Below are 110,563 nucleotides of genomic sequence, written 5' to 3'. Positions count from 1 at the left end.
GAGAAGACCTTGTACCCGGATGTCTTCGAGACCGTGAAGGCCGCCGAGACCCTGGTCGCCGAGGGCTTCGATGTGATGGTCTACACCACCGACGATCCGCTGCTGGCGAAGCGCCTGGAAGAGATCGGCTGTCTGGCGATCATGCCGCTGGCCGCCCCGATCGGCTCCGGGCTGGGTATCCAGAACCGCTACAACATCCGCGAGATCGTCGAAAACGCCAACGTTCCGGTGCTGGTCGATGCCGGCGTCGGCACGGCCTCGGATGCCGCAATCGCGATGGAGCTGGGCTGCGACGGGGTGCTGATGAATACCGCCATCGCGGCTGCCGAGGACCCGGTTATGATGGCCTCGGCCATGCGTCACGCGATCATCGCCGGGCGTCAGGCCTACCGTGCCGGGCGCATGGCGCCGCGCCGCTACGCATCGGCCTCCTCGCCGCAGACCGGCCTGTTCTTCAGCTGAGCATGAGTGAGTCTGCTGATTCTGCCTCCGAGGACAAGCCCTTTTACCGGCGTATCCGCAGTTTCGTGCGCCGCGAGGGGCGGCTGACGCCGGGCCAGCAGCGTGCGCTGGACGAGCTGTTGCCGCGCTTCGGGCTCGCGCTGCCGGAGCCCGCGGCACCGCTGGACCTGGCGGCCGTCTTCGGCCGCGAGGCGCCGGTCACGCTGGAGATCGGCTTTGGCGACGGCGAGAGCCTGGCCGAGCAGGCCGCGCAGAACCCGGGGCGCGATTACATCGGCACCGAGGTTCATCGCCCGGGCGTGGGTCACCTGCTGCGCGAGGTGGAGCAGCGCGGTCTGACCAACGTGCGCGTCTCCGACCACGACGCCGTGGAACTGCTGGAGCACTACATCGCGCCGGCGGCCCTGGACGGGGTTCAGGTGTATTTCCCCGATCCCTGGCACAAGAAGCGCCACCACAAGCGCCGCTTGATCCAGCCACCGTTCGTGCGCCTGCTGGCCTCGCGTATGCGCCCGGGCGGGCGGCTGCACCTGGCGACCGACTGGGCCGAATACGCCGAGCACATGATGGCGGTACTGGAAGAGTGCGCGCCGTGGTTTGAACCGGATGGCCCGGTGCCGGCCCCGGGGCGTCCGCCGGAACGCCCGGTGACCAAGTTCGAGCGGCGCGGCGAGCGGCGCGGCCACGCGGTGGCCGATCTCCTCTACAGGCGCACCGACGCCGAGGCCTGACGGGCCTCAGGCCTCGCCCATCCACCAGGCGCTGACCGCGCCGGCCAGGCTCATCAGGGCGAGCACGAAAATCGCGACCTCGGTGCCCGCGAGCTGGGCCAGCAGTCCGAACAGCCCGCCCACGAGCAGCAGCGCGCCGATCACGGTATTGCTGACGGCGGTGAACGCGGCGCGGGTCTTCTCGGTGGCCATGTCCACCAGATAGGTCTTGCGCCCCAGCCGCACGCCGGCATGGCTGACCCCCAGCAGGAAGAACAGCAGCGCGTAGACGACCCCGCCCGGCACCAGCGCCGAGTCGGTATCCACCGGCGCGAACCAGACACCCAGGGCGACCAGGATGCCGAGCCCTGCGGCCAGCAGGCCCGAGAGAATCAGTACCCAGCGGGAGGAACGATCGGACAGGCGTCCCCAGACCGGGGCGCTGACCGCCGAGGCCAGCCCGCTGGCCAGGATCAGCAGCCCCAGCGTGCCCAGATCCCCCGAGGTCGCATCTTCGGCCAGCAGCACATAGAACGGCAGCGCCAGGGCCGTGCTCATCAGCAGCGCGCGGGTGAACACGAAGTGCCCGAACGCGCGGTCGGTCCACAGCAGGCGTACCGAGGACAGCGCCTGGGTGATCGCGTTGCCGCCGCCCTCGGTGGAGCCCGGGGCCTCGTGCAGGCGCGTAAAGGTCGCGGCCGCCACCCACCAGGCGCCGGCGGAGGCGGCCAACAGGGCGACGAATATGCCAATACCGGCATCCTCGAGGTTCGCCAGGGTCAGATAGACCCCCAGCCCCAGCGTGAAGAAGCCGGCCAGCGAGGCGGCATAGCCCATCACGGTGCCGCGGCGCTGCTTGGCAATCGTCTTGCCGAGCACGTCCTTCGAGGCCACCGAATTGATCCCGCGCGCCAGCGCGAACACGGTCAGCAGCCCGAGGATCGCCCAGCCCGCCGCCGCGCCCTCCAGGGTCAGGGCGACGATCGCCATCCCGGCGACCGCCAGCCCGGAGAGGACCGAGCCCAGGATCCAGAACCCCTTGCGGATGGCGCGGCGGCGAATGGAGGCGGCGACGAACAGCTGCGGGAGCAGCGACCCCGATTCGCGGATCGGGACGAGGAAGCCGGCAAACGCGGCCGGGGCGCCTAGTGCCCCCAGCAGCCAGGCCAGCACCAGCCGCGCCGAGGCCAGCTCGTCGCCAATCTTGCTCAGCGTGTTGGAGACCAGGTGGACGAAGAAATTGACCGGCTGCGCGCGGCAGGCATCCTCCGGGATGTCCTTGCAGACGCGCGCGTCCTCTTCCCCGGCGATGGTCTCGTACAGGTGCAGGATCGGACGCGGCAGCTTTTCCGAATCAGTCTCGGCCATCGGTATCCCTGGTTACGAGGAGATCCCCCCGCGCTGTCATTGCGAGGAGCGAAGCGACGAATCCATCGATTCTCGAAACAACCGGCCCCGCGGCCCTGCCATCGTCAGGAGGCTGCCTCGTCACCTCCTCGCCATGAGGGGCAGAGCCGGATTAGCGCCGCCCGGCGAGCGGGTCGTTCGGGTCGACGCTGTCGCGAAACGGCTTGCGCCGGTCGAGGTTCGTCAGCTGGTAGACGTTGCCCAGCCAGTTGTTCATCACCGCCAGTGCGGTGTCGTGCCAGGTGTTGTCCAGGCGGTCGAGCAGCAGTGCCTCCGGCAGTGCCGGGATCTCGGTGCAGTGCTCGACCGCGACCTGCACATGCTCGCGGTGCTCGTCGAGGATCGCCGCCGCCTGCGGCAGCAGGTAGTTCTCCGGCAGGGGCGGATAGCTCTCGCGCTCGCCCTGGATGTAGCGCACGACCTCGCGCTTGTACTCCTTGAGCAGGCTGATCGAGTCGTACTCCGGATGCCCCTGGAAGAAGACCATGCGGAAACCATCCGGTGATGCACCCAGATGGATGCCGGACTGCTCGCTCTCCACCAGTACACGCAGGCCGTGGCGCTCGAACTGCTCGCGCGAGACGTCGTTGTAGCGCGAGTGTGGCACGTCGAAACGCGTGTTCACGCCGGTGACCAGCGGGTGGCCGCGGTCCACCACGCGATGCGGGAACACGCCCCACAGCTTCTCGCCCATGTGCACGCGATGCTCGCCGTAGCGGGCCTGCAGTACGGCGTGGGTGGCAAGGCAGGAGCACAGCGTGGAGGTCACGTTGTCCCAGGCCCAGTCGACGACCTCCGCCAGGGGCTCCCAGAACGGCTCCAGCGCCAGATCGGGCTGGGTCACGTTGGCCCCGGTGATGATCAGCGCGTCGAGGCCATCCTTCTTCAGATCCTCGAAGTCCTCGTAGTAGTGCTTGATGTGATCGCGCCCCTTCGGCCCGCGCTTGAGTTGCGGCAGGGTAAAGGGATGGATGTAGAACTGCGCGATCTGGTTGCTCTCGCCAATCAGGCGGAAGAACTGGCGCTCGGTGGCCGCCAGGGCGGCGTCCGGCATCATGTTGAGCAGCCCGATGTGCAGCGCGCGGATCTCCTGCTGCTGGGCGAAGTCGCTGGGCAGTACGGTCTCGCCTTCGCTCTTCAGGCGGGCGAAGGTGGGCAGGTCCGAGTGGGCAACGAGTGGCATTACAGTCGCGCCTCCCGCTCCAGGGCCATGCACACCAGGTCGTCAAAGTCCGCGGCGTTGCGGACCTGCGCGAGCTCGGTGGTGCTGATGGTGTAGCCGTGTGCCTCCGCGATTGCCTCGTAGCGTGGCAGGCGCGCGCGGAACAGGCGCGAGAACACCCAGCGCACAAAGGCGTCCGGGTCGATCTGGGCGACATAGTCCAGCCCCTCGTCGCGCATGTACTCGGCAAGCTGCTGGTCGAGGAAGGCCTCGCGGTAGTACAGCGGCTTCGGGTCGCGTTCCGCGCGCTCGATCAGCTGGCGCTCGTCTTCGTCAGTCGCCTTGATGTAGAGGATCAGCGTGTGCTCGGCGAGGGTCTCCAGGACGCCGGGGCTGTCCAGTTCGCAGACCGAGCCGCCGGCGTCGTTGACGAAATGCGGATAGCCGAACAGCGTCTGCGACTTGTGGATGAAGTCCGGCACGTCGAGCATCGCCTGCACCTCGGACTCGTGGTGCAGGTTCTGGCGGCGCTTGAACTCGGTCAGCGGCAGGCCGCCCTGTTCCGGGTTGCCGAGCTTGCCGAGGAAGCTCGCGACCGGGTGCAGGTTGTCCACCGTGATGTTGTTGATGACCTGGATCGAGTCCGAGCGCAGCAGGTCGCGCAGAAACGGCACGGCCATCGCCTGGGCCTTGATGTTGTCCAGGATCGGTTCGCTCAGGTAGCGCGTGCCGATGCGGTAGTCACCCGAGTAGTGGAACCACTCCTCGCGTCGGAGCATGTTGGACAGGCGCGTCTTGCCGACACCGGACATCCCCAGCAGGGTGATCCGGCGATGGTCCAGTTGGCGGTATTCTTCGGGCGAAAGGCGCATGTCCGGGTTTCGTTTAACGTCGCAGGATGAACAGGATACCCGCGATCACGGCCAGACCGCTGATCACATAGTGGTCGTACTGAAACTGCAGCCCCAGCAGGCCGCGCAGGCCGAACAGGATCAGCCACGCGCCCAGCAGAATGTTTCCTAGCATGCGCATCCCTGCGTTTCTCCCCGTCTATCGTTAGCGGATCAGTTGACTGAGCTCGCGGAACTGCGGGTCGGCCGCGTCGCGCAGCCACTCGAACAGTACCGATTCGTGGTTCGTGATGATCGCGCCCGCCGCGCGCAGTCGCTCCAGTCCGTTGCGCTTGCGCGTGGCGTCGCGCGAGCAGACCGCATCCTCGACCACGAACACGGTAACACCTGCGTCCAGCAGTTCCAGGGCCGTCTGTGTGACGCAGATATGTGTCTCGGCGCCGGTCAGGACGATCTGGTCGCCACCGGTCAGGCGCGCGTGCAGGTCATCTTCCGCACAGCAGGAGAAGGCCGTCTTGTCGGTCAGCGTGCCGTGCCCGTCCAGCGCCTGCTGCAGGCTCGCCGCCACCTCGCCCAGCCCCTTTGGGTACTGGCGCGAGACCTCGATCGGGACGCCCAGCTTGCGTGCGGCCTCGACGAGCCGTGCGGTGTGGCGCTCCACCGCCTCGCGTTCGCTGTCCGGCATGGCGGCCAGCAGCCGCTCCTGCAGGTCGATCAGGACCAGGCGGGAGCGGACACGGTCGCAACGGGCGCGTGGATCGACGGTCATCGCTCCAGCAGCTGGTTGATCGACTCCAGGTCCGCGACGCTCAGGCGGCCGGCGGCGCGCTGCAGGCGCAGCGAGTCGGTCAGGAAGCCGTAGCGGGCCTCGGCGTAGTCACGCTCGGCGCGGAACACCTCGCGCAGGGCCAGCAGCACGTCGACCTGGGTACGCGTGCCGACCTCGAACCCGGCTTCGGCCGACTCGAAGGCGGCCTGGGTGGAGATCAGTGCCTGCTCCAGGGCGCGCACGCGCGAGCTGTTCGCGATCACCGACAGATAGGCATTGCGCGTGTCCTGGGTGGTGCGGCGTTCAACGAGCGACTGGCCTTCCTGTGCGGCCTGGAAGTCCTCGCGGGCCTGGCGGGTCAGCGCGCTCACGCGCCCGCCGGTATAGAACGGCACCTCCAGGCGCACGCCCACCTGGGCCTCGGTGCCTTCGTTGAACAGGGGCCCCGCGCCCTGCGCGCCAGCGCCGCCGTCATCGATACCGTGGAAACGGTTTTCGCTGACCGAGGCGTTCAGGTTCAGCCTTGGCTGGCCCTCGGCGCGCTGACGCTGGATCTGCTCGCGGGCGGTCTCGGTGGTCAGACGCTGGGCAGCCAGCTCCAGGTTATTTTCCAGCGCGATATCGACCCATGCCTGGGCATCGGCCGGTTCTGGCGGGGTTAGTTCGGCATCCTCGCGCAGCACGTCGAGTTCGTCCCAGTACGTATTGGTGATTACCGCGAGTTGTTCGCGCGCCACGTCCAGCTGGTTCTCCGCGGCGATGCGTTCGGCCTCGGCGATGTCGCGCTGGGCCTGGGCCTCTTTCACGTCGGTGCTGGCGATCAGGCCCACCTCGAAGCGGCGCTCGGTCTGTTCCAGCTGGCGGCCGATGGCCTCGAGCTCCGCCTCGCGAAAGGCCAGCGTCTCCTGTGCAACCAGCACATCGAAGTAGGCCTCGGAGACGCGCAGGATCAGGTCCTGGCGGGCGGCGTCCAGCTCGGCCTCCGCGCGCGCGATCTCGAGATCGGCCTGGGTCAGTTCAATGAAATTGCGGCGGTCGTAGAGGCTCTGCATCAGCGATACGCCAAAGCTGGTCTGGCGTCCGTCGAAGCTGTCCTGGTTGCGATAGTTGTTGTAGAAGGCGCCGGCCTCGGCCTCGCCGGTGATCTGCGGCAGGAAGGCGGAGCGCGCGATCGGACGGTTCTCGAGCACGCTGCGGTACTCGGCCTTGGCCGCGCGCAGCTCGGCGTCTTCCGTGGCGGCGCGCTCGTAGACCTCAAGCAGGCTGGCGGCCGGGGCGGGACTGGCCACCAGCAGGGCGATGCCGGCAGTCGCCAGCGTGGAAAAAATACGTTTGACGGACCGGTTCATGGGCGCGGCTTCCTGAATAGACAGGGAAAGCTCCATCGTAGGGAAACACCGGGCAATGTGCACGCGGACCCGTGTTTCTGCGATGGAGACCCCGGCGGGCGGACGGCCGGGGGTGGGAAGTCAGAATTCGAACGCGGGTTTCGGTTCGAAACCGACCAGCGGCTCCACACGCGTCTCGAACAGCACGTCGTGGCGGACGCTGTCCTCGGTGGTGCGGGTAATCAGGTTGGCCTGCATGATCGGGCCGTCACCGGTGATCACGAACAGCCGGCCACCCAGGGTCAGGTAGCGTTCGAGGAAGTCGTTGTATTCGGTCATCGCGCCGGTCAGTACGATCACGTCATAGCGCTCGCGCGGCGGAGCCCACTCGGGGGTCACGGTGGCGGTGCGCAGGCTGGCGTTCTCCAGCCCCAGGTCGACCAGCGTATTGCGCGCATTCAGACGCAGTTCGTCGATGCGCTCGATGGAGTCGACGTGCGCGGCCAGGCGTGCCAGGCAGGCGGTGACATAGCCGGAGCCGGTACCGATCTCCAGCACCGTCTCGGTCGGCTGCGCGGCGGCGGCCTGCAGCAGGCGGCCGATCACCACCGGTGGCAGGGTGTGCGCGCCATGGCCGAGCGGGATCTCGGAGTCGGCGTACGCCAGGGCCTTGTAGGCGTCCGGCATGAAGCGTTCGCGTGGAAGCGTTTCCATCACGTCCAGTACACGCATGTCCAGCACGTCCCAGGGACGGACCTGCTGTTCAACCATGTTCATCCGGGCCAGGGCGAAATCCATCGCGGAGTCCTCGAGTACGTCAATAGCGGCGAAAGAGTACGTTCGCACGCTCGTCCAGGCAAGTTGCTGTAGGAGGCCAGCCCTCTGGCCGATGGGCCCGGACCGACAGCCGATCGGCCAGAGGGCTGGCCTCCTACGGGTTCGGGGCGGTGTGGAGGGCATCCTCGATCGCCCGGATACGCGCACGTTCCAGGGCCTCGCCGAGGGCCTTGCCCTTGTGCCCCTCGGCCATCAGGGTCTGGACGTCGACCCCCTGCGCGGCCGCCACGGCGCGGCGCACCGCATCGGCCTGGGGATAGGGTTTGTCCTGCCAGCCGGTGCGCCCGCGAAAATCTGCCTCCACCGCGAGCAGGAAGGGCTCGACGTTGTCCGGCCGGCGCAGGGCATCGAGCCCGTCTACGAGTTTCATCACCGTCTTCGGGCGCAGCTCGAAGACCCGGTGCACCAGTCCGTGATAGCGCGCGACCCGCACGGCCAGTTCGCGGTAGCGGTTGGGGATGCGCAGGCGCTCGGCCAGTGCGCGGATCAGTACGACCCCGCGCTCCTCGTGGCCGTGGTGGCTGGGCAGGATCTCGGGGTCGGTGTTGCCCTTGCCGAGGTCGTGGACCAGCGCAGCGAAGCGGACCTCCGGGGACTCGGACAGGCGGGTGGCCTGGTCCAGCACCATCAGGGTATGCACGCCGGTATCGATCTCCGGGTGGTAGCGCGCCGGCTGCGGGACGCCGAACAGGCATTCGATCTCGGGGAACAGGCGGGCCAGCGCCCCGGCCTCGCGCAGCACCTCGATGAAGCGGCGCGGGGCCGGGCTCTTCAGGGCCTTTTCGCACTCGGCCCAGACGCGTTCCGGTACCAGCGCATCGACCTCGCCGGAGGTGACCAGCTCGCGCATCAGTTCCCGCGTGTCATCGGCGACCCGAAAGCCCCATGGCTTCAGTTGTGCGGCAAAGCGGGCCACGCGCAGCAGTCGCACCGGGTCCTCGGCGAAGGCGGGCGAGACGTGACGCAGCACGCGCGCCTCGAGGTCGGTCTGGCCGTTGTAGCAGTCGATCAGATGGCCGTCGGCGTCCTCCGCCATCGCGTTGATGGTCAGGTCACGCCGTTCGAGGTCGGCCTCCAGCGTGACCTCGGGCGAGGCATTGAACTGGAAGCCGTGGTAGCCGCGCGCGGTCTTGCGCTCGGTGCGCGCCAGCGCATATTCCTCGTGCGTCTCGGGGTGCAGAAAGACCGGGAAATCCCGCCCCACCGGGCGGAAGCCGGCAGCCTCCATGGCCTCGGGCGTGGAGCCCACCACCACGTAGTCGCGTTCATGCACCGGGCGCCCCAGCAGCCGGTCGCGCACCGCGCCCCCGACGAGATAGGTCTGCATGACGCCCGCGCGGCCGCTAGCCGCGGTCGACCTCGCGGGTATGGGTGCGCAGGGCCTGCTTGCGTGCCTCGATGCCGCCACCGAGGTACTCCGGGGCGATCGCCTCGAGGCGCGTCGGGCAGGGCAGACGCGACTCACCCTCGCAGACGCTGTCGATGGTCAGCGAGGCGAAGTTGTCGCGCGACAGCGGCTTGCCGGGCACGAACTCGAACACGCTGGCCTGCAGCTTTCCGGCCCAGTCGGGGAGCGCGATGACCGGGCGGCGGTGGCCGATCAGGCGGCCGACATAGCGCACCAGCTCTTCCAGGCTGTAGGTCTGCGGACCGCACAGCTCAAAGCCCTCGCCGAAGGTCTCCGGATCCTCCAGGGCATCCACGAAATGCTCGGCGACATCGCCCACGTAGACGGGCGCGAACTTCGCGTCCGCCCTTGCCAGCGGCATGAACGGCGAGATCTTCAGCAGGGTGGCGAAGCGGTTCAGGAAGGAGTCGTCGCGCCCGAAGATCACCGACGGACGAAACACCGTGACCGGGAACGCATCGCAGGCGAATACCAGCTGTTCAGCCTCGCCCTTGGTGCGCAGGTAGTGGCTGGGCGGGTTCTCCATGTCGGCCTTCAGCGCGCTCATCTGCAGGAAGCGGCGCACCCCGCAGCTTTCGGCGGCCGCCAGGGCCTTCTGCGTCAGTTCCACATGCGCGGCGCGAAAGCCCGAGCCGTTGCGGCCGCGCTCGTTCAGGATGCCGACCAGGTTGATCACCGCGTCCTGCCCCGCAAAGACGCGCTCCAGCGTGGCCGGGTCGTGGGCGCTGCCCTCGACCAGATCGACCTCGGGGTTCACCAGCAGGTCACGGTGGCGGTGCGGGCGCCGCGACAGCACGCGCACGCGGATACCGCGATCGATCAGGCGGCGGATGATCTGGTGGCCGACAAAGCCGGTGCCGCCGAGGAGGCAGACAGAGCGAATCGAATCAATCGACATGGTCCCAAGGTCCTTCCGAAAGCCAGTGGGGCTGGTCTTATACTCGGGTGACTGTCAATCTTCAAACCGGGTTCCGCAAGCGCCCTTTAAACTTCAGAGGCCTCGACATGACCGACCTGACCGCGATCAATCCCGCCACTGGCGAAACACTGGCCCGGTACCCGCGGATGGGTCCCGAGGCCCTGGAGGCCGCGCTGGCGCGGGCGGCCAGCGCCCAGCAGGACTGGGCGGCGCATCCGGCTTCGGTACGGGCCCAGTGCCTGCGCGATCTGGCTGCCGTGCTGCGGGATCAGCGCGAGGCGCTGGCGCGCACTGCCACTCAGGAGATGGGCAAGCGCCTGGTCGAGGCACGTGCCGAGGTCGACAAGTGTGCGAATGGCTGCGAGTACTATGCCGATCGCGGTCCGGACTTTCTCCGGGACACGATGATCGCCTCGGACGCGAGCCGATCGTTCATCGCCTGGCAGCCACTGGGCACCGTCCTGTTGGTCATGCCCTGGAACTTCCCCTACTGGCAGGCCTTTCGTCAGGCGCTCCCGGCGACCCTTGCCGGCAACACCGTGCTACTCAAGCATGCCTCCAATGTCCCAGGCTGCGCCGAGCACCTGGAGCGTGTGTTCACTGAAGCCGGTCTGCCCGAAGGCGTGTTCCAGAACCTGCCGGTCGGGTCGGACGCGGTAGAGGGCATCATTGCCGATACCCGCGTGCAGGGCGTGAGCCTGACGGGATCGGAAAGGGCCGGGCGCGCGGTGGGCGCGGCTGCCGGCAAGGCGCTCAAGACCTCGGTGCTGGAGCTGGGCGGCTCGGATGCCTTCGTCGTGCTGGCGGACGCCGACCTCGACCATACCGTCGAGCAGGCGGTGCGCGGGCGTTTCCAGAACAACGGTGAAACCTGCATCGCCGCCAAGCGCTTCATCGTCGAGGAATCGATCGCGGACGCCTTTGTGGAGCGATTCCGGGCGGCCATCGAGGCGCTGGTAATCGGCGACCCGATGAGCGACGACACGAATATCGGGCCGCTGGCGCGCGACGACCTGCGTGACGAGCTGCACGACCAGGTCCGGCGCAGTGTCGCCGCCGGCGCGCGGCTCGTTACCGGCGGCGAGCCGCTCGAGCGGGCGGGCTACTTCTACCCGCCCACGCTGCTGGACGCGGTCGAACCGGGTATGCCCGCCTTCGACGAGGAGACCTTTGGCCCGGTCGCCGCGGTGACCCGCGCACGCAACGCGGATCACGCGATCACGCTCGCCAATCGTTCGCGTTTCGGTCTGGGCGGCAGTGTCTGGACCGCCGACCCGGTACGTGGCGAGGTCCTGGCCCGGCGCCTGGAATGCGGCTGCGCCTTCGTCAACGGCATCGTCAAGAGCGACCCGCGCCTGCCCTTCGGTGGGGTCAAGGACTCGGGCTACGGCCGCGAACTCTCCGAACTTGGCATCCGGGAGTTCCAGAACGCCAAGACGATCTGGGTGGGATAGCACCACCCTGGCCAGGAGCGTCCTCTAGTGCGCGGGAGCACTCCGGGGGCGGGCGCGGTACAGGCCGAGTTCCAGGCGGCTGTGGCGGTCGGCGTGATCACGCTTTTCCAGGATGCGGGCCACCAGGGGCTCGTCGCGGTCCAGCAGCTCGGCGGCCAGGCCGTTGCGGTCCCGTGGCAGGTAGCCGAGTTGGTGGTCGACCCAGTCGATGGCGACGGCCTTGTCGTCGTGGGGGTTCAGCCGCTCCCGGCGCAGGGTCAGGGCCTGGCCGCGCTTCAGGGCGTTCCACAGCTTCGGCGCATCGTGGTGGCGAAAGCCGGCCAGCGGGATGGTCTGCAGCAGTTCCTCGGTGGTGGCGGTGGCGCTGTAGCGCCCGCGCTTGGCGTAGTAGCCGCGCAGGGTGGGGATCGGGCGGGCCTGCTGGGTCTTGTTCGGCATTTCGGACTCCCTGTGGTCTGGATCTTGGGGTCCGTTGTAGCACTGGGGGTGGCTCACAGAATGAGCCACCCCCGTTAATCACCTCTTGAATGCCCCTGGGCGGCTTCCCAGTGCACGGTGTCGCCACGCCGAATGGTGCCCGGCCCCAGGGGCCGCAGGCAGATACCGCTGTCCTGGCGCAGGGCCCCCGCGAGGTTGTAGCCGACCACCTGGTTGAGCCAGCCGCAGGGCGGGCGCGGCCGGGTGATGGCGAAACGCACGGCACCGATGCGCAGGATCCCCGCGCGCGGGCTGCGTCGGAGGCCGCTGACCACGAGGTTGCGGCGGTGGTCGCCGGGCACCGGGGTTGCGGGCTGGCGCAGGCGGCGCGCCCGTCGCGTGGCGCGCTCCATCTCGGCGCTGCAGATGAGGGTGACGGGGCAGGCTTCCACCGTGTGCCAGTGGCCATGTCCGGTGGCGTAGCGATCTCCGGTCAGGCCCGCTTCGGTGACATCCACGGCGGCGCGCTCGCACATGGGTGCGCCGGCCTGGTCGGCGATCCAGATCGCCTCCAGTCGGCCGGAGGCGGTGGTGGATTTGCGGTGGGCCAGCCAACGGCGCAGCATCAGGACGAAGCCGGGTATTGCGCAGCGGCCTCGTGCAGCGTGGCGGCGACGCGGGCGCGCAGGGTTTCGGGGGCCAGGACCTCGACCCCGGCGCCGTGGCGCAGGATCTCCTGGATCAGCTCGGTGGGATCCCCGAAGGGGACTCGCAGATGGTAGTGCTCGCCTTCGAAGTGGCCGGTCTGGTCCGGGTGCCAGGTCTCGTCCGCGACCCAGCGCGCGTGTTCCGGGGTGAAGCGCAGCACCGCCCATCCCTGCGCGGGACCGGTGAAGATGCCGAAGGCCGCGCCGGTGTGGGCATCCAGCGTGGACTCGTCAATATCGCGGTAGGTGCCCTCGGCCGGGGCTGACGAACGGATGCGTTCCAGGGCAAAGGTGCGCAGGTCCTGTGCCTGCTCGCACCAGGCGATCAGATACCAGTTGTCGCGGTAGTAGAGCAGGCGTTGCGGGTGCACGACGCGCCGGGTCGCGGTGTCGCGGGCGCGACCGTGGTACTCGATTGCGATTGGCTGTTCGTCCAGCGTGGCGGCGGCCACGGCCTGAAAACCCTCGCTTCGCCCGACCCGTTGCGCCAGCGGCCGGATGCGGATGCGACGACGCACGGCGTCCGGCTGGTGTCCGCCGCTGGCGAGCAGCTCGCGGATGCGACCCTTCAGTGGACCCAGCGTGGGTGCCAGCAGACCCGGCTGCACGTCTTCCAGCAGCTGCTCCATGGTCAGAAGCGCCAGCAATTCGGATTCGTTGAACCACAGCCCCGGCAGTTCGAAGGCCGGGGCGTCCTGCCCATATCGGTAGCCGTTGGCCTGCGGGTCGTACTCAATCGGCGCCTGCATGAAGTCGCGCATGTACTCGAGGTCGCGCTTGATGGTGGCGCGCGAGACCTCGAGCCGTTCCATCAGGTCCGCCAGTGACGGCGGGCGCCGCGCCTGCAGCAGGCGGTGCAGATGAAAGATGCGTTCGGCGCGGTTCACCGGGTCAGCAGGGAGACGGTCATGTTCGGAACGCTAAGCGTAAATGCGGTCTTTTCGCAATGCTGTGGGCTTGATGGTGGGTCGGAGCGCTCCCGGTCGAGCCGATGACCTGGAGGTTTCGTGCACGGCGTTCGGAGCGATGTGTGTTTTCGCAGGCCGTTAGTTGTGCAAGGGGGCACGGCGACGTCGATGAAGCTTCGCGTTGCGAATTGCGCCGACAGACGGTCAGCCCTTCCAGGCATGCTTCCAGCATGAGCTCCCGAATCGTTTCATGTTCGGACTCCCGAGAGCGTGGCCCGCAGCAGTCATCTGGTGCGACTGTGCCGGACTCGAACAGGTGGTGCAGCTCCTCTCCCTGCCACTCGGCGATGACGCGGCGTGAGGCGCTGTCGATGATCCGCAGCGAAGGGTGGGTGCGTTCCAGCCAGGCATCCAGTGTGAACATCCGAGACCTCCTAAAGGAAATGAGAAGCGTTCGCAATTGAAGGTTGAAGAAAGACAGCGCACGGGTCAAGTGGCTTTCCGGGTTTTTGTGAAAAATTCAGACCCATCCGACTCTCGGGTTGCCAAGGGAGAGATGCTGCGGCTCCTGCCGCTCGCGCCCAGGAGGTTGTTTCAGTGGGGCAGGCCCCGCGCGATACCGGAGACAATCGTCATGGATAGTCCAGACGGAGCGCGAGGCGGCGTTGGCCGGGGGGAATAGGGGGCGATCGATGCACCGCACCGCGCCCATTTTCCGACGAGTAGCGTTTGCCCTTCATCAGGATGGCCTGTCCAGCTTCGGTGATTAACGGAGACCGCCCGCCTAGCACGCCCTCGTTGTCGTTCTGTTGCAGTCGTTCGCGGTTCAGGTGTCGCTCGTCCGCGTACTCGGTGCCGGGCCCGACGTAGGTGCACAACATCCGAAGGACATTGTTGTCCACATGGAACAAAGGGCAGGGCTGGTGATCGAGGACTTCGAGCTGAATCCTGACGCTGACCGCGCTCGCAACGATGGCGAATGCATGGGCGAGATGTTCAATGTCCCGGCCCAGCAGATGGACCTGGAATGGGGGCTGTCCGGTGGCTTCCAGGAGCCGGAGCCGTACCTGGTCGGGACGGCAGCGGGTATCCAGCAGCATACGCGGCTCGGTACTGGCCAGGGCTTCCGACTGAGTTGACAGGGCTGGGCCCAGAGATCGCCTCCAGATCAGGGCATTGACCTCTTCACGGTGGATGCCCAGGAGCTCCCGGGCCTGGTCGACGAAGCGGTGACGGCTGGAAGGCCCTGGGCGATTCGCGGGTTGATTCTCCGGACTCATGCGGATGAAACCTCTCGGGTCCGGGATTCTTCCGGCGATCCCTCGGGCTCGTCCGAAAGGCGCCAGACCGGAAACGGGTCCTCGAAGTACTGCCATTGCTGCGGGCCCGCCGCCATTTCGTCGTCGGTGAGCAGGCAGGCATCGAGACGCTGGCGCATGGCGTCTGCGTCCATTTTTATACCGATCAGTACGATCTCCTGGCGGCGATCGCCGAAACGTTCGTCCCATACTGGCGCTATGGCCGTGTCCCACCAGTCCTCGTTAGTGGGACGTTTCTCCGGCGGTACGGCGGCCCACCAGAAGCCGGCGGCGTGATGCGTCAACGCGCCGCCGGCCTGCGACAGTGTGCCGGCCCAGTCCGGGCGCGAGGCCAGCCAGAACCAGCCCTTGCTGCGGATCACGCCGGGCCACTCCTGGTGCAGCAGGTCAAAGAAGCGGGCCGGGTGGAACGGGCGATTCACCCGATACACGATGCTCGAGATCCCGTATTCCTCGGTTTCCGGCGTGTGTCCGCCCATCATCTCCTGCGCCCAGCCAGCGGCCTGCGATGCGCGGTCGAAGTCGAAGTGGCCGGTGCCCAGAAGCAGTTCGAGGGGAACGTTGCCATGGGTGGCCTCGATCACATGCGCTTCGCGGTTCAGGCCGCGGACCACGCCGCGAACGGTCGCGAGTTCATCGGGCGTCGCGCGGTCCACCTTGTTGATGATGATGACATCTGCAAACTCCATTTGATCCACCAGAAGGTCGACGACGGTGCGCTCGTCCTCCTCGCCCAGTGATTCACCCCGATCCCCTAGATAATCGGTGGAGGCATAGTCCTTCAGCAGGGCGCCGGCGTCGACGACGGTCACCATGGTGTCGAGGCGGGCGACATCATCCAGGGACTGACCGTTCTCGTCGCGGAAGGCGAAGGTGGCGGCCACGGGCATGGGCTCGGAAATGCCGGTGGATTCGATGACCAGGTAGTCGTATTGCCCGGATTCGGCGAGGCGGCGCACCTCCACCAGCAGGTCGTCCCGCAGCGTGCAGCAGATGCAGCCGTTGGTCATCTCGACCATGCGGGCATCGGTACGGGTGACGGCATCCTGGCCGCCGCGCACCAGGGCGCTGTCGATGTTGACCTCGCTCATGTCGTTGACGATGACCGCGACGCGCAGCCCCGACTGGTTGTGCAGGATGTTGTTCAGCAGCGTGGTCTTGCCGGCGCCGAGAAAGCCGGAGAGGACGGTGACGGGAAGACGTTTCATTGCTACCTCCAGGGGAAATGCTCGGGCCGCTGGAGCGCGCCCGAGTCGAATGGGGATGCGGCCTCAGCGAACGATTACGTGCTCGGTCTTTTCCTGGCGTTCCTTGACTTCGATGCAGAGGGTCGCCGTGGGACGCGCCAGCAGGCGTGGCAGGCCGATGGGTTCACCGCTCACTTCGCAGTAGCCGTATTCGCCGGTCTGAATACGATCCAGGGCCTGGTCGATCTTTCGCAGCAGGCGTCCCTCGCGTTCCTGTACACGCATGGAGAGGAGCCGGGACTCCTCCATTGCCGCGCGGTCCAGTTCGTCCGGGGTGCGCTCGTTGTCGAGCAGCCCATCTCGGGCACCCTCGATGTCGGCCAGGATCTCGTCGCGCATTTCGAGCAGGCGCTCGCGGAAGTACGCGAGCTGGGGCTCGCTCATGTAGGCCTCGGCAGGCATGGCCAGCAGTTCGTCGCGGGTCATGGGGTTCCGTCGGTTGCGCTAAGAATGTTATACCATAACGTTTCGATTGAGCCCCGACAACACGGATCGGCCACCGTCCTGTGATGGGGTCGACCCGCCTGCAACAAGGTGTCTTATGTCCTCTACCTGTGTGTCTCCGGTCTCACCGGATACGGAAACCTCCGCGACCGATCCGCTACCGGATATTGCCGCGTCGGCTGCTACGCACGCCTCCGCACTCGACTGGGTGGGTATGGAAGACATCACCCTTCCGCTGTATCTGACCGGCCATCCAGTGGTCGCCCGGGCCAGCGCGGGGGTGAGCCTCGATGACGCGGGCGCGCGCGGTATCCATATGTCACGGCTCTACAGGGCCCTGCGGCCGCTGGAGTCCCGCGAGCTGGACGTTGCGCGGCTGTGTGATGTGCTCGAGGCGTTTCTGGCTTCGCACGGTGGCCTGTCCAGCGTGGCGGAGGTCCGTCTTGCCGGGGAGCTGCCGCTGGAACGGCCGGCCCTGGTCAGTGCGGCCGCGGGCTGGAAGCGCTACCCGTTCCGGATCGCTGCACGCAGCGAGTCCGGGGCTGTGTCCCTGGAACTGGAGGTTCAGGTGGGCTATTCCTCCACCTGTCCCTGCTCCGCCGCCCTGGCGCGGCAGGCGATCCAGGAGCAGTTCGACCGCGACTTCACGCGAGCGGCCGTGGATGCGGCAACCGTGCGCGAATGGCTGGGCCGGGCCGAGGGGATTGTCGCGACGCCCCATAGCCAGCGCAGCGAGGCAACCGTTACGGTCGGTCTGGATCCGCTGATATCGACGCTGCCCCTGCCCGATCTGATCGATGGTGTGGAACAGACGCTGGGCACAGCCCTGCAAACGGCGGTGAAGCGTGTCGACGAGAAGGCCTTCGCGCTCGCCAACGGCCGTAACCTGATGTTCTGCGAAGGCGCCGTACGGCGCCTGGACAGCACCCTGCGCCCGGAGTACTCCGCCCGCGGCTATCGCATCCACGTTCGCCATCGCGAGAGTCTGCATGCGCATGACGCGGTCGCCCGTGTTGAACGAAGGGTGACCGACCGTCGCTGAAGCCGTCGGCCCGCTGCGGACCGGCATGCCTGGCGGTGACGACGATGCATAAAAAAGCCGCCGGATTGCATATCCGGCGGCAACGCTTACGGAGGTTGGAGAGACCAAAGGCAGAAAGCCGCCTTTCGTCCTGGCGACACACAGCTGTCCGGGCTGCGCATCTAAATGAGAATCATACGCAACTGTGTATTAGTGTCAACATGCTCGGTTAGTAAGGCTGTGTGCCGTTTGGTGAGCCGGTATCGGCTTGAGGCTACTCCGGGTTCGGGAGGGTCTGATGAGGCTGCAGCGGGTCGTGCAGGCCGCGATGCCGGTCGGCCATCGGTTCGGCCACGATCAGGTAGTCTGCGCCGTGTTTCAGCCCCTCCTGGCTGCGGGCCAAAGGCAGGGCGCGTTCACGCAGGACCTCGATCTGGTGGTGCATGGCCTTGGCCAGACCCTCGTCGCTGAAATGCGGCAGCTGCCGCAGGCACAGGTCGAGCTGGCCGTTGACGAACCGTTCGCGATAGTGGATGGGAAAATAGCGGACATCCAGAACCCGGAATCCCGCGATTCCAAGCTGGCGCATGACCCAGGATGATGGGTATTCGCGATAGGGCCGGTTGCCCGCAATCAGCAGGCAGGCGTCACGCAGGCGTCCGATCTCCCTCACGAGCGCGCCGGCTTCATCTTTCGGTTCCACCAGCACGTAAGGTTCGACGCCCACCAGATACAGCCGGTCGCCCACGTGCGGCCGCAACCGGTGCAGGGCGCGGTCCTGCCAGTAGGGCGCGAAACCTTCGATGGCCCCGATAAAGTAGTCCAGCAGCACCGTGTCAAAGCGTTCACCGAACAGAAGCTGATCCGACATCCAGTTGCCGACCAGGATGCGGTCCTGCCGGCGCCGCGCCGTGCCCGCTGCCTTGCGGGTCGTGCGCGCCATCTCCTGGGAGGCCGTCACCGCCGTCCAGCGCTCGGTGTCCAGGCGACTGATCCACTCGATGGACTTGCGACCCGTCCCGGCATCAAGAAAGCTGCCCCAGGGCTGGTCGCCCTGCGCCTTCTCGATGGCCTGGAAAATCGGCGAAGTGCCATTCGCACTGATGGATGACGAGTGGGCGGTGTTGGATGTCATGGCGTCAGTCGTTGCTTGCGGTGGGGTGGAACGCGTCGGGTCAGCGCAGCATGGCGGCGAGGCGGGCGCCGAGCGCGAGCATGACGTTGACCAGGACCAGCACCGGTGCGAAGGGCTGATCCAGCGGCAGGCTGATGGTCCAGGCGACAAGGAACCCGAACAGGGCGATGCCCTGCGTCCAGAGCACCAGCCCGGTGAGGTTGCGTGCGAGCCAGGCTGCACCCCAGGCCGGCAGTAGCAGGGTGGCCAGTGCAGCCGGAAGTCCCAGGACCATGCTCCCCAGAACGATAGCGGCGACCAGCCAGACGATTTCGCCGAGATGCTGCCAGACAGCCGGCCTGCTTGCCGCCGACACATCCGGTGCGATCTGCGCATGCAGCCATACGCGGAGGAGCACCGGGACCATCAGGAGGGTCAGCAGGCTCAGACCGATCGCCGCCCAGAGCTCATTGGGGCCGGCAAAGTAGAGCTGGCCTTCGGCCCAGGCAGCGGCCGCCAGGCTGGCCTGAGCAAAGTTGGCGGCCAGTAGCGTGACCGCTGCCAGGCCGGCGAGGAAAACGGCCAGGGGCAGGCGCTCCCGATCCCGGCTGCGCTGCAGCAGCACCATGATCCCGCCACCCAGCAGCAGCGCCACGGGCAGCACCGGCCAGTGCAGGACCGAGGCGAGAACCCCGCCCACGGCTGCCCATTGCCCCAGGGCCAGCGCCTGCCAGACCGAGCCGCGCAGGAGCAGACCGGCCCCGGCGAGCGCCAGCACCATGGTGACGAGCACGCCGGCAATGAAGGGTGTCAGCAGCAGGTCACCCGGCATCCAGGTACTCCGCAAGTGGATGGTTCTCCAGGCCGAGCGCCTGCAGGAAGTCATCGTCGTGGCTGGTGATCAGCAAGCTCGTCTCGGCCGGGACCGCCTTGATCAGTTCCACCGCGTCGGCACGGACCTCGGCATCCAGATGGTTGGCGGGTTCATCCAGCAGGATCAACCGCTGCGCCGACGAGTCTTCACCTCGGCTGGTCAGCACGGCGGCCAGACGCAGAAGTTGCCACTGACCGCCGCTCAAGCGGTCCAGCCGCCGATTCAGCAGGGCCCGAACTCCTTCATGTTCGGGCACGCTGGCCCCCATCGCGCGAAGCCAGTCGTCTCCAGACAGGGGCCAGGGCTGCGGGCGGGCGTGGTCCTGAGCCAGCAGGCTGGGTCGCGTACGGGGGGCGAGTTCAAAACGCCCGCCGTGAACGCGGGCCTGTCCGGTAATGGCTTTCAGCAGTAGCGATTTGCCCACCCCATTGGGTCCGGTCAGGGCCCAGCGGGCACCTGCCGGGATCTCCAGGGACAAAGGCCCGATCACCGGACGGTCGAACCCGAGGAGGGCCGACTGGGAGTGCAGGATGGGCGGGACAGGCTCGGGTGGCATGCAGGTTCGTAAGAATGGGGCGGTGGCCAATGATAACGGACCCGGAAAGTGGCTTTCCGGGCCCGTCGTGACAGCGGCTTCTGCTTTCTTCAGCGCTGGGGCAGGGCCTGCGCCCAGGTGCTCATCAGTTCGAGGTAGCCATCGAGGCCGGAGTCCGCCGGCGGATCCAGTGGTACGGCATGCGTCGGCCAGCCCAGGTTCCGTTCCAGGAATTCCGCGCCGCGAGGCGGCTGGAACTCGGCGTACAGGACAGTGCCCTCGGTGCCTTCGAGATCGTCCACGAGGCTGCGCAGATGGCGCGCGGTGGGCGGGATCCCCGGCGCCGGTTCCAGATAGCCGACGATCTCGACTGGCAGCCACTCTTCCAGATAGTCGAGGTCCTCGTGGTAGACCACGATGCGCTGGTCAGGCTCCACGCGCTCGGCCAGCTTCTCGGCGTGTTCGCGCAGGCTTTCGGCGGCTGCCTCTGCACGCTGCACGAAGGCCTCGGCGTGATCCGGCCGCAGTTCTCCCATGCGCTGTCCCAGTGCCAGGGCGAGTTCGGCCATACGCAACGGGTCGGCATTGAAATGCGGATTGCCCTCCTCGTGCACGTGGCCCATGTTCGGCCCGTCCATGGTGATGGAACGGCGCAGTTCGACCTTGTCGGCCGCGCGGAAGTGGCCCGGCTGCCCCGAGTTGATTGCACGGTTATTGGCGCCGCGCTGGGCGGCGGGCAGCCAGCCTTCTTCCAGACCGGCGCCCAATTCCAGCAGCATGTCGGCCCGGCGCAGGGCGGCCATGAAGCTGGGGCGGGCATCCAGGTAATGTGCGTCGCGGTCCGGCGGCGCGAGCACGCGGACCTCGGCCTCGTCGCCTCCGATCTCGCGGGCCAGGGCACCGAGGCTGGATGTAGTGGCCACGATGTTCAGTCCGGCGGCTGCCTGCGCGGGTAGCAGGATGAAGGTGAGTGCCGCCACCGAGGCCACGGCGGCGAGGGTCCGGGTGATACGGGTGCGAGTCTTGCTAAAGGACATGCGGGACTCCTGGTCATTTCGGGATACGGATGGGGCCGACAGGGCATCAACGGTCCTGCCGACCCTGAACGACGCGATACTGATCAGAAGCGGTGGGCGCCGTGCGCGCCGAGGGCCACGTTCAGCTGCAGCATGAATTCCAGCCCGCGGTCGCGATCACCGTCCTCGTCGACGAAGTCGTTCTGCGACAGCTGCGCGCGCAGGAATACCGGCTCCACGGGGCGGAAGGTGACCTGGGCGGAGTGGCGGTAGCTCGTGCCAAAAGAGGGCTCCGCAAAGTTGCGCTCGCTGCCTTCGTTGGTGGGCAGCCCGCGATTGGTCAGGCCCAGGGCCTCGGAACGCAGGCCGGCCTCCCAGCGTGGGGCGAAGCCGTACACCCCCTGGATATAGAGACCATCCTGGCGCGCCTTGCCGCTACCCTGGGCGTTGCCGGCGATGGTGGTCTGGTCTTCGCGACGCTGGTAGTCGACGTCGATCTCGCGATAGAAGTACTCGCCCTGCAGCCGCCAGTCGCCGTGCCCGTAGGCGCGGCCCGAGCTGTACTTGTAGACGGCGTCCAGCCCGGCGAACCAGGCATCGCCATCCCATTCCTCCAGGCCGGAGCCATGCTCGGTCTCTTCCTGCCAGGTGTTTGCGTAGCCGCCGGAGACGCCAAACTGCATGGCGTGATCCGGTCCCAGATCCGGGCCGAACTTGGCGAATGCGGTAACGAGCCGGGGTCCCGAGACATCCGAGAACGAGGATCGAATGTCGTCCCCGGCGTTGGTGGTATGCGTGCCGCCGCCGCCCTGATAGGGGATAAAGCTGTTGTCGCCCTGAAGCAGTTCCACCCCGAGCTGGATGTAGGTCTCGGTCGGAGCGAGCCAGGTGGCCTGAACGCCAGTTTCCTGCAGTCCGTGGTCGCCGAACAGATATTCGTTGATCAGCGGGCGGTCGACGAAGTCCCAGTCATGGACGTGGCGGCTGTTGATGTAGCCGATGTCCGACAGGAATTTACCTGCCTTGACCTGGAAGCCGCCGGGCAGGGCTCGGGTGGTCAGGTAGGCCTCTTCGACTTCAACATGGTCCTCGTCGAAACCGATCATCAGCACGCCATCGAACAGATCGCCGAGGTTGGCCTCGAACACCAGCTCGCTGTGCCCGAGGTTGAAGCCGTCGTCGAACCCGTGGTCATGCCCGTTTCCGTGGTCGTGCCCATGGTCATGGCCGTCATCGAAGCCGGCTGGGTCGCTGATACCGCGGGACATCTCGTTGTAGTAGACCCCTTCCAGGATCAATGAGATATCCAGCCCCCAGTTGCGGTCTCCCGCGCGCGTCTCCCACTGCTGGGCGGTGGCGGCGGTCGGCACGGCGAGTGCCAGGGCGGTCAGTCCGCCCAGGGCGGGACGGAGCAGGTGTGTGTTGTGCGGCATGACGGACTCCCAAACATGTATAGACACGCCGAAGGCCTCGGCGTGAATAAATTGTTATATCGTTACACGACGATGTCACGTTATAAGATAACGTTCTGGGGCGCAACCCCGACGGCGGCCGGAGGGACTACAGGTGCCTGGGAATCCCGACGCTTGTCAGGGCTTTGGCCCAGACCTCGAGCTTGGCCTCGAAGCTCCAGCGGGCGTTGGCCGGACTGGTCGATGGCAGGCGCAGGGCCTCGACGCCGAGTGCCCGGGTTTCGTGCAGACGGCGTGCGCTTTCCGCGCCGTTGTGCAGGGCGAGGCGCAGTTCCGGCGCTTCCCGTGTCAGCCGCGTGAGGTCGTTGGGTACGGCGGCACGGATGGCGCTGTCCAGGCTGCCCTCGCGCCGACAGGTGCCGTAGACATCCCAGAGGCCGATGCGGTGCGTGAGCAGGCGCTGGATACGTTCGGGGTATTCAAGATCGGGGAAGGGCTCGCCGAGGATGGCGGCCATGATCGGCCAGAACTGGTTGCGCGGATTCGCGTAGTACGCCTGTGCCTGGAGGGAAGCTACGCCGGGGAAGCTGCCCAGCACGACGGCGCGGGTGCGGGTGTCCAGGACCGGGGGAAATGCCTGGAGGGTGGCGGGCACGGCAGTCAGGCGTTACGGCAGTCCGCGCAGTGCCCGTGCAGCTCGACCATGCGCGAGTCGATCGCAAAGCCCTGGGCGGTGGCCTGGGCTTCGAGTGCCTGGGTGGCTGGCTCCGGGGTATGGAACTCGGTGATCTGGCCGCAGCCGTCACAGATCATCAGCGCGGATTCATGGCGCTCACCCGGGTGGGAACAGGCGACGAAGCCGTTCAGGCTCTCGATGCGGTGGATCAGGCCCTGCTCCAGCAGGAAGGCCAGGGTCCGGTAGACCGTTGGTGGCTTGATGCTGTGGTCATCCGAGGACAGCGCATGGATCAGGTCGTAGGCCTTGATCACGCCGTCGGTGCGCAGGATCTGTTCGAGGATGCGGCGGCGCTGCTCGGTCAGCCGCGCACCGCGTCGGGTGCAGACACGCTCGGCGTCCGCCAGTGCCTGGTCGATATCTGCCGGACTGTGGGAATGCGCTGTCGAGGTCATGGGGCCTAGGATAGCGGAAAGTGGCTCGGGCCTCTCGGCGTTGGTCGAGGGCCCCTGCCTCGCTAGCGCCGCTCGATCTCTGTTGAATCTGCGTCTTGCGCCGCGGGGGTGGCCGAGGTGGCATCCGCAGGCGCCGCTTGCGTCGCTTCGTGACGCGCAAAGACCCCGGCTGCCCAGCGCGCGCGCTGCTCGGGCGGTTCGGTGCCGTCGCGCCCGACCAGGTGCGCGTCCACCGCGAGCAGCCGGCTCTCCAGTCCCTCGCCATTGGCGATCTGGATCGCAAGCCCGGGGCGGGCATTGAGTTCGAGAATCAGGGGGCCGCGGTCCTGATCGATCACGACGTCCACGCCCAGATAGCCCAGTTTGCTCAGTTCGTAACAGCCTGACGCCAGCTGCATCAGTTCATTCCAGCCGGGGATTTCCAGCCCGACAATCGAGTGTTCGGTGTCGGGGTGTTCCCAGATGGGCCGGTTGTGCTGCACGCCGCCGATGGTCCTGCCGGAAGCTAGGTCGATCCCGGTGCCGACCGCACCCTGGTGCAGGTTGGCCTTGCCGTCGGAGTCCTGGGTGGGCAGGCGCATCATGGCCATGACCGGGTACCCCCGGTAGACAACGGTCCGGATGTCGGGCACGCCACGATAGGTGATCTGGTCGAAGGCCGAGGAGAACCGGACCCGCTGCTCGACCATCGCGACGTCGGGACGTCCGCCCAGGCTGTACATCCCGGAGAGGATGTTGGAACAGTGGTCGTGCAGCTCGTTCATCTCCATCGTGCGACCGCTGGCGCGCCGCAGCCGATCCCCGCGCCAGCCGGTAATGACCAGGATGCCGTCGCCGGCGGCCCCGTGCGCCGGCTTGATCACGAAGCCGTCGGGATAGGCGCGCAGCAGCCGCTCGAGTTTGCGAATCTCGTGATGCGAACGGACGACCCCGTAGAGTTCGGGCACCGAAAGGCCGGCATCCAGGGCGAGGCGCTTGGTCTCCAGCTTGTCGTCCACCCGCGGGTAGAACCGTCGGTGGTTGTACTGGGCGATGAAGCGGGCGTTGCGCGCGTTCATCCCCACAATGCCCTGCTCGCGCAGGGTCCGTGGGAGCACGAAGCGTGGCAGCCAGCCCATGCTAGCGATCCTCCGAGCGTCTGGAGGGCTGCATGGCCTCCTGCATGCGGCCGAAACGGAACAGCTCGCTCAGGCGATAGCCCGTGTAGCGCCCGAGCAGCAGGGTCATCGCCAGCAGTACCAGCAGCAGTTCGGGGAATACGAACAACAGGTGTTCCAGGTGGCGATTGGCCATCAGCCCATAGGCGGCGGCGGCCACGGCCAGGCTGCCGATGCCCTGGGTGATCGCGTCCGATGGACCGTGTTCTTCCCAGACCACGGACATGCGCTCGATCGTCATGGCCAGGATGACCATCGGGAACAGCGACAGCGCGAGCGCCCGCTCGAACCCCAACTGGTGCGAAAGGATGCTGATCCCGAGCATCAGCATGATGACCACGCTGACCACTGCCGCCAGTCGTGGCACGAGCAGTAATCGCAGGTGTTCGAGATAGAAGCGCACGGCCAGGCCGAGCGACACGATCAGGGTGAACAGGATGATCCCGGCCAGCAGCTGCGTCTCGCGAAAGGACAGCGCGATCAGCACCGGCATGAACGTGCCGAATGTCTGGACGCCGATCACGTTGCGCAGGAACACGATGATCATGGCCCCCAGGGGGACCATGAGCAGCACGCGGTAGGTGTTCTGGGTCCCCAGCGGGAGATTCAGGGTGGAGAACTCCATCAACTGGGCGTTGACGGTCTCGCCGAATCGCTGGGCAGTGGTCAGGGCGTCCTGTACGCCCCGCGAGACGGCAAAGCGGACCTCGGCGTCGCGTCCGTTGGAGACCTCCAGCAGGGGCGCGGACCCATGGGCCCAGACGACCACATCGTCCGGGTATTCGATCTCGCCCGACAGCGGGTGAATGGGCACCCAGCGCCGCGTGTTGTGGACCTCGATCCAGGTTTCCGGGCGTATGTCGCGGCGCCCGTCGCGCAGGTGCAACGTGGTGACCATGCGCGCGGGAATCCGGGCCGTGGCCAGGAGTTCGATCAGGGTCTGGCTGCGTTGCACGCGGTCGCTGCCGTCATCGGCGAATACCGCGGCATTCGATGCGGGCGCGGCGTGGGCAAGGTCATTGACCAGCACCGAGGCGAAGGTCTGAATATCCGAAGATCGGCTGCGGACGTCCTCGATCAGCGCATCCGCTGCGGAGCGGTAGGGCTCGGTCCATTCAGGGGCCCCGACGGGGCCTGGGTAGTCAGCGTCCGAGCGGTCATCGCTGTCGCGGTAGAGGGTCGCCCGGTAGTACAGCACCTGTTCTCCGCGCGGCTGCCGTGTGGTCCATTGGGCAATGCGGTCGTCCTGGCCGCGCAGCGTATTCAGGCCATAGCCGCGCGAGACGAAGCCTTCATCCAGGATGGCGAAATTGGGCAGGCGATCCGGGATGCGCAGCTGCACGTTGGCCGCACCGCCGGTGGGCTGATAGCGAACGCGTGCTTCAACCTGCCAGGTCTCGGCCGATGCCCCGGGCATGACGGGCATGTCCAGGGCGATGACCTTGTACGCAAAGATCCCGAGCCCGATCGTGCTCAACAGCACGATCAGGATCGGGAGATGAAAACGTCTCACGAATCGTCGTCTCCGCAGTCGGGCGCGTAGGTATGTTCGGCCCCGGAGTCGACCAGAATATGCCCGGCCAGGTGCGTGCGGCCAATGAGGGCCTGATAGGTGAGGTTAGTGCGGTCGATGAGGGTCGTGTCGCCCTTGATGCGCTGGTCGCCGATGCAGAACTCCATCGCGATTACCGGGCGCTCCTGGCTCTCGCCGCTGTGGCGGCGGATACGGACGATGCGCTCGACCGGGCGTTCCAGGGTGATATAGGCGTCGTCGTCATCCGGGTCGATGACATCGAAGCGGATCCAGTCCTCGCCGTCGCGCTCGAACTTTTCCTTGTTGAGTGCGTTCAGGGACGATGATGTCGCCCCCGTGTCCAGGCGCGCCTCCAGCACAATCCCCTCGCCCACGATCTCGACATCTTCGACGGTGCCCAGAATGGCCAGGGATGACGGATCTTCCTTCGCGTGTACTGGGGCCAGGGCAAGGGCCAGGCCCAGCAGCATTCCCCCGAAAGCGGTTTTCGTTAAGCTGGACGGAAGGGTTGGGCGTATGGACACGGGGCCTCCTCGGGTATGGGGGACAAAATGGATCCTAGTGTATCCCAGAGGCGTCACGGCCCATGTTAGACAGTTCACAAACCTTCTTGGGAGGCGCGATGCGCTGGGTAGTCGATCTCGACGAGCTGAATATGGACGATGTGGCCAGGGTGGGCGGCAAGAACGCCTCCCTGGGCGAGCTTCTGCGCGAGCTGGGGCGGGCTGGCGTGCGCGTGCCCGGCGGGTTCGCGACCACGGCCGACGCCTTCCGTGCGCATCTGGAGCACGAGAACCTCGCTGCCCGGATCAAGGCGCGCCTGGCCGATCTCGACATCAACGACATCGAGGCCCTGCGCGAGGCGGGGCGCGAGGTGCGCGGCTGGATCGAGGCGGCGCCACTGCCGGACGAACTGGAACAGGCGGTGCGCGAGCACTACGGCAAACTGGGCGATGACGTGCCCGTCGCCGTGCGCTCATCGGCCACCGCCGAGGATCTCCCCGAGGCCTCGTTTGCCGGACAGCAGGAGACGTTTCTGAATGTGCGCGGTATCGATGCGCTGCTTGCGCGCTTGCGCGAGTGCTTCGCCAGCCTCTACAACGACCGCGCGATTGCCTACCGGGTGCACAACAACTTTGCCCACGACGAGGTGGCCCTCAGCGCCGGCGTGCAGCGCATGGTGCGTTCCGATGTCGGGGCGAGCGGGGTGATCTTTACCCTCGACACCGAGAGCGGGTTTCGCGACGCGGTGTTCATCACTGGCGCCTGGGGTCTTGGCGAGACCGTCGTGCAGGGCGCGGTGAACCCGGACGAGTATCAGGTCTACAAGCCGGCACTGGCGGCGGGCAAGCGCGCGATCATCGGTCGCACCCTAGGCACCAAGGCTGTCCGCATGGTCCTGGACGAGGGTGGCACGCGCACCGAAGACACGCCGCGGGACCTGCGCGAGCGCTTCTGCCTCAGCGACGCCGATGCCGAGCAGCTGGGTCGCTTTGCGGTCGCGATCGAGCAGCACTATGGCCGGCCCATGGATATCGAATGGGCCCAGGACGGCGAGACTGGCGAGCTGTTTATCGTGCAGGCGCGCCCGGAGACGGTGGAGAGCCGCGTCGAGCTCGGTGCGGGCGAGCGCTACGAGCTGGCCCCGCACAGCGAGACGCCGCTGGTCACCGGCAGGGCGATCGGCTCGAAGGTCGGTGCCGGGGTCGTCCGTGTGCTGGACTCCCCGGATTCCATGCACACCATGGAGGAGGGCGACATCCTGGTGGCGGACATGACCGACCCGGACTGGGAACCGGTGATGAAGCGCGCCGCCGCGATCGTGACCAATCGCGGCGGGCGCACCTGCCACGCGGCGATCATTGCCCGCGAGATGGGCATCCCGGCGGTGGTCGGCTGCGCCGATGCGACCGAGGCCCTGTCCGATGGCATGGAGGCCACCGTCTCCTGTGCCGAGGGTGACGATGGTCATGTCTACGCCGGGCGGCTCGACTATTCGGTCAAGAAGGCCGATGTCGGCGAGCTGCCGGAGCTGCCCGTCAAGCTGATGCTGAACGTGGCCAACCCGGGGCGTGCCTACGCCTTCTCCCAGCTGCCGCATGCCGGGATCGGGCTCGCACGGCTGGAGTTCATCATCAACGGCACCATCGGCGTGCACCCCCTGGCGTTGCTGGACTATGCCGAGGACCCGGGGCGGCTGGATGCCGATGTGCAGGAGCGCATCGCCGAGCGCCTGCGCGGGTTTGACGACGGCCCGCGCGAGTACTTCGTGCGCAAGCTGTCCGAGGGCATTGCCACGCTGGCTGCGGCCTTCGCACCGGAGCCGGTGATCGTGCGCCTGTCGGACTTCAAGTCCAACGAATATGCCCATTTGATCGGGGGTTCGGGCTACGAGCCGGAGGAGGAGAACCCGATGCTCGGGTTCCGCGGCGCCTCGCGCTATCGCTCCGACACCTTCCGCCCGGCCTTTGCGATGGAGTGCGAGGCCCTGCGTCGTGTACGCGAGGAGATGGGGCTCGAGAACGTGCAGATCATGGTCCCTTTCGTGCGCACGCTGACCGAGGCCGAGGACGTGATCCGCGTGCTCGGCGAGGAGGGGTTGCGCCGCGGCGAGAACGGCCTGAAGGTCGTGATGATGTGCGAGATCCCCTCGAACGCCCTGCTGGCGGCACGCTTCCTGGAGCACTTCGATGGCTTCTCGATCGGCTCCAACGACCTGACCCAGCTCACGCTCGGGGTCGATCGTGACTCCGGCCTGGTGGCGGATTCCTTCGACGAGCGCGACGATGCGGTGAAGGCGTTGCTGACCATGGCGATCCGGGCCGCGAAGGATGCCGACAAGTACGTCGGGATCTGCGGGCAGGCCCCGTCCGACTACCCCGAGATGGCCGCGTGGCTGATGGACGAGGGCATTGATTCCTTGTCGTTGAACCCGGATGCACTACTCTCCACCTGGGAGCAACTGGCAAAGGTAAGGGGATAGGACATGGCCGATCCGCGGTGCCCGCAGGTGTATCTGGTGTCTGACGGGACCGGGATTACCGCGGAGACGCTGGCGCGTTCGCTGTTCACCCAGTTCCCGGACCTGGATCCGGCCTGGCATCGGTTGCCTTTCGTGCAGACCCCGGGTCGGCTGTCCAGCGTGTTCGCTCGGATCGAGGCCGGGCCGCAGCCGGCGCTCGTCGTGGCCACCCTGGCCAATGCCGACCTGCGCCAGGAACTGCGCCACAGCCCCGTCCCGGTGATCGACGTGTTCGGGGAGCAGGTCGGGCGACTGGAGGAGGTGCTCGGGGTCACGGCCCAGTCGGTATCCGGGCGGGCCCACGGCATGGGCGATGTGACGCGCTACGACCGTCGCATCGAGGCCCTGAACTACACGCTGTCGCACGACGACGGTCTGGCCACCCAGGATCTTTCCGTCGCCGATGTGGTGCTGCTGGGCGCCTCGCGTTCGGGCAAGACACCCACGAGTCTCTACCTGGCGATGAATTACGGGCTGTTCGCGGCCAACTACCCGCTGGTGCCGGAGGACCTGGGCCGGGATGATACCCCGCACATGCCGCGCAGCCTGCGCGGTCTCGGCGGGCGTATGGTCGGGCTGACCATCACCCCCCAGCGTCTGTCACAGATCCGCGAGGGCCGCCGCCCCGGCAGTCAGTACGCAAGCCTTGCCCAGTGCCGCGCGGAATGTGCCGCGATCCAGGAGTTCCTCGAGACCTGGGCCATCCCCCACCTGGATGTCACCGAGCTGTCTATCGAGGAGATCGCGACCCAGGTGCGCGACACCCTGGACCGGACCTGAGGCGGCTGGGCGCCCTCGGTCCGTTCAGCGTCTTCTTGGCATCCCGCCGGGCATGCCGGACAATGCTGCGCACTTTCCGTTGAATTGCCGCAAGGAGCCCGCATGAACGCCGCCGGACCCGGACAAGAGATTGCCATCTTCCTGATCAGCGTCGTCTTCGGGATCTACATCATCCTGCTGATCCTGCGCACGATCTTCGGGCTGGTGCGGGCGGAGTACCACAACCCGATCTCGCAGACGATCGTCATGCTGACCGACCCGCCGCTGCGCATCCTGCGGCGGGTGATCCCCTCGGTCGGGCGGGTCGACCTGGCCGCGATCGTGCTGATTATCGTGCTGAAGTGCGTTGAACTCTGGCTGCGCGCCGCGATCCTCGGCGCGGACGTAGGGTTTGGCGTGATCTTCTACGTTGCCATCCGCGAGGTCCTGACCACCGTGATCTGGGTGTTCATCATCGCCCTGATTGTCGAGGTCGTGATGAGCTGGATCCAGGCCGGAGGCGGTGGCGGGGGGCACAACCCCATCCTGCGCCTGGTCGGCGACGTCAATCGGCCTATCCTCGGTCCGCTGCGCCGGACGCTGCCGCGGGCCGGGGCGATCGATTTTTCGCCGATGGTCGCACTGGTCGGTCTGTACATCTTGCTGATTCTGGTGCGCTCTTTTTGATCGAGACCATCCGCGCCCCGAAACCCTCCTTTTTTGGCGGTTTCATCCGCGCGAAAAGGCGCTAGACTCGAAGGCAGGGGATGGTGTCAGCCATGCCGGCGGCACCGCCTCTGCATTCCCGCAACGGCAGAGGAGTCAGCCATGGTAAGAGTGCATCGGGTCATCACCGGCTTCATCGTCGCCCTGGCGGCGGTTGTCCTCGGCAGCTCGATCGCGTCCGCCAACGAGGCGGAATTCGATAACTACGTGGTGTACTACAACGTCATCAATACCACCTTCCTCTCCCCCGAGGTCGCCCAGGCCTACGACGTGCGCCGCAGTTCCAACCGCGCAATGCTCAACGTCACCGTGATGGAACGGACTGACGATGGGCTCAAGGCCGTCTCCGCGGATCTCAGCGGCACCGCGACCAACATGAACGATCAGATGCGCAACCTGCGCTTTCGGGAGATCCAGGATGGCGACGCCATCTATCAGCTTTCCGAGGTGACTGTTCGCCGCGGCGAGACCCTCGAGTTCGCACTCGAGGTAACGCCGGAAGGCAGCGAGCGGGCCCTGCCCATCAGCTTCAGCCGCGAGTTCTTCGCTGACTGAACCATTGGTACCCCCGCCGGGAGGCGGGGGTTACATTGCCAGCCGCAGTAGCATCCAGCCGCCGTAGAGCAGGATCGCGGCTCCCGCCAGGGCGCGAACCCAGCGTTGTTGCACAAACGCAGCCATACGCGCCGCGAAGACCCCCATCAGTAGCAGATTCGGCAGCGTGCCCAGGGCAAAGGCCGCCATCAGCAGCGCGCCCTCGGTGGCCCCGCCGGCGCTGAGCGACCAGGCCAGCACGCTGTAGACCAGCCCGCAGGGCAGCCAGCCCCAAAGCCCGCCCACCAGCAGGGCCTGGCCGGCATTGCGCACTGGCAGAAACCGCCGACCCAGAGGCTCGATACGACGCCACACCACGCCACCGGCCTGCTCCAGACGCGCGAGTACCGGCCACCAGCCGCCGATGTACAGCCCCAGCAGGACCAGGAATACCGCGGCAATCCCCTGCAGGATCACCTGCCCGGCCGGCAGCCCGCCCAGCAGGGTGGCGCCCAGCCAGCCCGCAAGGGCCCCGGCGATCACATAGCTGCCCATGCGTCCGAGGTTGTAGGCCAGGAGCAGGTCGAACCCGGGACCCCTGCGGCCATGTCCGAGCGAGATCGCGCCCACGATGCCGCCGCACATCCCGAGGCAGTGAACGCCCCCGAGGATGCCCACTGCAAGGGCGGCAAGCAGCGTGCCCGGGTCGCCCATCAGCGCCACTCCCTGTCAGTTCGGATCGGCGGCATCGCCCAGGACCTCGTGCTTGGTGCGGATGAATGTCGAGTGCGGGACATACAACAGATCGGCCAGGTGCCGGATCACGGCTTCCTGGCGCTTGTGCAGGTCCTGGTTGGCCCAGGCGGCGCGCCACAGTGCGCGCATGATGTCGGCCTTCTGGTCGGCATCGAAGGCCGCGTTGACCTCGCGCACCAACGGGTGGACGGATACGAGTTCGTCGCTCTTTTCCCGGGCGATTTCGAGCAGGCCGTCGGCGGTGTCCGCATCCAGTTCGAACAACTCGATCAGGCTGGCGCGCACGGAGTCGAGTTCGGCCTCGTGCAGTTCGAAATCGGCGCGGCAGACCTCCATGATCAGCGCGGCGGCCACACGCTGCAGTCGGTGTTCGTCGTCGCCGGATTCGGTATCGCTCAGATCCGTGCGCATCAGGCGCTGCCAGTGGCGGCGCAGCTCGTCGATCATCAGGGTTCCTTTCTGCGGGCGTGTGCTTTGCGTATGGTGCCCGAATGCACGCCACGGACAAGTACACGGGTGAATCGCCCCCCGATCTGCTCCTGCTGTCCGGGGGTATCGAGAGCAGTGCCCTGCTGGCGCAGCGGCATGCGCAGGGCCGCCCGCTGCGCGCCCTGTGGGTGGACTATGGCCAGCGCAATGCCGAGCGTGAGCGGGCTGCGATCCGTGCCCTGGGCGCCGACTATGGGGTCGACCCCGTCGAGATGGACCTGCGCGCGCTGCGCCAGGCGTTTGCCAAACGTTCGGAGTGGGTCGCGCATGTGCCGTTGCCACAGCGCAACTTGCTGGTGCTGGCGCTGGCGATCAATCTCGCCGAGCACCAGGGGGCGGGGCGTATCCTGCTGGCGCTCAATCGCGAGGACCAAGGGCATGGCCCGGGTTCGCGCCCGTCCTTTATCGGGCGCCTCGCGGCGCTGGCGGACGAGCTGGTACCGGGGCTGGCGATCGAGGCCCCGCTGATCGCGCAGTCCAAGGCCGATATCATCTACACCACCGATCCGCTGGGGATCGACTGGTCCCGCACCTGGAGCTGCCTTCTGGCACAATCGCTCCACTGCGGGCGCTGCCCGCAGTGCCAGGCGCGCCGCGCGGCTTTCGCCTCGGCGGGCGTGCCGGATCCCACCGACTACCGCGAACCACCCCGATGACCGAATCCGTCCTTCCCAAACATGTGATCGAACGCCTGGAGATCGCCATTCTCACAGGTGAGACCCTGCAGCTGAACTGGGCCGAGCCCGACTCCAGCCAGGCCTGGTGGGGCAAGGTGACCCCGCGCGAGGTCCGCGAGGCGGACGGATATCACTGGCTGGACGGCGAGTGCGAGGGGCGTGACGTTCAGATCCGGCTGGACCTGATCCGCAACCTGCCGACTCCGGTCAAGTAACGGGCCGTTCCCGGCCCGGCAGTCCGAGCAGCAGGTCGGCCAGCGATTCCAGCAGCAGAAACTCCCGCGAGTCCATCGGCTCCCCGCGCTCGTCCGGGTAGCGCATGCCGCGCAGCTCGGTCAGGCCCTGCCGGGCCGCGCTGGCCAGGGCCAGCAGGTTGTCGTCGACCAGCAGCGTACGTGCCGGATCGTAGGGGGTGATGCGTTGCAGCCGTTCCCAGAAGTCGGTGTCTTCCTTGGCGCACTCCAGGTCGTGGGCGGAGACGATCGTGTCCAGGTGATCCCCGATCCGCGTGATCTGGTGCTTGAAGTTGTAGACCTTCGGATGGGCGTTGGTTACCAGCACGCGTCGGCGGCCGGAGCGATGCAGGGCGCCCAGCAGGGCCTCGGCGTGCGGCTTGATTGCGACGTGGTGGGCCAGTTCGCGCTTCAGCCCGAGCACGTCGAGACCGGTGAACCGGGTCCAGTGATCCACGCAGTACCATTCGAGCTTGCCGCGCACGCGTTGCATCTCGTCTTCCAGGCGCCGGCGGGCGCATTCCGGGTCGTCCGGCTGGCAGCGGATGTACTCGGCGGGGATCAGCTCGCGCCAGAAGCGGTTGTCAAAGTGCAGATCCAGCAGTGTACCGTCCATGTCGAACAGCACGGTGTCGATGCTCGACCAGTCGACATGCACCGATGATTCCTGCGGATTCGGATTTTTTTCGGGGTTTTTGGGGTCCACAGCGAACGGAACCTCAAAGAGGGTGATTGCGATGGCTCCCATGGTACCTGAATCCCGTCTGGCCCCTGGCCCGCTCTTTCTGGCGCTGGTTTCCCTGGCGCTGCTGCCGTTTTCCGCGCAGGCGATGGACCCGAGCGACCCCGATTACGACCCGCTCGAGGACGACAGCCTGTGGGGCGAGACTGTATCGCCGGACCAGACCCAGACCACCAGCCCGGAGATCAAGTTTCTGACCGAGGAGCCGGAGCAGGTCCCTCATCACCACCAGAACCAGATCACGCTGAGCTCGTCTTCGCTGGAGGACGGCTGGGTGGATCTGCGCCAGTGCCACAGCGATATTGCGCCGATCCGGCGCATGGTCATTGCCTACAACGAAGAGCGAATCGAGGACCTTCAGGTCGAATCCACTACCAACATCGACCTGGCCGAGGCACGGGGCGACCGGGTCGACCTGCGCGGTGTCCACAAGGATTCCGAGGTCTGTGTCACCGCACGCATGCGTGTGATCGAACACGAAGGTGATGGCGTCTACACGATGGAGAACGGGCCCTTCGTGCGGCGTTTCCTGGATGGCTACTTCCCCATGCGGGTCACCATGGCCGTAAACTGGGGGGATCTGGACCTGCGTCTGGAGGAGACCTACCCCGAGGCACAGGAAGGCTTCGACGTCGTCGAGTCCGACCATGGCATCATCCTCGACACCCTGTTCGAGGGCGAACTGAGAACCCAGGTACGGCTGCGCAACGCCGAATAAAACGTCTATGAGTCGAGACAAACCGGATGTCCAGGGCCGCCGGACCGTAGCCCGAAGTCGGCTGTTCGAGGTCGAGGAGCTGGATCTCGAGTTCAGCAATGGGGCGCGCACCTGTTACGAGCGCCTGATCAGCCGGGGCAACGGCGCAGTCATCGTCGCCCCGGTGCAGCCGGATCGCACCGTGCTGCTGATCCGCGAATACGCGGCCGGCACCCACCGCTACGAGCTTGGCCTGCCCAAGGGCCGCATCGAGGCGCGCGAGGACATCCTGGTGGCGGCAAACCGCGAGATCATGGAGGAGGTCGGGTATGGCGGTCACCGCCTGACCCACCTGGGCGCGCTGACGGTCGCGCCCGGCTACATGTCGCACGAGACCCATCTGATCGTGGCGGAGGATCTCTACCCCCAGCGCGAGGAGGGTGACGAGCCGGAGGCCATCGAGGTCGTACCCTGGTCGCTGGACCGGCTGGGCGAACTGGTCACCCGCGAGGATTGCACCGAGGCCCGTTCCATCGCGGCACTTTATATGGTGCGCGATTTTCTCGACGCCTGACCCGGGTTCTGCCAAGGTACGCGCATTCCGTACCGTTCGAATCAGAAAGGATGCCCCGATGAACGAACCGCCCAAGGACGCGGCCCTGACCGCCCTGATGCAGGAAGTGGGTGGTCTGGCCGAGGATGCCGGCCATGCCATTCTCGAGGTCTACGAGACCCGCTTCGCGGTTACCGAAAAGGACGATCGCTCCCCACTGACCGAGGCCGACCTGGCCGCGCATCGCGTGATCGCACAGGGGCTGCGCGAGATCGCGCCGGAGTGGCCCGTCCTCTCCGAGGAGGGGCAGGACGTACCATTCGAGCGCCGCAAGCAGTGGCGGACCTACTGGCTGATCGATCCCCTGGACGGGACCCGCGAGTTCGTCAAGCGTACGGGTGAATTCACGGTCAACATTGCCCTGATCCATGACCACGAGCCGCTGATGGGCGTGGTCTGGAGTCCGGTGCTTCAGCGTCTGTATGCGGGCCACGCTGGAGGCGGCGCCATCCGCCGCGATGGTTCCGAGGCCCCGCGCGCCATCGAGGTGGCACGCGACCGTATTGATACCGAGCACCCGCTGGTGGCGGGCAGTCGTTCGCACGGGGCCGAGCGGCTCAAAGCGGTTCTGGAACGCCTTGGGACGCACGAGTTGGTGAGCCTGGGCAGCTCGATGAAGCTCTGCATGGTGGCCGAGGGAGCCGCGGATATTTATCCGCGCCTGGGGCCGACCAGCGAGTGGGATACCGCGGCGGCGCATGCGGTCGTGCGGGCCGCGGGGGGGCATGTGACGGACCTCCACGGGCAGGAGCTTCGCTACAACACCAAGGAGAGCATGCTCAATCCCGAGTTTCTGGTCTGCGCCGGCGATCCGGCGCGCTGGCTGCGCCGCCTCGGCCTCCCCGACGCCTAGCCTTCTCCCGCCCACCAGCTAGCGGGCCTTGGCGTGCCCTGGTTGGCCCTCAGCGTCGTTGAGGCTGGGCCGGGTTCGGCATCTGGTGTTTACTTGCTTTCGGTCCGCTGCCTGCCATGCGCTGTTTCGGCAGCGCACCCCGCCAGTTGTTGATCAAAAACGGACTTCTTTGCTCGTGCAAAGAAGTAACCAAGAAACACGCCCGGGATTCGCCCGGGGACCTTGCTTCAGGGCCCTCGGGCCGGCGGCGCTGAAACTCGCTGCGCCTTTGGCTTCGCTCAGACAGTCAGCGCCCCGTGTCTATTGTGAATCGTCCGGCCTGTCACGCCCTCCACAAGGGACTCATATCGGGAGGGAAGGTCAAAACAGGCGGTAGCCCCGAGCTGTAGGGTGCGGTTGAGCGCAGCGAAACGCACCGGTCCGGCGTCGGGGCAACCCTGATGCGATTCGCTGCGCTCATCCGCATCCTACGAGGGGGGCTGGCGCCCGCTGGCGGGCGCGGCACGCCAAGGCCGAAGGCCGAGCGTGCCAAGATGTCCGAATGCCTAGCCTCTATCCACTGGCAGGAACGTCAGGCCAGCCGTTGTCTTGACCTTATCCCCCCGTATGAAGCCCCTTGCGGAAGGGTCCTCGGGACGGACGATTCAAAATAGAAACGGGGGCGCTGACTGTCTGAGCGAAGCCGAAGGCGCAGCGAGTTTCAGCGCCGCCGGCCCGAGGGCCCTGGAGCAAGGTCCCCGGGCGGAATCCGGGTGCCCTTCTTTGGGTGCTTTCTTGGGCAAGCAAGAAAGTACCTCGCGGCGCGCTGGCGAGACAGCGCATGGCAGGCGGCTAGCCGAAGCCACCGTAAACTCTAGAGGACGAACCAGGCCCAGCCAAACGCGGCGGACGAAGCCCCTACTGTCCGAGTTCGCGCGAGCGCTCGGCCGCTGCCGCCATCGCGCGGCGCATGAGTCCGCGCAGGTCGCCATCCTCCAGCACCTGCAAGGCCCGCTCGGTGGTGCCGCCCGGCGACGTCACGCGGTGGCGCAGTTCGGCGGGCGGCTCGTCGCTCTCGGCGGCCAGTCGGGTCGCACCCGCTAGTGTGCCGAGCGTCAGCTCCAGCGCGGTGTCGGGCGGCAGCCCGAGCGACTGCGCGGCCTCCTGCATCGCCTCGATCATCAGAAAGACGTAGGCCGGGCCGCTGCCCGAGGTCGCCGTGACCGCGTGCATCAGCTCCTCGTCCGCCACCGGGATCGCCCGCCCTACCGACTCCAGCAGGCGGGTGGCGGTGTCGCGATCCTCGGTGGTGGCCGTGGGGGCGGCGAACAGGCCGGTCACGCCGGCGCCGACCAGGGCCGGCGTGTTGGGCATTGCGCGGACGAGGCGGGTGCCGTCACCCAGCCAACTGGCCAGCTGGGCCGTGGTGATGCCCGCGGCCACCGAAATGACCAGGGGCTGCCCGCGGGTGACGCCCTCGCGCAGCGTGGGGGCCAGGTCCGGCAGGGTCTGCGGCTTGACCGCGAGCACCAGCGCGGCGCTGTCCTCGGCGAGCGCCTCGGCACTTGCGGCCTGCAGTCCGGGGTAGCGGGCCTGGAGATCGCGCACGCGTTCGGCGCTCTTGTCGGCGATCGCGATGCGCTCGGCGTCATGGCCGGACTGGATCAGGCCCTGCAACAGGGCTTCGCCCATGTTGCCGGCGCCGATAAAGCCGACTTCGAAGCGGTGTTCCGTCATGCGGACTCCTCTTTTACTGGTTTCTCTCGGGTGTGATGCGGGGCCCGAACAGCGCGGTGCCGATGCGTACCAGGCTGGCACCCTCGAGGATCGCGGCCTCGAGATCGGCGGACATGCCCATGGACAGGGTATCCAGGCCATGTCCCCGCGCATTGAGTTCGTCCTTCAACTGCCGCAGCCGGGCAAATGGCCGGCGCTGGCGCTCGCGATTGCTCTCGGCGGCCGGCAGGGTCATCAGGCCCCGTAACGTCAGCCCGGGCAGGTTCGCGACGGTGTCGGCCAGCGCGGCGGCAGCCTCCGGCGGGACGCCTGCCTTCTGGCTCTCGCCCGAGACATTGATCTGCAGGCAGACCTGCAAGGGCGGCAGGTGTTCCGGGCGCTGTTCCGAAAGGCGGCGGGCAATGCGCTCGCGGTCGATGGTGTGTACCCAGTGAGCGCGTTCGGCCACGGGGCGCGTCTTGTTGCTCTGCAGTGCGCCGATATAGTGCCACTCGAGGCCCAGGGGTTTCGGGCCGGTCTCGAGGGCGTCGAACTTGTTGATGAATTCCTGCACGTAGTTCTCGCCGAACGCCGTCTGCCCGAGCGCATGCAACGCGCGGATGTCGTCGGCCGTACGCGTCTTGGATACGGCCAGAAGGTGCACGCTGCCGGGGTCGCGCCCGGCCTGTTCGCAGGCGTGAACGATACGTTCGCGAACGGCCCTGAATGCGTGGTCTGGTGCGCTCATGGCCCTATGATATAGTCCGGTGAAACGTAAGGGCACCGCCGCCAGGCGGGCGGTGTCCGTCACACGCTGCGGGGCCCGGCAGGGCGTCGCCCGGGGCGGGGCGCTGGGGCTGGCGGCTCGTTTCCGGTTGTACAGGGGGATGCATGGATATCACGCAGCTGCTGGCCTTTGCGGTCAAGAACGGGGCCTCGGATCTGCACATCTCGGCGGGCATGCCGCCGATGGTGCGCATCGACGGCGATATGCGCCGCGTGAATGTGCCGGTCATGGACCACAAGGAGGTCCAGGGCCTGATCTACGACATCATGAACGACCGCCAGCGCAAGGACTACGAGGAGTTCCTGGAGACGGACTTCTCGTTCGAGGTCACCGGGCTGGCGCGTTTTCGTGTCAATGCGTTCAATCAGGACCGGGGCGCGGCGGCGGTCTTTCGTACCATCCCCTCCAAGGTGCTCACGCTGGAAGAGCTGGCGGCACCGCGCATCTTCGAGGATATCTCCAACTATCCGCGCGGGATCGTGCTGGTCACGGGCCCGACCGGCTCGGGCAAGTCGACCACGCTGGCGGGCATGGTCAACCACCGCAACGAGAACGACTACGGCCACATCCTGACGATCGAAGACCCGATCGAGTTCGTGCACGAGTCGAAGAAGTCGCTGGTCAACCAGCGCGAGGTACACCGCGACACCCACGGCTTTTCCGAGGCGCTGCGTTCCGCGCTGCGCGAGGATCCGGACACCATTCTGGTCGGCGAGCTGCGCGATCTCGAGACGATCCGCCTGGCGCTGACCGCGGCGGAGACGGGGCACCTCGTCTTCGGCACCCTGCATACCAGTTCCGCGGCCAAGACGATCGACCGTATCGTCGATGTGTTTCCGGCGGCCGAGAAGGACATGGTGCGGGCGATGTTGTCCGAGTCGCTGCGGGCGGTTATCGCGCAGACCCTGATGAAGAAGATCGGCGGCGGGCGTATCGCCGCGCACGAGATCATGCTGGGCACGCCGGCCATCCGCAACCTGATCCGCGAAAACAAGATCGCGCAGATGTACTCGACCATCCAGACCAGTGCCGGCACCGGCATGCAGACGCTGGACCAGTGCCTGAAAGACATGCTGGCGCAGGGCGTGATCAGCCGCGAGGACGCCAAGCGCAAGGCCGCCAACCCGGATTCGTTCTGAGCCCGCGCCCCCGCCCGGGGGATTCGGCAAGGGGAGAAGCACCATGGATCGTGACAAGGCGATCAAGTACATGCACGACCTGCTCCGCGCCCTGGTGGACCGGGGTGGCTCGGACCTGTTCATCACGGTCGGCATGCCGCCAGCGGCCAAGATTGACGGCCGCGTGGTGCCGATGACCGAGCAGAAGCTCACGCCTTCGCATACCCAGGCGCTGGTACGCGCACTGATGAACGACAAGCAGTCCGCGGAGTACGAGCGCCATCAGGAGTGCAATTTCGCGATCGGCCTGCAGGGCGTGTCGCGCTTTCGCGTGAACGTGTTTACTCAGCGCGGCAGCCCCGGAATGGTGCTGCGCACGATCAACTCGGTGATCCCGAAGTTCGAGGACATCCAGATGCCGCCGCAGCTGGAGAAGATCACCATGGAGCGCCGCGGGCTGGTGATCTTCGTCGGGGGGACCGGCTCGGGCAAGTCGACCTCGCTCGCCGCGATGATCGGCCATCGCAACCGCAATGCCCCCGATCACATCGTCACCATCGAGGACCCGATCGAGTTCGTCCACGAACACGAAAAGAGCATCATCACCCAGCGCGAGGTGGGCGTGGACACCGAGGGCTACGAGATCGCGCTGAAGAACACCCTGCGTCAGGCGCCGGACGTGATCCTGATCGGCGAGATCCGGGATCGGGAGACGATGGACTACGCGATCGCCTTTGCCGAGACCGGTCACCTGTGCCTGTCCACCCTGCACGCCAACAGCACCAACCAGGCGCTGGACCGCATCATCAACTTCTTCCCCGAGGATCGGCGCGAGCAGCTCCTGATGGACCTGTCGCTGAACCTGAAAGCGGTGATCTCGCAACGCCTGGTGCGGCACGAGAACGGCGAGGGCCGCGTGCCGGCGGTAGAGATCCTGATCAACACCCCGTTGATGGCCGACCTGATGCTGAAGGGTGCGGTGCACGAGATGAAGGAGCTGATTTCGCGTTCCCGCGAGCAGGGCATGCAGACCTTCGACCAGGCCCTGTTCGACCTCTACGAGACCCGCAAGATCAGTTACGAGGAGGCCCTGCGCAATGCCGATTCGGTGAACGACCTGCGGCTGCGCATCAAGCTCGACTCGCAGCGGGCACAGGATGACGGTGCCCCGGCCGTGGCGGACACGGGCGAGGGCCTGTCCGTGGACGACCGTCCCGAGGACTACAGTGTCCGCTAACGGTCCGCACCCTTCGGGAGATCAGCGATGAGCCAGATGCAGATCGAACCGTACCTGAGCCTGATGGCGCAGAAGGCCGCCTCGGACCTGTTCTTCCTGACCGGCGCGCCCGCGAGCATCAAGGTCGACGGGGTCCTGCAGCCGATCTCGCGCAAGGCACTCGCACCCGGTCAGGCGGAGGCCATCGCGCGCGAGATGATGAACGAGCATCAGGCCGAGATCTTCGAGCGCGAGACCGCGGTCAACTTTGGCGTCTCGCGCGAGGGTCTGGGACGCTTCCGCGTGAATGTCTATCGCCAGCGCGGCGAGGTCGCGATGGTCATTCGCTTCATCCGCATGTCCATCCCGACCATCGAGCAGCTTGGGCTGCCCCCGGTGCTGGAGGAATTCGTCTCGCACCATGACGGGCTGGTGCTGATCGTCGGCGCGACCGGGACCGGGAAGTCCACCACGCTCGCCTCGATGATTGATCACCGTAATACGCATTCCAGCGGTCATATTCTTACGGTCGAGGACCCGATCGAGTTTCTCTTTACGCACAAGCGCTCGATCGTCGGCCAGCGCGAGGTCGGGATCGACACCCCGAGCTATGATCACGCCCTGCAGGAGGGGATGCGCGAGGCCCCGGACGTGATCATGATCGGGGAGGTGCGTTCCCGCGAGACCATGCGTGCGGCCTTGACCTACGCCGATACCGGCCACCTGGTGCTGACCACCCTGCACGCGACCAATGCCACCCAGGCGCTCGATCGCGTGATCAATCTATTCCCCGAGGACAACCGCTCGCAGATCCTCTCGGATCTGTCGCTGAACCTGCGCGCGATCATCGCCCAGCGCCTGTTGCAGACCAAGGACGGACAGCGTGTGGCTGCGCTGGAGATCATGGTGAACACGCCGTATATCTCCGAACTGATCCGCGACGAGAAGATCAGCGAGATCAAGGAGATTATGGCCAAGGGCAGCTCGGTGGGCATGCAGACCTTCGATCAGGCCATCGTCAAGCTGTTCAAGGGTGGCCGAGTGATGCTGGACGAGGCCCTGAACAAGGCAGACTCGCGTGCCGACCTCGAATGGCGCCTCAACTTCGGCGGCGGCGTCTCCGCGGCCGACGAGGCCGAGGAAGACCTTCAACTCCCCGACCGGTAGGATGCGCTGAGCGAAGCGAACCGCATCACCCTCGGCTCCTCAATGTGGATCTCGGAGGGGCGCTCCCCAGTGTCCGGCGCTTACCAAGAACCCCTCCGTGCGTCCTGTCCCTCAGGCCCGCGCAGGCTCCGGGAACACATCGGCGGCCGCAAACACCGGCCCATCCACGCAGACACGCTTCATCGCCACGCCGTCGGGGGTGCGCACCGGTACCGTGCAGCCCGCGCAGCCACCCACTGCACAGGCCATGAATTCCTCCAGCGAGACCTGACAGGGCAGGCCGAACTCCGCCGCCAGTTCCGCGCAGGCCTCGAGCATCGGGTGCGGGCCGCAGGCATAGAGCTCGACCTGATCACGTTCCACAGGCGAGAGCGTCTTGAGCCAGGCGCGGGCGAGATCGGTCACGAAGCCGTCATGGGCACCGGGGATGCCTGCCTTCGAGGTCAGGCGGCAGGCCACGCCCCAGTCCTCCAACAGCGGCAGGGTCGCGATCGCCCCGTCCGGCAGCCCTGGCCAGAGGATTTCCGAGGGCTTGGCCCGAAACGGGAACGGCACCTCGGAGCCGAGGATCGCGCGGGTCTGGCCCGCCTCGCCCTGGCGGCGCAGGTGATCGGCCAGAAAGACCATCGGCGGGATCCCGACGCCACCCCCGAGCAGCAGCCGCAGCGGACGATCCGGGTTCAGCCGGAACGGGACCCCGATCGGCCCCAGTACGCTCAGGGAATCGCCCACCGGCTGCTGCGACAGTGCCTGCGTGCCGTCGCCCACGACCTTGTAGAGGAACTCGACCCACCCGGCCTCGCGGTCGACCCGCTGGATCGACAGGGGGCGCCGCATCGGCAGGTTCGGCGAACACTGGATGTGGGCGAACTGCCCGGGCGCGGCGCGCTGCGCGCATTCCGGTGCCTGGACGCGCAGGATCCACTGACCGGCCCCGGCATCCTGGTGATCGAGGATGCGAGCGGTCTCCTGAAAGATCGTGCCGCGGTGGGGGCGTTCGGCGCCGGTGGGGGTCATGCGTTGTCCTTAGGGAAACACTGGATAATGTACACGCTCGCGCTCGAGTCGCTTTTGCGTGCGAACAAGGCGCGGTGACTGCCGTGCAGTGACTCTGCACAAGGGAGCCGCAACGCCGTGCGCGCGCAAAAGCGGCCGAGCCCCTGCTTTAATGGCTTGTGGGGTTGGCATCCCAGGTTCCCCGATCCGGCGTTGCGCCGCTTGCGGGTAGAACCACTACCCGCTGCACGACGCGCCTTGTCTCGGAAAACCTGGGGTGCCAACGCGAGCGTGTACATTATTCAGTGTTTCCCTTAGTGGGCTGGGTCCAGGCCGGACGGCCCGCTACCCAGGTCTCGCGAACCTGGCCGGAGAAGGTCCAGCCGAAAAACGGCGAATTGCGCCCGGCGCTCAGCCAGTCCTGCTGTCGGACCTCCTGAAGCGCGGTGGGGTCATACAAAACGAAATCGGCGCGCGCGCCGGCGCCCAGCCGGCCCTGTTTGAAACCAAGAATTTCCGCGGGCCCGGACGTCACGCGCGCCAGTGCTTCGCCCAGGCTGAGAAGGCCATCCTCGACCAGGCGCAGGGTCAGAGGCAGCAAAGTCTCCAGGGCCGAGATGCCCGGCTCGGTACCGGCGAACGGGCCGAGCTTGGCGTCCGCCTCGTGCGGCTGGTGGTCCGAGCAAATGGCGCTGATATCGCCGCGCGCGACGGCTGCTCGCAGACCGTCACGGTCGCGTTGGGCCCGCAGCGGCGGGATGACATGGCCGTTCGGGTCGTATTCGGCCACGTCGACTTCGGTCAGAAATAGCTGGTGGGCGGCGACGTCGGCGGTGATCGGCAGGCCTTCGGCGCGCGCCTTGGCGATCATCTCGGCCCCGCGGCGCGTCGACAGCCTTGCGACGTGTACGCGCGCCCCGGTCTGTTCGACCAGGGCCAGGATGGCGCCCAGCGCGGCGGTCTCGGCTGCCTCGGGGATGCCCGACAGGCCCAGGCGCGTGGAGACCGCGCCTTCGTGCATGCAGCCCGAGCCGGTCAGCGACAGGTCCTGGGCGGGCAGCACGATGGTCAGGCCGAAGGTGGTCGCATATTCCAGGGCTCGGCGCAGCACCAGCAGGCTGGCCAGCGGCTTGTGGGCGTTGCTCACACCGCGGGCCCCCGCCTGCTGCAGCGCCGCCATCTCGGCCAGCTGCTGCCCCTCCAGGCGTTGTGTCAGGGCGCCCAGGGTGTAGACCCGCACGCCGCAGGCCTGCCGGGCGCGGCGCGCAATCAGCTCGATTTCGGCCGGGGAGTCGATGGGCGGATCGGTATCCGGGGGAATCACGGTGCTGGTGATGCCCCCGCGCGCGGCGGCCAGCGTCTCGCTGGCGATGGTGGCCTTGTGCTCCTCGCCGGGCTCGCGCATGCGCGCGGAAAGGTCGATCAGGCCGGGGAACAGCCACAGCCCGCTGCCATCAATGCGCCGGCGCGGCTCGAAGCCGTCCGGTATCTGGCCTCGCGCAAGGATCTCGGCGCCCTGCACGCAGAGCGCCCCGACCTCGTCGTAGTCGTCCACCGGGTCGATGATTCGTACGTTCTCGATCAGCACACTCATGACTGATGCGCCCCCATCACCATGGACATCACGGCCTGGCGGACCGAGATGCCGTAGGTCACCTGCTGCAGGATCACCGAGTGCGGCCCGTCCGCCACAGCGGACTCGATCTCCACCCCGCGGTTGGCCGGGCCCGGGTGCATCACCAGGCAGGTGGGGTGCGCCAGTTGCAGGCGGCGCGAGGTCAGTCCGAACAACTGGTAGTACTCATGCTCGGAGGGCAGGTGGGCGTGCTCCATGCGCTCGCGCTGCAGGCGCAGCATGATGATCACGTCGACGTCCTTCAGTCCCGCGTCGAGGTTGTTGTAGACGTGCACGCCGAGTTGGTCGACATCCGCCGGCAGCAGCGAACAGGGCGCGACCACGCGCACTTCGCCGGTCTGCAGGATGTTGAGCGCGTGGATCTGCGAGCGCGCCACGCGCGAGTGCAGGATGTCGCCGACGATCGCGACCTTCAGCTTGGTGAAGTCGCCCTTGTGCCGGCGGATGGTGAACATGTCCAGCAGGGCCTGGGTGGGGTGCGCGTGGCGGCCGTCTCCGGCGTTCAGCACGCTGATGCCGGGGGCGACATGGCGGGCGATGAAATGCGCGGTCCCGCTCTCTTCGTGGCGTACCACGAACATGTCCACGTTCATCGCCTCGAGGTTGCGCAGAGTATCCAGCAGGCTCTCGCCCTTGACCGCCGAGGAGGTGCTGATGTTGATGTTGAGCACGTCCGCGGACAGGCGCTTGGCGGCCAGTTCGAAGGTGGTGCGGGTACGGGTGCTGGCCTCGAAGAACAGATTGACGATGGTCTTGCCGCGCAGCAGTGGGACCTTTTTGACCGCCTTCTCGTTCATGTTCGCGAACGACTCGGCGGTATCCAGGATCTCGTTCAGGAGATCGCGGTTGAGGCCCTCGATGGTCAGCAGGTGGCGCAGCTGGCCGTCATCGGTCAGCTGCAGGCGATTGGGCAACGGGCCCGGCTCCGGCAGGCGGGCAGCCCCGGCCAGGACCGGGGTAACCACGGTATCGCTCATGCGTCGGCGTCCCCGTCGGTCTCCAGGGTGACGCGCTCCAGGCGCAGGGGTTCGGGGCCGCGCAGCTTGATCTGCTCCCGGGTGCCGAGTTCCATGTGTTCCCCGACGATCGCGGCGGCGATCGGCAGCTCGCGCCCGTCGCGCTCGACCAGCACGGCGAGCGTGACCGAGGCGGGGCGCCCGTAGTCGAACAGCTCGTTCAGGGCGGCGCGGATCGTGCGCCCGGTGTAGAGCACGTCATCCACCAGCAGGACATGCACGCCGTCCAGGTCCTCCGGCAGCTCGGACGGGCGGACCTGCGGATGCATGCCGATGCGGGAGAAGTCGTCGCGGTAGAAGCTGATATCCAGCTTGCCCAGTGGCCTTTCCACCCCGAGGCGTTCGCGCAGGTGCTCCGCGATCCAGACACCGCCGGAGTGGATACCGACCACCATCGGGTTGTCGATCCCGCGCTTGTCCAGATACTGGCGTGCCTTCTCGGCCATGCTGTCGAGCAGGGTTGGGACGTCCGGCGTCTTCATGCGTTCTCCTGAAACCAGCCTTCGAGGATGACCGCGGCAGCGTGGGCGTCCAGCCCCGGGTCGTGGCGTCCCCGCCCGCTGCGCTCGCGGGCCAGGTGCGATGTCAGATGCTCGTCGTACCAGTATACCGGTTGCCCGTAGCGCGCTTCGAGGGCGGCCCCGAACGCGCGGATGCGTTTCGCCAGCGGCGTGGGCTTCCCGTCCGCCTGGGTGGGCCAGCCGACGACAAAGCCCTCGGGTGCCCACTCGCTCACCAGAGTGTCGATCACGGACCAGACTTCCGGTGAATCGGTGTTGAGCGTGCGCAGTCCGCGCGCGGCGCCGGTCAGTTCCTCGCCCACCGCGATCCCGATCCGCCGGCGGCCGTAGTCGAAGGCCAGAAGCCCCATGACGTTGCCGGGCCCGCCTCAGGCGTGGCCGGGCGCGGAACTGATCAGGTTGACGTCGATGCCGATCAGCTTGGCCGCCGCGGCCCAGCGCTCGGCGCTGGGGTGGTCGAACAGGATGTCGGCATCGGCGCGGGTGGTTAGCCAGGCGTTTTCGGCCAGTTCGCTCTCGAGCTGCCCCGGTCCCCAGCCGGCGTGTCCCAGGGCAATGAGGACGCGGCTCGGGCCGCGGCCCTCGTTGATAGCCTCCAGGATGTCGCGCGAGGTGGTCAGCACGATGGAGTCGGTGATGGGCTGGCTGCCCCGCCACTCGGGCTTTCCAGTGTGCAGCACGAAGCCGTGCTCGGGCTGGACCGGGCCGCCCCGGTAGACCGGGATCTCCGGCAGCTCGTCGCGAGGCTCGAGATCGACGTGTTGTAGCAGGTCGCGTAGCGAAAGCTCGGTGGGCTGGTTGATTACCAGCCCCAGGGCCCCTTCGGCGTCGTGATCGCAGATATAGGTGACCGCATGGCTGAAGTAGCCATCGTTCAGGCTCGGCATCGCGATCAGGAAGTGATCGCGCAGGCTGGCCGCGCTCGAGCTGGAAGGGGCTTGCGTCATGTGTTCAGTATCGACGCTGCTCCGTGATGCCGCAAGGAACTCGAGCCCGGATGTTCCTCGTGTCTTGCTAGCGAATCTGCTCCATCTGGTCGCGGCGGAAGGCCCAGGTCCGGGTGATCACGAGTTCGTCGTATTCCTCGCGCATCTGTTCGGTAAACGGGGCATAGGGCGCGGCCAGCTCCACGATGCGCATCGCGGCCTGGTCGAGCACCGGTTCGCCGGAGCTGCGGGCGATCTCGATGTTCATCAGCTCGCCATCCGGGTTCAGGCGGACCGACAGTACCAGCGTGCCGGACAGGCCCCGGCGGCGGGCCTCGTCGGGGTAGTTCAGGTTGCCGACGCGCTCGACCTTGTTGATCCAGGACTGCAGATAGGCGGCCTCCGGCGCGCTGCGTGCAGCAAGGCTGTCGAGGTAGCGGGTGCGGGTGGCGCGGGTGGAGAATTCGCGGCGCTCCTCGGCCGGGGCCGCGCGCGCGGTGTCCAGGCCCCGGTTCATCAGCGCGGCGGCCGATGGGCGTTCCTCCGCCTCGGGCGATTCGATCGGGTCCGGTTCGGCGACCTCGGGGGCAGTCGGTTCCGCTTCGTCCGTCTCGGCCTCCACGGCCTCGGGTTCGGGCTCCGGTTCCGGCTGGGCGGGCTCCATCACCAGTGGCCCCGGGTCTGGCAGCGTGGCTTCGACGCCCTCGGGTTCCGGTTCGCCGACACCCTCGGTCTCGGCCTCCGGGGATAACGCCTCCTGCACTTCCTCGCCTTCGCCGCTGGCGGCCTGGTCTTCGGTGGCGATGCGTTCGACCTCTTCCGGCTCTGGCGCCTGCGCGTCCGGGTCGGTCACCCAGGTCACGTCCAGGGGCTCGCGGGAAGGCGTGTCCAGTGGGTCCACGGCGAAGCCGATGCCGAGGATGATCAGGGCATGCGCGACCACGGCCAGAAACAGCATCGGGCCCAGTTGGCCGCGACGCTGCGGAGATTCGGGTTCAAGGGTGCCGTGCGAGACGGACATGGCGCTGGATCCGGGGGTCTGCGAGCACGTGTGCTGCCAGTATACCGGTCACGCTGCCGGTAATCAGAGCGGCCAGCAATAGTGGGGGTAGCACCAGTGGCAGGTTCGGGTGGGGGATGATCACGCCCCAGGCCAGCAGGAACTGGCCGGTGATGTGCGCCATCGCCGCGGCGATGGCGAGGCCCAGCGCGCCGATATGCCGAGGTGCCAGTGGGCGCAGCAGGCCGAGCGCGGCCAGGGCGGCCAGGGCCCCGGCCAGCGACAGCCAGAAGGTGGGGCTCATCAGCGTGCCGAGTAGCAGGGCGGCGCCAACGACCCGGATCAGGGTCACCGCCACCGCCGCGCGCCAGCCGAGGGTCAGCAGGGCGATCAGGGTCACGATGTTCGCGAGCCCCGGCTTGATGCCCGGAACCGGGCTCGGGATCGCCGCCTCCAGAATCTGGACGCCAATAGCGATGGCGGCCAGCGCGGCGATCGCACGGTCGCGCTGGGTCAGCGTGTCGGGGGTGGAGGCGGTCACGCCGGGCTCAGTAATGAAGGCTGTCGTAGCCGGGGCCGCGGCCCTGCACCTGCAGGGTCAGCCGGTTGGGCAGGCTGACCGCGATCTCGCCGTGTCGCTGCAGCCAGCCGCTGTTCTCGCAGATATTGCGTGTACCGGGGGAGTCGGCGCAGCGGGCCCTGCCCGGCTCGATTTGCACGCGGGTGATGCCGGCTGGGCCCTGAATCTCGATCTCGCGGGTGCGGTCCAGGGGTTCCTGCCGCGGCGGCTCACCGGTCTGGGTGATGACCAGCATGGAGGCCTCGCTATCCGGCAGGTAGGCGAGGGCAAAGGCCGCGACCACAACGCCACTGGCCAGGGTGGCGATCACCCCGTCACCCCAGCGCAGGCCCGAAAACGTCACGGCAGTTGGCGCTCCTCGAGCGAGGGCTGGCCTTCTTCCAGGCGCACGCGTTCGGCCATCGCCGGGGTCGCCTCGATGCGGTCATCGAGTACCACCAGGGCGGCCTCGATACCCATCTTGCGGGCGTAGCGCGGCCATTCCTCGGGGCCGGCAATCATCAGCGTGGTCGCGGCGGCGTCGGCCAGGGCGGGGTCGCTGTGCAGCACGGTAGCGCCGTGGATGCCTTCGCTGGGGCGCCCGCTGCGCGGGTCGATCACATGGTGGATGTGTTCGCCTTCCCATTCGTAGCCGCGCTCGTAGTCGCCGGAGCTGAACAGCGCCTCGCCTGCATCAAGCTCGATGCTCCCGAGAATGCCACCCTGGGGATGCCGGATCGCCACGCGCCAGGGTCGGTCGGCAGGCCGTCCGAGGGTCATTAAATCGCCACCGGCGTTGAAGATCGCGGCCTCCACGCCCTGGCCCTGCAACAGGTCGAGCATGCGTTCGACGGCGAGACCCTTGGCGAGCCCCCCGAAGTCCAGTTGCAGGTCCGCGTGCTGGCCGCGCAGACGTACCCCGTTGCGTTCGACGTCGAGCATGCTGGGCGGATCCTCTAGCAGCGCCTCCAGGGTGTCGTCGTCCGGTGGCGGGCCCCCGGGCTCGTCCTGATGAAAGCCCCAGGCGGCGATCAGCTTGCCCAGCGCCGGGTTGAACAGGCCGTCGCTCAGCTCTTCCATTTCCTTGCCACGTTCGATCAGTGGCAGGACAGAGGGCGGGGCGCTGAACTCGGCCCGAAGCGCCAGCAGTTCATTGGTACGCCCGAGCGATCCCGGCTCCCAGGCATGCCAGGAGGTATGCAGGATCTCCAGTTCGGCCTGCAACTCGGATTCCAGCGCCTCGAGGTCGTAGGCCCCGGCGGGGTAGAGCGTGACGTCCACGATCGTGCCGAAGGCAAAGAAATTCAGCGTCTCGGTGTCCGGTGTGTCGCGGTCGCAGCCGGCCAGCGCCAGCGCGGCGAGCAGGATCGGTCCAAGGAAGGCCTGGCGGGTGCGCGGAAACGGGATCGGCATGGGCATCACCTCGCGGGGTCAGGGGTGGGTCAGGTAGTCGATGAACTGGCCGGCGAGATCGTCGCCGCGGGCGGCATCGAGCTCACGCACGCCGGTGGGGCTGGTGACGTTGATCTCGGTCAGGTAGTCGCCGATCACGTCGATGCCGACGAAGTCCAGGCCTCGGCGCTTGAGCTCGGGGGCGATCTGCGCGCAGATCCAGCGGTCGCGATCAGTCAGGGGAACGGCCTCGCCACGCCCGCCGGCGGCCAGATTGGCCCGGGTCTCGCCCTCGGCCGGGATCCGTGCCAGTGCATGATCGTAGGGTTCACCCCCGATCAGGATGATGCGCTTGTCGCCGGCGGTGTATTCCGGCAGGAAGCGCTGGGCGACGATGGTGCGCCGGTCGAATTCGGTCATGGTCTCGAGGATGACCGAGAGGTTGGGGTCGCCCTCGCGGATGCGGAACACCGAGGCCCCGCCCATGCCGTCCAGCGGCTTGACGACGATGTCGCCGTGGTGCTCGAGGAAGGCGCGGATGCGCGCGCGGTCGCGGGTGATCAGGGTCGGTGGCCCGCAGTCGACGAAATGCGTGGCGAAGGCCTTCTCGTTCACGTCGCGCAGGGCCCCGGGTCGGTTGACCACGCGCACGCCGTCCCGCTCGGCCAGGTCCAGGGCGTAGGTGGCGTAGATGTACTCGAGGTCGAACGGCGGGTCCTTGCGCATCAGCAGGAGATCGAAGCGGCTGGCGTCGCCTTCTTGCTCGGGCCTCAGGGTGTAGTAGTCCTCGCGCTGGTCGCGCACTGCCACCGGGCGGCTGCGGACCTGTGCGCGCCCCTCTTCGATCCACAGGTCGCCGGGTTCCAGGTAGTGCAGGCGGTGCCCGCGTGCCTGGGCGGCGAGCAGCATGGCGAAGGTGGTGTCCTTCCAGGGCTTGATGCTGGTGATTGGGTCCATCAGGACAGCGATGTCATGCGCCACGAGCGGTTCCGCGGTGTCGAAGTGTGGCCCGAGTATGCCATGTCATCGCGGCCCTCATGGATCTCCGTCGAGGCAGGGCAACTGTGTGCGCTCGCTCGCACTCCTTGCGCTGCTCGCGGGGGCAGGCAATATCATTGGGTGCTGTTTGTCACGGACTCGAGCTTCCGATAGATTCGGGGGCGCAGAGAGCCTTCAGGGGGAGCAGGGTGGCGAACGCACTGGCAGAAGCGGAATCGGCTGCCGAGTTTCAGGGGCTGAAAGTCATGGTGATTGATGACAGCAAGACCATTCGGCGCACCGCCGAATCCTTGCTGCAGAAGCACGGTGCGGACGTGATTACGGCCGTGGATGGCTTCGAGGCCCTGTCCAAGGTGGCCAACTCCAACCCGGATATCATTTTCATCGATGTCATGATGCCGCGTCTGGATGGCTACCAGACCTGTGCCCTGATCAAGAACAACAAACGGTTCCGGGCTACGCCGATCATCATGCTGTCGAGCAAGGACAGCGTATTCGACAAGGCCAAGGGCCGCGTGGTTGGCTCCGAGGATTACCTGACCAAGCCCTTCACCCGGGATGACCTCCTGGGTGCGATGCGCCAGTACACTCGCCCGGCAGGAAGCTGAAACCCGCCGCACCACAAGATGCCGACAAGGAACGACCCATGGCCCGCATCCTGATCGTTGATGACTCCCCGACCGAGATCCATGTCCTGCGCACCATGCTGGAAAAGCATGGCCATGCCGTGACTACGGCTGAAAGCGGCGAGGAGGGCGTGGCCGCGGCCAAAGCACAGGTCCCGGATCTGGTGCTGATGGATGTGGTGATGCCGGGGCTCAATGGCTTCCAGGCCACCCGCGACTTGTCGAAATCCGACGAGACCTCGCATGTACCCGTGGTCGTGGTGTCCACCAAGGACCAGGCCACGGACCGGGTCTGGGCCATGCGCCAGGGGGCCCGGGACTACATCACCAAGCCGGTGGCGGAGAAGGAGCTGCTGCAGACCATCGGGAAGTACCTCAACGCATGAAGGTCGAGAGGTCCACGCCCTACGCCCTGCTCGCGAGTCTTGATCGCGAAGGGCGTCGCGTGAACCGTGAACTGCGACGGGATATCGGCACGGGCTGGCGCGGGGTGTTGCTCCGTGTCGCCGATTTCCGTTTTCTGGTCGACATGGACTCGATCGCCGAGGTGGCCGATCCGCTGTCGCTGACGCGCGTGCCGCTGGCGGATCCGGCCGTGCTGGGTGTGGGGAATCTGCGCGGGCTGGTCCTGCCGGTTTTCGATATGGGCAAGCTGCTGCTGGACACCCCGCTGCCGCACGACGCGAGCGGGCAGCGTGTGGTGGTGGCCCCTCAGGGGCACGGGATGGCCGGGTTGCTGGTGAGCCAGGTCGAGGGCATGCGTCGCTGCATTCCTTCGCAACGGCGACTGGAGGTGTCGGTGCCTGATGGCGTGCGCCCCTTTATTACCGGCGGATTCGATCTCGGGCACCGACTGCACCCGGTGCTGGATCTGGATCTGCTTTTGAATGACACCAATCGCTTTGCCGGCATGGAGCTGGCTGGGGCATCGAATACCGAACAGACCGCGGCAGCTGTATAAGCGGAGCCGACGGGCTGCAACAGGGGGTTTGACGTATGGGATCGAGTCGACGCTTGCGCAATATCGTCCTCGGGGGGCTGCTGGTGCTGGCCCTGATCGCGACGGGCGTGGCCTTTACCTACCACGAATTCGAGCAAAGTCAGTATCGCGACCGTGTTGCCCTGGCCAGCGAGATGCAGCTGCTTTCGCAGCGATTGGCGACGGGTACTCTGGAAGCGGCCGGGGGCTCCGAACAGGCGATTACCGATATCACGGAGTTGCGTAATCGCTTCGACGACCAGCTCGAGCGCCTGCGCGATGGTGGCGACGGCCTGCTGCCGCTGCCGGAGGCGGTCTCCAGTGAGCTCGCGGCCGTCAATCGCGAGTGGTCGCTTTATCGCGACGACGTCACCACCGTCATCGTGGGCTCGGATGATATCGAGCAGGTGACGGAATTCTCCGAGGCGGTGGAGGCCTTCTCGCCGGAGTTGGCACGCCTGTCCGATGACGTCGTGCGGCGTATGGTCCAGATTGGGGAATCGCCGGAGCAGATCTATGTGGCCTCGCGCCAGACGATGCTGATTCAGCGTATCGCCAACAACCTCAACCAGGTGTTGCAGGGTGGTGCGGCCGCGGCCACCGCGATCGAGCGCTTCGAGCGTGATGCCACGCTGTACGGGCGTGTGCTCGACGGCCTGATCGAGGGCTTCGAGCCCCTGGGCATCGAGCGTGTTAACGATGCCGAGACCCAGCGCACTCTGCAGGAGATCGCGACCCTGTTCATCGCCTTCAGCGAGGCGGTCGAAGGGGTGCTGGATACCTCGTCGCAGATTTTCGAGATCAACGCTGCGGCCTCGGCCGTCGAGGCCCGCTCGGGGGCAATGCTGGACGTGACCGGTGGCCTGGAAGTCGCCCTGAACCGGGAGGCCGAACAGGCGGGTGTGATCGCCCTGGTCGGCTTCGCCCTGGGTGGCCTGGCGCTGTTGCTGCTGATCGCGATGGGCCTGTTCCTCTATCGCGACACCAAGCGCGAACTGGCCGAGACCGAGGCGCAGAATGAACGTAACCAGCAGGCGATCCTGCGCCTGCTCGACGAGATGATGAACCTCGCAGACGGGGATCTCACCGTCAACGCGACCGTGACCGAGGACTTCACTGGCGCGATCGCGGACTCGATGAACTACGCGATCGAGAACCTGCGAACGCTGGTCGCGACCATCAACACGGTGGCGGCGGATATCAGCGAATCCTCGGCCGCCACCCGCTCGCAGGTGCTCGGGCTGGCCGAGAAGTCCGAGGAACAGGCCCGCGAGATCCAGCAGGCGAACGACGCGATCGACGAGGTGAGCCATTCGGTCGACAAAGTCGCGCAGGATGCCGGGCAGTCGGCCCAGGTGGCACGAAACTCCGTGGAAATCGCGTCCAAGGGGGCGGCCACGGTGCGCCGCTCGATCGAGGGGATGGACACTATCCGCGAGCAGATCCAGGAGACCGCGAAACGGATCAAGCGCCTGGGCGAATCCTCGCAGGAGATCGGCGACATCATCGGGCTGATCAATGACATCGCTGAACAGACCAACGTGCTTGCGTTGAACGCGGCGATCCAGGCATCCGCCGCAGGCGAGGCGGGTCGCGGGTTCGCGGTGGTGGCGGACGAGGTCCAGCGCCTCGCGGAACGCTCCTCCGGGGCGACCCGTCAGGTCGAGGGTCTGGTCAAAGCGATCCAGGCGGATACCAGCGAGGCGGTCTCGTCGATGGAACAAAGTACCGCCAACGTGGTGTCCGGGGCCGAGATGGCCCAGGCAGCGGGCGAGGCGCTGGCCGAGATCGAGCAGGTCTCTGCCGATCTGGCGGACCTGATCGACGGGATCGCGAACTCGGCGCGCCAGCAGTCCGAGATGGCGCGCAACGTGACCTCGATCATGGGCCAGATCCGCGAGATCACCTCGGAGACCACCCAGGGCACCCAGTCCACCGCGGCCGCCATCGGCGACCTGGCGCAACTGTCCGCGCAGCTCCAGTCCTCGGTGTCGGACTTCAAGCTCCCCGACCCGACGCTACCCGAGCCTGGCGAGGCTGCCGCCGCGCCCGATGCGTCGTCCGAGGAAACCGTCCCGAACGAGCAGCGCGCCTGACGCCGGGCCCCAGATATGGCACCCAGCGCACTGAATTGGGTCCGCGACGAACTCGACAAGCTCTTTGTCGAGCTCCAGGACGCCCTGCGTCGTTATGCCGAGGACCCCGCCTGTGGCGAGTGTCTGGAGGAGGCCCGCGCGGGACTGGAGCAGATTCGCGGCACCCTGACCATGGTGCAGGTCGAGAGCGTGGTCCTGATCTGCGACGAGATGTTGCAGGTGATGGATCTGCAGCAGGGGGCCGAGCCGCCCAGCCCGGAGGCAACCGAGGCGCTCTTGCGTGCCGCGCTGCAGTTGCCCGACTACCTTGAGCAGGAGGGCGACTCGGAACTGCCTTCGCCGATGATCCTGGTCCCGCTGCTCAACGAGCTGCGGGCAGCGCGGGGCGCCACCTTGCTGATGGACGTCGCGGCCCTGATGCCGGATCTGCAGGCGGTGGACGACGGTCGCGTTGGGGCCGGTGGCGAGGCGCCACAGCCTCAGGAGCGCGCACGGCGCCTGCAGGAGGCCCGTCGGGGATTTCAGCGCGAGCTTCTCGAGCTGGTCCGCGGTGATGTGACCGCGGCGGCCCGCCGCCTGAAGCCCGTTGCACAGCAGATCGAGGAAATGGTCCCGCCCGGGGATCTCCGGCGCCTGTTCTGGATTACCGGTGGCATCCTGGAGTCGCTCGCCGACGAGGGCCTCGAGGCCGGTACCGACATTCGCCGCCTGATCGGGCGCGTGGACCGCGAGCTCGGGCGCTACCTGGGCATCCTCAGCGAGCACTGCGAGTCGCACGACGATGGCTCGGAGCCCGATCACGCCATTCCGGATGACCTGATCAAGACCTTGCTGTTCCACATTGCGGGGTCAAGCTCCGATGGCGAGCAGGCGCGCGCGGTGCGCGAGGTGTTCGGTCTGCACGCGCTGCAAGGCGACGACGGCGGAGGGGTCGGCCAGGCGGTTTATCAGAATCTGCGCGCCGCCCTGGAAGATGACCTGGCCGAGGTGCGAGAGCGCCTGGATGTGCTGATGCGCTCGGAACAGCGCGGCCACGAGGAGCTGGCCAGTCTGAGCGAACAGGTCGAGCGTATCGGCTCGACCCTGAGCCTGCTCGGCCTGGAGGCGGGGCAGCGCCACACCGATGCCCTGACAGAGACCCTGACGCCGGAGCGGGCCGGGCACTCCGATGAACAGGTCGACATGGAGTTGGCCGAGCATCTCCTGGCGCTGGAGTCGCTGCTCGAATCGGGCCTGCGTCGGCGCGCGGCCAGCGGCCCGCGTGCCGACTTCGATCGCCATCTGGCCGCGGCGGTCTACCAGGAGGCCCTGGTGGACGTGCGGCGTGTGCGCGATACCTTGCTTGGGTACCTCTCCGGGGAAGGCGCGGATAACGGGTTGCGCGAGGCCCGCGGTGCGCTGGAGCGGGTCGACGGTGCGATGTCGATCGGTGGTTTCGAGGCCCTGCAGGCCCTGTTGCAGCCGTTGATCCGCTACCTGGAGGCCCGCGCTGACGCCGGGCTGGCGGCACAGGACCTGGGCGAGGACGAGGTCGGGGCGCTGGCGGAGGTGTTGAGCTCGATCGAGCTGGCGCTGGAGTCCTCCGGGCAGCCCTGGCGCGAACTGGATAGTGTCCACGAGCGGGGCGTGGCCGCACTGCAGCGTCTGGGTGCCATCTCCGGTGGCGATGGGGCCGAACGCCCCGTTTCACTGACCGATGTGTCCGTGGGTGCGAGCGGGGAAGGGGCCTCGCCGGGTGACGACGTTGAAGAGGTCGCGGGACAGGAAGAGCCGCTGGCCGTGTTTGGTGAGGCCAAGGAGAATATCCCGGAGCAGGAGACAGTATCCGAAACCAATCCGGCCCCGGTGCAAGTCTCGAGTGCAGAACATCTGCATTACGACGAGTCTGTGTTGTCCTCGCAGGTCCGGGGGCCGGATATCGATCCCGAGATTCTCGATATCTTCCTCGAGGAAGCCGACGAGGAGATCGAAAGCCTCGGCGAGCAGTTCCCGCGCTGGCAGGCCGCGCCCTCCGACATGGATGCCCTGACGGTGATCCGTCGTTCCTTCCATACGCTCAAGGGTTCCGGCCGCCTGGCGGGTGCCTTGCGTCTGGGCGAATTCGCCTGGGTTGTGGAGTCATTCCTGAATCGCCTGCTGGAAGGCGGCCAAGAGGCGGACTTCGCGACCATCCAGGCACTTGAGGATGCGATTGCAGTCCTGCCGGGCCTGGTAGCAGAAGTCCGGGATGATGCCGGCCCGGACACCCCGGTGCTGGATATCGCCTTGCGTCTGCAGGCACTGCTGTCCGGCGAGATGGAGCCGGCGGAAGAAGCCGCCGAGGTGCCGGCCGGTGCCGAGGACGATTTTGCCGAGCTCGCGCGCAGTATGGATGCCCTCGAGCCTGCCGCAGGCGGGGCCGAGCCCGAATGGCCGGCGGCCCCCATTCTGGAGGCCCCGGAAGAAGAACTGGAGTCGGCGGAGCCGCTCGACCTGGATTCACAGGAGCTGGGGGTGTCGCTGGACGGGCCCGAGGCCGAGCTCGAGTCGGGTGTCCCCGTGGAGCCCGCGCTGGAAACGAACGACGAAACGCTCGAGTTGCCCGAGGACGCGGGCACCGACCCGCAACTCTGGCAGGTGTTCTCGGCCGAGGCCCGTACCCATCTGGCTACCCTTCGCGAATGGATCGACGCGTCCGGGAACCGGCCCGACAGGGTGCCGAATCACGAGCTCGAACGTGCACTGCATACCCTGAACGGTAGTGCCCGAACGGCCGATATCCGCGGCATCTACGCCGTTTGCGGGCCGTTCGAGCGCATCGTGCGCATCCATCGCGAGATGGAGTGGCCGCTGGCGGCGCGAGCTCAGACTCTGCTCGCCGAACTCGAGCGCTACGTGGCAGATGCAGTGGCCGACGAGCACCCTGACCCGGTCAAGACGGAGGCACCACCCGAGTGGTCGCCCGAGGTCTACGAGCTCCTCGACCATGCGACCGCCGAGCAGTTGCTGCGTGCTGCCGACGAGGATGCCGCCGAGCAGGTCTCCGAGCCGCCACAGTCGGATGGGCTCGGATCGGCGCTCGAGCCACCGCAACCGGATGTCGAGTCCGCGACGCCTTTGACGCCCGAGCCAGCGGAGGCCGAAGCGGTGGGCGCCGAGCCCGACGACGCCGGGCTGGCGGGCGAGCCGGATGCCGGGCTGGAGGTGGAGCCGGAGGAAGAGATCGATCCGGAGTTCGCCGAGGTATTCATCGAAGAGGCCCGCGATATCCTGGAGGCCGCGTTCGCGGCCCTGGCATCGTGGCGCGAGGCCGGCGGCCGTCCGGGGCCGGATCAGAATGCCTTCCAGCGCGAGGTGCATACGCTGAAGGGCAGTGCCCGGATGGCTGGTTTCGAGGTGGTAGGGGCGATTGCCCATGCCCTGGAAAGTGCCTTGGGCGTGGAGACCGAGACCGGACTGGAGCCCCGAGAAGGATTCTTCCGGCTGGTCGAGCGCGCATTGACCGATGTCCAGCACCTGGTCGAGCGCGGGGTCGGTAGCTGGCAGACGAACGAAGAGGCCAGCGAGACCCTGCCGGCGTTGCGCGAGTGGGCATCCGGTGGCGGCGAAGAGTTCGAGAGCCAGCCGGCCGCCCGCAGTGAGGCCGAGGAGATCGAACCCGCGGCCCTCCTGGCGGACGACGACGAGTCGGAGACGGTCGCGCACCCCGTGCCGATGGAGGCGCGCCGTATCCAGGACCAGGTGCGCATGGATGCCGAGGTGCTGGATGCGCTGGTCAATCATGCCGGCGAGCTTGCGACCTTTCATCGTCGCTTCGAGCAAACCGTGGGTCGCGTCGAAGGTCAGGTCGATGAACTGGAGCGGACGATCGCTCGCTTGCGCGAGCAGCTGCGCAAGCTCGAGATCGAGACCGAGGCGCAGATTCTGTTCCGGGTCGAGAAGGAGAGCGGTGACGAGGCGGTGGATTTCGATCCGCTGGAGATGGACCGCTATTCCGGGATCCAGCAGCTCTCGCGTGCGCTGGCCGAGAGTGTCAGTGACCTTGAGGCCCTGAAGCAGGACGTGGGTGACGAGCTACAGAATGCCGGCGGCATCCTGCTGCAGCAGCGTCGCGTGGGGACCGATCTCCAGGATCAGCTGATGCGCCAGCGCATGGTGCGGTTCGCACGTATGGCCCCGCGCCTGCGGCGCGTGGTACGCCAGGCCGGCGACGACATGGGCAAGTCGGTCCGTGTGGAGTTTTCCGGGCAGGGGGCCGAGCTCGACCGCGCATTGCTGGAACGGCTGGTCGCCCCGCTTGAGCACCTGCTGCGCAATGCGATTGCGCACGGGATCGAGGACAGCGACGCGCGGCGCGCGGCCGGCAAGTCGGAAACGGGCCAGATCGGGGTGTCGCTCGAACAGTCAGGCAGCGAGATCCGCCTGCAAGTGACGGACGATGGCGCCGGGATTGATGCCCATGCCATCCGCACGCGAGCCGTGGAGCGCGGGCTGCTGGCCTCCGATGCCGAGATTACCGATGCCCAGGCCCTGCAATTGATCCTGCAGTCCGGGTTCTCCACCGCCGCGGAGGTGTCGCAGGTGGCCGGTCGAGGGGTGGGGCTGGACGTGGTGAACAGCGACGTCAAGCAGCTGGGCGGCACGCTGGAGATCGAATCCACGCCCGGACGAGGCTCGCGCTTTACCATGCGGTTGCCGTTTACGCTGGCGATCTCGCAGGCATTGCTGGTTCAGGTGGGCGAGGAGACCTTCGCCGTGCCCATGGCGTCCGTGGAGGGCGTCGTGCGGGCGCATGCGGACGAGGTCGTGGCCAGCGGCGACGGGCATGTGAGCTATCCTTACGCGGGTCAGGACTATGCCGTGCGGGCCCTGGGTGACCTGATGGGGATCGAGACGCAGGCCAGCGCCAGCCATCTGCCGGACCACGCGTTCCCGCTGTTGCTGGTGCGCGCTGACGATCAGCGCGTGGCGCTGCGGATCGACGGGTTGCTGGGAAGCCAGGAAATGGTCGTGAAATCGGTAGGCCCGGTCTTGAGCCGCATCCCGGGGGTCGCTGGTGCGACCCTGCAGGGCGATGGCTCGGTCATGCTGATCCTCGACTTGAGCATGCTGGTGCGTTTCGCGGCGGCTACGGCGGGCGCCGTCGACACGGGTATGCCGGCGGAGATTGCCGGCGCCCCACGCGTCATGGTCGTGGATGACTCGATCACCATCCGCAAGGTCACCGCGCGTCTGCTCGCCCGCCATGGGTACGATGTGGTCACGGCCCGCGACGGTCTCGATGCCGTGACGATGCTGGAGGAGCGGCGACCGCAGCTGATCCTGCTGGATGTGGAGATGCCGCGTATGGACGGCTTCGAGTTCGCCGCCCATGTCCGCGACCATCCGGAGCTGAGCCAGGTGCCGATTATCATGATCACATCGCGCAGTGGCACGAAGCATCGCGAGCGGGCCTCGCGGCTGGGCGTCAATGGCTATCTGGGCAAGCCGTACCTGGAGAATGACCTGCTGGACGAAATCCGGCGTCATCTTGAGGAGGTCGTCGCATGAGTGAAGAGACCCGCGCGCCGTCGGTCGAGTCGGTGATTGTGCAGCTGGACACCGGGTCCATCCTGTTGCCGCGTAGTGCCTTTCTCGAGGTCACCACCCGGGCAGGTGCCGTGCAGACTGATCACGAGCACGCGGACATCCCCTGGCTGGAGCCCACGCTGATCTGGCAGGACGTCCAGGTGCCCGTGGTCAATGTTCACCGACTGTTGTATCCCGAACACCCAACCGAGGATGCGCAGCGTCGGTTCACCCGTCTGCTGGTCATGCAGGCCATTACCCAGCCGGAGCGGCTGCCGTTTTATGCGCTGGAGGTGCGCGGCACGCCACATCCGGTGCGCATCACGCCGCAAAACATCTATGCCGTCGATGAGGCGGATGCCTCTCCGTGGGCGTGGCGGGTAAAGGCGTCGGGAGTGACCAGTCACCTGCTGCGACTTGATGCGATCGAGGATCGCTTGCTCGAGCTCTCGCAGCCGGAAACGGCATAGGCCGACGGCCTCGAACGTCAGGTGAGGGCCGCCCCACCGTCGAGATCCCCGAGCTTCCATTGCACCAGGGTCAAAAGGCTGATCGCGGCCGTCTCCGTGCGCAGGGTGCGGGGGCCCATGGAGACGGATTGAAACCCCGCCTTGCGCGTCTGGAGGCGTTCCTCGTCAGTTAGCCCCCCCTCGGGTCCGATCAGTATCCGTACCCGTCCGGACGTGCCCCCCTTCCCGAACGCGTCGAGTGCCCCGGACAGGGGCGGGCCCTGTTCGTCCGCGACCAGGTCGAGGCCGGGTGAGCTGGCGCCCAGCGCGTCGTCCAGTGTGGCTGGTGGTGCCAGAAGCGGTAGCTCGTTACGGCCGCATTGTTCGGCGGCGGCCTGGATGATCCCGGCCCAGTGGGCATGGCGCTTGTCCAGTCCCCGATGGGCTGCGGCCGAACGGCTGCGTTCGCAGAGCACGGGCCGGATCATGCTGACACCCAGCTCCACCGCCTTCTGGACCGCCAGATCCATATGGTCTCCCCGGGCAATGCCCTGGAGCAGCTCAATGGGGCGTGCGGGTGTGGTGGCGGCGGCGGCGCGCTCGCCCAGGTGGAAGGTGCCGGTGCGCCGTCCGGTGATATCCAGACGGGCGTGGAATTCGTTGCCCTGACCGTCGAACACCCGGCAGGCAGCATGGTTCTTGAGACGCAGGACATTGGTGGCGTAGTGCAGCCGGTCCTGCGACGCGGGAATAGACTGCCCCGCGGCCAGATCCGTGTCGTTGATCAGCAGCCGGGGGCAGCGCATCGGGTGTTACCGACGGTTGTCCAGGTCCAGGTTCTTCCAGATGGTCTCGGTCGGACCGGCCTGGTTCATGGAGTAGAAGTGGATCCCCGGGGCGCCCTTTTCGAGGACGTCGTCGGTCAGGCGCGTGGCGACCTCGATGCCAAACTTGCGGATCGACTCCTTGTCGTCACCGTAGGCCTCCATCCGCTTGCGGATGTAACGGGGGATCTCGGCGCCGCACATCTCGGAGAAGCGCACGATCTGGGTGTAGTTGGTGATCGGCATGATCCCGACAATGATCGGGATGGTGATGCCCATCTTCTCCACCCGTTCCATGAAGGCCTCGTAGGCGTCCACGTTGTAGAAATACTGGGTGATCGCGGCGTCCGCGCCGGCGTCGACCTTGGTCTTGAAGTTCTCCAGGTCTTTCTCGGCGTTCGGGGCCTGAGGATGGAACTCCGGATAGGCCGCGACCTCGATCTTGAACTGGTCGCCGAACTCGGCGCGCACGAACTCCACGAGCTCGGAGGCATAGCGGAAGTCGCCGCCGGAGTTCTTGGTGCCGGACGGCAGGTCGCCGCGCAGTGCGACAATGCGGTTAACGCCGATGTCGCGGTAGGTCGACAGCAGCTCGTGCAGCTCGCCCTTGGTCGAGGAGATGCAGGAGACGTGAGGGGCGGCCGGGATGCCGTCGTTGTCGATGATGTCCCGGACCGTCTCCAGGGTGCGGTCGCGGGTCGAGCCGCCGGCGCCGAAGGTGACGGAATAGAACTCGGGATTCAGTGCGCCCAGACGCTTGCGGGCCTTGGCCAGTCGTTCGGCCCCGGCCTCGTCCTTGGGCGGGAAAAACTCAACGCTGAAGACGCGTTTTTGGGTAGACATGTTTGTCCTCCAGACAAAAAGAAGGCGGACCGCACGAACATGCGGCCCGCCTCGGCGTTCACATTAGCAACGAATTGAAATGTGAGGCTGGCCGATCAGTAGCGGTAGTGTTCCGGCTTGAACGGGCCATCCACCGACATACCCAGGTACGCCGCCTGATCGTCGGTAAGACGGGTCAGGTTGGCGCCCAGCTTGAACAGGTGCAGCTGTGCGACCTTCTCGTCCAGGTGCTTCGGCAGCACGAAGACGTTCTTGTCGTACTGGTCACCCTTCGTCCACAGCTCGATCTGGGCCAGGGTCTGGTTGGTGAAGGAGTTGGACATCACGAAGCTCGGATGACCGGTGCCGCAGCCCAGGTTCACCAGGCGACCTTCGGCCAGCATGATGATCCGGTTGCCGTTCGGCAGGATGATGTGGTCAACCTGCGGCTTGATGTTCTCCCACTCGTACTTGCGCATCGCGGCCACGGCGATCTCGGAGTCGAAGTGGCCGATGTTGCAGACGATGGCCTGGTTCTTCATGCGGGTCATGTGATCTTCGGTGATCACGTCCTTGTTACCGGTGGCGGTAACGAAGATCTCGGCCTTGTCGGCCGCGTCTTCCATCGTGACCACGCGGAAACCTTCCATGGCGGCCTGCAGGGCGCAGATCGGGTCGATCTCGGTGACCCACACGGTGGCACCCAGGCCGGCCAGCGACTGAGCCGCACCCTTGCCGACGTCACCGTAGCCACAGACCACGGCGATCTTGCCCGCGATCATCACGTCGGTGGCGCGCTTGATGGAGTCCACGGTGGACTCGCGGCAGCCGTACAGGTTGTCGAACTTGGACTTGGTGACCGAGTCGTTGACGTTGATCGCCGGGAAGGCCAGCTCGCCGTCCTTCGCCATCTGGTACAGGCGATGGACACCGGTGGTGGTCTCTTCGGTCACGCCCTTGATCTTGGCGAGCTGCTCGGAGTACCAGGTCGGCTGCTTGGCCAGACGATCCTTGATCGAGGCAAACAGGGCGACTTCTTCTTCGTTCTCCGGGTTGGAGATGACGGACTGGTCCTTCTCGGCCTTGGCGCCGATGTGCAGGAGCAGCGTGGCGTCACCGCCGTCGTCCAGGATCATGTTGGCGCCGCCGTCGAATTCGAAGATGCGGTGGCAGTAGTCCCAGTACTCTTCCAGGGTCTCGCCCTTCACGGCGAAGACCGGGGTGCCGTTGTCGGCGATCGCGGCCGCGGCGTGGTCCTGGGTGGAGTAGATGTTGCAGGAGGCCCAGCGTACGTCCGCACCCAGGGCTTCCAGGGTCTGGATCAGAACCGCGGTCTGGATCGTCATGTGCAGGGAGCCTGCAATCTTGGCGCCCTTCAGCGGCTTGGAGGCCGCGAATTCTTCGCGGGTCTGGATCAGACCGGGCATTTCGGTCTCGGCGATCGCAATTTCCTTGCGGCCGAACTCGGCAAGGTTGATGTCCTTGACGACGTAATCGGTGGTTTTCTTGTCGTTCATCACAGCATTCATGGATCAACTTCTCCGGTTATCTGGATGAGCGCCGTGTTCACGTTTCAGGGGGGGGCATCCGGCTGAGCCTGACGGTTAAACCGCTGCAGCGCTCCTCAGCCGGATGGGTATTTCGCTTACAAAATGTCGGGTGCTTTTAGAGGCCCGCCATCTTCTTAAGTTCCTCGGCCTTGTCGGTACGCTCCCAGGGGAGGTCGACGTCTTCGCGGCCGAAGTGACCATAGGCGGCGGTCGCCTTGTAGATCGGGCGCAGCAGATCCATCATCTGGATCAGGCCCCACGGGCGCAGATCAAACACTTCGCGCACGAAGCCTTCGATCTTGCGATCGTCGACCTTGCCGGTGCCGAAGGTGTCGACGGTGATCGAGGTCGGCTCGGCCACGCCGATGGCGTAGGAGACCTGGATCTCGCACTTGTCGGCCAGGCCGGCGGCGACGATGTTCTTGGCCACGTAGCGGCCGGCGTAGGCAGCGGAACGGTCCACCTTGGACGGGTCCTTGCCGGAGAACGCGCCACCACCGTGACGGGCCATGCCGCCGTAGGTGTCAACAATGATCTTGCGGCCGGTCAGACCGGCGTCACCCACCGGGCCACCGATCTCGAACTTGCCGGTCGGGTTGATGTGGATCTTGTCGTCGGAGACCTGGCTCAGCCATTCGTTCGGCAGCACCTTCTTGAAGATCTCTTCGTAGATCGCTTCCTGCAGATCCTTCTGCGAGATGTCCGGGCTGTGCTGGGTGGACAGGACCACCGCGTCCAGGCCGGCCGGCTTGCCGTCTTCGTAGCGCAGCGAGACCTGGGACTTGGCGTCCGGGCGCAGCCACGGCAGCTTGCCGCTCTTCATCAGTTCGGACTGGATACGCACCATCTTGTGGGCGTAGAAGATCGGGGCGGGCATCAGCGTATCGGTTTCGCGCGCGGCGTAGCCGAACATCAGGCCCTGGTCACCGGCACCCTGGGTGGCGCGGTCGGAGACGTCGCGGTCCACGCCCATGGCGATGTCCTGGGACTGTTCACCCAGCACGTTCAGCACGGCGCAGGTCTTGCCGTCGAAGCCGACGTCGGAATCGTTGTAGCCGATCTCGCAGACGGTCTCGCGCACCAGGCGCTCGTAATCGATCTGCGCGCCGGTGGTGATCTCGCCCAGCAGCATGACCATGCCGGTCTTGGTGGCGGTCTCGCAGGCGATACGCGCATGCGGATCCTGCTCGATGATGGCGTCGACGATGGTGTCGGAGACCAGGTCGGCCATCTTGTCGGGATGGCCCGCGGAAACCGATTCCGAGGTGAAGATGTAATCGTTGGACATTAGGCGTTCCTTTGTGGGTCGTTTCGATTTAGTTTTGCGCAAAACGACCAGTACTGTAACGCAACTCGACGAGATTTTCTAAGCCCCCCTCCCGGTGTTTGTGGGGCCCCGGGCCGCACGAATCCCGTTGAGACCGCGTTCTGGTGCGCCCTGGCGCCGACTTGCCCCGATCGCGGAAAGTGGCCAAAATGCATCGCCTTTGCTGGGGCTGCTCGGGCCATTCCGTGTCTTTGAGCGCCGGCAGGATCTGTGTGCCCTCGATCGGCCGACCTGTCCGGGTCTGGCCGCCGCTGGTGCCCCGCGCCGCTGATCGCCGCCAGCCGAACCCAAACACTATTTCGAAAGAGCAGGAGTTCAGCATGCCGACCCGTAGAGAGCTTGCCAATGCCATTCGCGCCCTGTCGATGGATGCCGTCCAGAAGGCCAATTCCGGCCACCCGGGCGCGCCGATGGGGATGGCGGACATCGCCGAAGTGCTGTGGAACGACTACATGCAGCACAACCCGGGCAACCCGCACTGGCCCGACCGCGACCGCTTCGTGATGTCCAACGGCCACGGCTCCATGCTGGTCTACTCGCTGCTGCACCTGACCGGCTACGACCTGCCGATGGACGAGCTCAAGCAGTTCCGTCAGCTGCACTCCAAGACCCCGGGCCACCCGGAGTACGGCTACACCGCGGGTGTGGAGACCACCACCGGTCCGCTGGGCCAGGGGATCTCCAACGCGGTGGGCATGGCGCTGGCCGAGAAGATGATGGCTGCGCACTTCAACCAGCCCGGGCACGACATCGTCGACCACAACACCTACGCCTTCCTCGGCGACGGCTGCATGATGGAAGGGATCTCCCACGAGACCTGCGCGCTGGCTGGCACCCTGGGCCTGGGCAAGCTGGTCGCCTTCTGGGATGACAACGGCATCTCCATCGACGGCGAAGTGGAAGGCTGGTTCACCGACGACACCCCGGGCCGCTTCGAGGCCTATGGCTGGCACGTCGTGCGTGGCGTCGATGGTCACGACTCCGATGCGGTCAAGGCCGCGATCGAAGAGGCGCGCAAGGAAACCGGCAAACCGAGCCTGATCTGCTGCCGCACCGTGATCGGCTTTGGTTCGCCGAACAAGTCCGGCAAGGAAGAGTGCCACGGCGCCGCCCTGGGTGACGACGAAATCGCGCTGACCCGCAAGGAACTGGGCTGGAACCACGCCCCGTTCGAGATCCCGAACGACATCTACGAAGGCTGGAGCGCGAAGGACAAGGGTGCCAAGGCCGAGGCCGAGTGGAAGGAGCGCTTTGCCGCGTACAAGCAGGCGCATCCGGAACTGGCCGCCGAGTTCGAACGCCGTATGGCCGGTGACCTGCCGTCCGACTGGAGCGAAAAGGCCAACGCCTACATCAAGGAAACTGTCGAGAAGGCCGAGAAGGTCGCCTCGCGCAAGGCCTCGCAGAACGCGATCGCCGGCATGGCCCCGGCCGTCCCGGAGCTGCTGGGCGGCTCCGCCGACCTGGCCGGCTCCAACCTGACCATGTATTCCGGCTCCAAGGGCGTCAGCAAGGACGATGCCGCGGGCAACTACGTCTACTACGGCGTGCGCGAGTTCGGCATGGCCGCGATCATGAACGGCATCGCCCTGCACGGCGGCTTTATCCCGTACGGCGGTACCTTCCTGATCTTCTCCGACTATGCCCGTAACGGTATCCGCATGTCCGCGCTGATGAAGCAGCGCGTGATGTATGTCCTGACCCATGACTCTATCGGTCTGGGCGAAGACGGCCCGACCCACCAGCCGATCGAGCAGACCCCGAGCCTGCGCCTGATCCCCAACCTGAACGTCTGGCGCCCCTGCGACGCGGTCGAGACCGCCGTCGCCTGGAAGGCCGGCATCGAACGCACCGATGGCCCGTCCGCGTTCATCCTGTCGCGTCAGGGCCTGCCGCACATGGAGCGTGATGGCGAGCAGCTCGCCAATATCGCCCGAGGCGGCTATGTGCTGAAAGACTGCGACGGCACCCCGGACCTGATCTTCATCGCGACCGGCTCCGAGGTCGAGCTGGCAGTGAAGGCGGCCGAGGAGCTCGCCGGCGAGGGCAAGAAGGCACGCGTCGTCTCCATGCCCTGCGTCGAACTGTTCGAGCAGCAGGACCCCGCCTACCGCGAGGCCGTGCTGCCGGCCGCTGTGCGCAAGCGCGTGGCCGTCGAGGCCGGCGCCACCGCGGGCTGGTACAAGTTCACCGGACTGGACGGCGTCGTGTTCGGCATGGATCGCTTCGGCGAGTCGGCCCCGGGTGGCGCCCTGTTCGACTACTTTGGCTTCAAGCCGGAGAACGTCGCCCAGATCGCCCGTGACGTGCTGAACGGCTAAGCTTACGTCCGCATCGATTTCGCATAAGCAAGAAAGAGAGGAGACATCCTATGTCGATCAAGGTTGGTATTAACGGCTTCGGTCGTATCGGCCGCATGGCCTTCCGCGCCATCGCCAAGGACTTCCCGAACCTCCAGGTGGTCGGTATCAACGACCTGCTGGATCCGGAGTACCTGGCCTACATGCTGCGCTACGACTCCGTGCACGGCCGCTTCGAAGGCGACATCAGCGTCGACGGCGACCACCTGGTGGTGAACGGCAACCGCATCCGCCTGACCGCCGAGAAGGACCCGTCCGCGCTGAAGTGGGGCGACATCAACGCCGACATCGTGATCGAGTCCACCGGCCTGTTCCTGACCGCCGAGACCGCCCAGAAGCACCTGGACGCCGGCGCCAAGAAGGTCGTGATGTCCGCGCCGTCCAAGGACGACACCCCGATGTTCGTCTACGGCGTGAACCACGGTGACTACGCGGGCCAGAACATGGTCTCCGCCGCCTCCTGCACCACCAACGCCCTGGCCCCGGTGGCCAAGGTGCTGAACGACACCTGGGGCATCAAGCGTGGCCTGATGACCACCGTGCACGCCGCCACCGCGACCCAGAAGACCGTTGACGGCCCGTCCATGAAGGACTGGCGCGGCGGCCGCGGCATCCTGGAGAACATCATCCCGTCGTCCACCGGTGCGGCCAAGGCCGTGGGCAAGGTGCTGCCGGAACTGAACGGCAAGCTGACCGGTATGGCCTTCCGTGTGCCGACCTCCGACGTCTCCGTAGTCGACCTGACCGTGGAACTGAACGGCGACGCCAAGTACGACGACGTCTGCGCGGCCATGAAGAAGGCCTCTGAGGGCGAGCTGAAGGGCGTGCTGGGTTACACCGACGAGCTGGTGGTCTCCACGGACTTCCGTGGCTACACCGCCCCGTCCGTGTTTGACGCCGGCGCCGGCATCCAGCTGGACCCGACCTTCGTGAAGGTCGTCGCCTGGTACGACAACGAGTACGGCTACACCTGCAACATGCTGCGCATGGTGGAGCACGTCGCCAAGTAAGGCCTGACGGCCGGGTCCTCGCGGGCCCGGCCGTTTTCCTTGTCCCGGGTTGGCCGGGATCCAGAGGCCTGGGGCGAGTCCCGAACGGGGCTGGCCCGAAGCCTTTATCTGTTCAACGTATTTCCGAGAGGTACTCCCATGTCTGTCATCAAGATGACCGATCTCGACCTGAATGGCCGCCGCGTGCTGGTGCGCCAGGACCTGAACGTGCCGGTGAAAGGCGGCAAGGTCACCTCCGACGCGCGTATCCGTGCGAGCCTGGAGACCGTGCAGAAGGCGCTGGACGCCGGCGCCGCGGTGATGCTGATGTCGCACCTGGGCCGCCCGACCGAGGGCGAGTTCTCCGAGGAGGATTCCCTGGCCCCGGTCGCCGAGCACATGGCCGGTCTGCTGGGCCGCGAAGTGCGCTTGGTGCGGGATTACCTCGACGGTGTGGACGCCCAGCCGGGTGAGGTCATCCTGCTCGAAAACGTCCGCTTCAATGCGGGCGAGAAGAAAGACGACGAGGCGCTCGCCAAAAAGTACGCGGCCCTGTGCGACGTGTTCGTGATGGATGCCTTTGGTACCGCTCACCGCGCCCAGGCCTCGACCCATGGTGTGGCGAAGTTTGCCCCGCAGGCCTGCGCCGGTCCGCTGCTGGCCAAGGAACTCGAGGCCCTGGGCAAGGCCCTCGAGACCCCGAAGCGCCCGCTGGTGGCCATCGTGGGCGGCTCCAAGGTCTCGACCAAGCTCACCGTGCTGGAATCGCTGTCCAGCGTGGTGGATCAGCTGATCGTCGGTGGCGGCATCGCCAATACCTTCATCGCGGCCCAGGGCCACGGTGTCGGCAAGTCGTTGTACGAGGCCGATCTGGTCGATGAGTCCAAGCGCCTGATGGAGGCGGCTCGCGCCAAGGGCGGCGAGATCCCGGTGCCGACCGACGTGACCGTGGGCAAGGAATTCTCTGAGTCCACCCCGGCCGAGACCAAGTCTGTCGATGCCGTAGCCGATGACGACATGATCTTCGACGTCGGCCCCGATACCGCGGCGACCTACGCCGAGGCCCTGCGCAACGCTGGCACCATCGTCTGGAATGGCCCGGTCGGCGTGTTCGAGTTCGACCAGTTCGCCGCCGGTACCAAGGCCCTGGGCGAGGCCATCGCCGAGAGCAATGCGTTCTCCATCGCCGGCGGGGGCGACACCCTGGCCGCGATCGACAAGTACAACCTGGCCGATCGCATCAGCTACATCTCCACCGGTGGTGGCGCCTTCCTCGAGTTTCTCGAAGGCAAGACCCTGCCGGCCGTCGCCATCCTGGAAGAGCGCGCCCGCGGCTGATGCCCGGCGCGCTCTCCGCTGACGGAGAACGACGCGGATGAGACGTACCAAGATCGTGGCCACCCTCGGGCCGGCCACGGATACCGACGAGGCCATGGAGGCCATCATCCTGGCCGGCGTGGATGTCGTTCGATTGAACTTCTCGCATGGCGACCCGGATGACCATCGTACCCGGCTCGCCCGCCTGCGCGCCGCGGCGGATCGCGCGGGTCGCTGCGTCGGCGTCCTTGGCGATCTGCAGGGCCCCAAGATCCGCATCGACCGCTTTCGCGAAGGTCGGGTCCAACTCCAGGAAGGCGCGTCCTTCGCGCTGGACGGGGACCTGGATCGCGACGCCGGGGATGGGACCCAGGTCGGGCTGACCTACAAGGAACTGCCGCAGGACGTGCGCCCCGACGACATCCTGTTGCTGGATGACGGGCGTATCGTGCTCAAGGTGACCGCCGTCAACGGGGCGCGCATCGAGACGACCGTCGTGGTCGGGGGCGAGTTGTCCAACAACAAGGGCATCAACCGCCAGGGCGGTGGCTTGTCCGCCCCCGCGATCACCGAAAAGGACCGCGAGGATATCCGTCTGGCGGCCGAGCTTCAGGTGGACTACCTGGCCGTCTCCTTCCCGCGTTCCGCGCAGGACTTGCACCTGGCGCGCAGCCTGTTGAATGACGCCGGCTGGGAGGCCGGGATCTGCGCGAAGATCGAGCGCTCCGAGGCCCTGGAGGTGATCGACGAGATCATCGCGGCCTCCGAGGTGATCATGATCGCGCGCGGGGACCTCGGCGTGGAGATTGGTGACGCCGAGCTCCCCGGCGTGCAGAAGACCCTGATCTCGCGGGCGCGTACGCTCAATCGTCTGGTCATCACGGCGACTCAGATGATGGAGACCATGATCCAGAACCCGATCCCGACGCGTGCCGAGGTCTTCGATGTGGCCAACGCGGTGCTCGACGGCACGGACGCCGTGATGCTCTCCGGCGAGACCGCGACGGGGCGCTATCCGGCGCGCGTGGTCGAGAGCATGGACCGGATCTGCGAGGCCGCCGAGCGCCAACGCGCCGCGCGCCAGTCGGACCACCGCATGGATTCGACCTTTGGCCGCGTCGACGAGGCCATCGCGATGGCCACGATGTACACGGCGAACCACCTGGACGTGGCGGCCATTGCCGCACTGACCGAATCCGGTTCCACGGCCCTGTGGATGTCGCGTATCAGCTCCGGTATTCCGATCTACGCGCTCACCCAGCACGAGTCCACCAGCCGCCGTATGACGCTCTATCGCGGGGTATACCCCCGGATCCTGGAGCCGATCCCCGAAAGCCACGAGAGCCTGAACCGTGAGGCGGTCAACTTGCTCCGGGCCGAGGGCGTCGTGCAGGATGGCGGGCTGGTTATCATTACCAAGGGTGATTTGCAGGGCGAACATGGCGGTACCAATGCCATGAAGATCGTGCGCGTTGGCGACGAGTTGTGAGCCGACGCGGCCCCCTGGAAGACCCAAGAGTTTTTACTACGTCAGTCCGATCCCGTTAAGGAGGAACCCATGGCACTGATCTCCCTTCGTCAACTGCTGGACCATGCCGCCGAGCACGGCTATGGCATGCCGGCGTACAACGCCAACAACATGGAACAGGTCCACTCGATCATGGAAGCGGCCGCCGCGGTCGACTCCCCGGTGATCATTCAGGCCTCCGCCGGTGCCCGCAAGTACGCCGGCGAGCCCTTCCTGCGTCACAACATCATTGCCGCCATCGAGCAGTATCCGGACATCCCGGTCGTGCTGCACCAGGACCACGGCTCCGAGCCGGCGGTCTGCCTGCGCTCCATCCAGTCCGGCTTCAGCTCGGTGATGATGGACGGCTCCTTGATGCCCGACATGAAGACCCCGGCCAGCTACGACTACAACCGTGACGTGACCGCCAAGGTCTCCGAGATCGCCCACGCCTGTGGTGTGTCCGTGGAAGGCGAGCTGGGCTGCCTGGGTTCCCTGGAAACCGGCATGGCCGGCGAGGAAGACGGCTCCGGTGCCGAAGGCAAGCTGTCCCACGACCAGCTGCTGACCGACCCGGACGAGGCTGCCGACTTCGTGAAGAACACCAAGTGCGACGCCCTGGCGATCGCCATTGGTACCTCCCACGGCGCCTACAAGTTCACCCGTCCGCCGACCGGTGACATCCTGGCCATCCAGCGCATCAAGGAGATCCACAACCGCATCCCGGATACCCATCTGGTCATGCACGGCTCCTCCTCCGTTCCGCAGGAGTGGCTGGAAATCATCAACAAGTACGGCGGCGACATGGGCGAGACCTATGGCGTGCCGGTTGAAGAGATCCAGGAAGGCATCAAGCACGGCGTGCGCAAGGTCAACATCGACACCGACCTGCGTATGGCCTCCACCGGTGCGGTGCGCAAGTTCCTGGCCGAGAATCCGAAGGAATTCGACCCGCGCAAATTCCTGAAGGCCTCCACCGCGGCCATGAAGGACATCTGCCAGGCCCGTTACGAGGCCTTCGGTTGCGCCGGCATGGCGTCCAAGATCAAGCCGATCTCCCTGGACGACATGGTCAAGCGCTACCTGTCCGGCGAGCTGGATCCCAAGGTCAACTGATCTGCGGATCGCAGCACGGAAAAGGGGGCTTCGGCCCCCTTTTTTTATGCGATCATGTCGCCAATTCCGAGCAATCCGGAGCGTTTACCCAATGCAGCGACTGATCCATCTTTGCCTGACCGCGCTGGTGGTGGCTGCGCTGTCCGCCACTGCCCACGCCAACCCGTTCAGCCGCGAGGTTGACCCGCAGGACATTGTCGACCGGGCGAAGGTCACGCTGGAGCGTATGGCCACGCACCCCGAATACGAACACCTCCAGGAAGATCTGCGCACCGCCCGAGGTGTCGTCATCTTCCCGCGTATTGGACGCGGCGCGTTCCTGATCGGGGGCTCCGGGGGCATGGGTGTGTTCCTCGCCTGGGACGAGGACAAGGGCGACTACTCGCCGGTTGCCTTCTATTCGGCCGGGTCGATCAGTTTTGGTATGCAGTTCGGGGGTGATGCCGCCGAGGTGGTGATGGTCGCGCGCACCCAGGATGCGGTGGACTCGATGTTCGGTTCGGCGATCCGTCTCGGCGCCGATGCCTCCGTTGCCGCCGGTCCGGTCGGGGCCGGGCGTGGCTCCACCCCGACGGCCGACTTCCTGACCTATTCCCGCTCGCGTGGGGCCTATCTGGGGATGAGCCTGTCCGGCTCGCGCCTGACCGTGCGTGACGACTTCAACGAGGCGTACTACGGCGAGGCGCAGCGACCGGTGCACATCATCGAGAGCCGACGCGTGGATCACGCCGGGACGCGCGAGCTGCGCGACCTGCTGGCCTCCTTCCGCCAGCCCGAAGAGGCCGCCGAGCCGACGACCGGGAGCAGCGACATGCGCCCGGATCAAACCCTGGACGAGGTCACCCCGGGCGAAGGCGGCATCCGCCAGGACGACTTCCAGGTGGAGAGCTTCTGAGTCGCCTCCTCCGGGGCTATCCCCTCCGGCAGCGACAGGATGGGTGCGGCCGTGTACCGGGCCAGCGCCCCGGCATTGTCCAGCAGGGGATCGGTATCGGCGTGGCGACGGTTGAGCACGATCCCGGCCAGTTGCAGGCCACGACGTTCCAGGGCCTCCAGCGTCAGCAGGCAGGTGTTCAACACCCCTAGCCGGTCCTCGGCGACCAGGAGGACCGGGAGGCCCAGGGCCTGTGCGAGGTCGGCGTTCAGGCCGTCGCCGCACAGCGGCGAATAGAACCCGCCCGCACCCTCCACCAGTCGGGGGCCACTACCCGGCACCTCGCAGGCCTGAACCAGTTCCGCGACCGTCAGCTGCACACCCTGGCGCGCAGCGGCCTGATCGGGTGCCAGCGCATCGGGAAACCGCCACGGCGTCACCTGCGCCACGGCCGTTGCGGGAAGGCCGGCCGCCGCGGTCAGGGCGGCGCCATCCTCGGGGAACAGCGTGCCGTCGCGCTCGGGGCAGCCAGATTCCACCGGCTTGCGTGGCTGCGGGGCCAGGCCCTCGGCGCGCCACGCTGCCAGCAGGGCGCAGCCAACGAAGGTCTTGCCGACGCCGGTGTCGCTGCCCGTGACGAACAAGCCCTGTGGCGGCACTTCGATCATGCGTCGCGGGTCAGGCGTTCCAGGGCCTCGCGGTAGCGCGCAGCCGTTTGCTCCGCGACCTCGGGCGGCAGCTCGGGTCCGGGAGCGGTCTTGTCCCAGTCCAGGGTCTCGAGATAGTCGCGCACGTACTGTTTGTCGAACGACTCGGGGCTGCGGCCTGGCGCATACTGGTCCGCCGGCCAGAAGCGCGAGGAGTCCGGCGTGAGGACTTCGTCGATCAGGTGCAGGGCCCCGTTCGCGTCCACCCCGAACTCGAATTTGGTATCGGCGATGATGATCCCACGCTCGGCCGCGTAGTCGCGCGCCATCGCGTAGATCGCCAGTGCGGCGTCGCGCACCTGTTGCGCCCGTTCCTCGCCGATCGTGCCTACCACGGTGGCGAAGTCGATGTTCGCGTCGTGATCGCCGACCGCTGCCTTGGTGCTGGGGGTGAAGATGGCCTCCGGCAGCTTCGAGGCCAGTTCCAGGCTGGCCGGCAGCGGGATGCCGCAGACCGCGCCGCTGGCCTGGTAGTCTTTCCAGCCGGACCCGATCAGGTAGCCGCGCACCACGGCCTCCACCGGCAGCGCCTCGAGCCGGCGAATCACCAGACTGCGACCCTCCAGTGGCGCCCGGATCGCCGGGTCGGGGACCACCTGTTCCAGCGCGATGTCGGTCAGCTGGTTGGGGATGCCCAGCTCGCGTTCGACCTTGTGCATCCAGAACTCGGTAATTGCGGTCAGCATCCGCCCCTTGCCCGGGATCGGGGTGGGCAGGATCACGTCAAAGGCCGACAGGCGGTCGGTGGTGACCATCAGCAAGTGGTCGGCGTCGACCGCGTACAGGTCGCGCACCTTGCCGCGATGGACCAGTTCGAGATCGGGGATGTGGCTTTCCAGCAGGGCGTCGCTCATCAGTGCTTCCGTTCGGTCGGCTTGTGGTCAGTCGTCTGGCAGTTCGGCGATCAGGTCGTGCTCGTCGGTGTCGGTGATCGCGACCTCGATGAAGTCCCCGATATCCACCGATTCCGGGTCGACCCCGGCGACGCGGATCACGCCGTCGATCTCCGGGGCCTCCGCGGCAGAGCGGGCAATCACGGTCCCGTCCGTGTGCACCTCGTCGACCAGCACTACCGGCTGGCTGCCGATCCGGCGGCGCAACCGCTCGGCGCTGATCCGGGCCTGCACGTCCATGAAGCGCGCCAGTCGCTCCTCGCGCACGGCCTCCGGCACCGGGTCCGGCAGGTCATTGGCTGCTGCGCCCTCCACGGGCGAGTAGGCAAAGGCCCCGACGCGGTCCAGCTGCGCCTCGTGCAGGAACTCCAGCAGGGCCTCGAACTCGGCCTCGGTTTCGCCCGGAAAGCCCACGATAAAGGTCGAGCGCAGGGTCAGGTCGGGGACCTGCTCGCGCCAGCTCGCGATGCGTTCCAGTACGCGCTCGGCGGCGGCCGGGCGGCGCATCGCCTTGAGTACCCGGGGGTGGCCGTGCTGCAGCGGCATGTCCAGATACGGCAGGATCCCACCGTCCTCGCCCGAGCCCATCAGCGGGATCAGCCGATCCACGTGCGGGTAGGGGTAGACATAGTGCAGACGCACCCAGATGCCGAGCTGGCCCAGTGCCTCGGCCAGGTGGGCGATGTCGGAACGGATCGGGCGCCCGCCATGGAAGCCAGTGCGGTACTTCACGTCCACGCCATAGGCCGAGGTGTCCTGCGAGATCACCAGGATCTCGCGCACGCCGGCCGCGGCCAGGCGCTCCGCCTCGGCCAGCACCTCGCCGATCGGGCGGCTGACCAGGTCGCCGCGCAGGCTGGGGATGATGCAGAAGCTGCAGCGGTGATTGCAGCCCTCGGAGATCTTCAGGTAGGCGTAGTGGCGCGGGGTCAGGCGGATGCCCTGCGGCGGCACCAGTGACTCGAACGGGGCCGCCGGCGGCGGCAGGTGTTCGTGCACCACGCCCACCACTTCCTCGTAGGCATGCGGGCCGGTGACCGCGAGCACGCCCGGGTGGGTCTCGTGGATGCGCTCGGCATCCTTGCCCAGGCAGCCCGTGACGATTACCCGGCCATTGGCATCCAGGGCCTCGCCGATCGCGTCCAGGGATTCGGCCACCGCATCGTCGATGAAGCCGCAGGTATTGACCACGACGAGGTCCGCGCCGTCGTAGTCGGCGGCGATCTCGTAGCCTTCGGCGCGCAGGCGCGTCAGGATCTGTTCGGAGTCGACCAGGGCCTTCGGGCAACCGAGGCTGACAAAGCCCACGCGCTGCGCGTTGTCGGGAGACGGGGTGTTGCTTTTATTCACAGTACGTTATCGCCTTCTGGGAGCTGCTCCGGGCGCGCCCCGATCGTGGTGCGTCAGCCGGTGTACTCCCCGATTGTTCTTTTGATTTAACGGGTTGCGTGGACAGGGTGTCGTTCGGGGACGGGTTGCGCCGCCCCTTTTGGCCCCGTTGGCGGCCGGCGTTGACAATCCGTCCACAAGGTTATCCACAGGCCGCCCCAAATGCCTCGAAGGGACGCTATCTTCAGGGGCTTGCGTACACAGGGCCCGCTTGCCGGCCTTCACGAAGGACCTTGCAACAGCCCCGGAAAGGCGGCTATGCTATCGCACTTTTCGCCAGAACACGCGTGAGCCGACCATGAAAGCCGACATTCATCCGAACTACCACAACGTCAAGGTCATCTGCAGCTGCGGCTCGCAGTTCGAGACCCGCTCCACTCTCTCGAAAGACGAGATGCATTTGGACGTGTGCTCGCAGTGCCACCCGTTCTACACCGGCAAGCAGAAGATCGTTGACACCGCCGGTCAGGTCGACAAGTTCAACCGCCGCTTCGCATTCTAAATGCGTTCGCGCCCGATGGCGCGAGGCGGTTTCTGGCGGAGTGTCCAGTGGATGCTCGCGCCATGTAACGAGGGCGTCCCGCGGGGCGCCCTCGTTTGTTTGGTCGCGCTGTCGGCGTGGCTGCTCGCCCCGGGGGCCGCGGCGCAGTGTGCGCTGGAGGACCACGACCCACGCGATCTGCAGCGCGTAACGGTCGAGCGTGTCTGGGCGCCGGATGCCCTGGAGCTGGAAGACGGGCGACATATCCGTCTGCTGGGTCTGGCATCGGCGGCCGCACTCCCGTCGGTCGCGCCACAGCTGTTACCGGTGGGCTTCGGGCTGGACTTGCGCGAATCCCTGGAGGAACGCCTGCGCGGCGTCGATCAGCGCCTGGTGCTGTTGCCGGGACGTCCGGCCCGCGACGCCCATGGCCGCTTGCGCATGCATGCCTGGATCGACGATGGGCCGCTGCTGGCGGCCAGTCTGATTGGTGATGGCCTGGCGATGCCGCGCCCCGGCCCGGAACCGGGGCCCCTGGATGAGTGTTACTACGGGGCCGAGACCGTGGCACGGGAAGCGTCACGAGGGCTCTGGCTGGAGCGGCTCGAGGCCTTCCCGGTCGGCTGGCTGGAGCCGCCGCGCGAGCGCTCGCAGGGGCGGCTGCGGGTCCAGGGCGAGGTAATCGACGTGCGGGTGCGCGACCCGCACTGGGTGCTCGTACTGGACGGCCCGCTGGACCTGCTGATCTCCGGGGATGACCGCGATTTTTTCGAGGATCTGGAACCACGCTCACTGCTGGGTAACACCGTTGTTGCGCGCGGCGCGGTGTATCCTTGGAGGGAGCGAGGGCGGATGCGGATCCGCCACCCCTTTGATCTCGAGGTGCTTGATCCATGAACGCCCTGTCCCGCCTGTTTCCCCGTCGCTGGGCGGCGCTGGCCCTGACGCTGCTGATCGGCGCGGGCCTGGCTGTTGCGCTGCCGGGCTGTACTACCAACCCGGTCACCGGGCGCTCGCAGCTGATGCTCGTCTCCGAGAACCAGGCGATCGACGCCTCGCGCACGGCCTATGTGGAGATGCTGGCCCCGGCGCGCGAGGAGGGGAGGGTGGACGCCGACCCCCAGATGACCGCGCGCGTGCAGCAGATCACCGAGCGTGTGGTGGCGCAGGCGGTCAAGTACCGCCCCGAGACCGCCGACTGGGATTGGGAGATTCGCGTGATCGAGGCACCGGACACGGTCAACGCCTTCGCCATGGCCGGTGGCAAGATGGCGATCTACTCCGGCATCATTGAGCAACTGGAACTGACCGACGACGAGCTGGCGCAGATCATCGGCCACGAGATCGCCCATGCGCTGTCCGCGCACACGGCCGAGAAGATGTCGGTGGCCCTGGCCAGCAATCTCGCGGTAGCGGGCTATGCGATGACCGGCGACCGCTCGCCCGTCGCACTGACCGGCGCCGCCCTGGGGGCCGCGCTCGCGGTGCAGCTGCCGCACAGCCGCCGGATGGAGGCGGAGGCCGACCGCATCGGGATCGAACTGGCCGCGCGGGCCGGTTATGATCCGGACGCGGCCGCGAGCCTGTGGCGCAAGATGGCGGAACAGGCCAACGGAAGTCATCCGGTGTTCCTGAGCACGCACCCGGCGCCCGAGTCGCGCCAGCGCGACCTGACCCGCATGGCCGACGAGTTCCGGCCGCTGTACGAGCAGGCCCGGCGCTCCTCGGTGCCGACCCACCCGGTCAACTGACCGGTCGCGGGGCCGGACCGGCCCCGGAACCCCGCTGCACTTTGACAGCCACTGCTTGAAAGGCCCCGCAACGCCATGTCCAAGGATTTCACCCAGCGCGCGCTGGACTACCACGAACAGCAGCCGGCCGGGAAACTGGCCATCCACATCACCAAGCCCACGGCGACCCAGGATGACCTCTCCCTGGCCTATTCGCCCGGCGTGGCCGCGCCGGTGCGCGCGATTGCCTCCGATCCGGAGCTGGCCTACCGCTATACCGGCAAGGGCAACCTGGTCGCGGTGATCACCGATGGCACGGCCGTGCTGGGACTGGGCAATGTCGGCGCGCTGGCGGCCAAGCCGGTGATGGAGGGCAAGGGCGTCCTGTTCAAGGCCTTCGCCAACATCGACGTCTACGACATCGAGGTGGATGCGCCGCAGCCGGAGGACTTCATCAACACCGTGGCCCGCATTGCCGGCGGCTTCGGCGGGATCAACCTCGAGGACATCGCCGCGCCGCACTGCTTCGAGATCGAGCGCCGCCTGTCCGAGCGTCTGGATATCCCCGTCTTCCACGATGACCAGCATGGCACGGCGGTCATCACCGCGGCCGGTCTGGTCAATGCCCTGGAGATCCAGGGCAAGAAGCTCAGTGACGCGAAGATCGTCTGCGTTGGCGCCGGCGCGGCCGGCATCGCCTCCATGCAACTGCTGCTGCGCCTGGGGGCGAGCAAGAAGAACCTGTTCATGGTGGACCGCAAGGGCGTGATCCACAGCCAGCGCAACGACCTGAACGAGTACAAGCAGATCTTCGCGGTCGATACCGAGGCGCGCACGCTGGAGGACGCCTGCGAGGGGGCGGATGTCTTCATCGGGCTGTCGGGCCCCGATCTGCTGACGCCCGAGATGCTGAAGTCCATGGCACCAAAGCCGGTGATCTTCGCGCTGTCCAACCCGGATCCGGAGATCCGGCCGGAACTGGCGCTCGAGACGCGCGACGACCTGATCATGGCGACAGGCCGTTCGGACTACCCCAACCAGGTCAACAACGTGCTGGGCTTCCCGTTCATCTTCCGCGGTGCGCTGGATGTGCGCGCGCGCCGGATCAATGACGAGATGCTGGTCGCGGCCGTGCATGCGCTGGCCGAACTGGCTCGCGAGCCGATCCCGCAGGCCGTGCTGGACGCCTATGGCCTGGAGGCGCTCGAGTTTGGTCCGCACTACATTCTGCCGACCCCGTTCGATCCGCGCCTGATCGATACTGTGCCGCAGGCGGTCGCACAGGCCGCGCGCGACAGCGGGGTTGCCCGCCGCTAAGGAGACGCTGATTGATCAGCGCTTCTCCAAACTCCACCTCCGTCATACGAGTGAAGCATGCAGAAAATCGCCATTATCGGAGCCGGACGCGTCGGCGAATCCACCGCCCAGTTCCTGGCTCGGCGCGATGTCGCCCGCGAGATCGCGTTGCTGGACGTGCGCGAGGGTGCGGCGGCCGGTGCGGCGCTGGACATCCAGGAGACCGCGCCCCTGCTGCGCTTCGATACGCGCCTGGTCGGTAGTCACGAACCCTCGGTGATCGCTGGCGCGGAACTGGTGATCGTCACGGCCGGGCTGCCGCGCAAGCCGGGCATGTCGCGCTCCGATGTCCTGGACAAGAACGTCGAGATCCTCGACCAGATCCTGCAGGACATCCTCGTCCATGCGCCGCAGAGCCGCATCCTGGTCGTGTCCAACCCGGTGGACGTGCTGACCTACCGCGCCTGGCAGAAGACCGGCTGGAGTCGCGACCGGATCTTCGGGCAGGCCGGGGTGCTGGATACCTCGCGCATGGAGGCCTTCATCGCCCTGGAGACGGGGCTGTCCACCCACGACATCCAGGCCCTGGTCCTGGGTGGTCATGGCGATGCGATGGTGCCGCTGTTGCGCTATTCCAGTGTCAACGGCGTGCCGCTGCACCACTTCATGGACCAGGCGACGCTCGACAACATCGTCGAGCGTACCCGCCACGGGGGTGCCGAGATCCTTGCCCTGAAACAGACCTCCAGCGCCTATGGCGCGCCCGCAGCGGCCATCGCCGAGATGGTCGAGGCGATCGCCGTGGATCGCCGGCGCGTGCTGCCGACCGTGGCCCTGCTGGAGGGTGAGTACGGGGAACGCGATGTGGCCATGGGCGTGCCCTGCATCCTTGGCCAGGGCGGCATGGAACGGGTGATCGAGCTGGAACTGGACGCGGATGAACGCGCGGCCTTCGACCAGTCCATCGCCGGGGTGCGCAAGGACCTTGAGCGCCTGCACTGAGTCGCGCCCGGGGCTGCCGTGCCCGACCCTGACGCTGGTCGACTCCAGCATCTTTGTCTTTCGTGCCTGGTTCGCGCGCGGCCTGGACCTGGATCCGCTCGGGAGGCCGGGAGGGGCCGTGCACGGGCTGGTTCATTCGCTCTGCCAGTGGCTGCCCGCCTGCGCCGCGGGTCCGATCGCCTTTTGTTTCGACGAGAGCCTGCGCCGGGGCTTTCGCCACCGGCTCGACCCCACCTACAAGGCCCACCGCCCGCCGGCGCCACCGGAGCTGCGCGAGCAGTTCGCGCGTATCCGGGAGCTGCTTGGTCAACTCGGCTTCCGGACCCTGGCCCATCCCGAGTACGAGGCCGACGACCTGATCGCCAGCCTGGCGCGTGTCGGCCGGGCCGCGGGCTGTCGCATCGAGGTCAAGAGCGCGGACAAGGACCTGACCCAGGTCATCCTCGGTGACCAGGACCGGATGCATGATCCGGAGCGCGGGACCGCGCTGGATCGTCGTGCGATCGAGAAGCGCTTTCGCATCCGTCCGGAACAGGTTGCGGACATGCTCGCCCTGGCGGGCGATGCCAGTGACAACGTCCCGGGTATCGAGGGTGTTGGTCCCAAGACCGCGGCGCGGATCCTGCGCCGCCTGGGCGATCTGGACACAGTGCTGGCCGAACCGCAGGCCGTCGCACGTTGCAATATCCGCCGCGCTGATGTCGTGGCCGCGCGCATTGCCGAGCAGTCGGACCGGCTGCGCCTGTCGCGCCGCCTGACCGGGCTGGCGGACCGCATCCCCGACCTGCCGGGGCTCGACGCCCTGCAACCCACCGGGCCGAAACCCGATGCCGCGCGCTGGCTCGCGGAACTCGGGGTCGCGCGCGATTATCATGGTCGCCTGCTGGCGGCCGCCGGTGCCTGGCGGTCCACGACCCCGGAGATTGCATGAGCCCACGTTCCCTTCTCTACGCCATCCTTGCCGCGGGCCTGGTGTGGTTGCTGCTGGTCAGTGCGCCGGTACAGGCGCATCCGCATGCCTGGATTGATCTGGAGATCACGCTGGAGCGCGATGGCGAGGGGCGCATCACCCATATGCTGCATCGCTGGCGCTTCGACCCGACCTACGGGCAGTACCTCTACGAGGATGCCCTGGCGCATCAGGAGGGCGCGACCGAAGAGGAGAAGCTGCAGGCGCTCGCCCGCGAGATCCTCGGCAACCTCGAGGAATACGAGTGGTACAGCCATGTCGAGGCCGGCGGGCGCGCGGTGGACGTCGCTGCCGAGCCCGATCCGTCCATGCGCATGGAAGACGGGCTCCTGTTCTTCCGTTTCCGCCTGGCGCTGGACGAGCCAGTCGATGTGGGTTCCGAGACCCTGGCGTACAAGGTCTACGACCCGACCTATTTCATCGAGCTCCTGCACGAGGAGCCGGCCGGTACGCGCATCGTCGAGGCCGACGGGCTCGCGGCCGCGGGTTGCAGTGCAGAACTGGAGCGCCCCCGCCCGGATCCCCAACTCGTCGCCAAGGCCATGATGCTCGATTACGGGGCCACGGTGGACTATGACCTGGGGCGCCATTTTGCCGAGCGTGTAACCGTGCGCTGCGGTTGATGCACCGAATCGTTTTGTTCCACAAGCCCTGGGGCGTGCTGCCGCAGTTCACCGACCCGGAAGGGCGCCCCACGCTGGCGGATTACATCGACATCCCCGGGGTCTACCCGGCCGGGCGCCTGGACCGCGACAGCGAGGGGCTGATGGTGCTGACCGACGACGGGCGCCTGAATGCGCGGCTGACCCAGCCGCGCCACAAGACCAGCAAGACCTACTGGGTACAGGTGGAGGGAGAGCCCGATGACGCCGCCCTGGAGGCCCTGCGCACCGGGGTGGACCTGAAGGATGGGCGCACGCAGCCGGCGAAGGTCGAGCGCATGGCGCCGCCCGATCTGCCGGAGCGCGACCCGCCCGTACGCTTTCGCAAGTCCGTCCCGACGACCTGGCTCGCGCTGACGCTGCACGAGGGCCGCAACCGCCAGGTGCGGCGCATGACTGCCGCGGTGGGGCATCCGACCCTGCGACTGGTGCGCTACCGGGTGGCCTCCTGGACCCTGGATGGCCTGGAACGCGGGGCGTTTTCGGTGATCGAACGCGAGTGAAACCGGTCACAAGCGCCGCGCCGGGGCATCGCGGGATTGTCGCGGAATGCGGCCCGGCCGGTGCGAAATCACCACAAGACCATTGCGCCCGCCACAGGTCGTGCGGAATATGAACGGATCAGCCAAGCGAGAACGCAATCCAATGCGCCTGCCCAGGATATTCACCACGGGTCTGACCGGTCTGGTCATGGCCTTCGCCGCCGGGGCTCCGGCGGCTAACCCGGGCCCGACCGGGATGGTCTTCGAACGCAGCCTGTTCCTGCATGCCGAACGCGCCCTGAGTCGTGGCGACATGACGGCCTATCGCAATGCCCGCAGCACGCTCGAGGGCTATCCGCTGACGCCCTATCTGGATCATCGCGAGCTGGCTCGCGACCTGGGGCGTGCGGACCCCGATGCCGTGCGCGCCTTTATCGAAGAGCACGACGACACCCCGCTGGCCGGCCAGTTGCGCAGCAACTACCTCTCCTATCTGGCCCGCGAAGAGGCCTGGTCGCGGTATCTCGACTTCGCCGACGACGGGCGCGATCTCTCCGTCACGCAGGACTGCCAGCGGCGCAAGGCACTGATCGAGACCGGCAACACCTCCGCGGCGATCGAGGATATGGACTCCATCTGGCTGCACGGCCAGTCCCGTCCCAGTGCCTGTGATCCGGCGCTCAAGGCCTGGCGCGATGCCGGCGGGCTGACCGATGAGCTGGCCTGGGAGCGTTTCGCCCTGGCGATGCAGGCGCGCCAGACCGGGCTCGCGCGCTACCTGCGCCGCTACCTGGCCAGCGCCGATCGCGACTGGGCGGAGCGCTGGCTGGAGCTCGAGTCGCGTCCGGCACGGGTGGTCGAGGTCGACGTCCGCGCGGACGATCATCGTTCTGCCGAGGCGATGCTGGAACAGGCGTTCAAGCGCTGGATTCCGCAGGACCTGGATGCGGCACTGAAGGGCTGGGAGGAGCGCGGCGAGCGTCTGGGCTTCCCGGCCGAGACCGCCCGCGAGATTGAGCATGCGCTCGCGCTGCGCCTTGCCCTGCGTTTCCGCTCCGAGACGCTGGAGTTCATGGAGGGGCTGGACGCGGAGGTCTTCGACGACCAGCTGCGCCAGTGGCAGGTACGTGCCGCGCTCCATGATGGCGACTGGGAGACGGTCAAAAGCGCGATCCGCTCCATGAGCCGCGATGCCCGCGATGAGACCGCCTGGCGGTACTGGTATGCACGGGCGCTGGAGCAACTGGACGATGCCGACGAGGCACGTTTCTTCTACGAACGGGCGGCGCGGGAGCGCAACTTCCACGGGTTCCTGGCCGCCGATCGTCTGGGCCAGCCCTACCGCATCGGGCACCAGCCTCTGCAGCTGGCCAATGGTGCGCGCGAATCGATCATGGCCCGCCCCTCCATGCAGCGCATGCGCGAGCTGGTGGCGCTGGACCGCTACGCCGAGGCACGCCGCGAGTGGACCCGTACCGTGGCCAACATGGAGCCGCCCGAGCTCGAGGCCGCGGCCGCCGAGTTCGCCGACTGGAACTGGTACGACCGCGCGATCTTCACCATTGCGCGGGCCCGCAACTGGGACGATATCGAGCTGCGCTTCCCGCTGGCCTTCGATTCCGTGATCGTCCCGGGCGCGGAGAAACAGGGCATCGACCCGGCCTGGGCGATGGCGATTGCCCGCCAGGAGAGCGCCTTTCTGCATGACGTGCGCTCCGGGGCCGGTGCGTTGGGGGTGATGCAAATCATGCCGGCGACCGGGCGCTCGATTGCCTCCAGTGCCGGGGTCCGGGTCAACTCCGATTGGGACATCCTCGACCCGGCGACCAATGCGACGCTGGGCACCTACTACCTGCGGCGCAACCTGGACCGCTTTGGCGGGCACAGCCTGCTGTCCACGGCGGCCTACAACGCCGGGGCGCATCGCGTGCGCTCCTGGCTGCCGGACGATGGCGAGATGGACGCCGATATCTGGGCCGAGCTGATCCCGTTCTCGGAGACGCGTGATTACGTGCGCCGGGTGTATGCCTACCAGATCGTCTATGCGGTGCGTCTGGGGCAGGACCCGCCGTCGCTGTCGCAGCTGCTGTTCCCGGTGGCGCCGGAGTCCAAACTCGCGGCGAGCCGCGAGGATCACCTCCGGGCGCTGCGCAACATGCGCGAGGACCTCGCGCTCGGTCGCGCCTTCTGCGATGCGCCGGGCTACACCGAAAACGCCTGCTGACGGGCCGGGGCTGCTTCACGCGCTGAGGCTGGCCCTGGTTCGTCGTCGGTGTTTACTCTGGCTTCGTCCAGCCGCCTGCCAAGCGCTCACTCGCGAGCGCGCCGCGAGGTACTTTCTTGCTTGCCCAAGAAAGTACCCAAAGAAGGGCACCCGGATTCCGCCCGGGAACCTTGCTCCAGGGCCCTCGGGCCGGCGGCGCTGAAACTCGCTACGCCTTTGGCTTCGCTCAGACAGTCAGCGCCTCTTTTCCGTCCCGAGGACCCTTCCGCAAGGGGCTTCATACGGGGGGGATAAGGTCAAGACAACGGCTGTCCTGATGTTTGTGCGAATGGCTGGAGGCTAGGTATTCGGACATCCTGGGCACGTGCGGCCTTCGGCCCTGGCGTGCCGCGCCCGCGAGCGGGCGCAAGACCTGATCGTAGGATGCGGATGAGCGCAGCGAATCGCATCAGGGGGTTGCCCCGGCGTTGGCAGGGTGCGTTTCGCTGCGCTCAACGCACCCTACAGCGCGGGCTTTATGACAGGTGCGGGAACACCGCCTGTTTTGCCCTACCCTCCCGATATGAGCCCCTTGTGGAGGGCGTGACAGGCCGGACGATTCATAATAGACACGGGGCGCTGACTGTCTGAGCGAAGCCAAAGGCGCAGCGAGTTTCAGCGCCGCCGGCCTGGCGCGTCCGGAGCAAGGTTCCTGGGCGAATCCCGGGCGTGTTTCTTGGTTACTTCTTTGCACGAGCAAAGAAGTAACTCGGGGCGCGCTCGCGAGTGAGCGCATGGCAGGCGGCCGGCCGAAGGCACCGTAAACACCGGATGCCGAACCAGGCCCCGCCCCAACAGGGCAGGAGGGTAGGGCGACGCTAGCGAATGATGTCCTCGCGCATCCGGCTGGCGATGCCCTCGGCCAGCTGCTGCCACTCGGCCGCTAGTGGCGCCTCCAGATGCTCCTCGGTGGTCGCCTTGAAGTGCCGCATCCAGACCCCCAGATCGGCCTCGGTCAGGTTCATCGGCGCATGCTTGCCGACCATGTCGATCGTGGGCGGCTGTTCCAGACGTCCACCCAGGTTCATGTACCAGAAATCCGAGATGCGCCGGACATGGGACTCGAAGTCCTGAATGCGCTCGAAGTGGTGCCCGATCTCCGGGTCGCTGGACAGGCGGCGATAGAAGTCGTCGATGACCGCGCGGATGCGGTCGGCGCCGATCTTGTCGCACAGTGGCTCGAGTTTGCGAAAGGCCATGGGTGAGTCTCCTGACGAATCCCGCGGCAACCGTTAACCTGCATGTTGATCAGCAAGCCGGATACCGAGGATGAACCAATTGGATTCTGCGGGCCCTGACGCCATCACGGCGGCGGTGGCCCAGTGCATCACGGACCATACCGCAAGCGCGTTCGAGCCGACAGGAAGCCAGGCCTGTTCCGGGGGCTCGATCAACCAGGCCCAGCGCGTGATCGGGACCGATGGCCGGAGTTTTTTCGTGAAGCTCAACCGGGGCGCGATGGCCGAGGCGATGTTTGCCGCCGAGGCGCGCGGACTGGAGGAGCTGGCCCGCTGCGAGCGGGTGAAGATCCCCACGGTGATCGGTACGGGCAAGGCGGGGGGTGCCTGCTTCATCGTGCTGGAGGAGCTGGACCTGGGTGGCCGGCGCGACGGGGTCGCGCTGGGGCACGGGGTGGCCGACATGCACATGAAGATGGCGGCGCGCTTCGGGCTGGATCACGACAATTACATTGGCTCGACGCCGCAGTCGAACCGCCAGCACGATGACTGGGTGTCGTTCTATCGCGACGAGCGCCTGGGCTTCCAGCGGAGTCTGGCGCGCGAGCGCGGGGCCGCGCATTCGCTGATCCAGGCGCTGGAGTCTCTGGAAGCGAGTCTGGGCGGGTTCTTCAGCGACTACCGCCCCGAGCCGTCGCTGTTGCACGGGGACCTGTGGAGCGGCAACTGGGGCTTCCAGTCCGATGGTACGGCCGTGCTGTTCGATCCGGCCGTTTACTACGGGGATCCGGAGGCGGACCTGGCCATGATGGAGCTGTTCGGTCATCCCGGGCAGGACTTCTTCAACGCCTACGAGGAGATCCGTCCGGTCGATGCCGGCTACCCGGTGCGCAAGACGCTCTACAACCTCTACCACATCCTGAACCACGACCACCTGTTTGGCGGGGGCTATGGTTCCCAGGCCGAGCGCATGATCCGTCAGCTGCTGGCGGAACTGAGATGAGCAGCGCGCGAGAGGTCGATCGAGCGGTGTCCGCCCGGCGCCGTAAGGATTCGGCCCCGTTGCGGGCTTGTCGCCCCGAGGCGGGGCGGCTAAGGTTCCGTCCATGACGGCCAACAACGACACAACCGCTGCGCGCGTGGGCGTGGTGATGGGCAGTACCTCCGACTGGGCGACGATGGAACGCGCGGTAGATGTGCTGGAGGAACTGGGCGTGCCCTACGAGGCGCGTGTGGTCTCCGCCCACCGTACCCCGGATCTCCTGTTCGAATATGCCGAGCAGGCCCGCGAACGAGGCCTGGCCGCGATCATTGCCGGGGCCGGGGGGGCTGCGCACCTGCCCGGGATGCTGGCCGCCAAGACCTCGGTGCCGGTACTTGGCGTACCGGTGGCTTCGCGCCATCTGAAGGGGCAGGACTCGCTACTGTCGATCGTGCAGATGCCGAAGGGGATCCCGGTCGCGACCTTCGCCATTGGCGAGGCCGGTGCGGCCAATGCCGCCTTGTTTGCCACCGCGATGCTCGCCAACTCCGACCCCGCCCTGTGCGAACGTCTGGACGCTTTCCGGCGTGCGCAGCGCGATACGGTGCTGAACCAGATCCTGCCGCCGGCCGCATCATGATCCTGCCTCCCGCCACACTGGGGCTGCTCGGCGGCGGGCAGCTCGGCCGCTACTTTGTGCGGGCCGCGCGCGAGATGGGTTATGCCGTGTGGGTGCTGGATCCCGACCCGCACAGCCCCGCCGGACAGGTCGCCACGCGACACCTTTGCCAGCCCTACGAGGATGCGGAGACGCTATCGGCACTGGCCGACCAGTGCGCGGTGATTACCTGCGAATTCGAGAATATCCCGCGCCCGGCACTGGAGTGGCTGGAGGCCAATGCCTGTCTGCGGCCCGGCCTTTGCGCGCTGGGCGTGGCCCAGGACCGGCTGGAGGAGAAGCGCTTTCTCGCCGAGATCGGGGTGGCGGTCGCGCCTTGGCGCCCGGTCACGGCCGGTGGCGATGGTGGCGAGGACACCACCGGCGCGCCATCCTTCCCGGCGATCCTGAAGACGGCCCGCCTGGGGTACGACGGCAAGGGACAGCGCCCGATGGATCACATCGGCGATCTGGCGGCCGCGCACGCGGAGCTCGGTGGTGTGGACTGCGTGCTCGAGGAGCGGGTGCAGCTCGAGCGCGAACTGTCGGTCGTGGTGGCGCGCACCGCAGATGGTCGCAGCGAGGCCTTCCCGGTATCCGAAAATGTGCATCGAGGCGGCATCCTGCACCTGAGCCGGGTGCCGGCGCGCGTCGACGAGGAACTGTCCGGGCGCGCGGTGGCGATCGCGCAGTTGATTGCCGACCGCCTGGACTATTGCGGGGTGCTGGCGGTCGAGTTCTTTCTGACGATGAGTGGAGACCTGCTGGTCAACGAGATCGCCCCGCGCCCGCACAACACCGGTCATTACACGCTGGACGCCTGCACCGTCTCCCAGTTCGAGCAGCAGGTGCGCGCGATCTGCGGTCTGGGGCTCGCCCCGGCGCGCCTGACCACCCCGGTGGCGATGGTCAATCTGCTGGGGGGGCTGTGGCCCGCGGACGGAAGTCCGGACTGGTCCGACGTGCTGGAGGCCGGGCGTGCGCGCCTGCATCTGTATGGCAAGAGCGAGGCGCGGGCGGGGCGCAAGATGGGGCACCTGAGCGTGCTGGGCCTGCCTGGCGAGGACGATGCGATGGCCCCGGCGTCCACCGCCGAGGGGCTGTGGCAGGACCTGGCGCGGGCGGCGGGGGTGTCCGAGTGACCGAGGCGTTCCCGGATTCCCGTTCGCGCCGGGCGCGTCAGGCGGAGCTCAAGCGCGACCTCGAATTCGCCGATACCCTGGCGGGCGAGTCCCTGCGCTTTCGCACGACCTGGGGGCTTTTTTCGCCGCGCCGGATCGATGATGGCACGCGCATGCTGCTGGATCGCATCGATGTGCGTCCGAGTGATGACTGCCTGGACCTGGGCTGCGGCTATGGCCCGATCGGCCTGACCCTGGCGCGCAAGGCCCCGCAGGGCATGACGACGCTGGTGGACACCAATTTCCTGGCGGTCGAGTACAGCCGGCGCAACGCCGAGCTCAACGGCATTACCAACGTCGAGTGCGTAAACAGCAACGGTTTTGCCCAGATTCGTGACCGCCGTTTCGATCTCGTGGCCTCGAACCTGCCGGCCAAGGTGGGCCGGGAGATGCTCTACACCTATCTGCTGGATGCCCACGAGCAGATGAACCCCGGTGGTCGCATCTATGTCGTAACCATTACCGGGTTGCGGCGGTTTATCGAGAAGGGGTTCAAGGAAGTGTTCGGCAACTACGACAAGGTCAAGCAGGGCCGCGAGTACACCGTCGCGGCCGCCGAACGCGAGCCCGACTGACCATGGTCGAGGGGGCGGGCGAACTCCCGGTTGCGCTCCGCGTGCTGTCCGCCCTCCTGCTGGGGGCGGGGCTGCTGATCATGCTGCGACGCATGCCCTGGGAGGCCTTCTTTGTCCCCGGGCGCACGCAGCTCTTTGTGATCGCTACGCTGTGTCTGTTTCTGATCTGGGGTCTGCGTGCACAGACCCTGGAGGGCCTGGCGCTGCACTTTCTTGGCATGGCCACGATTACGCTGATGTTTGGCTGGCAGCTGGCGATCTTGATGGTATTTCTGGTGGTCGCGGGACTGGCCCTGCTGGGGGCGCTGCCGCTTGCGGCCTTTCCGCTGACAGTCCTGCTGGCGGGCGTGCTTCCGGTAGCTGTGACCTGGGGGCTGCTGCGGGCGACTGAGGCCTGGCTGCCCCGCCACATGTTCATCTACCTGTACGGGGTCGCGTTCCTCGGCGGGGCCCTGACGGTGGCGGCCACGGTGCTGACCTCGGCGGTGATCTACGGGCTGTTCACCGACCTGGCCTGGGGCGATATCTACCGCGATTACGTGCGCTATCTGGCCCTGCTCGTGCTACCCGAGGCTGTCCTCAACGGCATGGTCGTCACCGGTCTGGTGATGGTGCGCCCGGAGTGGCTGGCGACCTGGTCTGACGAACGCTATGTGCACGGGCGCTGATCCGTTCAAACCTTCTTGTGGCCGCATTTCCCTACGGGTTTTTATGTTAATGAACCGTTCAGGGAAGCCCTGCTAACGTTCACTTCACGATGGGGCGCAACCCCGTTGGTGAGCTGCAAACGAGGAGACCACAACAATGAAAACCAAGCTGTTCGTTCTGGCCGGGATCGCAGGGAGTGTGCTGATGCTGTCCTCCGCCGCGCAGGCGGCCGACATCCAGGCTGGCCAGTCCAAGTACCAGTCCACCTGCCTGAGCTGCCATGGTGCACAGGGCAAGGGGCAGGCGATCTTCCCCGCGCTGGCCGGTCGTGACGCCGAATACGTGACCGACAAGCTCGAGCGCTACCGCGCCGGTGAAGAGGTCGGTTCCCATACCGGTCTGATGCGCCCGCATGCCCAGGCGCTGAGCGATGACGACATCGCCAACGTGGCCGCCTTCATCGAGTCCGAATTCAACTGATTCAGACAACCGCGAAGTGGCAAGCCGACGGGCCGGGGTTTCCCCGGCCCGTTTGCGTTGGAGGGCCTGTCGCATGCGCCGCCTTTTGCCTGCCATGGCGGCATCCGGTAAAGTTCCGCGGTTCCGAGAGCGTGGCCGATGGTCGGTCCCGCTATCCCAGAGATTTCTGCGAGGCTTCCCATGGCACAACCCGATTTCATTGCCCCGTCCATCCTCTCCGCCGACTTTGCCCGTCTGGGCGAGGAAGTCGACAACGTCCTGGCCTCCGGCGCGGACATCGTCCACTTCGACGTGATGGACAACCACTACGTGCCGAACCTGACCATCGGCCCGCTGGTCTGCGATGCCCTGCGCAAGCACGGCGTGACTGCGCCGATCGACGTGCACCTGATGGTCAAGCCGGTGGACCGCATCATCCCGGACTTCGCCCAGGCCGGCGCCAGCTACATCACCTTCCACCCGGAGGCCTCCGACCACATCGACCGCACCCTGCAGTTGATCCACGCCGAGGGCTGCAAGGCGGGTCTGGTGTTCAACCCGGCGACCCCGCTGTCCTACCTGGAATACGTGATGGACAAGGTCGACATGATCCTGCTGATGTCGGTGAACCCGGGCTTTGGCGGCCAGAAGTTCATCCCGGCCACCCTCGACAAGCTGCGCGCCGCGCGCAAGATGATCGACGAATCCGGGCGTGATATCCGCCTCGAGATCGACGGTGGTGTGAAGGCCGACAACATTCGCGAGATCAAGGCTGCGGGTGCGGATACCTTCGTCGCCGGCTCCGCGATCTTCGGCGCGTCCAGCGACTCCGACGCGAACCGCTACAACAGCATCATCCAGCAGATGCGCGACGAGATGGCCAAGGCCTGATTCGCCCGGAGACCAGGATGTCCCTGAAGCGCCCCCGCATGATCCTGATCGACCTGGACGGCACGCTGATCGACAGCGTGCCGGACCTCGCCTATAGCGTGGATGCCATGATGCGCGAGCTCGGCCTGCCCGAGCGCGGCGAGGCGGCCGTGCGCAACTGGGTCGGCAACGGCGTGGAAAGGCTGGTCAAGCGGGCGCTGCTCAATGCGCTCGACGGCGAGCCGGACCCGGAGACCTTCGAGCGGGCCCTGCCGGTGTTCATGCGCATCTACCAGGAGAACACCGCCGGGCGCTCGCCGCTGTACCCGGGGGTGCGCGAGGGGCTGGACCAGCTGAAGGCCGCCGGTTACCGCCTGGGCTGCGTGACCAACAAGGCCGAGCGCTTCACCGTGCCGCTGCTGCGCGAGAAGGGCATCCTCGATGACTTCGAGATCGTGGTCGCCGGTGATGCCCTGCCGCAGAAAAAGCCCGACCCGGCGCCGCTGTTGCACGCGGCGAACGAGCTGGGTGTCGACCCCTCCGAGTCGCTGATGGTCGGGGACTCGAAGAGCGACGTGAAGGCGGCGCGCGCGGCGGGCTTCCAGATCGTCTGCATGACCTACGGCTACAATCACGGCGACGACATCCGCGACGAAAATCCAGACGCCGTGCTGGATCGCCTGGACGAACTGCCGGGACTGCTGCCAGCCCGGGCGGCCTGACATGATCGCAATGGACCGGACAGCGGGGCGATGGCGAAACGGCGACTGATCTGCCGCGCCGTCTGCCCCTCTCTTGTCAGGAACCCTTGTGATGACCCCCGAACAGTTCGACGCCCTGGCCCGCGAGGGCTATAACCGCATCCCGCTGGTGCGCGAGGTCCTGGCGGATCTCGAGACCCCGCTGTCCATCTTCCTGAAGCTGGCCAACCGGCCGTATTCCTACCTGTTCGAGTCGGTGCAGGGCGGGGAACGCTGGGGCCGCTATTCTTTTATCGGCCTGCCGGCGCGGACCCGGGTGCGGGTGCACGGTCACGACATCACGGTGGAGACCGACGGTGACCTGGTCGAGCAGACCACCGAGACCGATCCACTGGCCTGGATCGAGGCCTACCAGGCGCGCTTCAAGGTTGCCGAGCTGCCGGGCCTGCCGCGCTTCACCGGTGGCCTGGTCGGCTACTTCGGCTTCGAGACCGTGCGCCTGATCGAGCCGCGCCTGGAGGGCCCGGAAAAGCCCGATGCGCTGGGGCTGCCGGACATCCTGCTGATGGTCTCCGAGGAGGTCGTGGTCTACGACAACCTCTCCGGGCGGCTGTATCTCGTGGTGCATGCCGATACCTCTCGCCCCGACGGACAGGCCGTGGCGGCCGAACGCCTCGACGAGCTGGAGAGCCGGATCGGCGAGCCGCTGGTACCGCCGGAGGACCCGCCGCACCCGCACGCGGTGCCGGAGTATGTGCCGGGCTGGTCGGCCGAGGGCTTCCAGGCTGCCGTGGCGCGGGCGCAGGAATACATCATGGACGGCGACGTGATGCAGGTGGTGCTGGCGCAGCGCATGAGCGTGCCGTTCTCGGCGCCCCCGTTGAACCTCTACCGCGCGCTGCGGGCGCTGAACCCGTCGCCCTACATGTACTACCTGGACCTGGACGACCACCATGTGGTCGGGGCCTCGCCGGAGATCCTGGTGCGGCTGGAGGATGACCGCGTGACCGTGCGTCCGATCGCCGGTACCCGCCCGCGCGGGCGTACCGAGGAGGAGGACCGCGCGCTGGAGGTCGAGTTGCTGGCCGATCCGAAGGAACGCGCCGAGCACCTGATGCTGATCGACCTCGGGCGCAACGACGTTGGTCGGGTCTGCGAGATCGGCTCGGTGGAGGTGACCGACACCATGACCATCGAGCGCTACTCGCACGTGATGCATATCGTCTCCAATGTGGAGGGCCAGCTCGCCCCGGGGCACTCGCCGATGGACGTGCTGCGGGCGACCTTCCCGGCCGGTACGGTCTCCGGCGCGCCGAAGATCCGCGCGCTGGAGATCATCGACGAGCTGGAGCCGGTCAAGCGCGGGCCGTATTCCGGTGCGGTCGGTTACCTCTCCTGGTCCGGCAACATGGATACCGCGATCGCGATCCGCACGGCCGTACTGCATGACGGTGAGCTGCACATCCAGGCCGGGGCCGGCGTGGTGCACGACTCGGTGCCCGAGAACGAGTGGCAGGAAACCCTGAACAAGGGGCGCGCGGTCGTGCGCGCAGCCGAGCTGGCACTGGGCGGACTAGGGCCGCGCAAGCACCGTGGCTGAGGGCGTGATGACCGACGCAGAACGGGCAGCACGAACGCGGTTGTCGGACACGCCGGGCGCACTCGCGCTAGTCTGCGATCTGTACCGGTCCGGTGCGGCGGAGGGACTCCCGGCATGATCCTGATGATCGACAACTACGACTCGTTCACCTTCAATCTGGTCCAGTACCTGGGCGAGCTGGGGGCGGAGGTCGAGGTGCATCGCAACGACCAGATCACCCCCGACCAGGTCGCCGAGCTGGCGCCTGCCGGGATCATGATCTCGCCCGGCCCCTGCACCCCGAACGAGGCGGGTGTGTCCATGGAGGTGATCCGCCGCTTTGCCGGGCAGACTCCGATCCTCGGGGTCTGTCTCGGGCATCAGGCGATCGGTCAGGTGTTCGGCGGGCGCGTGGTGCGGGCCCGCGAGATCATGCACGGCAAGACCTCCCCGGTGCATCACACCGGGGTGGGGGTCTTTGCGGGCCTCGAGAATCCGCTGGAGGCCACGCGCTATCACTCCCTGGTAGTGGAGTCGGCCTCGCTGCCCGATTGCCTCGAGGTCACCGCCTGGACCGAGCGCGAGGATGGCACCCGCGACGAGATCATGGGTCTGCGCCACCGTGAACTGGACGTCGAGGGCGTGCAGTTCCACCCCGAATCCATCCTGACCCGGCAGGGGCACGAGCTCCTCGACAACTTCCTGCGCCGCCTGCCCCAGCCGGCGTGAGCGGAGGGAAGCACTGGTCAATGTACGCACCCGCGTTGGTGCCCCATGTTTTCCGAGACCAGGAGCATCGTGCAGCGGGTAGTGGTTCTACCGGCCCGTTTTTGATTGATTCGGGGCGCAACGCAGGATCGGGGAACATGGGGCTCCAACCCCACAAGCTAGTCAATGCGGGGGCTCGGCCGCCCGTTGTTATCAAAAACGGGTGTGCGCACGGCGTTGCGGCTCCCTTGTGCAGAATGACTGCACGGCGGTCACCGCGCCTTGTTCGCACGCAAAAGCGACTCGAGCGCGGGCGCGTACATTGACCAGTGCTTCCCTAGAACGCCGCACCCGGCTGCGTTTCGCGCTGCTGGTCGCGCCCCTGGCGCTGTTGGCGCCGTTCTCGCTGGATACCTACCTGCCGTCGTTTCCGGCGATGGCCGCGGACCTGTCCGTCGACGGTGCGGCGATGCAGGCGACGCTGTCCTCCTATCTGGTCGCCTTTGCCCTGGCCACGCTGGTAGCCGGGCCGCTGTCGGATGCCTTTGGCCGGCGTCCGGTCGTGCTGTGGGCGCTAGTGGCCTATGTCGCGACATCCGCGCTGCTGGTGGTGGCGGTGGAGTACTGGCAAGTGATCGGGTTGCGGATCGGCCAGGGCTTCGCGGCGGCGGCGGGGGTGGTGGTGAGCCGTGCCCTGGTGCGCGACCGTTTCGACCCCATCGATTCGCGGCGCGTATTCGCGATTGTGACGATCATGTTCGCGATGGGGCCTGCGATCGCGCCCATCCTGGGCGGCTATCTGCAGTCCGCGTTCGGGTGGCGGTCGGTGTTCGCGTTCCTGGTGCTCTACGGGGTCGTGCTGTTGCTGGCCGCGCGTCTCTGGCTGCCGGAGACCCTGCCCCCGGTCGGGCGCGTGTCCAGCCGGCCGCGGCTGGTGCTGGGGCGCTATGCGGGTACGTTGCGCAACCTGCAGTTCCTGCAGCCGGTGCTGGTGCATACCACCCTGTTCGGGGCCAAGTTCCTGTTCGTCGCGGCCTCGCCTGCGCTGATCTATGTCCATCTCGGCGGGGGCGAGCGCGATTTCTGGTGGCTGTTCGCGCCCATGGTGGTCGGGCTGATGCTGGGGGGCGTGGCCTCCGGCTGGAGTGCCGGGCGCGTGGCGCCCGAGGTCACGGTCCGCATCGGCTTGCTGCTCACCGGGATTTCGCTGGCGCTGGTGGGCTGGGCGGCGCTGGCCCCGGAACCCTCGGTGGCGGCGGTGACCCTGCCGTTTGCGCTGTACAGCTTTGCCCTGGCCCTCGGGATGCCCTCGCTGACCCTGCTGGCGCTGGACTGCTATCCGGGGGCGCGTGGTATGGCCTCGGCGATGCAGGCCTTTATTCAGCTCGGGTTTGCAGCCCTGCTCACGCTCTTCGTGGTCGACTGGCTGGATGACGTCCTGCTGCACCTGGTTGCCGGTGCGGCGGTCATCTGGCTCTTTGCTGCTTTTGTCTGGTTCGGCGGAGGATTAGGGAAACGCTGACCCCTATGCACACTCGCGCTCGAGTCGCTTTTGCGTGCGAACAAGGCGCGGTGACTGCCGTGCAGTCATTCTGCACAAGGGAACCGCAACGCTGTTCCCGCGCCCGTTGTGATCAAAAACGGGCAGCCGAGCCCCTTCGGGGTTGGCACCCCACGTTCCCCGATCCTGCGTTGCGGCCCTTGCCGGTAGAACCACTACCGGCAAGGGCCGCGCCTAGCCTCGGAAAACCTGGGGTACCAACGCGAGTGTGCATAGGGGGCAGCGTTTCCCTGGTTCGTGCCGCGCGGGAGCGGGCGTTACACTAGCGCTCCCCATTCCCCGACAGGAGCAGCCCTGTGACCGTGCAGCAAGCCATAGCGGCCCTGATCGAACGTCAGAACCTGGACGAGGCGGCCATGACCGCCGTGATGCAGTTAGTGATGACCGGAGAGGCCACCGACGCCCAGATTGGCGGGCTGCTGGTGGCCCTGCGCATGAAGGGCGAGACCATCGAGGAGATCCGCGCGGCGGCCGGTGTAATGCGCGAGCTGGCGACCCGCGTGGATGTCCCGCGCACCGGGCTGGTCGATACCTGCGGCACCGGCGGCGATGCCTCCGGCACCTTCAATATCTCCACCGCCTCGGCGTTGGTCGCGGCGGCCGGTGGCGTGCGGGTGGCCAAGCACGGCAACCGCTCGGTGTCGTCGAAGTCCGGCTCCGCGGACGTGCTGGAGCACCTGGGGATCCATCTCGGGCTGGCGCCGGAGGCGGTCGGGTCCTGCATCGAAGAGGTCGGCGTTGGCTTCCTGTTTGCTCCGGCCCATCATGGCGCGATGAAACACGCGATCGGCCCGCGCAAGGAGCTGGGCGTGCGCACGCTGTTCAATGTGCTGGGCCCGCTGACCAACCCTGCCGGGGCGCCGAATCAGGTGCTGGGCGTGTTCTCCGATGCCTGGGTGCGGCCGCTGGCCGAGGCCCTGAAGGGACTGGGCAGCGAGCATGTGCTGGTGGTGCACGCCGAGGACGGGCTGGACGAGATCAGCATCGGTGCCCCGACGCGTGTGGCCGAGCTGAAGGATGGCGCGATCGAGGAGTACACCGTCGTGCCCGAGGATTTCGGGCTGGCACGGAGCGGGCTGGACGCGATCCGGGTCGACAGCGTGGAGGCCTCGGCCGCGATGCTGCGCGGGGTGCTGGAGGGGCAGGCCGGCGCGGCTCGCGATATCGTCCTGCTGAACGCCGGGGCCGCGATCTACGCCGGGGGTGGCGCCGCGTCGCTGGCCGCGGGCGTTGGCCGTGCGGCCGAGGCGATCGATTCGGGTGCCGCCCGCGAGCGCCTGGAGCGGCTGCAGGCGACCAGTGCACGATTGACCAATCAAGGAGCAGGAAGCTGATGACTGACGTCCCGGACATCCTCAAGCGGATCCTCGAGCGCAAGCGCGAGGAACTGAAGGAACGCGAGGCCTTCTGGCCGTTGCGCGAGCTGCGTGGCTGGATGGGGTCGGCCCCGGAGCCGCGCGGGTTCCGGGCGGCGTTACAGCGCGATATCGATGCCGGCCGCGCGGCCGTGATCGCGGAGATCAAGAAAGCCAGCCCTAGCCAGGGGCAGATCAGCCCGAACTTCAACCCCGAGGTCTTTGCCCGCAGCTACGAGGAACACGGGGCCACCTGCCTGTCGGTGCTGACCGACGTGGACTTCTTCAAGGGACGTGACGGGGATCTGCGGGATGCGCGCGTGGCCTGCCAGCTGCCGATCCTGCGCAAGGATTTCGTGATCGACCTCTACCAGGTCTACGAGGCGCGGGTGCTGGGGGCGGACTGCGTGCTGCTGATCGCCGCCGCGCTGGATGATACCGCGCTGCACGAACTGTACTTCCTGACCCGCGAGCTGGGCATGGATGCCCTGGTCGAGGTGCACGATGCCGAGGAGCTCGAGCGCGCGAAGAAGATCGGGGCGGATCTGATCGGCATCAACAACCGCGACCTGCGCACCTTCGAGACGCGCCTGGAGACCACGCTGGAGCTGAAGGACCAGGTGCCGGACTCGGCGCTACTGGTCACCGAGAGCGGCATCCATACCCGTGAGGATGTGGCGCGCATGCAGGAGTCGGGGGTGAATGCCTTCCTGGTAGGCGAAGCCTTCATGCGGACCGAGGATCCGGGCCAGGCGCTGGGCCGGCTGTTCCGCGGCGAAGACTAGTACCACGGCAACAAGTCGCCCGGGGTTTGCTTGCTTGCTTGCGGGCGCGGCGCCCGCCCGTATTGGCTGCGGGCAGGTTTTCGCCAGGGTGCCGCTCAGCGGGTGCCGAACACCACGATGGTCTTGCCGTGGGCGGTGATCAGCCCGCGTTCCTCCAGGTCCTTCAGGACACGCCCGGCCATCTCGCGAGAGCAGCCGACGATGCGCGCGATCTCCTGGCGGGTGATGCGCAGCTGCATGCCGTCCGGGTGGGTCATGGCGTCGGGCTGGCGTGCCAGATCCAGCAGGGTGTGGGCAATGCGGCCGGTGACATCGACAAAGGCCAGGTCCATCACCTTGCGCGAGGTCTGGCGCAGGCGGGTGGCGATCTGGCTGGTCAGCAGCATCAGGATCTCCGGGTCGCGCTGCGCGATCTCGCGGAACTGGGTGTAGGGGATCTCGGCGGTCTCGGTATCCTCGCGGGTGACGACCGTCGCCGAACGCGGGTCATCCTCGAACATGCCGAGTTCGCCGAAGAACTCGCCCTTGTTCAGGTAGGCCAGGACGAGCTCGTGGCCGTTGTTCTCGCCCAACACGGAAACGGAACCGCTGACGACGTAGTACAACGTATCCGGTACCGTGCCGGAGTGAATGATCGTCGTGCGCTTGCGGTAGTGCCGGCGATGGCAGTAACCGAGGAAGCGCTCCAGTGCCGGCGACGGCTGCGCCGGGCGGTAGACGAACGGATTATTCATAGTCATGGCATCCATGGCTTTTAACGTCTCGCTTGTTGAGGACGGTTTTCAGTGTAATTCAGCCCTCCGTGAGCGGGACCCGGGTGTCGGGATCGAGTCACAAAATCCAACGACCAGCATTTGATTTTGTGTCTTGCATCTCAAAGTTCATGCATTTTTTGTTGAGTATAGGCCACACAGGGCCTTCCAAACGGGCCGAAGTTGTGGGCAAAAGGAGACGCGCATGCAGGTCAGGGTGAAGTGGCTGGAACAGGTGGCGTTTGTCGGCGAGACCGGCAGCGGCCACGCGATCGTGATGGACGGCCCCCCGGATGCCGGTGGTCGGAACCTGGGCGCCCGCCCGATGGAGATGCTGCTGCTGGGGCTGGGTGGCTGCACCAGTTTCGATGTCGTGGCGATGCTCAAGAAGGGGCGCCAGGAGGTCCTCGACTGCGAGGTCACAGTGGACGGTACGCGGGCCGAGACGGTGCCCAAGGTGTTCACCGACATCCACGTGCACTTTCGGGTCTACGGCCATGGCCTGTCCGAGAAGCAGGTGGGGCGCGCGGTGGAGTTGTCCGCGGAGAAGTACTGCTCGGCCTCGCTGATGCTGGGGGCGGCGGCCCGGGTTACCCACGACTTCGAAATCCTCGAGGGCCCCGCGCCCCGCTGAGACACCCGCGCAGTCGGCGGGAATTTTCCCCAAAGGGCGTAGCGTGTTTCCCTGACGCCCCGGGACGTCTACAATCCGCCGTTCCCTGCGCACCGGGCAAGAGGAAACGCCATGCCCCGTCACAAGAAGCAGATCAAGCTCCACGGGTTCAACAACCTGACCAAGAGCCTGAGCTTCAATATCTACGATATCTGCTACGCCTCCGGCGAACGCCATCGTGACGAGTACATTGCGTACATCGACGAGGCCTACAACGCCCAGCGTCTGACGCAGATCCTGACGGACGTGGCCCACCTGATCGGGGCCAACATCCTGGATATCTCGCGCCAGGACTACGACCCGCAGGGCGCCTCGGTGACGATGCTGATCTCCGAGGAGCCGGTGGCGACCGAGATGATCGGCTACACCGAAGGCCCGGGCCCGCTGCCGGAAACGGTGGTCGGTCACCTCGACAAGAGTCATATCACGGTCCATACCTATCCGGAGGCGCACCCGGAGGGCGGGATCGCAACCTTCCGCGCGGATATCGATGTTTCCACCTGTGGTCGCATCTCCCCGCTACGCGCGCTGAACTACCTGATCCACAGCTTCGAGTCGGACATCGTGATCATGGACTACCGCGTGCGCGGCTTTACCCGCGACGTGCGTGGCAAGAAGCACTTCATCGATCACAAGATCAACTCTATCCAGGACTTCCTCTCGCGCGACACCAAGGAGAAGTACCAGATGGTGGACGTGAACGTGTACCAGGAGTACCTGTTCCACACCAAGATGGTGCTCAAGGATTTCGATCTCGACAGCTACCTGTTCGGCCTGGGCAAGGATGACTACTCGGCGAAAGAGGCCAAGCGCATCGCCAAGTTGCTCAAGCACGAGATGATGGAGATCTTCTACGGCAAGAACATGAGCCGCCCCGCCTGATACGCGATACCGCGTTCCTTGACCGGCGCGGCAGCATCGCCTGGAGACACCCGCGGCGGGCGCTCCATCTGGCACACTGTCGGGACCTGTCCGCGAACCGGAGGTCCCATGTCCAGTCGTGCGCCCGCGATCGACGCCCGCCCGGCGATGTTTCGCAATCACCCGTTCGGTTTCATCTTCAGTGTCCTGCTGATCGCAGCCTTTGGTCTGGGGCTGTTGATCCTGCTGTGGTGGTATCTGCAGACGCGCTCGGTGCGTCTGCGCATCGATGCCGATCAGGTGCACCTGGAGGAGGGCCTGCTCAGCAAGTCCCATGTGGACCTGGACATTGGCCAGATCCGCACCGTGAAGGTCGATCAGAGCTTCTGGAACCGGATCTTCCGGGTCGGCGAGATTGCGGTGTACACCACCGGCGACAACCCGGAGTTCCGTGTGAGCGGTATCCCCGATCCGCACCGCGTGCGTGACTACGTGCGCGATCGTCGCGAGGCGGCCGCGTGAGTTCCGGCGATCGCCGCGACAGCCGCCTGGCCCTGCGCATACTGCTGGGGACCTCGGCGCTGGCCGCGTTGCTGGTGGCGTTGATCGTGCTGGGCGCGGCCGTCACCCTGCCCGGGCTGTCCGAGTGGGTCGCGATCACGTTCGACGATGGCATTGGGCTGCAGATGGCGGCCCTGGTCGCCGCGATCGTCTCGGTGCTGGTCATGCTGGTGTTCGCGCTGGCCGCTGGTGAGGGGCTGATCGGCGAGTTGCAGTTCATGATCCCCGGCTTTTTCTTGTTCTTTGTCTTTTTCTGGCTGCTGCTGGCCTGGATTTTCTGAACCGACCGGCGAGCGGTCCCGTCACGGAGTACTTAACGCGTGAGCAATCAGCAAGACGCCGACCCCAATGTCCCGCACCGCCTGACGCTGCGGCCGACACGGATGGAGGACTACGACGACATCCGCGAGATCATGGAGCGGGTCTACCACGACCTCGACGGGGCCTGGAGCGAGGCCCAGTTTCGGTCACAGATCTCCCGTTTTCCCGAAGGCCAGATCTGTATCGAGGACAAGGGCAAGGTGGTGGCTGCGGCAATCAGCCTGATCGTCGAGTACAAGCGATTCGGTGATCAGCACAGCTACTGGCAGATCACCGGAAACGGGTTCCTGACGACCCACGACCCGGATGGCGACACCCTTTACGGCGTCGATATCTTTGTCCACCCCGAGTATCGCGGCCTGCGCCTCGGCCGTCGTTTGTATGACGCGCGCAAGGAGCTGTGCCAGAAGCTCAATCTGCGCGCGATCGTGGCCGGTGGGCGCATCCCGGGCTACGAGCAGCACCGGGACGACCTGACCCCGCAGCAGTACGTGGAGAAGGTCAAGAATCACGAGATCACCGATCCGATCCTGACCTTCCAGCTGGCCAACGATTTCCACGTTCGCAAGATCATCACCAACTACCTCCCGGACGACGAGAAATCGGGCGCCTACGCGACGCTGATCGAGTGGCTGAACATCTACTACGAGGAGAAGGAGAAGCTGATCGGGGGCAGCCGTTCGGACGTGCGCATCGGCGTGGTCCAGTGGCAGATGCGCCCGACACCGGACCTCGACTCGCTGTTTCAGCAAGTCGAGTACTTCGTGGATGCCGTCTCCGGCTACCGCTCCGACTGCGTGCTGTTCCCGGAGTTCTTCAATGGCCCGCTGATGGGCGCGTTCAACCAGGAGTATCCGGCCGAGGCCGTGCGCCATCTGGCCGAATACACCGAGCAGATCCGCGAGGAGATGGTGCGCCTGGCACTCGCCTACAACATCAACATCGTCGCCGGGTCGATGCCCGAGTACAGCGACGAGGTCCTGCGCAATGTCTCCTATCTGTGTCGGCGTGACGGGACCTGGGACCGACAGTACAAGGTGCATGTCACCCCCGACGAGGTCGCCTACTGGGGGCTGCAGGGTGGCGACGAGGTGCACGTATTCGACACCGACTTCGGCAAGATCGGCATCCTGATCTGCTATGACGTGGAGTTTCCGGAGCTGCCCCGGGTGATGGCCGAGAAGGGGCTGCAGATCCTGTTCGTGCCGTTCTGGACCGATACCAAGAATGCCTATCTGCGGGTGCGCCGCTGCGCCCAGGCGCGGGCCATCGAGAACGAGTGCTATGTGGTGATGTCCGGCTCGGTCGGCAACCTCCCCAGGGTCGAGAACATGGACATGCAGTACTCGCAGGCGGCGGTGTTCACGCCGTCCGACTTCGCGTTCCCGCATGACGCGGTGGCCGCGGAGGCGACGCCGAATACCGAGATGACCCTGATCGTCGACCTCGACCTCGACAACCTGAAGGAGCTGCGTAACCACGGCTCGGTGCGCAACCTGCGCGATCGGCGGCGGGATCTGTATGCGGTCCAGTGGAAGTCGAAGCCCGTTTAAGCGCTGCGCAAAAACGTGACCCGGTTCTCGCCGGGCCGCAGCGTGCGCTGGCGCCGGGCCGGGCGCATGCGTAACCTTCAGAGCGGGACTTGAGTCCGGCCGTGCAGGGGAGCGCGGTACGTGACGTGCCCCGGGGGGCTTTGATGACTGAACAACAATCGGCAACGACCCGCACCGCCATTCTGGTAGTGGATGATTCCAAGGTGATCCGGATCGCCCTGCAGCGCATCCTGCAGGGTGAGCGTGTGGTCTACGAGGCGGCGGACGGCGAAGAGGCCTGGTCGCTCCTGCAGCGCAATGCCGATATCGGTCTGGTGCTGACGGACCTGTCTATGCCGGGCCTGGATGGCCAGGACCTGCTGCTGCGGATTCGCGATGGTGCCGAAGGGCTCCCGGCCGATCTTCCGGTGGCCATTATCACCGGTCAGGAGAGCGACGAGGAAGCCAGTCGCGAATGGCTGCAACTGGGCGCCAACGCTGTGTTGATGAAGCCCTTTGTGCCCGGTCGCGTGCGCGAGGTGGTCAATGATCTGCTGCCGCTGACTACAGGGGGTGGCGGCGACCAGCTCCTGCGGCAGGAAGTGGACCGGCTGCGTCGCGAGTTGATGCTACGCCAGCAATCCGCCAGTGAGCGCGAGGCGCAGCGCGAGATCGAACGCCTGCACACCGCGCTGAGCGAGGCGCGCGATGAGGCGACGGCCGCCTTGCAGCGCGCCGAGGAAAGCGAAGGCCAGCTCGCCGAGCTGCAGGCGGCCGAGCTGATCGCGGGCGAAGATCCGGGCGAGGAGACGGCCACTCCGGACTCGTCCGAGCGGGTCGAGGAGCTAGAAGTACTACGTGCCCGCGTGCGCGAGTTCGAGAACGAGAATATCCGGCTGGACCACGAGCTGGTCGAGCTGGACCGCTTGCGCGAGACCGTGCAGAAGGAGCGGGATCAGGCCCTGGAAGAGGCGTCCCGGCTGCGTCAGGAGCGCAATCAGCAGTGTGAGCGTGCCGCCGCAGCCGAGCGGGCACGGGCCGACCTGGAGGCCCGCTGTTCGGAGCAGGACGGCTCCTCCTCGGCCCTTGCTGAACGGCTGGCCCGTCGTGAGCAGGAACTGGAGGAGTCGCGCGAACGCAATCAGACTCTGCGAGCCCGCATCCGCGAATTGGAGCTGGGGTCGGCGACGTCTCTTTCGGGGCAGGAACGTGACGCCCCCGCTGCGCGCGGGGAGGCGCATGAACCGCTGGTGGCCCGTGCCAACGAACCGATGTCGCCCGCACCGGCGATGGCGGCCGATACGCCCGCGGCCAGGCCTTCATCGCGCAAGCGCCGCAGTCGTCCGGCGCCTTCTCGCGGCTGGCGCTGGCTGAAGCTGGCGATCCTGGTCATGGTGGCCGTGGTGGTGGGGCTTGGGACCCTGATCTTTTTCCGCAACTTCTGACCGGATCGGCGGGGCCGGGTAGCGTAAATCGAGCGTGGCGGGCAACGGGCCCGCCACGCTCGAGCAGTGCCAGATACTCGAACTACATGCGTTCCAGGGCGCTCAGCAGGTGCTTCCACGAGTCGCGGTCAGCCCGCTCGTCGTAGCCCACCGGCATGTCGAACTTCTCGGCGATCTCGTCGGCCCCGGGGTTGGTGAAACTGTGCACCACACCGGAGAAGTCGACAAAGGTATAGGTGGCCTCGGCGTTATCCATCTCCTCGCGGAAGTCCGCCACCTGCTCCGGCGGGACCATCGGGTCGGCCGCACCGTTGAAGACCAGGACTTCCGCCGTGACGTCGCCCGCACTCGCCGGGTGGTCAGTCACCAGTGCGCCATGGAAGCTGGCAACCAGGGCCAGGTCCATTCCGGCACGCGCGGCCTCCAGCACCACCGTGCCGCCGAAGCAGTAGCCCACCGCCGCCAGCGCCTGGTCGGCTGTGGCATCGTGCTCCTTGAGCCAGTCATGGGCGGCCTCGAAGCGGCCCAGCATCAGGTCGCGGTTGCCGCGAATCTGTCCGGCGAACTCTCCCGCCTCGGATGGGTGGTCGGCTCTCTTGCCGCTGCCGTACATGTCCAGTGCGAAGGCGGCATAGCCCTCGCGTGCCAGTTGCTCGGCCCGGTCGCGGGCGTATTCGTTGTGGCCCCACCATTCATGGACCACCAGGACGCCCGGGTGGGGGCCGTCGCTGTCGGGGTAGGCGAGATAGCCGGTCATCTCCTCGCCATCATGATCGTAGGTGACCTCCTCGGTCTGGATGCCGGCCAGCGCCAGGCCGGGGAGGGTAAAGGCCAGTAGTGCAGCGGTCAGTCGAAACGCCATGGGACAACCTCCGTTGTGGGGTGCAAGCAACAATTAGTGATCCGAGTACCTGATTATGGTTCGTTCCGCCGCGATTTGCCCGGGCTTCGTTTCCCTGGCGGGGGGCATGGGGCTACAGTAGATACAGCGGGGCGTGCGGCCCTGTTGTGGAGAACCAGGATGTCCGAGATGCACGCAACGGAAAGCCTCGAGGCGCGCGTCCAGTCGGCCGACAAGCTGCTGGCGATGCCGCAGGTCGTGTTCGAAGTCGCGCGCCTGCTGGAGGATGACAACAGTACACCGGGACAGATCGCCGCAACCCTGGGGCGGGACCCCGGTCTGGTGGCCCTCGTTCTGCGCCTGGCCAACAGCCCGGCGTATGCACAGACGCGCAGCGTCGATACCGTGGAACGCGCGGTGAACCTGCTCGGACGCGACACCCTTAAGCGTCTGGTCGTGGCCGGTGCGATCACCCGCGCGACCGGCCGCATCCCCGACCAGGAGCGTCTGCCGCTGGAGGTGTTCTGGCGCCATTCCGCCTACTGTGCGGTCATCGCCCGCCACCTGGCTGACCGCGTCCTGCCGCGCCAGGCCGGTAGCGTGTTTCTCGCCGGGCTGCTGCATGATCTGGGCAAGCTCTTGCTGTTCACCCAGTCGCCGGAGGCGGCGCACCGCGCATTTCTCTCCAGCCTGGATATCGGGGCGGGGCCCAGTCCGCAGCGGGCCGAGCGCGAGCAGCTGGGTTTCGATCACGCGGAACTGGGCGGGGCGCTGGCCGCCCACTGGGGACTGCCGGAGGGGCTGGTGGCCTGTGTGGCTGGGCACCACCACCCGCAGTCAGCGCCCGAGGGGCACCGGTTGGCGGTGATGCTGGTGCATCTTGCCAATACCGGGGCCCACCTGGCCGAGATTGACTCGCGCGACTGGGCCGATGCCCCACCGGTGGACGAGGATGTCTGGCAGGCCGTCGGGCTGGAGCCGGAGGACCTGCTGCGGGCCGTGGAGGCGGCCCAGCACGAGATCGTGGATGTCGAGGCGCTTTGTGCGTCAGGCCCGGAGTGACGCGAACCTTGATGCGCTGCGGGCGGTCCTAGAGGCATGAACCTTCTGCGTCACTTTTCTGCGCTGACCGGCTTGCTGCTGGGCGGGTTGCTCGTGGGCTGTGCGAGTATCCCCGAAGGGATCGAGCCCCTGCCGGAGGAGCCCCTGACCCGCGCCGAGGTCCTGGCCGACCCCGAGGCGACCAAGGGCCAGGCCGTGGTCTGGGGCGGTGTCATTGCAAAGGTCGAGAACACCCGGGACGGCACCCGGCTCGAGGTGGTGGCGCGCCCGCTCAATCGCGAGGCTCGTCCGCGCGAGGTCGACCAGTCGGAGGGCCGGTTCCGTGCCTATATCGACGACTTCCTCGATCCCCAGGTGTACGCGGAGGGGCGCGAGGTCACGGTGCGCGGCCGGCTGGATGGCATAGAGGACGGCTCAATTGGCGAGTTCGACTATCGCTTCGTCCGTATCGACGCACAGACGGTACACCTGTGGGCCAAGCGCCCCCCGCCGCGCGATCCGTATTACTACGACCCTTGGGGCCCGCCGGGCTATATGGGCCCGTACTGGCGGCCGCACCCCTACCACTGGCGTCACGACCCCTGGCGATATGATCCCTGGTACTGGTAACGCATGGCGCACCCGGGTCGCTGCGCTGGTGCTGGTGTTTGCGCCGGTGCTGCTGGCGGGTTGCGCCTCCGGCCCGCTGGACATCCCCGATGCGGTGGGTGATCCGGTGCCCCCGCGCAGCGTGACGGCTGACAATCTGCCCGCCGAGGACCAGGTCTGGGGCGGGGTGATTGCCCGCGTCGACAACCGTGCGGACAGTACGGTGCTAGAGGTGGTCAGCTACCCGCTGCAGCGCCAGGAGCCGCAGACACGACAGGCGAATACGGGGCGTTTTCGCCTCAAGCTCGATGGTTTTGCCGATCCGGTCGACTACCGCCCGGGACGCCGCGTTACGGCGGTGGGGACGGTCTCGGGGACCGAGGAGGGCTCGATCGGGCAGCTGGCCTATGTCTTCCCGCTGCTGGATGCCTACTCGGTCCACCTGTGGCCGGACCCGGAACCCCCGAGGCCGTCGTCGGGCGTGCGTTTCGGGATCGGCATCGGGATCGGGCTCTAGTGTGCCGCTGGCAAGACTTCCTGACGCGGTCTCAAAATCCAAAAGGCATGTTCAAGCACGAGGAGTCGCTCGATGCGAGCCATCGTTTTCGACGCGCCCGGTGGGGCGGATGTCCTGCAACTGAAGGAAGTCCCCGAGCCCGAGCTTGAAGGGACTGAAGACGTAAAGATTCGGCTGCTGGCGGCCGGCGTGAACCCCGTCGACACCAAGGTTCGGGCACGGGGCATGCTGGTGCCAGGGGCACCACGTAACACGCCCGGCTGTGACGGTGTCGGCGTGGTCGAGTCCTGCGCCAGCGGTGTGCGCCATGTCCGCCCGGGGCAGCGCGTGGCCTTCTGCTTTGGTGGCGTGGGGGCGGACCCGGGTACCTATGCCGAGCAGGTGGTGGTCCCGGAGGCGGCCGTGGTGCCGGTACCGGCCGCGGTGACGGACCTGCAGGCCGCGGCTTTGCCGCTGACCTGGCTCACGGCCTGGGAGGCATTGTTCGAGCGCGCCGATCTGCAGCGTGGACAGACCGTACTGGTGCATGCCGCTGCAGGCGGGGTGGGGCAGATGGCCGTGCAGATCGCGCGCGCGGCCGGGGCCCGGGTCCTGGGGCTGGTGCGTCGCGAAGAGGCGCAGCGCCTGGTCACCGGCCTGGGCGGCGATGTGGTCGACCTGACCCGGCCCGACGCCGGGGAGTCGATCCGGGGCTACACCGACGGGCGCGGTTTCGACATCGTGCTGGACACCGTGGGCGGGCCGGTCTTCCGCGATGGGCTGGCACAGGTGGCCTACGGCGGTGATCTGGTGACCCTGCTGGCGCCGCCGGATGACGTCGACTGGAACGCGGCGCGCCTGCGCAACCCCAGTATCAGCCTGGAGCTGATGCTGACCCCGATGCTGGAAGGGGATCGCCGGCGCCTGAAGCACCAGGCCACGCTGGTGGCCGAGGGGCTCGCGCGCCTGGCCAGCGGGCGGCTGCAGGTCAACGTGGAGGACAGCCTGCCGCTGGCCGAGGCGGCCGAGGCGCACCGGCGTATCGAGGCCGGCGGGCGTCGCGGCAAGCTGGTGCTGCGGATCCCGGAGTAGGTCAGCTACCGAACAGGTGGCTGAATACGCGTGCACCGCCGATATAGGTGCCGGCCGCGGAGCCGAGCGTCGTCAGCAGGAAGACCAGCAGCACGCGCGAGACCCGGTTGCGCCACCAGCCCCTCGGGGTGGTGGTGTCCTGGCGCAGGCGGGCAAAGTCGTCGACCCGCGGTTTGCGCAGAAACAGCTCGGCCGCGGCCGCGACGAAGCCTACCCCGATGGTCGGGTTCAGCGAGGTCAGGGGTGCGGCCAGCGCCGCTGTGACCACGGTCAGCGGATGCGCGAGCGCGATAATCGCGCCAATGGCGGCCAGGCCGCCGTTGATCATCACCCAGTCCATCACCATCTGCAGGCCGATGTCCGGATTGCGCAGGAAACCGATCACGAAGCCGGTCAGGATCACGGCGACGATCACCCACGGCAGGACCTTGGGCCAGCGTGCCTTGGGCGGTGATTGGTCGAGGGAGTCCAGGATGGCGTCGGGCGGCGTCAGTTCGTCTTCCGCTTGGGTTGCGATCCCGGACAGGTGCCCGGCACCGACCACGGCGAGGATGCGGCGGTGGTTGCCGGACGCGGCCAGGCGCCGCAGGTGGGCCGCCATGTACTGGTCGCGCTCGTGGATCAGCGTGCGATAGAGGTCCTCCGACTGTTCGGCGAATTCGCTGAAGGTGGACTCCAGCATGTCGCCTTCCTTCAGCCGTTCGATCTCCGATTCGTCGATCTTCTCGCGCGACAGGACCGAGCCGAACAGCCCGCCGATCAGCCCCATGCGCTGCCACCAGGGCACCGCGCGGTAGGTGCGGCGTAGCGTCAGGCCGAGGTCGCGGTCGATCAGCGCCAGCGGCAGCCCGCCATCCAGGGCTGCGTCCATCGCCGCGCGCATCTCGGCCCCCGGCTCGATCCCGTACTGTTCCGCCAGGCGCTGCTGATAGGCCCCCAGCGCGAGGCTCGCGGCGATCATCGGGGCCTGCCCCTGGCGCATCACACTGAACAGGTCCATGCGCCCGACCGCGTCGGGATCCAGCATCGCGCGCTGGCGGCTCTCGCACAGTTCGATGGCCACCGCGTCGAACTCGCCGGTGTCCACGAGGGCACGCACCTTGTCGGCGCTGGCGCGGGAGACATGCGCGGTGCCCAGCACAACGACCTCGGTACTGCCCAGTTGCAGGACTCGGTGGGGTTCGTCGGTGATCAGGTCGTGGACAGAAGCACTCATCGCAGGGGGTGGTTCCGGTTAGGCGGGCGCGGCAATCCTAGCAGGGTCGCCGCATGGGGACGACCTGGCAGCCTGCCAGATCTCAGGACTCCGGCTCCTCGTCCCCCTCGGCATCCTCGGTGTCGGGGATGGGGAAGGCCTCCGGATCGACCGGCGCCGGGGCCTCGGGGATGCGCAGGGTGTCAAGACGTTCAAGTACGCGCAGGGCCCGCTCGCGCGCGGTGGCCAGCCCGGAATGACTGGGGGCCAGCGCAAGTCCTTCTTCCCAGGTGTCGACCGCCTCCTGGATCTGGCCGGCCGTGTACTGGCGGCGGCCCTCTTCCAGCAGGTGCTCGGCGCGCTGGTCGCGCTGT

114 protein-coding genes and 1 riboswitch (2 of these 115 cut by a window edge) are annotated in these 110,563 nt (G+C 66.8%); of the genes, 60 read left to right on the top strand and 54 right to left on the bottom strand.

Annotation, left to right across the window (positions count from 1 at the left end; translation table 11 throughout):
* Together C936_RS0101370 and trmB are read left to right on the top strand one after the other, a co-directional pair.
* Positions 1 to 462: the 3' portion of a thiazole synthase gene (locus C936_RS0101370; protein WP_012983826.1), read on the top strand. It extends 345 nt beyond the left edge of the window; 462 of the gene's 807 nt are visible here — the last part of the coding sequence; its start codon lies beyond the left edge, outside the window; the stop codon is at positions 460 to 462.
* 2 nt (positions 463 to 464) lie between these two features.
* Positions 465 to 1,193 carry a tRNA (guanosine(46)-N7)-methyltransferase TrmB gene (gene trmB, locus C936_RS0101365; RefSeq protein ID WP_012983825.1) on the top strand — a complete coding sequence of 243 codons (729 nt, stop codon included), beginning with the start codon at positions 465 to 467 and terminating at the stop codon, positions 1,191 to 1,193.
* 6 nt (positions 1,194 to 1,199) lie between these two features.
* On the opposite strand, the gene C936_RS0101360 is transcribed toward trmB, so the two are convergent.
* The 9 genes from C936_RS0101360 to C936_RS0101320 form a co-directional block, all read right to left on the bottom strand.
* Positions 1,200 to 2,540 carry an MFS transporter gene (locus C936_RS0101360; protein ID WP_018649113.1) on the bottom strand — a complete coding sequence of 447 codons (1,341 nt, stop codon included), beginning with the start codon at positions 2,538 to 2,540 and terminating at the stop codon, positions 1,200 to 1,202.
* 151 nt (positions 2,541 to 2,691) lie between these two features.
* Positions 2,692 to 3,762 (bottom strand): homoserine O-succinyltransferase, encoded by a 1,071-nt coding sequence (locus tag C936_RS0101355; protein WP_018174970.1) that lies wholly within the window; start codon positions 3,760 to 3,762, stop codon positions 2,692 to 2,694.
* A complete protein-coding gene (locus C936_RS0101350) occupies positions 3,762 to 4,613 on the bottom strand; it encodes a hypothetical protein (RefSeq protein WP_018174969.1) in 852 nt (283 codons plus the stop codon). The genes C936_RS0101355 and C936_RS0101350 overlap by 1 nt, the downstream gene beginning before the upstream one ends.
* A 13-nt stretch (positions 4,614 to 4,626) precedes the next feature.
* Positions 4,627 to 4,767, bottom strand: a complete 141-nt coding sequence (locus tag C936_RS14980; RefSeq protein ID WP_196799362.1) for a hypothetical protein — start codon at positions 4,765 to 4,767, stop codon at positions 4,627 to 4,629.
* 30 nt (positions 4,768 to 4,797) lie between these two features.
* Positions 4,798 to 5,361: an isochorismatase family protein gene (locus C936_RS0101340; protein ID WP_018174968.1), complete on the bottom strand. Its 564-nt coding sequence runs from the start codon at positions 5,359 to 5,361 to the stop codon at positions 4,798 to 4,800.
* Complete coding sequence (locus tag C936_RS0101335) at positions 5,358 to 6,710, bottom strand: TolC family outer membrane protein (RefSeq protein WP_018174967.1); 1,353 nt, start codon at positions 6,708 to 6,710, stop codon at positions 5,358 to 5,360. Before C936_RS0101335 ends, C936_RS0101340 begins: the two co-directional genes overlap by 4 nt.
* A 120-nt stretch (positions 6,711 to 6,830) precedes the next feature.
* Positions 6,831 to 7,487 carry a protein-L-isoaspartate O-methyltransferase gene (locus tag C936_RS0101330; protein WP_018139460.1) on the bottom strand — a complete coding sequence of 219 codons (657 nt, stop codon included), beginning with the start codon at positions 7,485 to 7,487 and terminating at the stop codon, positions 6,831 to 6,833.
* 133 nt (positions 7,488 to 7,620) lie between these two features.
* Positions 7,621 to 8,853: a multifunctional CCA addition/repair protein gene (locus tag C936_RS0101325; RefSeq protein ID WP_018174966.1), complete on the bottom strand. Its 1,233-nt coding sequence runs from the start codon at positions 8,851 to 8,853 to the stop codon at positions 7,621 to 7,623.
* A 16-nt stretch (positions 8,854 to 8,869) separates the two neighbouring features.
* Complete coding sequence (locus C936_RS0101320; RefSeq protein ID WP_018174965.1) at positions 8,870 to 9,832, bottom strand: complex I NDUFA9 subunit family protein; 963 nt, start codon at positions 9,830 to 9,832, stop codon at positions 8,870 to 8,872.
* Between the two features lie 107 nt (positions 9,833 to 9,939).
* On the opposite strand from C936_RS0101320, the gene C936_RS0101315 reads away from it, so the two are divergent.
* Positions 9,940 to 11,307 carry an NAD-dependent succinate-semialdehyde dehydrogenase gene (locus tag C936_RS0101315; RefSeq protein WP_018174964.1) on the top strand — a complete coding sequence of 456 codons (1,368 nt, stop codon included), beginning with the start codon at positions 9,940 to 9,942 and terminating at the stop codon, positions 11,305 to 11,307.
* A 24-nt stretch (positions 11,308 to 11,331) separates the two neighbouring features.
* Here C936_RS0101315 and C936_RS0101310 read toward each other — a convergent pair whose 3' ends face one another.
* The 7 genes from C936_RS0101310 to dksA all read right to left on the bottom strand — a co-directional run bounded on the left by C936_RS0101310 (position 11,332) and on the right by dksA (position 16,331).
* Positions 11,332 to 11,745, bottom strand: coding sequence for an HIRAN domain-containing protein (locus C936_RS0101310; protein ID WP_018139456.1), 414 nt, complete (start codon positions 11,743 to 11,745; stop codon positions 11,332 to 11,334).
* A 74-nt stretch (positions 11,746 to 11,819) separates the two neighbouring features.
* Positions 11,820 to 12,350: an MOSC domain-containing protein gene (locus C936_RS0101305; RefSeq protein ID WP_018174963.1), complete on the bottom strand. Its 531-nt coding sequence runs from the start codon at positions 12,348 to 12,350 to the stop codon at positions 11,820 to 11,822.
* The gene (locus tag C936_RS0101300) at positions 12,350 to 13,318 is read right to left on the bottom strand and encodes a YafY family protein (protein ID WP_018174962.1); all 969 of its coding nucleotides are present in this window, start codon (positions 13,316 to 13,318) and stop codon (positions 12,350 to 12,352) included. Before C936_RS0101300 ends, C936_RS0101305 begins: the two co-directional genes overlap by 1 nt.
* Positions 13,319 to 13,337: 19 nt before the next feature.
* Complete coding sequence (locus tag C936_RS14875; protein ID WP_155988202.1) at positions 13,338 to 13,763, bottom strand: hypothetical protein; 426 nt, start codon at positions 13,761 to 13,763, stop codon at positions 13,338 to 13,340.
* Positions 13,764 to 13,971: 208 nt separating this feature from the next.
* Positions 13,972 to 14,619: a DUF1826 domain-containing protein gene (locus tag C936_RS14450; protein WP_081616838.1), complete on the bottom strand. Its 648-nt coding sequence runs from the start codon at positions 14,617 to 14,619 to the stop codon at positions 13,972 to 13,974.
* Positions 14,616 to 15,866, bottom strand: a complete 1,251-nt coding sequence (gene zigA / locus C936_RS0101290; protein WP_018174960.1) for a zinc metallochaperone GTPase ZigA — start codon at positions 15,864 to 15,866, stop codon at positions 14,616 to 14,618. The genes C936_RS14450 and zigA overlap by 4 nt, the downstream gene beginning before the upstream one ends.
* 63 nt (positions 15,867 to 15,929) lie before the next feature.
* Positions 15,930 to 16,331 (bottom strand): RNA polymerase-binding protein DksA, encoded by a 402-nt coding sequence (dksA, locus tag C936_RS0101285; protein WP_018139451.1) that lies wholly within the window; start codon positions 16,329 to 16,331, stop codon positions 15,930 to 15,932.
* 115 nt (positions 16,332 to 16,446) lie between these two features.
* On the opposite strand from dksA, the gene folE2 reads away from it, so the two are divergent.
* The gene (gene folE2 / locus C936_RS0101280) at positions 16,447 to 17,391 is read left to right on the top strand and encodes a GTP cyclohydrolase FolE2 (protein WP_081616839.1); all 945 of its coding nucleotides are present in this window, start codon (positions 16,447 to 16,449) and stop codon (positions 17,389 to 17,391) included.
* A gap of 253 nt (positions 17,392 to 17,644) precedes the next feature.
* Here folE2 and C936_RS0101275 read toward each other — a convergent pair whose 3' ends face one another.
* The 10 genes from C936_RS0101275 to C936_RS0101230 form a co-directional block, all read right to left on the bottom strand.
* Positions 17,645 to 18,505 (bottom strand): class I SAM-dependent methyltransferase, encoded by an 861-nt coding sequence (locus C936_RS0101275; RefSeq protein ID WP_017925090.1) that lies wholly within the window; start codon positions 18,503 to 18,505, stop codon positions 17,645 to 17,647.
* A gap of 40 nt (positions 18,506 to 18,545) precedes the next feature.
* Positions 18,546 to 19,316: a metal ABC transporter permease gene (locus tag C936_RS0101270; protein WP_018174958.1), complete on the bottom strand. Its 771-nt coding sequence runs from the start codon at positions 19,314 to 19,316 to the stop codon at positions 18,546 to 18,548.
* Positions 19,306 to 19,914 carry an ATP-binding cassette domain-containing protein gene (locus tag C936_RS0101265; RefSeq protein ID WP_018174957.1) on the bottom strand — a complete coding sequence of 203 codons (609 nt, stop codon included), beginning with the start codon at positions 19,912 to 19,914 and terminating at the stop codon, positions 19,306 to 19,308. Before C936_RS0101265 ends, C936_RS0101270 begins: the two co-directional genes overlap by 11 nt.
* Before the next feature lie 89 nt (positions 19,915 to 20,003).
* Entirely contained in the window at positions 20,004 to 20,930 is a 927-nt protein-coding gene (locus C936_RS0101260) for a metal ABC transporter substrate-binding protein (RefSeq protein WP_018174956.1), read from the bottom strand.
* A gap of 83 nt (positions 20,931 to 21,013) precedes the next feature.
* Positions 21,014 to 22,342 (bottom strand): hypothetical protein, encoded by a 1,329-nt coding sequence (locus C936_RS0101255; protein WP_018174955.1) that lies wholly within the window; start codon positions 22,340 to 22,342, stop codon positions 21,014 to 21,016.
* Between the two features lie 127 nt (positions 22,343 to 22,469).
* Positions 22,470 to 22,976 (bottom strand): DNA-deoxyinosine glycosylase, encoded by a 507-nt coding sequence (locus C936_RS0101250; protein WP_012983795.1) that lies wholly within the window; start codon positions 22,974 to 22,976, stop codon positions 22,470 to 22,472.
* A 5-nt stretch (positions 22,977 to 22,981) separates the two neighbouring features.
* Positions 22,982 to 23,452 carry a transcriptional repressor gene (locus C936_RS0101245; RefSeq protein ID WP_012983794.1) on the bottom strand — a complete coding sequence of 157 codons (471 nt, stop codon included), beginning with the start codon at positions 23,450 to 23,452 and terminating at the stop codon, positions 22,982 to 22,984.
* A gap of 62 nt (positions 23,453 to 23,514) precedes the next feature.
* Positions 23,515 to 24,570 carry an alpha-L-glutamate ligase-like protein gene (locus tag C936_RS0101240; RefSeq protein ID WP_018174954.1) on the bottom strand — a complete coding sequence of 352 codons (1,056 nt, stop codon included), beginning with the start codon at positions 24,568 to 24,570 and terminating at the stop codon, positions 23,515 to 23,517.
* Between the two features lies 1 nt (position 24,571).
* On the bottom strand, positions 24,572 to 26,122 hold the full coding sequence (locus C936_RS0101235; protein ID WP_012983792.1) for an inactive transglutaminase family protein: 1,551 nt from the start codon (positions 26,120 to 26,122) through the stop codon (positions 24,572 to 24,574).
* Positions 26,119 to 26,613, bottom strand: coding sequence for an ATP-dependent zinc protease (locus C936_RS0101230; RefSeq protein WP_018139442.1), 495 nt, complete (start codon positions 26,611 to 26,613; stop codon positions 26,119 to 26,121). Before C936_RS0101230 ends, C936_RS0101235 begins: the two co-directional genes overlap by 4 nt.
* Positions 26,614 to 26,765: 152 nt before the next feature.
* Here C936_RS0101230 and ppsA point away from each other — a divergent pair, with 152 nt between their 5' ends.
* The 4 genes from ppsA (at position 26,766) to C936_RS0101210 (ending at position 31,205) form a co-directional block, all read left to right on the top strand.
* Positions 26,766 to 29,126: a phosphoenolpyruvate synthase gene (ppsA, locus tag C936_RS0101225; protein WP_018174953.1), complete on the top strand. Its 2,361-nt coding sequence runs from the start codon at positions 26,766 to 26,768 to the stop codon at positions 29,124 to 29,126.
* A gap of 3 nt (positions 29,127 to 29,129) precedes the next feature.
* The gene (locus C936_RS0101220) at positions 29,130 to 29,945 is read left to right on the top strand and encodes a pyruvate, water dikinase regulatory protein (RefSeq protein WP_018139440.1); all 816 of its coding nucleotides are present in this window, start codon (positions 29,130 to 29,132) and stop codon (positions 29,943 to 29,945) included.
* A 102-nt stretch (positions 29,946 to 30,047) separates the two neighbouring features.
* A complete protein-coding gene (locus C936_RS0101215) occupies positions 30,048 to 30,611 on the top strand; it encodes a YggT family protein (protein ID WP_018139439.1) in 564 nt (187 codons plus the stop codon).
* 141 nt (positions 30,612 to 30,752) lie between these two features.
* On the top strand, positions 30,753 to 31,205 hold the full coding sequence (locus C936_RS0101210; RefSeq protein ID WP_018174952.1) for a DUF4426 domain-containing protein: 453 nt from the start codon (positions 30,753 to 30,755) through the stop codon (positions 31,203 to 31,205).
* A gap of 30 nt (positions 31,206 to 31,235) precedes the next feature.
* Here the strand turns inward: C936_RS0101210 and C936_RS0101205 are convergent, their stop codons facing one another.
* Both C936_RS0101205 and C936_RS0101200 read right to left on the bottom strand, forming a co-directional pair.
* The gene (locus C936_RS0101205) at positions 31,236 to 31,898 is read right to left on the bottom strand and encodes a sulfite exporter TauE/SafE family protein (protein WP_018174951.1); all 663 of its coding nucleotides are present in this window, start codon (positions 31,896 to 31,898) and stop codon (positions 31,236 to 31,238) included.
* A gap of 15 nt (positions 31,899 to 31,913) precedes the next feature.
* Entirely contained in the window at positions 31,914 to 32,387 is a 474-nt protein-coding gene (locus C936_RS0101200; protein ID WP_018174950.1) for a TerB family tellurite resistance protein, read from the bottom strand.
* A 44-nt stretch (positions 32,388 to 32,431) separates the two neighbouring features.
* On the opposite strand from C936_RS0101200, the gene C936_RS0101195 reads away from it, so the two are divergent.
* Positions 32,432 to 33,085 carry a 7-cyano-7-deazaguanine synthase gene (locus tag C936_RS0101195; protein ID WP_012983784.1) on the top strand — a complete coding sequence of 218 codons (654 nt, stop codon included), beginning with the start codon at positions 32,432 to 32,434 and terminating at the stop codon, positions 33,083 to 33,085.
* Positions 33,082 to 33,321 (top strand): hypothetical protein, encoded by a 240-nt coding sequence (locus C936_RS0101190; protein ID WP_012983783.1) that lies wholly within the window; start codon positions 33,082 to 33,084, stop codon positions 33,319 to 33,321. Before C936_RS0101195 ends, C936_RS0101190 begins: the two co-directional genes overlap by 4 nt.
* Here the strand turns inward: C936_RS0101190 and C936_RS0101185 are convergent.
* Positions 33,314 to 34,087, bottom strand: coding sequence for an HAD family hydrolase (locus C936_RS0101185; protein ID WP_018174949.1), 774 nt, complete (start codon positions 34,085 to 34,087; stop codon positions 33,314 to 33,316). The genes C936_RS0101190 and C936_RS0101185 overlap by 8 nt on opposite strands.
* Here C936_RS0101185 and C936_RS0101180 point away from each other — a divergent pair.
* Genes C936_RS0101180 through cysQ form a run of 3 tightly spaced genes read left to right on the top strand, consistent with a single transcriptional unit; the run spans position 34,086 to position 36,244 of the window.
* Positions 34,086 to 34,799 (top strand): hypothetical protein, encoded by a 714-nt coding sequence (locus C936_RS0101180; RefSeq protein WP_018174948.1) that lies wholly within the window; start codon positions 34,086 to 34,088, stop codon positions 34,797 to 34,799. The two genes, C936_RS0101185 and C936_RS0101180, sit on opposite strands and share 2 nt — an antisense overlap.
* A 7-nt stretch (positions 34,800 to 34,806) precedes the next feature.
* A complete protein-coding gene (gene nudE / locus C936_RS0101175; RefSeq protein WP_012983780.1) occupies positions 34,807 to 35,352 on the top strand; it encodes an ADP compounds hydrolase NudE in 546 nt (181 codons plus the stop codon).
* A 58-nt stretch (positions 35,353 to 35,410) separates the two neighbouring features.
* Positions 35,411 to 36,244: a 3'(2'),5'-bisphosphate nucleotidase CysQ gene (gene cysQ / locus C936_RS0101170; RefSeq protein ID WP_018139432.1), complete on the top strand. Its 834-nt coding sequence runs from the start codon at positions 35,411 to 35,413 to the stop codon at positions 36,242 to 36,244.
* Between the two features lie 897 nt (positions 36,245 to 37,141).
* Here the strand turns inward: cysQ and proC are convergent.
* Complete coding sequence (gene proC, locus C936_RS0101165) at positions 37,142 to 37,960, bottom strand: pyrroline-5-carboxylate reductase (protein ID WP_018174947.1); 819 nt, start codon at positions 37,958 to 37,960, stop codon at positions 37,142 to 37,144.
* Between the two features lie 13 nt (positions 37,961 to 37,973).
* On the bottom strand, positions 37,974 to 38,687 hold the full coding sequence (locus tag C936_RS0101160) for a YggS family pyridoxal phosphate-dependent enzyme (protein WP_018174946.1): 714 nt from the start codon (positions 38,685 to 38,687) through the stop codon (positions 37,974 to 37,976).
* 143 nt (positions 38,688 to 38,830) lie between these two features.
* Between C936_RS0101160 and C936_RS0101155 the strand changes: the two genes are divergently transcribed.
* The 3 genes from C936_RS0101155 to C936_RS0101145 are packed head-to-tail and all read left to right on the top strand — an operon-like array spanning position 38,831 to position 42,227.
* Positions 38,831 to 39,865: a type IV pilus twitching motility protein PilT gene (locus tag C936_RS0101155; RefSeq protein WP_012983776.1), complete on the top strand. Its 1,035-nt coding sequence runs from the start codon at positions 38,831 to 38,833 to the stop codon at positions 39,863 to 39,865.
* Between the two features lie 43 nt (positions 39,866 to 39,908).
* On the top strand, positions 39,909 to 41,081 hold the full coding sequence (locus tag C936_RS0101150; protein ID WP_018174945.1) for a PilT/PilU family type 4a pilus ATPase: 1,173 nt from the start codon (positions 39,909 to 39,911) through the stop codon (positions 41,079 to 41,081).
* Positions 41,082 to 41,108: 27 nt separating this feature from the next.
* The gene (locus C936_RS0101145; RefSeq protein WP_012983774.1) at positions 41,109 to 42,227 is read left to right on the top strand and encodes a PilT/PilU family type 4a pilus ATPase; all 1,119 of its coding nucleotides are present in this window, start codon (positions 41,109 to 41,111) and stop codon (positions 42,225 to 42,227) included.
* Positions 42,228 to 42,338: 111 nt separating this feature from the next.
* On the opposite strand, the gene C936_RS0101140 is transcribed toward C936_RS0101145, so the two are convergent.
* The 11 genes from C936_RS0101140 to gshB all read right to left on the bottom strand — a co-directional run bounded on the left by C936_RS0101140 (position 42,339) and on the right by gshB (position 51,254).
* Complete coding sequence (locus C936_RS0101140) at positions 42,339 to 43,244, bottom strand: dihydroorotate dehydrogenase electron transfer subunit (RefSeq protein ID WP_018174944.1); 906 nt, start codon at positions 43,242 to 43,244, stop codon at positions 42,339 to 42,341.
* A gap of 277 nt (positions 43,245 to 43,521) precedes the next feature.
* Positions 43,522 to 44,817, bottom strand: coding sequence for a dihydroorotase (locus C936_RS0101135; RefSeq protein ID WP_018138147.1), 1,296 nt, complete (start codon positions 44,815 to 44,817; stop codon positions 43,522 to 43,524).
* The gene (locus C936_RS0101130; RefSeq protein WP_018138146.1) at positions 44,814 to 45,836 is read right to left on the bottom strand and encodes an aspartate carbamoyltransferase catalytic subunit; all 1,023 of its coding nucleotides are present in this window, start codon (positions 45,834 to 45,836) and stop codon (positions 44,814 to 44,816) included. Before C936_RS0101130 ends, C936_RS0101135 begins: the two co-directional genes overlap by 4 nt.
* Complete coding sequence (gene pyrR / locus C936_RS0101125) at positions 45,833 to 46,357, bottom strand: bifunctional pyr operon transcriptional regulator/uracil phosphoribosyltransferase PyrR (protein WP_018138145.1); 525 nt, start codon at positions 46,355 to 46,357, stop codon at positions 45,833 to 45,835. Before pyrR ends, C936_RS0101130 begins: the two co-directional genes overlap by 4 nt.
* Positions 46,354 to 46,746, bottom strand: coding sequence for a Holliday junction resolvase RuvX (ruvX, locus tag C936_RS0101120; protein WP_018138144.1), 393 nt, complete (start codon positions 46,744 to 46,746; stop codon positions 46,354 to 46,356). The genes pyrR and ruvX overlap by 4 nt, the downstream gene beginning before the upstream one ends.
* 18 nt (positions 46,747 to 46,764) lie before the next feature.
* Complete coding sequence (locus tag C936_RS0101115; RefSeq protein ID WP_018138143.1) at positions 46,765 to 47,343, bottom strand: YqgE/AlgH family protein; 579 nt, start codon at positions 47,341 to 47,343, stop codon at positions 46,765 to 46,767.
* A gap of 67 nt (positions 47,344 to 47,410) precedes the next feature.
* Positions 47,411 to 48,343: an energy transducer TonB gene (locus C936_RS0101110; RefSeq protein ID WP_018174943.1), complete on the bottom strand. Its 933-nt coding sequence runs from the start codon at positions 48,341 to 48,343 to the stop codon at positions 47,411 to 47,413.
* Complete coding sequence (locus C936_RS0101105; protein ID WP_018138141.1) at positions 48,318 to 48,863, bottom strand: Gx transporter family protein; 546 nt, start codon at positions 48,861 to 48,863, stop codon at positions 48,318 to 48,320. The genes C936_RS0101110 and C936_RS0101105 overlap by 26 nt, the downstream gene beginning before the upstream one ends.
* 7 nt (positions 48,864 to 48,870) lie before the next feature.
* Positions 48,871 to 49,245 carry a NusG domain II-containing protein gene (locus C936_RS0101100; protein WP_018138140.1) on the bottom strand — a complete coding sequence of 125 codons (375 nt, stop codon included), beginning with the start codon at positions 49,243 to 49,245 and terminating at the stop codon, positions 48,871 to 48,873.
* Complete coding sequence (locus C936_RS0101095; RefSeq protein WP_018174942.1) at positions 49,242 to 50,294, bottom strand: FAD:protein FMN transferase; 1,053 nt, start codon at positions 50,292 to 50,294, stop codon at positions 49,242 to 49,244. The genes C936_RS0101100 and C936_RS0101095 overlap by 4 nt, the downstream gene beginning before the upstream one ends.
* An 18-nt stretch (positions 50,295 to 50,312) precedes the next feature.
* A complete protein-coding gene (gene gshB / locus C936_RS0101090; protein ID WP_018174941.1) occupies positions 50,313 to 51,254 on the bottom strand; it encodes a glutathione synthase in 942 nt (313 codons plus the stop codon).
* A 206-nt stretch (positions 51,255 to 51,460) separates the two neighbouring features.
* Here gshB and C936_RS0101085 point away from each other — a divergent pair, with 206 nt between their 5' ends.
* From C936_RS0101085 to C936_RS0101060, 6 genes are read left to right on the top strand one after another with little or no spacing between them, the layout of a single operon-like run.
* The gene (locus C936_RS0101085) at positions 51,461 to 51,880 is read left to right on the top strand and encodes a PleD family two-component system response regulator (protein ID WP_018138137.1); all 420 of its coding nucleotides are present in this window, start codon (positions 51,461 to 51,463) and stop codon (positions 51,878 to 51,880) included.
* Positions 51,881 to 51,918: 38 nt separating this feature from the next.
* Positions 51,919 to 52,284 carry a PleD family two-component system response regulator gene (locus C936_RS0101080; protein WP_018138136.1) on the top strand — a complete coding sequence of 122 codons (366 nt, stop codon included), beginning with the start codon at positions 51,919 to 51,921 and terminating at the stop codon, positions 52,282 to 52,284.
* On the top strand, positions 52,281 to 52,859 hold the full coding sequence (locus tag C936_RS0101075; RefSeq protein WP_018138135.1) for a chemotaxis protein CheW: 579 nt from the start codon (positions 52,281 to 52,283) through the stop codon (positions 52,857 to 52,859). The genes C936_RS0101080 and C936_RS0101075 overlap by 4 nt, the downstream gene beginning before the upstream one ends.
* 35 nt (positions 52,860 to 52,894) lie before the next feature.
* Entirely contained in the window at positions 52,895 to 54,973 is a 2,079-nt protein-coding gene (locus C936_RS0101070; protein WP_038038509.1) for a methyl-accepting chemotaxis protein, read from the top strand.
* Positions 54,974 to 54,988: 15 nt separating this feature from the next.
* Positions 54,989 to 60,502: an Hpt domain-containing protein gene (locus C936_RS0101065; RefSeq protein WP_018649110.1), complete on the top strand. Its 5,514-nt coding sequence runs from the start codon at positions 54,989 to 54,991 to the stop codon at positions 60,500 to 60,502.
* Positions 60,499 to 60,990 (top strand): hypothetical protein, encoded by a 492-nt coding sequence (locus C936_RS0101060; protein ID WP_018138132.1) that lies wholly within the window; start codon positions 60,499 to 60,501, stop codon positions 60,988 to 60,990. Before C936_RS0101065 ends, C936_RS0101060 begins: the two co-directional genes overlap by 4 nt.
* A gap of 17 nt (positions 60,991 to 61,007) precedes the next feature.
* Here C936_RS0101060 and C936_RS0101055 read toward each other — a convergent pair whose 3' ends face one another.
* The 4 genes from C936_RS0101055 to metK all read right to left on the bottom strand — a co-directional run bounded on the left by C936_RS0101055 (position 61,008) and on the right by metK (position 65,453).
* Complete coding sequence (locus C936_RS0101055) at positions 61,008 to 61,775, bottom strand: 16S rRNA (uracil(1498)-N(3))-methyltransferase (RefSeq protein ID WP_018138131.1); 768 nt, start codon at positions 61,773 to 61,775, stop codon at positions 61,008 to 61,010.
* A gap of 6 nt (positions 61,776 to 61,781) precedes the next feature.
* Complete coding sequence (gene metF, locus C936_RS0101050) at positions 61,782 to 62,636, bottom strand: methylenetetrahydrofolate reductase [NAD(P)H] (protein ID WP_018174938.1); 855 nt, start codon at positions 62,634 to 62,636, stop codon at positions 61,782 to 61,784.
* Positions 62,637 to 62,731: 95 nt separating this feature from the next.
* Entirely contained in the window at positions 62,732 to 64,144 is a 1,413-nt protein-coding gene (gene ahcY / locus C936_RS0101045) for an adenosylhomocysteinase (RefSeq protein ID WP_018138129.1), read from the bottom strand.
* A 19-nt stretch (positions 64,145 to 64,163) separates the two neighbouring features.
* Positions 64,164 to 64,247: riboswitch (S-adenosyl-L-homocysteine riboswitch) on the bottom strand.
* Positions 64,248 to 64,280: 33 nt separating this feature from the next.
* A complete protein-coding gene (gene metK, locus C936_RS0101040) occupies positions 64,281 to 65,453 on the bottom strand; it encodes a methionine adenosyltransferase (protein ID WP_018138128.1) in 1,173 nt (390 codons plus the stop codon).
* 359 nt (positions 65,454 to 65,812) lie between these two features.
* Between metK and tkt the strand changes: the two genes are divergently transcribed.
* The 6 genes from tkt to C936_RS0101010 all read left to right on the top strand — a co-directional run bounded on the left by tkt (position 65,813) and on the right by C936_RS0101010 (position 73,676).
* Positions 65,813 to 67,813 carry a transketolase gene (gene tkt, locus C936_RS0101035; RefSeq protein ID WP_018174937.1) on the top strand — a complete coding sequence of 667 codons (2,001 nt, stop codon included), beginning with the start codon at positions 65,813 to 65,815 and terminating at the stop codon, positions 67,811 to 67,813.
* A 50-nt stretch (positions 67,814 to 67,863) separates the two neighbouring features.
* Positions 67,864 to 68,862 carry a type I glyceraldehyde-3-phosphate dehydrogenase gene (gene gap / locus C936_RS0101030; RefSeq protein ID WP_018138126.1) on the top strand — a complete coding sequence of 333 codons (999 nt, stop codon included), beginning with the start codon at positions 67,864 to 67,866 and terminating at the stop codon, positions 68,860 to 68,862.
* 138 nt (positions 68,863 to 69,000) lie between these two features.
* Positions 69,001 to 70,179: a phosphoglycerate kinase gene (locus tag C936_RS0101025; RefSeq protein ID WP_018174936.1), complete on the top strand. Its 1,179-nt coding sequence runs from the start codon at positions 69,001 to 69,003 to the stop codon at positions 70,177 to 70,179.
* Positions 70,180 to 70,216: 37 nt separating this feature from the next.
* Positions 70,217 to 71,647 (top strand): pyruvate kinase, encoded by a 1,431-nt coding sequence (gene pyk, locus C936_RS0101020; RefSeq protein ID WP_018138124.1) that lies wholly within the window; start codon positions 70,217 to 70,219, stop codon positions 71,645 to 71,647.
* A 69-nt stretch (positions 71,648 to 71,716) separates the two neighbouring features.
* A complete protein-coding gene (gene fba, locus C936_RS0101015) occupies positions 71,717 to 72,781 on the top strand; it encodes a class II fructose-bisphosphate aldolase (protein ID WP_018138123.1) in 1,065 nt (354 codons plus the stop codon).
* Between the two features lie 91 nt (positions 72,782 to 72,872).
* Positions 72,873 to 73,676, top strand: a complete 804-nt coding sequence (locus C936_RS0101010; protein WP_018174935.1) for a lipid-binding SYLF domain-containing protein — start codon at positions 72,873 to 72,875, stop codon at positions 73,674 to 73,676.
* Here the strand turns inward: C936_RS0101010 and bioD are convergent.
* From bioD to rimO, 3 genes are read right to left on the bottom strand one after another with little or no spacing between them, the layout of a single operon-like run.
* Positions 73,604 to 74,323: a dethiobiotin synthase gene (gene bioD / locus C936_RS0101005; RefSeq protein WP_018174934.1), complete on the bottom strand. Its 720-nt coding sequence runs from the start codon at positions 74,321 to 74,323 to the stop codon at positions 73,604 to 73,606. The genes C936_RS0101010 and bioD overlap by 73 nt on opposite strands.
* Positions 74,320 to 75,216, bottom strand: a complete 897-nt coding sequence (locus C936_RS0101000; protein WP_018138120.1) for a phosphoribosylaminoimidazolesuccinocarboxamide synthase — start codon at positions 75,214 to 75,216, stop codon at positions 74,320 to 74,322. Before C936_RS0101000 ends, bioD begins: the two co-directional genes overlap by 4 nt.
* A gap of 27 nt (positions 75,217 to 75,243) precedes the next feature.
* Positions 75,244 to 76,605, bottom strand: a complete 1,362-nt coding sequence (gene rimO, locus C936_RS0100995) for a 30S ribosomal protein S12 methylthiotransferase RimO (RefSeq protein ID WP_018862936.1) — start codon at positions 76,603 to 76,605, stop codon at positions 75,244 to 75,246.
* A gap of 337 nt (positions 76,606 to 76,942) precedes the next feature.
* Here rimO and rpmE point away from each other — a divergent pair, with 337 nt between their 5' ends.
* The 9 genes from rpmE to C936_RS0100950 all read left to right on the top strand — a co-directional run bounded on the left by rpmE (position 76,943) and on the right by C936_RS0100950 (position 85,491).
* Positions 76,943 to 77,146 (top strand): 50S ribosomal protein L31, encoded by a 204-nt coding sequence (gene rpmE, locus C936_RS0100990; protein ID WP_018174932.1) that lies wholly within the window; start codon positions 76,943 to 76,945, stop codon positions 77,144 to 77,146.
* Positions 77,147 to 77,245: 99 nt separating this feature from the next.
* The gene (locus C936_RS0100985) at positions 77,246 to 78,022 is read left to right on the top strand and encodes a thermonuclease family protein (RefSeq protein ID WP_018174931.1); all 777 of its coding nucleotides are present in this window, start codon (positions 77,246 to 77,248) and stop codon (positions 78,020 to 78,022) included.
* Positions 78,019 to 78,876, top strand: a complete 858-nt coding sequence (locus C936_RS0100980; RefSeq protein WP_018138116.1) for a M48 family metallopeptidase — start codon at positions 78,019 to 78,021, stop codon at positions 78,874 to 78,876. The genes C936_RS0100985 and C936_RS0100980 overlap by 4 nt, the downstream gene beginning before the upstream one ends.
* A 75-nt stretch (positions 78,877 to 78,951) precedes the next feature.
* The gene (locus C936_RS0100975; RefSeq protein ID WP_018174930.1) at positions 78,952 to 80,172 is read left to right on the top strand and encodes a malic enzyme-like NAD(P)-binding protein; all 1,221 of its coding nucleotides are present in this window, start codon (positions 78,952 to 78,954) and stop codon (positions 80,170 to 80,172) included.
* A 57-nt stretch (positions 80,173 to 80,229) separates the two neighbouring features.
* The gene (gene mdh / locus C936_RS0100970; RefSeq protein ID WP_018138114.1) at positions 80,230 to 81,153 is read left to right on the top strand and encodes a malate dehydrogenase; all 924 of its coding nucleotides are present in this window, start codon (positions 80,230 to 80,232) and stop codon (positions 81,151 to 81,153) included.
* Complete coding sequence (locus tag C936_RS0100965; RefSeq protein ID WP_018174929.1) at positions 81,137 to 82,084, top strand: 5'-3' exonuclease H3TH domain-containing protein; 948 nt, start codon at positions 81,137 to 81,139, stop codon at positions 82,082 to 82,084. The genes mdh and C936_RS0100965 overlap by 17 nt, the downstream gene beginning before the upstream one ends.
* Complete coding sequence (locus C936_RS0100960) at positions 82,081 to 82,746, top strand: DUF1007 family protein (protein ID WP_018174928.1); 666 nt, start codon at positions 82,081 to 82,083, stop codon at positions 82,744 to 82,746. The genes C936_RS0100965 and C936_RS0100960 overlap by 4 nt, the downstream gene beginning before the upstream one ends.
* Entirely contained in the window at positions 82,746 to 83,288 is a 543-nt protein-coding gene (locus C936_RS0100955; protein ID WP_038038511.1) for a pseudouridine synthase, read from the top strand. The genes C936_RS0100960 and C936_RS0100955 overlap by 1 nt, the downstream gene beginning before the upstream one ends.
* A gap of 142 nt (positions 83,289 to 83,430) precedes the next feature.
* Positions 83,431 to 85,491, top strand: a complete 2,061-nt coding sequence (locus C936_RS0100950) for a transglycosylase SLT domain-containing protein (RefSeq protein ID WP_018174926.1) — start codon at positions 83,431 to 83,433, stop codon at positions 85,489 to 85,491.
* Between the two features lie 857 nt (positions 85,492 to 86,348).
* Here C936_RS0100950 and C936_RS0100945 read toward each other — a convergent pair.
* Positions 86,349 to 86,729: a group III truncated hemoglobin gene (locus tag C936_RS0100945; protein WP_018174925.1), complete on the bottom strand. Its 381-nt coding sequence runs from the start codon at positions 86,727 to 86,729 to the stop codon at positions 86,349 to 86,351.
* 70 nt (positions 86,730 to 86,799) lie between these two features.
* Here C936_RS0100945 and C936_RS0100940 point away from each other — a divergent pair, with 70 nt between their 5' ends.
* From C936_RS0100940 to trpC, 13 genes are all read left to right on the top strand, one after another.
* Positions 86,800 to 87,711, top strand: a complete 912-nt coding sequence (locus C936_RS0100940; protein WP_018174924.1) for a fructosamine kinase family protein — start codon at positions 86,800 to 86,802, stop codon at positions 87,709 to 87,711.
* Between the two features lie 103 nt (positions 87,712 to 87,814).
* On the top strand, positions 87,815 to 88,330 hold the full coding sequence (purE, locus tag C936_RS0100935) for a 5-(carboxyamino)imidazole ribonucleotide mutase (protein WP_018137882.1): 516 nt from the start codon (positions 87,815 to 87,817) through the stop codon (positions 88,328 to 88,330).
* Positions 88,327 to 89,490, top strand: a complete 1,164-nt coding sequence (locus tag C936_RS0100930; protein WP_018174923.1) for a 5-(carboxyamino)imidazole ribonucleotide synthase — start codon at positions 88,327 to 88,329, stop codon at positions 89,488 to 89,490. Before purE ends, C936_RS0100930 begins: the two co-directional genes overlap by 4 nt.
* The gene (locus tag C936_RS0100925) at positions 89,487 to 90,104 is read left to right on the top strand and encodes a class I SAM-dependent methyltransferase (protein WP_018137884.1); all 618 of its coding nucleotides are present in this window, start codon (positions 89,487 to 89,489) and stop codon (positions 90,102 to 90,104) included. Before C936_RS0100930 ends, C936_RS0100925 begins: the two co-directional genes overlap by 4 nt.
* A gap of 2 nt (positions 90,105 to 90,106) precedes the next feature.
* Entirely contained in the window at positions 90,107 to 90,772 is a 666-nt protein-coding gene (locus C936_RS0100920; RefSeq protein WP_018137885.1) for an energy-coupling factor ABC transporter permease, read from the top strand.
* A gap of 136 nt (positions 90,773 to 90,908) precedes the next feature.
* Complete coding sequence (locus C936_RS0100915; protein ID WP_018137886.1) at positions 90,909 to 91,232, top strand: c-type cytochrome; 324 nt, start codon at positions 90,909 to 90,911, stop codon at positions 91,230 to 91,232.
* Between the two features lie 180 nt (positions 91,233 to 91,412).
* Positions 91,413 to 92,102: a ribulose-phosphate 3-epimerase gene (rpe, locus tag C936_RS0100910; RefSeq protein ID WP_018137887.1), complete on the top strand. Its 690-nt coding sequence runs from the start codon at positions 91,413 to 91,415 to the stop codon at positions 92,100 to 92,102.
* A 17-nt stretch (positions 92,103 to 92,119) separates the two neighbouring features.
* The gene (locus C936_RS0100905; protein WP_018137888.1) at positions 92,120 to 92,803 is read left to right on the top strand and encodes a phosphoglycolate phosphatase; all 684 of its coding nucleotides are present in this window, start codon (positions 92,120 to 92,122) and stop codon (positions 92,801 to 92,803) included.
* 91 nt (positions 92,804 to 92,894) lie between these two features.
* Entirely contained in the window at positions 92,895 to 94,382 is a 1,488-nt protein-coding gene (gene trpE, locus C936_RS0100900; RefSeq protein ID WP_018174922.1) for an anthranilate synthase component I, read from the top strand.
* A 114-nt stretch (positions 94,383 to 94,496) separates the two neighbouring features.
* Positions 94,497 to 95,090, top strand: coding sequence for an aminodeoxychorismate/anthranilate synthase component II (locus tag C936_RS0100895; RefSeq protein WP_018174921.1), 594 nt, complete (start codon positions 94,497 to 94,499; stop codon positions 95,088 to 95,090).
* Positions 95,091 to 95,391: 301 nt separating this feature from the next.
* Positions 95,392 to 96,591, top strand: a complete 1,200-nt coding sequence (locus tag C936_RS0100890) for a multidrug effflux MFS transporter (protein ID WP_018137891.1) — start codon at positions 95,392 to 95,394, stop codon at positions 96,589 to 96,591.
* 335 nt (positions 96,592 to 96,926) lie between these two features.
* On the top strand, positions 96,927 to 97,964 hold the full coding sequence (gene trpD, locus C936_RS0100885; protein ID WP_018174920.1) for an anthranilate phosphoribosyltransferase: 1,038 nt from the start codon (positions 96,927 to 96,929) through the stop codon (positions 97,962 to 97,964).
* The gene (trpC, locus tag C936_RS0100880; RefSeq protein ID WP_018137893.1) at positions 97,964 to 98,770 is read left to right on the top strand and encodes an indole-3-glycerol phosphate synthase TrpC; all 807 of its coding nucleotides are present in this window, start codon (positions 97,964 to 97,966) and stop codon (positions 98,768 to 98,770) included. The genes trpD and trpC overlap by 1 nt, the downstream gene beginning before the upstream one ends.
* 95 nt (positions 98,771 to 98,865) lie before the next feature.
* Here the strand turns inward: trpC and crp are convergent, their stop codons facing one another.
* The gene (gene crp, locus C936_RS0100875; RefSeq protein WP_018137894.1) at positions 98,866 to 99,504 is read right to left on the bottom strand and encodes a cAMP-activated global transcriptional regulator CRP; all 639 of its coding nucleotides are present in this window, start codon (positions 99,502 to 99,504) and stop codon (positions 98,866 to 98,868) included.
* A 223-nt stretch (positions 99,505 to 99,727) separates the two neighbouring features.
* Here crp and C936_RS0100870 point away from each other — a divergent pair, with 223 nt between their 5' ends.
* From C936_RS0100870 to C936_RS0100845, 6 genes are all read left to right on the top strand, one after another.
* The gene (locus C936_RS0100870) at positions 99,728 to 100,156 is read left to right on the top strand and encodes an OsmC family protein (RefSeq protein WP_018137895.1); all 429 of its coding nucleotides are present in this window, start codon (positions 99,728 to 99,730) and stop codon (positions 100,154 to 100,156) included.
* A gap of 111 nt (positions 100,157 to 100,267) precedes the next feature.
* Complete coding sequence (gene speD / locus C936_RS0100865; RefSeq protein WP_012983717.1) at positions 100,268 to 101,077, top strand: adenosylmethionine decarboxylase; 810 nt, start codon at positions 100,268 to 100,270, stop codon at positions 101,075 to 101,077.
* 108 nt (positions 101,078 to 101,185) lie between these two features.
* A complete protein-coding gene (locus C936_RS0100860; RefSeq protein WP_018137896.1) occupies positions 101,186 to 101,578 on the top strand; it encodes a PH domain-containing protein in 393 nt (130 codons plus the stop codon).
* Complete coding sequence (locus C936_RS0100855) at positions 101,575 to 101,898, top strand: hypothetical protein (protein ID WP_018137897.1); 324 nt, start codon at positions 101,575 to 101,577, stop codon at positions 101,896 to 101,898. The genes C936_RS0100860 and C936_RS0100855 overlap by 4 nt, the downstream gene beginning before the upstream one ends.
* A 39-nt stretch (positions 101,899 to 101,937) precedes the next feature.
* Positions 101,938 to 103,491, top strand: a complete 1,554-nt coding sequence (locus C936_RS0100850) for a bifunctional GNAT family N-acetyltransferase/carbon-nitrogen hydrolase family protein (protein ID WP_018137898.1) — start codon at positions 101,938 to 101,940, stop codon at positions 103,489 to 103,491.
* A gap of 143 nt (positions 103,492 to 103,634) precedes the next feature.
* Positions 103,635 to 104,915: a response regulator gene (locus C936_RS0100845; RefSeq protein WP_018174918.1), complete on the top strand. Its 1,281-nt coding sequence runs from the start codon at positions 103,635 to 103,637 to the stop codon at positions 104,913 to 104,915.
* A gap of 82 nt (positions 104,916 to 104,997) precedes the next feature.
* On the opposite strand, the gene C936_RS0100840 is transcribed toward C936_RS0100845, so the two are convergent.
* On the bottom strand, positions 104,998 to 105,777 hold the full coding sequence (locus C936_RS0100840) for a dienelactone hydrolase family protein (RefSeq protein ID WP_018137900.1): 780 nt from the start codon (positions 105,775 to 105,777) through the stop codon (positions 104,998 to 105,000).
* A gap of 159 nt (positions 105,778 to 105,936) precedes the next feature.
* Between C936_RS0100840 and C936_RS0100835 the strand changes: the two genes are divergently transcribed.
* The 4 genes from C936_RS0100835 (at position 105,937) to C936_RS0100820 (ending at position 108,994) form a co-directional block, all read left to right on the top strand.
* A complete protein-coding gene (locus tag C936_RS0100835; protein ID WP_018174916.1) occupies positions 105,937 to 106,818 on the top strand; it encodes an HDOD domain-containing protein in 882 nt (293 codons plus the stop codon).
* Between the two features lie 36 nt (positions 106,819 to 106,854).
* The gene (locus C936_RS0100830) at positions 106,855 to 107,427 is read left to right on the top strand and encodes a Slp family lipoprotein (protein ID WP_018137902.1); all 573 of its coding nucleotides are present in this window, start codon (positions 106,855 to 106,857) and stop codon (positions 107,425 to 107,427) included.
* Positions 107,408 to 107,923: a Slp family lipoprotein gene (locus C936_RS0100825; RefSeq protein ID WP_081601190.1), complete on the top strand. Its 516-nt coding sequence runs from the start codon at positions 107,408 to 107,410 to the stop codon at positions 107,921 to 107,923. Before C936_RS0100830 ends, C936_RS0100825 begins: the two co-directional genes overlap by 20 nt.
* Positions 107,924 to 107,995: 72 nt before the next feature.
* Positions 107,996 to 108,994 (top strand): zinc-binding dehydrogenase, encoded by a 999-nt coding sequence (locus C936_RS0100820; RefSeq protein WP_018174915.1) that lies wholly within the window; start codon positions 107,996 to 107,998, stop codon positions 108,992 to 108,994.
* Between the two features lies 1 nt (position 108,995).
* Here C936_RS0100820 and C936_RS0100815 read toward each other — a convergent pair whose 3' ends face one another.
* Complete coding sequence (locus tag C936_RS0100815) at positions 108,996 to 110,210, bottom strand: TraB/GumN family protein (protein ID WP_018137905.1); 1,215 nt, start codon at positions 110,208 to 110,210, stop codon at positions 108,996 to 108,998.
* 82 nt (positions 110,211 to 110,292) lie between these two features.
* Positions 110,293 to 110,563: the 3' portion of a hypothetical protein gene (locus C936_RS0100810; protein ID WP_018174914.1), read on the bottom strand. 872 nt of this gene lie beyond the right edge of the window; only the last 271 of its 1,143 coding nucleotides appear in the window; the start codon falls outside the window, past its right edge; its stop codon occupies positions 110,293 to 110,295.

The organism is Thioalkalivibrio sp. ALJ4 (assembly GCF_000377225.1).
Lineage (GTDB): Bacteria > Pseudomonadota > Gammaproteobacteria > Ectothiorhodospirales > Ectothiorhodospiraceae > Thioalkalivibrio.
The sequence above is the reverse complement of the archived record's forward strand: the minus strand, read 5'-3'. Positions and strand labels throughout refer to the sequence as shown.

Excerpts from the sequence above, each read along its gene's own strand:
- trmB (WP_012983825.1), top strand. The coding sequence starts at position 465 with ATGAGTGAGTCTGCTGATTCTGCCTCCGAGGACAAGCCCTTTTACCGG.
- C936_RS0101360 (WP_018649113.1), bottom strand. The coding sequence starts at position 2,540 with ATGGCCGAGACTGATTCGGAAAAGCTGCCGCGTCCGATCCTGCACCTG.
- C936_RS0101355 (WP_018174970.1), bottom strand. The coding sequence starts at position 3,762 with ATGCCACTCGTTGCCCACTCGGACCTGCCCACCTTCGCCCGCCTGAAG.
- C936_RS0101350 (WP_018174969.1), bottom strand. The coding sequence starts at position 4,613 with ATGCGCCTTTCGCCCGAAGAATACCGCCAACTGGACCATCGCCGGATC.
- C936_RS14980 (WP_196799362.1), bottom strand. The coding sequence starts at position 4,767 with ATGCTAGGAAACATTCTGCTGGGCGCGTGGCTGATCCTGTTCGGCCTG.
- C936_RS0101340 (WP_018174968.1), bottom strand. The coding sequence starts at position 5,361 with ATGACCGTCGATCCACGCGCCCGTTGCGACCGTGTCCGCTCCCGCCTG.
- C936_RS0101335 (WP_018174967.1), bottom strand. The coding sequence starts at position 6,710 with ATGAACCGGTCCGTCAAACGTATTTTTTCCACGCTGGCGACTGCCGGC.
- C936_RS0101330 (WP_018139460.1), bottom strand. The coding sequence starts at position 7,487 with ATGGATTTCGCCCTGGCCCGGATGAACATGGTTGAACAGCAGGTCCGT.
- C936_RS0101325 (WP_018174966.1), bottom strand. The coding sequence starts at position 8,853 with ATGCAGACCTATCTCGTCGGGGGCGCGGTGCGCGACCGGCTGCTGGGG.
- C936_RS0101320 (WP_018174965.1), bottom strand. The coding sequence starts at position 9,832 with ATGTCGATTGATTCGATTCGCTCTGTCTGCCTCCTCGGCGGCACCGGC.
- C936_RS0101315 (WP_018174964.1), top strand. The coding sequence starts at position 9,940 with ATGACCGACCTGACCGCGATCAATCCCGCCACTGGCGAAACACTGGCC.
- C936_RS0101310 (WP_018139456.1), bottom strand. The coding sequence starts at position 11,745 with ATGCCGAACAAGACCCAGCAGGCCCGCCCGATCCCCACCCTGCGCGGC.
- C936_RS0101305 (WP_018174963.1), bottom strand. The coding sequence starts at position 12,350 with ATGCTGCGCCGTTGGCTGGCCCACCGCAAATCCACCACCGCCTCCGGC.
- C936_RS14875 (WP_155988202.1), bottom strand. The coding sequence starts at position 13,763 with ATGTTCACACTGGATGCCTGGCTGGAACGCACCCACCCTTCGCTGCGG.
- C936_RS14450 (WP_081616838.1), bottom strand. The coding sequence starts at position 14,619 with ATGAGTCCGGAGAATCAACCCGCGAATCGCCCAGGGCCTTCCAGCCGT.
- zigA (WP_018174960.1), bottom strand. The coding sequence starts at position 15,866 with ATGAAACGTCTTCCCGTCACCGTCCTCTCCGGCTTTCTCGGCGCCGGC.
- dksA (WP_018139451.1), bottom strand. The coding sequence starts at position 16,331 with ATGACCCGCGACGAACTGCTGGCCATGCCTGCCGAGGCCTACATGAGC.
- folE2 (WP_081616839.1), top strand. The coding sequence starts at position 16,447 with ATGTCCTCTACCTGTGTGTCTCCGGTCTCACCGGATACGGAAACCTCC.
- C936_RS0101275 (WP_017925090.1), bottom strand. The coding sequence starts at position 18,505 with ATGACATCCAACACCGCCCACTCGTCATCCATCAGTGCGAATGGCACT.
- C936_RS0101270 (WP_018174958.1), bottom strand. The coding sequence starts at position 19,316 with ATGCCGGGTGACCTGCTGCTGACACCCTTCATTGCCGGCGTGCTCGTC.
- C936_RS0101265 (WP_018174957.1), bottom strand. The coding sequence starts at position 19,914 with ATGCCACCCGAGCCTGTCCCGCCCATCCTGCACTCCCAGTCGGCCCTC.
- C936_RS0101260 (WP_018174956.1), bottom strand. The coding sequence starts at position 20,930 with ATGTCCTTTAGCAAGACTCGCACCCGTATCACCCGGACCCTCGCCGCC.
- C936_RS0101255 (WP_018174955.1), bottom strand. The coding sequence starts at position 22,342 with ATGCCGCACAACACACACCTGCTCCGTCCCGCCCTGGGCGGACTGACC.
- C936_RS0101245 (WP_012983794.1), bottom strand. The coding sequence starts at position 23,452 with ATGACCTCGACAGCGCATTCCCACAGTCCGGCAGATATCGACCAGGCA.
- C936_RS0101240 (WP_018174954.1), bottom strand. The coding sequence starts at position 24,570 with ATGGGCTGGCTGCCACGCTTCGTGCTCCCACGGACCCTGCGCGAGCAG.
- C936_RS0101230 (WP_018139442.1), bottom strand. The coding sequence starts at position 26,613 with ATGCTGCTGGGCCTGGCCCTTGCCCTGGCCCCAGTACACGCGAAGGAA.
- ppsA (WP_018174953.1), top strand. The coding sequence starts at position 26,766 with ATGCGCTGGGTAGTCGATCTCGACGAGCTGAATATGGACGATGTGGCC.
- C936_RS0101220 (WP_018139440.1), top strand. The coding sequence starts at position 29,130 with ATGGCCGATCCGCGGTGCCCGCAGGTGTATCTGGTGTCTGACGGGACC.
- C936_RS0101215 (WP_018139439.1), top strand. The coding sequence starts at position 30,048 with ATGAACGCCGCCGGACCCGGACAAGAGATTGCCATCTTCCTGATCAGC.
- C936_RS0101210 (WP_018174952.1), top strand. The coding sequence starts at position 30,753 with ATGGTAAGAGTGCATCGGGTCATCACCGGCTTCATCGTCGCCCTGGCG.
- C936_RS0101205 (WP_018174951.1), bottom strand. The coding sequence starts at position 31,898 with ATGGGCGACCCGGGCACGCTGCTTGCCGCCCTTGCAGTGGGCATCCTC.
- C936_RS0101200 (WP_018174950.1), bottom strand. The coding sequence starts at position 32,387 with ATGATCGACGAGCTGCGCCGCCACTGGCAGCGCCTGATGCGCACGGAT.
- C936_RS0101195 (WP_012983784.1), top strand. The coding sequence starts at position 32,432 with ATGCACGCCACGGACAAGTACACGGGTGAATCGCCCCCCGATCTGCTC.
- C936_RS0101190 (WP_012983783.1), top strand. The coding sequence starts at position 33,082 with ATGACCGAATCCGTCCTTCCCAAACATGTGATCGAACGCCTGGAGATC.
- C936_RS0101180 (WP_018174948.1), top strand. The coding sequence starts at position 34,086 with ATGGTACCTGAATCCCGTCTGGCCCCTGGCCCGCTCTTTCTGGCGCTG.
- C936_RS0101185 (WP_018174949.1), bottom strand. The coding sequence starts at position 34,087 with ATGGGAGCCATCGCAATCACCCTCTTTGAGGTTCCGTTCGCTGTGGAC.
- nudE (WP_012983780.1), top strand. The coding sequence starts at position 34,807 with ATGAGTCGAGACAAACCGGATGTCCAGGGCCGCCGGACCGTAGCCCGA.
- cysQ (WP_018139432.1), top strand. The coding sequence starts at position 35,411 with ATGAACGAACCGCCCAAGGACGCGGCCCTGACCGCCCTGATGCAGGAA.
- proC (WP_018174947.1), bottom strand. The coding sequence starts at position 37,960 with ATGACGGAACACCGCTTCGAAGTCGGCTTTATCGGCGCCGGCAACATG.
- C936_RS0101160 (WP_018174946.1), bottom strand. The coding sequence starts at position 38,687 with ATGAGCGCACCAGACCACGCATTCAGGGCCGTTCGCGAACGTATCGTT.
- C936_RS0101155 (WP_012983776.1), top strand. The coding sequence starts at position 38,831 with ATGGATATCACGCAGCTGCTGGCCTTTGCGGTCAAGAACGGGGCCTCG.
- C936_RS0101150 (WP_018174945.1), top strand. The coding sequence starts at position 39,909 with ATGGATCGTGACAAGGCGATCAAGTACATGCACGACCTGCTCCGCGCC.
- C936_RS0101145 (WP_012983774.1), top strand. The coding sequence starts at position 41,109 with ATGAGCCAGATGCAGATCGAACCGTACCTGAGCCTGATGGCGCAGAAG.
- C936_RS0101140 (WP_018174944.1), bottom strand. The coding sequence starts at position 43,244 with ATGACCCCCACCGGCGCCGAACGCCCCCACCGCGGCACGATCTTTCAG.
- C936_RS0101135 (WP_018138147.1), bottom strand. The coding sequence starts at position 44,817 with ATGAGTGTGCTGATCGAGAACGTACGAATCATCGACCCGGTGGACGAC.
- C936_RS0101130 (WP_018138146.1), bottom strand. The coding sequence starts at position 45,836 with ATGAGCGATACCGTGGTTACCCCGGTCCTGGCCGGGGCTGCCCGCCTG.
- pyrR (WP_018138145.1), bottom strand. The coding sequence starts at position 46,357 with ATGAAGACGCCGGACGTCCCAACCCTGCTCGACAGCATGGCCGAGAAG.
- ruvX (WP_018138144.1), bottom strand. The coding sequence starts at position 46,746 with ATGGGGCTTCTGGCCTTCGACTACGGCCGCCGGCGGATCGGGATCGCG.
- C936_RS0101115 (WP_018138143.1), bottom strand. The coding sequence starts at position 47,343 with ATGACGCAAGCCCCTTCCAGCTCGAGCGCGGCCAGCCTGCGCGATCAC.
- C936_RS0101110 (WP_018174943.1), bottom strand. The coding sequence starts at position 48,343 with ATGTCCGTCTCGCACGGCACCCTTGAACCCGAATCTCCGCAGCGTCGC.
- C936_RS0101095 (WP_018174942.1), bottom strand. The coding sequence starts at position 50,294 with ATGCCGATCCCGTTTCCGCGCACCCGCCAGGCCTTCCTTGGACCGATC.
- C936_RS0101080 (WP_018138136.1), top strand. The coding sequence starts at position 51,919 with ATGGCCCGCATCCTGATCGTTGATGACTCCCCGACCGAGATCCATGTC.
- C936_RS0101075 (WP_018138135.1), top strand. The coding sequence starts at position 52,281 with ATGAAGGTCGAGAGGTCCACGCCCTACGCCCTGCTCGCGAGTCTTGAT.
- C936_RS0101070 (WP_038038509.1), top strand. The coding sequence starts at position 52,895 with ATGGGATCGAGTCGACGCTTGCGCAATATCGTCCTCGGGGGGCTGCTG.
- C936_RS0101065 (WP_018649110.1), top strand. The coding sequence starts at position 54,989 with ATGGCACCCAGCGCACTGAATTGGGTCCGCGACGAACTCGACAAGCTC.
- C936_RS0101060 (WP_018138132.1), top strand. The coding sequence starts at position 60,499 with ATGAGTGAAGAGACCCGCGCGCCGTCGGTCGAGTCGGTGATTGTGCAG.
- C936_RS0101055 (WP_018138131.1), bottom strand. The coding sequence starts at position 61,775 with ATGCGCTGCCCCCGGCTGCTGATCAACGACACGGATCTGGCCGCGGGG.
- metF (WP_018174938.1), bottom strand. The coding sequence starts at position 62,636 with ATGTCTACCCAAAAACGCGTCTTCAGCGTTGAGTTTTTCCCGCCCAAG.
- ahcY (WP_018138129.1), bottom strand. The coding sequence starts at position 64,144 with ATGAATGCTGTGATGAACGACAAGAAAACCACCGATTACGTCGTCAAG.
- metK (WP_018138128.1), bottom strand. The coding sequence starts at position 65,453 with ATGTCCAACGATTACATCTTCACCTCGGAATCGGTTTCCGCGGGCCAT.
- tkt (WP_018174937.1), top strand. The coding sequence starts at position 65,813 with ATGCCGACCCGTAGAGAGCTTGCCAATGCCATTCGCGCCCTGTCGATG.
- gap (WP_018138126.1), top strand. The coding sequence starts at position 67,864 with ATGTCGATCAAGGTTGGTATTAACGGCTTCGGTCGTATCGGCCGCATG.
- C936_RS0101025 (WP_018174936.1), top strand. The coding sequence starts at position 69,001 with ATGTCTGTCATCAAGATGACCGATCTCGACCTGAATGGCCGCCGCGTG.
- pyk (WP_018138124.1), top strand. The coding sequence starts at position 70,217 with ATGAGACGTACCAAGATCGTGGCCACCCTCGGGCCGGCCACGGATACC.
- fba (WP_018138123.1), top strand. The coding sequence starts at position 71,717 with ATGGCACTGATCTCCCTTCGTCAACTGCTGGACCATGCCGCCGAGCAC.
- C936_RS0101010 (WP_018174935.1), top strand. The coding sequence starts at position 72,873 with ATGCAGCGACTGATCCATCTTTGCCTGACCGCGCTGGTGGTGGCTGCG.
- bioD (WP_018174934.1), bottom strand. The coding sequence starts at position 74,323 with ATGATCGAAGTGCCGCCACAGGGCTTGTTCGTCACGGGCAGCGACACC.
- C936_RS0101000 (WP_018138120.1), bottom strand. The coding sequence starts at position 75,216 with ATGAGCGACGCCCTGCTGGAAAGCCACATCCCCGATCTCGAACTGGTC.
- rpmE (WP_018174932.1), top strand. The coding sequence starts at position 76,943 with ATGAAAGCCGACATTCATCCGAACTACCACAACGTCAAGGTCATCTGC.
- C936_RS0100980 (WP_018138116.1), top strand. The coding sequence starts at position 78,019 with ATGAACGCCCTGTCCCGCCTGTTTCCCCGTCGCTGGGCGGCGCTGGCC.
- C936_RS0100975 (WP_018174930.1), top strand. The coding sequence starts at position 78,952 with ATGTCCAAGGATTTCACCCAGCGCGCGCTGGACTACCACGAACAGCAG.
- mdh (WP_018138114.1), top strand. The coding sequence starts at position 80,230 with ATGCAGAAAATCGCCATTATCGGAGCCGGACGCGTCGGCGAATCCACC.
- C936_RS0100960 (WP_018174928.1), top strand. The coding sequence starts at position 82,081 with ATGAGCCCACGTTCCCTTCTCTACGCCATCCTTGCCGCGGGCCTGGTG.
- C936_RS0100955 (WP_038038511.1), top strand. The coding sequence starts at position 82,746 with ATGCACCGAATCGTTTTGTTCCACAAGCCCTGGGGCGTGCTGCCGCAG.
- C936_RS0100950 (WP_018174926.1), top strand. The coding sequence starts at position 83,431 with ATGCGCCTGCCCAGGATATTCACCACGGGTCTGACCGGTCTGGTCATG.
- C936_RS0100945 (WP_018174925.1), bottom strand. The coding sequence starts at position 86,729 with ATGGCCTTTCGCAAACTCGAGCCACTGTGCGACAAGATCGGCGCCGAC.
- C936_RS0100940 (WP_018174924.1), top strand. The coding sequence starts at position 86,800 with ATGAACCAATTGGATTCTGCGGGCCCTGACGCCATCACGGCGGCGGTG.
- purE (WP_018137882.1), top strand. The coding sequence starts at position 87,815 with ATGACGGCCAACAACGACACAACCGCTGCGCGCGTGGGCGTGGTGATG.
- C936_RS0100930 (WP_018174923.1), top strand. The coding sequence starts at position 88,327 with ATGATCCTGCCTCCCGCCACACTGGGGCTGCTCGGCGGCGGGCAGCTC.
- C936_RS0100920 (WP_018137885.1), top strand. The coding sequence starts at position 90,107 with ATGGTCGAGGGGGCGGGCGAACTCCCGGTTGCGCTCCGCGTGCTGTCC.
- C936_RS0100915 (WP_018137886.1), top strand. The coding sequence starts at position 90,909 with ATGAAAACCAAGCTGTTCGTTCTGGCCGGGATCGCAGGGAGTGTGCTG.
- rpe (WP_018137887.1), top strand. The coding sequence starts at position 91,413 with ATGGCACAACCCGATTTCATTGCCCCGTCCATCCTCTCCGCCGACTTT.
- C936_RS0100905 (WP_018137888.1), top strand. The coding sequence starts at position 92,120 with ATGTCCCTGAAGCGCCCCCGCATGATCCTGATCGACCTGGACGGCACG.
- trpE (WP_018174922.1), top strand. The coding sequence starts at position 92,895 with ATGACCCCCGAACAGTTCGACGCCCTGGCCCGCGAGGGCTATAACCGC.
- C936_RS0100895 (WP_018174921.1), top strand. The coding sequence starts at position 94,497 with ATGATCCTGATGATCGACAACTACGACTCGTTCACCTTCAATCTGGTC.
- trpC (WP_018137893.1), top strand. The coding sequence starts at position 97,964 with ATGACTGACGTCCCGGACATCCTCAAGCGGATCCTCGAGCGCAAGCGC.
- crp (WP_018137894.1), bottom strand. The coding sequence starts at position 99,504 with ATGAATAATCCGTTCGTCTACCGCCCGGCGCAGCCGTCGCCGGCACTG.
- C936_RS0100870 (WP_018137895.1), top strand. The coding sequence starts at position 99,728 with ATGCAGGTCAGGGTGAAGTGGCTGGAACAGGTGGCGTTTGTCGGCGAG.
- speD (WP_012983717.1), top strand. The coding sequence starts at position 100,268 with ATGCCCCGTCACAAGAAGCAGATCAAGCTCCACGGGTTCAACAACCTG.
- C936_RS0100860 (WP_018137896.1), top strand. The coding sequence starts at position 101,186 with ATGTCCAGTCGTGCGCCCGCGATCGACGCCCGCCCGGCGATGTTTCGC.
- C936_RS0100845 (WP_018174918.1), top strand. The coding sequence starts at position 103,635 with ATGACTGAACAACAATCGGCAACGACCCGCACCGCCATTCTGGTAGTG.
- C936_RS0100840 (WP_018137900.1), bottom strand. The coding sequence starts at position 105,777 with ATGGCGTTTCGACTGACCGCTGCACTACTGGCCTTTACCCTCCCCGGC.
- C936_RS0100835 (WP_018174916.1), top strand. The coding sequence starts at position 105,937 with ATGTCCGAGATGCACGCAACGGAAAGCCTCGAGGCGCGCGTCCAGTCG.
- C936_RS0100830 (WP_018137902.1), top strand. The coding sequence starts at position 106,855 with ATGAACCTTCTGCGTCACTTTTCTGCGCTGACCGGCTTGCTGCTGGGC.
- C936_RS0100825 (WP_081601190.1), top strand. The coding sequence starts at position 107,408 with ATGATCCCTGGTACTGGTAACGCATGGCGCACCCGGGTCGCTGCGCTG.
- C936_RS0100820 (WP_018174915.1), top strand. The coding sequence starts at position 107,996 with ATGCGAGCCATCGTTTTCGACGCGCCCGGTGGGGCGGATGTCCTGCAA.
- C936_RS0100815 (WP_018137905.1), bottom strand. The coding sequence starts at position 110,210 with ATGAGTGCTTCTGTCCACGACCTGATCACCGACGAACCCCACCGAGTC.